This window comes from Ruegeria atlantica (genome assembly GCF_013033965.1).
In the GTDB taxonomy this organism is placed as follows: domain Bacteria; phylum Pseudomonadota; class Alphaproteobacteria; order Rhodobacterales; family Rhodobacteraceae; genus Ruegeria; species Ruegeria atlantica_D.
In genome coordinates, this window is the sequence record NZ_WQFE01000014.1 from 1 (window position 1) to 108,793 (window position 108,793).

Annotated in this window: 133 protein-coding genes (1 of these 133 cut by a window edge); 64 read left to right on the forward strand and 69 right to left on the reverse strand. The window is 57.7% G+C overall.

From position 1 onward, the window contains the following. Nucleotides 1–168: 168 nt before the first annotated feature. Nucleotides 169–762 (reverse strand): hypothetical protein, encoded by a 594-nt coding sequence (locus GOW16_RS19970; protein WP_170418945.1) that lies wholly within the window; start codon nt 760–762, stop codon nt 169–171. Between the two features lie 99 nt (nt 763–861). Next, nucleotides 862–3,210, reverse strand: a complete 2,349-nt coding sequence (locus GOW16_RS19975; protein ID WP_170418947.1) for a DNA topoisomerase IV subunit A — start codon at nt 3,208–3,210, stop codon at nt 862–864. Nucleotides 3,211–3,410: 200 nt separating this feature from the next. Here GOW16_RS19975 and GOW16_RS19980 point away from each other — a divergent pair, with 200 nt between their 5' ends. From GOW16_RS19980 to GOW16_RS20005, 6 genes are all read left to right on the forward strand, one after another. Beyond that, nucleotides 3,411–4,022 (forward strand): SH3 domain-containing protein, encoded by a 612-nt coding sequence (locus GOW16_RS19980; protein WP_254429858.1) that lies wholly within the window; start codon nt 3,411–3,413, stop codon nt 4,020–4,022. 69 nt (nt 4,023–4,091) lie between these two features. Further along, a complete protein-coding gene (locus GOW16_RS19985; RefSeq protein ID WP_170418949.1) occupies nt 4,092–4,919 on the forward strand; it encodes an SDR family NAD(P)-dependent oxidoreductase in 828 nt (275 codons plus the stop codon). 80 nt (nt 4,920–4,999) lie between these two features. Then, on the forward strand, nt 5,000–5,203 hold the full coding sequence (locus GOW16_RS19990) for a twin transmembrane helix small protein (RefSeq protein ID WP_113791296.1): 204 nt from the start codon (nt 5,000–5,002) through the stop codon (nt 5,201–5,203). Next, nucleotides 5,204–5,776 carry a cob(I)yrinic acid a,c-diamide adenosyltransferase gene (locus GOW16_RS19995; RefSeq protein WP_170418951.1) on the forward strand — a complete coding sequence of 191 codons (573 nt, stop codon included), beginning with the start codon at nt 5,204–5,206 and terminating at the stop codon, nt 5,774–5,776. It abuts the gene before it with no gap. 181 nt (nt 5,777–5,957) lie between these two features. Continuing rightward, entirely contained in the window at nt 5,958–6,716 is a 759-nt protein-coding gene (locus GOW16_RS20000; RefSeq protein ID WP_170418954.1) for an electron transfer flavoprotein subunit beta/FixA family protein, read from the forward strand. Beyond that, nucleotides 6,716–7,645, forward strand: coding sequence for an electron transfer flavoprotein subunit alpha/FixB family protein (locus GOW16_RS20005; RefSeq protein WP_170418956.1), 930 nt, complete (start codon nt 6,716–6,718; stop codon nt 7,643–7,645). Before GOW16_RS20000 ends, GOW16_RS20005 begins: the two co-directional genes overlap by 1 nt. A 60-nt stretch (nt 7,646–7,705) precedes the next feature. Here GOW16_RS20005 and GOW16_RS20010 read toward each other — a convergent pair whose 3' ends face one another. Further along, nucleotides 7,706–8,527, reverse strand: a complete 822-nt coding sequence (locus GOW16_RS20010) for a DUF6473 family protein (RefSeq protein ID WP_254429859.1) — start codon at nt 8,525–8,527, stop codon at nt 7,706–7,708. A gap of 162 nt (nt 8,528–8,689) precedes the next feature. Between GOW16_RS20010 and GOW16_RS20015 the strand changes: the two genes are divergently transcribed. Beyond that, nucleotides 8,690–9,565: a 3-hydroxybutyryl-CoA dehydrogenase gene (locus GOW16_RS20015; protein ID WP_170418958.1), complete on the forward strand. Its 876-nt coding sequence runs from the start codon at nt 8,690–8,692 to the stop codon at nt 9,563–9,565. Nucleotides 9,566–9,637: 72 nt separating this feature from the next. On the opposite strand, the gene GOW16_RS20020 is transcribed toward GOW16_RS20015, so the two are convergent. From GOW16_RS20020 to GOW16_RS20050, 7 genes are read right to left on the reverse strand one after another with little or no spacing between them, the layout of a single operon-like run. Then, a complete protein-coding gene (locus GOW16_RS20020; protein WP_170418960.1) occupies nt 9,638–10,537 on the reverse strand; it encodes a lysophospholipid acyltransferase family protein in 900 nt (299 codons plus the stop codon). Nucleotides 10,538–10,576: 39 nt separating this feature from the next. After that, nucleotides 10,577–10,846, reverse strand: coding sequence for an HPr family phosphocarrier protein (locus tag GOW16_RS20025; protein ID WP_058273259.1), 270 nt, complete (start codon nt 10,844–10,846; stop codon nt 10,577–10,579). 17 nt (nt 10,847–10,863) lie between these two features. Beyond that, entirely contained in the window at nt 10,864–11,256 is a 393-nt protein-coding gene (locus tag GOW16_RS20030) for a PTS sugar transporter subunit IIA (protein ID WP_170418962.1), read from the reverse strand. After that, nucleotides 11,253–12,134, reverse strand: coding sequence for an RNase adapter RapZ (gene rapZ / locus GOW16_RS20035; protein WP_170418964.1), 882 nt, complete (start codon nt 12,132–12,134; stop codon nt 11,253–11,255). Before rapZ ends, GOW16_RS20030 begins: the two co-directional genes overlap by 4 nt. Then, complete coding sequence (locus GOW16_RS20040) at nt 12,131–12,601, reverse strand: HPr kinase/phosphorylase (protein ID WP_170418966.1); 471 nt, start codon at nt 12,599–12,601, stop codon at nt 12,131–12,133. The genes rapZ and GOW16_RS20040 overlap by 4 nt, the downstream gene beginning before the upstream one ends. 3 nt (nt 12,602–12,604) lie before the next feature. Continuing rightward, a complete protein-coding gene (locus GOW16_RS20045; protein ID WP_170418968.1) occupies nt 12,605–14,317 on the reverse strand; it encodes a sensor histidine kinase in 1,713 nt (570 codons plus the stop codon). 32 nt (nt 14,318–14,349) lie between these two features. Next, nucleotides 14,350–15,054 (reverse strand): response regulator transcription factor, encoded by a 705-nt coding sequence (locus GOW16_RS20050; RefSeq protein ID WP_170418970.1) that lies wholly within the window; start codon nt 15,052–15,054, stop codon nt 14,350–14,352. 348 nt (nt 15,055–15,402) lie between these two features. On the opposite strand from GOW16_RS20050, the gene GOW16_RS20055 reads away from it, so the two are divergent. From GOW16_RS20055 to GOW16_RS20065, 3 genes are all read left to right on the forward strand, one after another. Beyond that, complete coding sequence (locus tag GOW16_RS20055; protein WP_170418972.1) at nt 15,403–17,001, forward strand: phosphoenolpyruvate carboxykinase; 1,599 nt, start codon at nt 15,403–15,405, stop codon at nt 16,999–17,001. A 369-nt stretch (nt 17,002–17,370) separates the two neighbouring features. Next, nucleotides 17,371–17,661 carry a hypothetical protein gene (locus tag GOW16_RS20060; protein WP_058273655.1) on the forward strand — a complete coding sequence of 97 codons (291 nt, stop codon included), beginning with the start codon at nt 17,371–17,373 and terminating at the stop codon, nt 17,659–17,661. A gap of 111 nt (nt 17,662–17,772) precedes the next feature. Beyond that, nucleotides 17,773–18,237, forward strand: a complete 465-nt coding sequence (locus tag GOW16_RS20065; RefSeq protein ID WP_254429860.1) for a hypothetical protein — start codon at nt 17,773–17,775, stop codon at nt 18,235–18,237. On the opposite strand, the gene GOW16_RS20070 is transcribed toward GOW16_RS20065, so the two are convergent. Continuing rightward, entirely contained in the window at nt 18,234–18,998 is a 765-nt protein-coding gene (locus GOW16_RS20070) for a sulfite exporter TauE/SafE family protein (RefSeq protein ID WP_170418974.1), read from the reverse strand. The two genes, GOW16_RS20065 and GOW16_RS20070, sit on opposite strands and share 4 nt — an antisense overlap. Nucleotides 18,999–19,143: 145 nt before the next feature. Here GOW16_RS20070 and GOW16_RS20075 point away from each other — a divergent pair, with 145 nt between their 5' ends. From GOW16_RS20075 to GOW16_RS20085, 3 genes are all read left to right on the forward strand, one after another. Next, nucleotides 19,144–20,835: an acyl-CoA dehydrogenase family protein gene (locus GOW16_RS20075; protein ID WP_170418976.1), complete on the forward strand. Its 1,692-nt coding sequence runs from the start codon at nt 19,144–19,146 to the stop codon at nt 20,833–20,835. A gap of 216 nt (nt 20,836–21,051) precedes the next feature. Continuing rightward, on the forward strand, nt 21,052–21,606 hold the full coding sequence (locus tag GOW16_RS20080; protein ID WP_170418978.1) for a hypothetical protein: 555 nt from the start codon (nt 21,052–21,054) through the stop codon (nt 21,604–21,606). 49 nt (nt 21,607–21,655) lie between these two features. Beyond that, complete coding sequence (locus GOW16_RS20085; RefSeq protein WP_170418980.1) at nt 21,656–22,048, forward strand: META domain-containing protein; 393 nt, start codon at nt 21,656–21,658, stop codon at nt 22,046–22,048. Here GOW16_RS20085 and recO read toward each other — a convergent pair. Continuing rightward, nucleotides 22,032–22,757 (reverse strand): DNA repair protein RecO, encoded by a 726-nt coding sequence (recO, locus tag GOW16_RS20090; protein ID WP_170418982.1) that lies wholly within the window; start codon nt 22,755–22,757, stop codon nt 22,032–22,034. The genes GOW16_RS20085 and recO overlap by 17 nt on opposite strands. 126 nt (nt 22,758–22,883) lie before the next feature. Between recO and GOW16_RS20095 the strand changes: the two genes are divergently transcribed. Next, on the forward strand, nt 22,884–23,189 hold the full coding sequence (locus tag GOW16_RS20095; RefSeq protein ID WP_170418984.1) for a hypothetical protein: 306 nt from the start codon (nt 22,884–22,886) through the stop codon (nt 23,187–23,189). A 29-nt stretch (nt 23,190–23,218) separates the two neighbouring features. On the opposite strand, the gene GOW16_RS20100 is transcribed toward GOW16_RS20095, so the two are convergent. The 3 genes from GOW16_RS20100 to era all read right to left on the reverse strand — a co-directional run bounded on the left by GOW16_RS20100 (nt 23,219) and on the right by era (nt 24,865). Next, nucleotides 23,219–23,542, reverse strand: coding sequence for a SemiSWEET transporter (locus tag GOW16_RS20100; protein WP_170418986.1), 324 nt, complete (start codon nt 23,540–23,542; stop codon nt 23,219–23,221). Between the two features lie 88 nt (nt 23,543–23,630). After that, complete coding sequence (locus GOW16_RS20105) at nt 23,631–23,960, reverse strand: DUF1491 family protein (protein WP_170418988.1); 330 nt, start codon at nt 23,958–23,960, stop codon at nt 23,631–23,633. Continuing rightward, nucleotides 23,957–24,865, reverse strand: coding sequence for a GTPase Era (gene era / locus GOW16_RS20110; RefSeq protein WP_170418990.1), 909 nt, complete (start codon nt 24,863–24,865; stop codon nt 23,957–23,959). Before era ends, GOW16_RS20105 begins: the two co-directional genes overlap by 4 nt. Nucleotides 24,866–25,023: 158 nt before the next feature. On the opposite strand from era, the gene GOW16_RS20115 reads away from it, so the two are divergent. Further along, nucleotides 25,024–26,400 (forward strand): multicopper oxidase family protein, encoded by a 1,377-nt coding sequence (locus GOW16_RS20115; protein WP_170418992.1) that lies wholly within the window; start codon nt 25,024–25,026, stop codon nt 26,398–26,400. Between the two features lie 27 nt (nt 26,401–26,427). Here the strand turns inward: GOW16_RS20115 and GOW16_RS20120 are convergent, their stop codons facing one another. From GOW16_RS20120 to folK, 11 genes are all read right to left on the reverse strand, one after another. Continuing rightward, a complete protein-coding gene (locus GOW16_RS20120; RefSeq protein WP_170418995.1) occupies nt 26,428–26,904 on the reverse strand; it encodes a hypothetical protein in 477 nt (158 codons plus the stop codon). Between the two features lie 156 nt (nt 26,905–27,060). Then, nucleotides 27,061–27,738, reverse strand: coding sequence for a ribonuclease III (gene rnc, locus GOW16_RS20125; RefSeq protein ID WP_170418997.1), 678 nt, complete (start codon nt 27,736–27,738; stop codon nt 27,061–27,063). Next, entirely contained in the window at nt 27,735–28,574 is an 840-nt protein-coding gene (gene lepB / locus GOW16_RS20130; protein WP_170418999.1) for a signal peptidase I, read from the reverse strand. The genes rnc and lepB overlap by 4 nt, the downstream gene beginning before the upstream one ends. Before the next feature lie 57 nt (nt 28,575–28,631). Then, nucleotides 28,632–29,051 carry a holo-ACP synthase gene (acpS, locus tag GOW16_RS20135; RefSeq protein WP_170419002.1) on the reverse strand — a complete coding sequence of 140 codons (420 nt, stop codon included), beginning with the start codon at nt 29,049–29,051 and terminating at the stop codon, nt 28,632–28,634. Next, on the reverse strand, nt 29,048–29,374 hold the full coding sequence (locus GOW16_RS20140) for a Dabb family protein (protein WP_170419004.1): 327 nt from the start codon (nt 29,372–29,374) through the stop codon (nt 29,048–29,050). Before GOW16_RS20140 ends, acpS begins: the two co-directional genes overlap by 4 nt. A gap of 16 nt (nt 29,375–29,390) precedes the next feature. Continuing rightward, entirely contained in the window at nt 29,391–30,014 is a 624-nt protein-coding gene (locus GOW16_RS20145; protein WP_170419006.1) for a LysE family translocator, read from the reverse strand. Next, nucleotides 30,011–30,757 carry a pyridoxine 5'-phosphate synthase gene (locus GOW16_RS20150; protein WP_170419008.1) on the reverse strand — a complete coding sequence of 249 codons (747 nt, stop codon included), beginning with the start codon at nt 30,755–30,757 and terminating at the stop codon, nt 30,011–30,013. The genes GOW16_RS20145 and GOW16_RS20150 overlap by 4 nt, the downstream gene beginning before the upstream one ends. Beyond that, on the reverse strand, nt 30,750–31,448 hold the full coding sequence (locus tag GOW16_RS20155) for a DUF2062 domain-containing protein (protein ID WP_170419010.1): 699 nt from the start codon (nt 31,446–31,448) through the stop codon (nt 30,750–30,752). The genes GOW16_RS20150 and GOW16_RS20155 overlap by 8 nt, the downstream gene beginning before the upstream one ends. A gap of 16 nt (nt 31,449–31,464) precedes the next feature. Then, nucleotides 31,465–33,597, reverse strand: a complete 2,133-nt coding sequence (locus GOW16_RS20160; protein ID WP_170419012.1) for a RelA/SpoT family protein — start codon at nt 33,595–33,597, stop codon at nt 31,465–31,467. A 26-nt stretch (nt 33,598–33,623) separates the two neighbouring features. Further along, the gene (gene rpoZ / locus GOW16_RS20165) at nt 33,624–33,977 is read right to left on the reverse strand and encodes a DNA-directed RNA polymerase subunit omega (protein WP_170419014.1); all 354 of its coding nucleotides are present in this window, start codon (nt 33,975–33,977) and stop codon (nt 33,624–33,626) included. Between the two features lie 94 nt (nt 33,978–34,071). Continuing rightward, nucleotides 34,072–34,641, reverse strand: coding sequence for a 2-amino-4-hydroxy-6-hydroxymethyldihydropteridine diphosphokinase (folK, locus tag GOW16_RS20170; RefSeq protein ID WP_170419016.1), 570 nt, complete (start codon nt 34,639–34,641; stop codon nt 34,072–34,074). A gap of 141 nt (nt 34,642–34,782) precedes the next feature. On the opposite strand from folK, the gene GOW16_RS20175 reads away from it, so the two are divergent. From GOW16_RS20175 to GOW16_RS20205, 7 genes are all read left to right on the forward strand, one after another. Continuing rightward, complete coding sequence (locus GOW16_RS20175; protein WP_058278950.1) at nt 34,783–35,355, forward strand: LabA-like NYN domain-containing protein; 573 nt, start codon at nt 34,783–34,785, stop codon at nt 35,353–35,355. 194 nt (nt 35,356–35,549) lie between these two features. Continuing rightward, nucleotides 35,550–36,500: a 4-hydroxy-3-methylbut-2-enyl diphosphate reductase gene (gene ispH, locus GOW16_RS20180; RefSeq protein WP_170419018.1), complete on the forward strand. Its 951-nt coding sequence runs from the start codon at nt 35,550–35,552 to the stop codon at nt 36,498–36,500. Then, nucleotides 36,497–36,949 carry a DUF3429 domain-containing protein gene (locus GOW16_RS20185; RefSeq protein ID WP_170419020.1) on the forward strand — a complete coding sequence of 151 codons (453 nt, stop codon included), beginning with the start codon at nt 36,497–36,499 and terminating at the stop codon, nt 36,947–36,949. The genes ispH and GOW16_RS20185 overlap by 4 nt, the downstream gene beginning before the upstream one ends. Then, complete coding sequence (locus tag GOW16_RS20190) at nt 36,946–37,533, forward strand: class I SAM-dependent methyltransferase (protein WP_368039944.1); 588 nt, start codon at nt 36,946–36,948, stop codon at nt 37,531–37,533. Before GOW16_RS20185 ends, GOW16_RS20190 begins: the two co-directional genes overlap by 4 nt. After that, nucleotides 37,526–37,993 (forward strand): ribonuclease HI, encoded by a 468-nt coding sequence (gene rnhA, locus GOW16_RS20195; protein WP_170419024.1) that lies wholly within the window; start codon nt 37,526–37,528, stop codon nt 37,991–37,993. The genes GOW16_RS20190 and rnhA overlap by 8 nt, the downstream gene beginning before the upstream one ends. Further along, nucleotides 37,990–38,613: a trimeric intracellular cation channel family protein gene (locus GOW16_RS20200; RefSeq protein ID WP_170419026.1), complete on the forward strand. Its 624-nt coding sequence runs from the start codon at nt 37,990–37,992 to the stop codon at nt 38,611–38,613. The genes rnhA and GOW16_RS20200 overlap by 4 nt, the downstream gene beginning before the upstream one ends. Before the next feature lie 54 nt (nt 38,614–38,667). Beyond that, the gene (locus GOW16_RS20205) at nt 38,668–39,270 is read left to right on the forward strand and encodes an alpha/beta hydrolase (RefSeq protein WP_170419028.1); all 603 of its coding nucleotides are present in this window, start codon (nt 38,668–38,670) and stop codon (nt 39,268–39,270) included. A gap of 6 nt (nt 39,271–39,276) precedes the next feature. On the opposite strand, the gene GOW16_RS20210 is transcribed toward GOW16_RS20205, so the two are convergent. The 5 genes from GOW16_RS20210 to def (GOW16_RS20230) are packed head-to-tail and all read right to left on the reverse strand — an operon-like array spanning nt 39,277 to nt 41,684. After that, nucleotides 39,277–39,513, reverse strand: a complete 237-nt coding sequence (locus GOW16_RS20210) for a GlsB/YeaQ/YmgE family stress response membrane protein (RefSeq protein ID WP_170419030.1) — start codon at nt 39,511–39,513, stop codon at nt 39,277–39,279. 1 nt (nt 39,514) lies between these two features. After that, entirely contained in the window at nt 39,515–39,751 is a 237-nt protein-coding gene (locus GOW16_RS20215) for a hypothetical protein (protein WP_170328331.1), read from the reverse strand. 6 nt (nt 39,752–39,757) lie between these two features. Then, complete coding sequence (fmt, locus tag GOW16_RS20220) at nt 39,758–40,672, reverse strand: methionyl-tRNA formyltransferase (protein ID WP_170419032.1); 915 nt, start codon at nt 40,670–40,672, stop codon at nt 39,758–39,760. Between the two features lie 2 nt (nt 40,673–40,674). After that, the gene (gene def, locus GOW16_RS20225) at nt 40,675–41,169 is read right to left on the reverse strand and encodes a peptide deformylase (protein WP_170419034.1); all 495 of its coding nucleotides are present in this window, start codon (nt 41,167–41,169) and stop codon (nt 40,675–40,677) included. After that, a complete protein-coding gene (def, locus tag GOW16_RS20230) occupies nt 41,166–41,684 on the reverse strand; it encodes a peptide deformylase (protein ID WP_170419036.1) in 519 nt (172 codons plus the stop codon). The genes def (GOW16_RS20225) and def (GOW16_RS20230) overlap by 4 nt, the downstream gene beginning before the upstream one ends. Nucleotides 41,685–41,778: 94 nt before the next feature. Between def (GOW16_RS20230) and GOW16_RS20235 the strand changes: the two genes are divergently transcribed. Together GOW16_RS20235 and GOW16_RS20240 are read left to right on the forward strand one after the other, a co-directional pair. Continuing rightward, on the forward strand, nt 41,779–42,951 hold the full coding sequence (locus GOW16_RS20235) for a MalY/PatB family protein (protein WP_170419038.1): 1,173 nt from the start codon (nt 41,779–41,781) through the stop codon (nt 42,949–42,951). Nucleotides 42,952–42,954: 3 nt separating this feature from the next. Further along, nucleotides 42,955–43,482 (forward strand): murein L,D-transpeptidase family protein, encoded by a 528-nt coding sequence (locus GOW16_RS20240; RefSeq protein WP_368039945.1) that lies wholly within the window; start codon nt 42,955–42,957, stop codon nt 43,480–43,482. Here the strand turns inward: GOW16_RS20240 and GOW16_RS20245 are convergent. Continuing rightward, complete coding sequence (locus GOW16_RS20245; RefSeq protein WP_170419040.1) at nt 43,479–43,832, reverse strand: hypothetical protein; 354 nt, start codon at nt 43,830–43,832, stop codon at nt 43,479–43,481. The two genes, GOW16_RS20240 and GOW16_RS20245, sit on opposite strands and share 4 nt — an antisense overlap. A gap of 213 nt (nt 43,833–44,045) precedes the next feature. On the opposite strand from GOW16_RS20245, the gene GOW16_RS20250 reads away from it, so the two are divergent. Continuing rightward, the gene (locus GOW16_RS20250; protein WP_170419042.1) at nt 44,046–45,035 is read left to right on the forward strand and encodes a glutathione S-transferase family protein; all 990 of its coding nucleotides are present in this window, start codon (nt 44,046–44,048) and stop codon (nt 45,033–45,035) included. On the opposite strand, the gene GOW16_RS20255 is transcribed toward GOW16_RS20250, so the two are convergent. Beyond that, the gene (locus GOW16_RS20255; protein ID WP_170419044.1) at nt 45,017–45,379 is read right to left on the reverse strand and encodes a response regulator transcription factor; all 363 of its coding nucleotides are present in this window, start codon (nt 45,377–45,379) and stop codon (nt 45,017–45,019) included. The genes GOW16_RS20250 and GOW16_RS20255 overlap by 19 nt on opposite strands. A gap of 183 nt (nt 45,380–45,562) precedes the next feature. Here GOW16_RS20255 and GOW16_RS20260 point away from each other — a divergent pair, with 183 nt between their 5' ends. From GOW16_RS20260 to GOW16_RS20270, 3 genes are read left to right on the forward strand one after another with little or no spacing between them, the layout of a single operon-like run. After that, a complete protein-coding gene (locus GOW16_RS20260) occupies nt 45,563–46,528 on the forward strand; it encodes a threonine-phosphate decarboxylase (RefSeq protein ID WP_170419046.1) in 966 nt (321 codons plus the stop codon). Further along, nucleotides 46,525–47,445, forward strand: a complete 921-nt coding sequence (gene cbiB, locus GOW16_RS20265; RefSeq protein WP_170419048.1) for an adenosylcobinamide-phosphate synthase CbiB — start codon at nt 46,525–46,527, stop codon at nt 47,443–47,445. Before GOW16_RS20260 ends, cbiB begins: the two co-directional genes overlap by 4 nt. Before the next feature lie 11 nt (nt 47,446–47,456). After that, on the forward strand, nt 47,457–48,620 hold the full coding sequence (locus GOW16_RS20270) for a lytic murein transglycosylase (protein WP_170419050.1): 1,164 nt from the start codon (nt 47,457–47,459) through the stop codon (nt 48,618–48,620). A 52-nt stretch (nt 48,621–48,672) separates the two neighbouring features. Here the strand turns inward: GOW16_RS20270 and GOW16_RS20275 are convergent, their stop codons facing one another. The 5 genes from GOW16_RS20275 to GOW16_RS20295 all read right to left on the reverse strand — a co-directional run bounded on the left by GOW16_RS20275 (nt 48,673) and on the right by GOW16_RS20295 (nt 55,307). Next, nucleotides 48,673–49,470: a class II glutamine amidotransferase gene (locus tag GOW16_RS20275; protein WP_170419052.1), complete on the reverse strand. Its 798-nt coding sequence runs from the start codon at nt 49,468–49,470 to the stop codon at nt 48,673–48,675. Nucleotides 49,471–49,656: 186 nt separating this feature from the next. Next, the gene (locus GOW16_RS20280) at nt 49,657–50,007 is read right to left on the reverse strand and encodes a hypothetical protein (protein WP_170419054.1); all 351 of its coding nucleotides are present in this window, start codon (nt 50,005–50,007) and stop codon (nt 49,657–49,659) included. A gap of 54 nt (nt 50,008–50,061) precedes the next feature. Continuing rightward, the gene (locus GOW16_RS20285) at nt 50,062–53,517 is read right to left on the reverse strand and encodes a chromosome segregation SMC family protein (RefSeq protein ID WP_170419217.1); all 3,456 of its coding nucleotides are present in this window, start codon (nt 53,515–53,517) and stop codon (nt 50,062–50,064) included. A gap of 137 nt (nt 53,518–53,654) precedes the next feature. After that, a complete protein-coding gene (locus GOW16_RS20290; protein WP_170419056.1) occupies nt 53,655–54,062 on the reverse strand; it encodes a hypothetical protein in 408 nt (135 codons plus the stop codon). 45 nt (nt 54,063–54,107) lie between these two features. Next, nucleotides 54,108–55,307 carry a PLP-dependent aminotransferase family protein gene (locus tag GOW16_RS20295; protein ID WP_170419058.1) on the reverse strand — a complete coding sequence of 400 codons (1,200 nt, stop codon included), beginning with the start codon at nt 55,305–55,307 and terminating at the stop codon, nt 54,108–54,110. A gap of 152 nt (nt 55,308–55,459) precedes the next feature. Between GOW16_RS20295 and GOW16_RS20300 the strand changes: the two genes are divergently transcribed. Next, a complete protein-coding gene (locus GOW16_RS20300; RefSeq protein WP_170419060.1) occupies nt 55,460–56,227 on the forward strand; it encodes a FadR/GntR family transcriptional regulator in 768 nt (255 codons plus the stop codon). Between the two features lie 7 nt (nt 56,228–56,234). On the opposite strand, the gene GOW16_RS20305 is transcribed toward GOW16_RS20300, so the two are convergent. From GOW16_RS20305 to GOW16_RS20335, 7 genes are all read right to left on the reverse strand, one after another. Beyond that, nucleotides 56,235–57,488 carry a glycosyltransferase gene (locus GOW16_RS20305; RefSeq protein WP_170419062.1) on the reverse strand — a complete coding sequence of 418 codons (1,254 nt, stop codon included), beginning with the start codon at nt 57,486–57,488 and terminating at the stop codon, nt 56,235–56,237. A 93-nt stretch (nt 57,489–57,581) separates the two neighbouring features. After that, nucleotides 57,582–58,517, reverse strand: a complete 936-nt coding sequence (locus tag GOW16_RS20310; RefSeq protein WP_170419064.1) for a sugar transferase — start codon at nt 58,515–58,517, stop codon at nt 57,582–57,584. A 131-nt stretch (nt 58,518–58,648) separates the two neighbouring features. After that, nucleotides 58,649–59,209 carry a F0F1 ATP synthase subunit B gene (locus GOW16_RS20315; RefSeq protein WP_170419066.1) on the reverse strand — a complete coding sequence of 187 codons (561 nt, stop codon included), beginning with the start codon at nt 59,207–59,209 and terminating at the stop codon, nt 58,649–58,651. A 5-nt stretch (nt 59,210–59,214) separates the two neighbouring features. Then, nucleotides 59,215–59,766 (reverse strand): F0F1 ATP synthase subunit B', encoded by a 552-nt coding sequence (locus GOW16_RS20320; protein ID WP_170419068.1) that lies wholly within the window; start codon nt 59,764–59,766, stop codon nt 59,215–59,217. A gap of 86 nt (nt 59,767–59,852) precedes the next feature. Beyond that, nucleotides 59,853–60,077: a F0F1 ATP synthase subunit C gene (locus GOW16_RS20325; RefSeq protein WP_005981269.1), complete on the reverse strand. Its 225-nt coding sequence runs from the start codon at nt 60,075–60,077 to the stop codon at nt 59,853–59,855. 48 nt (nt 60,078–60,125) lie between these two features. Beyond that, nucleotides 60,126–60,884, reverse strand: a complete 759-nt coding sequence (locus GOW16_RS20330) for a F0F1 ATP synthase subunit A (RefSeq protein WP_170419070.1) — start codon at nt 60,882–60,884, stop codon at nt 60,126–60,128. A gap of 2 nt (nt 60,885–60,886) precedes the next feature. Next, nucleotides 60,887–61,219: an AtpZ/AtpI family protein gene (locus GOW16_RS20335; RefSeq protein ID WP_170419072.1), complete on the reverse strand. Its 333-nt coding sequence runs from the start codon at nt 61,217–61,219 to the stop codon at nt 60,887–60,889. A 231-nt stretch (nt 61,220–61,450) separates the two neighbouring features. On the opposite strand from GOW16_RS20335, the gene GOW16_RS20340 reads away from it, so the two are divergent. After that, complete coding sequence (locus GOW16_RS20340; protein ID WP_170419074.1) at nt 61,451–61,786, forward strand: ArsR/SmtB family transcription factor; 336 nt, start codon at nt 61,451–61,453, stop codon at nt 61,784–61,786. Between the two features lies 1 nt (nt 61,787). Here GOW16_RS20340 and GOW16_RS20345 read toward each other — a convergent pair whose 3' ends face one another. The 4 genes from GOW16_RS20345 to GOW16_RS20360 form a co-directional block, all read right to left on the reverse strand. Beyond that, nucleotides 61,788–62,201, reverse strand: coding sequence for a universal stress protein (locus tag GOW16_RS20345; protein ID WP_170419076.1), 414 nt, complete (start codon nt 62,199–62,201; stop codon nt 61,788–61,790). 106 nt (nt 62,202–62,307) lie between these two features. Then, nucleotides 62,308–62,586, reverse strand: a complete 279-nt coding sequence (locus GOW16_RS20350; RefSeq protein WP_170419078.1) for a hypothetical protein — start codon at nt 62,584–62,586, stop codon at nt 62,308–62,310. Between the two features lie 62 nt (nt 62,587–62,648). Beyond that, nucleotides 62,649–63,563, reverse strand: coding sequence for a DMT family transporter (locus GOW16_RS20355; protein WP_170419079.1), 915 nt, complete (start codon nt 63,561–63,563; stop codon nt 62,649–62,651). Continuing rightward, nucleotides 63,560–64,438: a LysR family transcriptional regulator gene (locus GOW16_RS20360; RefSeq protein WP_170419080.1), complete on the reverse strand. Its 879-nt coding sequence runs from the start codon at nt 64,436–64,438 to the stop codon at nt 63,560–63,562. The genes GOW16_RS20355 and GOW16_RS20360 overlap by 4 nt, the downstream gene beginning before the upstream one ends. A gap of 120 nt (nt 64,439–64,558) precedes the next feature. Between GOW16_RS20360 and GOW16_RS20365 the strand changes: the two genes are divergently transcribed. Next, on the forward strand, nt 64,559–65,140 hold the full coding sequence (locus GOW16_RS20365; protein ID WP_170419081.1) for an FMN-dependent NADH-azoreductase: 582 nt from the start codon (nt 64,559–64,561) through the stop codon (nt 65,138–65,140). 73 nt (nt 65,141–65,213) lie between these two features. Then, nucleotides 65,214–65,954, forward strand: a complete 741-nt coding sequence (locus GOW16_RS20370; RefSeq protein WP_170419082.1) for an aspartate/glutamate racemase family protein — start codon at nt 65,214–65,216, stop codon at nt 65,952–65,954. Here GOW16_RS20370 and GOW16_RS20375 read toward each other — a convergent pair whose 3' ends face one another. Continuing rightward, a complete protein-coding gene (locus tag GOW16_RS20375) occupies nt 65,955–66,485 on the reverse strand; it encodes a prolyl-tRNA synthetase associated domain-containing protein (RefSeq protein WP_170419083.1) in 531 nt (176 codons plus the stop codon). It abuts the gene before it with no gap. Nucleotides 66,486–66,542: 57 nt separating this feature from the next. Then, entirely contained in the window at nt 66,543–66,932 is a 390-nt protein-coding gene (locus GOW16_RS20380; protein WP_170419084.1) for a hypothetical protein, read from the reverse strand. A gap of 198 nt (nt 66,933–67,130) precedes the next feature. Here GOW16_RS20380 and GOW16_RS20385 point away from each other — a divergent pair, with 198 nt between their 5' ends. From GOW16_RS20385 to trmD, 12 genes are all read left to right on the forward strand, one after another. Further along, nucleotides 67,131–67,649, forward strand: coding sequence for a hypothetical protein (locus GOW16_RS20385; protein WP_170419085.1), 519 nt, complete (start codon nt 67,131–67,133; stop codon nt 67,647–67,649). Nucleotides 67,650–67,809: 160 nt separating this feature from the next. Continuing rightward, complete coding sequence (gene ffh, locus GOW16_RS20390) at nt 67,810–69,318, forward strand: signal recognition particle protein (protein ID WP_170419086.1); 1,509 nt, start codon at nt 67,810–67,812, stop codon at nt 69,316–69,318. Nucleotides 69,319–69,359: 41 nt separating this feature from the next. Further along, nucleotides 69,360–69,872 carry a GNAT family N-acetyltransferase gene (locus GOW16_RS20395; protein ID WP_217354696.1) on the forward strand — a complete coding sequence of 171 codons (513 nt, stop codon included), beginning with the start codon at nt 69,360–69,362 and terminating at the stop codon, nt 69,870–69,872. After that, nucleotides 69,869–70,420: a GNAT family N-acetyltransferase gene (locus GOW16_RS20400; RefSeq protein ID WP_170419088.1), complete on the forward strand. Its 552-nt coding sequence runs from the start codon at nt 69,869–69,871 to the stop codon at nt 70,418–70,420. Before GOW16_RS20395 ends, GOW16_RS20400 begins: the two co-directional genes overlap by 4 nt. After that, nucleotides 70,417–70,968: a GNAT family N-acetyltransferase gene (locus tag GOW16_RS20405; protein ID WP_170419089.1), complete on the forward strand. Its 552-nt coding sequence runs from the start codon at nt 70,417–70,419 to the stop codon at nt 70,966–70,968. Before GOW16_RS20400 ends, GOW16_RS20405 begins: the two co-directional genes overlap by 4 nt. Then, on the forward strand, nt 70,965–71,261 hold the full coding sequence (locus GOW16_RS20410) for a chorismate mutase (protein WP_170419090.1): 297 nt from the start codon (nt 70,965–70,967) through the stop codon (nt 71,259–71,261). The genes GOW16_RS20405 and GOW16_RS20410 overlap by 4 nt, the downstream gene beginning before the upstream one ends. A 42-nt stretch (nt 71,262–71,303) precedes the next feature. After that, nucleotides 71,304–71,693 carry a 30S ribosomal protein S16 gene (rpsP, locus tag GOW16_RS20415; protein WP_170419091.1) on the forward strand — a complete coding sequence of 130 codons (390 nt, stop codon included), beginning with the start codon at nt 71,304–71,306 and terminating at the stop codon, nt 71,691–71,693. A gap of 12 nt (nt 71,694–71,705) precedes the next feature. Continuing rightward, the gene (gene bluB, locus GOW16_RS20420) at nt 71,706–72,341 is read left to right on the forward strand and encodes a 5,6-dimethylbenzimidazole synthase (RefSeq protein WP_170419092.1); all 636 of its coding nucleotides are present in this window, start codon (nt 71,706–71,708) and stop codon (nt 72,339–72,341) included. A gap of 6 nt (nt 72,342–72,347) precedes the next feature. Further along, nucleotides 72,348–72,497: a hypothetical protein gene (locus GOW16_RS20425; RefSeq protein WP_170419093.1), complete on the forward strand. Its 150-nt coding sequence runs from the start codon at nt 72,348–72,350 to the stop codon at nt 72,495–72,497. Further along, nucleotides 72,490–72,993, forward strand: coding sequence for a ribosome maturation factor RimM (rimM, locus tag GOW16_RS20430; protein ID WP_170419094.1), 504 nt, complete (start codon nt 72,490–72,492; stop codon nt 72,991–72,993). The genes GOW16_RS20425 and rimM overlap by 8 nt, the downstream gene beginning before the upstream one ends. Beyond that, entirely contained in the window at nt 72,993–73,808 is an 816-nt protein-coding gene (locus tag GOW16_RS20435; protein WP_170419095.1) for a hypothetical protein, read from the forward strand. Before rimM ends, GOW16_RS20435 begins: the two co-directional genes overlap by 1 nt. Further along, entirely contained in the window at nt 73,805–74,605 is an 801-nt protein-coding gene (trmD, locus tag GOW16_RS20440) for a tRNA (guanosine(37)-N1)-methyltransferase TrmD (RefSeq protein WP_170419096.1), read from the forward strand. The genes GOW16_RS20435 and trmD overlap by 4 nt, the downstream gene beginning before the upstream one ends. On the opposite strand, the gene GOW16_RS20445 is transcribed toward trmD, so the two are convergent. Beyond that, nucleotides 74,602–75,402 (reverse strand): glycoside hydrolase family 25 protein, encoded by an 801-nt coding sequence (locus tag GOW16_RS20445; RefSeq protein WP_170419097.1) that lies wholly within the window; start codon nt 75,400–75,402, stop codon nt 74,602–74,604. The two genes, trmD and GOW16_RS20445, sit on opposite strands and share 4 nt — an antisense overlap. Before the next feature lie 380 nt (nt 75,403–75,782). On the opposite strand from GOW16_RS20445, the gene rplS reads away from it, so the two are divergent. Together rplS and rpmE are read left to right on the forward strand one after the other, a co-directional pair. Continuing rightward, nucleotides 75,783–76,166, forward strand: a complete 384-nt coding sequence (gene rplS / locus GOW16_RS20450; RefSeq protein ID WP_142639138.1) for a 50S ribosomal protein L19 — start codon at nt 75,783–75,785, stop codon at nt 76,164–76,166. 11 nt (nt 76,167–76,177) lie between these two features. After that, nucleotides 76,178–76,399, forward strand: coding sequence for a 50S ribosomal protein L31 (gene rpmE / locus GOW16_RS20455; protein WP_010437577.1), 222 nt, complete (start codon nt 76,178–76,180; stop codon nt 76,397–76,399). 82 nt (nt 76,400–76,481) lie between these two features. Here rpmE and GOW16_RS20460 read toward each other — a convergent pair whose 3' ends face one another. From GOW16_RS20460 to GOW16_RS20470, 3 genes are all read right to left on the reverse strand, one after another. After that, nucleotides 76,482–76,946: a GNAT family N-acetyltransferase gene (locus tag GOW16_RS20460; RefSeq protein ID WP_170419099.1), complete on the reverse strand. Its 465-nt coding sequence runs from the start codon at nt 76,944–76,946 to the stop codon at nt 76,482–76,484. Between the two features lie 59 nt (nt 76,947–77,005). Continuing rightward, nucleotides 77,006–78,601: an MFS transporter gene (locus GOW16_RS20465; RefSeq protein WP_170419101.1), complete on the reverse strand. Its 1,596-nt coding sequence runs from the start codon at nt 78,599–78,601 to the stop codon at nt 77,006–77,008. Between the two features lie 81 nt (nt 78,602–78,682). Beyond that, nucleotides 78,683–79,570 (reverse strand): AEC family transporter, encoded by an 888-nt coding sequence (locus GOW16_RS20470; protein ID WP_170419104.1) that lies wholly within the window; start codon nt 79,568–79,570, stop codon nt 78,683–78,685. A gap of 217 nt (nt 79,571–79,787) precedes the next feature. On the opposite strand from GOW16_RS20470, the gene GOW16_RS20475 reads away from it, so the two are divergent. Both GOW16_RS20475 and GOW16_RS20480 read left to right on the forward strand, forming a co-directional pair. Then, a complete protein-coding gene (locus GOW16_RS20475; protein WP_170419105.1) occupies nt 79,788–80,597 on the forward strand; it encodes a division plane positioning ATPase MipZ in 810 nt (269 codons plus the stop codon). A gap of 322 nt (nt 80,598–80,919) precedes the next feature. Next, the gene (locus GOW16_RS20480) at nt 80,920–82,386 is read left to right on the forward strand and encodes a uracil-xanthine permease family protein (protein WP_170419107.1); all 1,467 of its coding nucleotides are present in this window, start codon (nt 80,920–80,922) and stop codon (nt 82,384–82,386) included. Between the two features lie 68 nt (nt 82,387–82,454). Here GOW16_RS20480 and GOW16_RS20485 read toward each other — a convergent pair whose 3' ends face one another. After that, nucleotides 82,455–83,699 (reverse strand): adenylate/guanylate cyclase domain-containing protein, encoded by a 1,245-nt coding sequence (locus tag GOW16_RS20485; protein ID WP_170419109.1) that lies wholly within the window; start codon nt 83,697–83,699, stop codon nt 82,455–82,457. Between the two features lie 60 nt (nt 83,700–83,759). Further along, complete coding sequence (locus GOW16_RS20490; RefSeq protein WP_170419111.1) at nt 83,760–84,212, reverse strand: MarR family winged helix-turn-helix transcriptional regulator; 453 nt, start codon at nt 84,210–84,212, stop codon at nt 83,760–83,762. Nucleotides 84,213–84,269: 57 nt separating this feature from the next. On the opposite strand from GOW16_RS20490, the gene hmgA reads away from it, so the two are divergent. The 7 genes from hmgA (at nt 84,270) to GOW16_RS20525 (ending at nt 90,684) form a co-directional block, all read left to right on the forward strand. After that, nucleotides 84,270–85,625 (forward strand): homogentisate 1,2-dioxygenase, encoded by a 1,356-nt coding sequence (gene hmgA, locus GOW16_RS20495; protein WP_170419113.1) that lies wholly within the window; start codon nt 84,270–84,272, stop codon nt 85,623–85,625. A gap of 22 nt (nt 85,626–85,647) precedes the next feature. After that, nucleotides 85,648–86,904, forward strand: a complete 1,257-nt coding sequence (fahA, locus tag GOW16_RS20500; protein ID WP_170419115.1) for a fumarylacetoacetase — start codon at nt 85,648–85,650, stop codon at nt 86,902–86,904. A 4-nt stretch (nt 86,905–86,908) separates the two neighbouring features. Further along, a complete protein-coding gene (locus GOW16_RS20505) occupies nt 86,909–87,445 on the forward strand; it encodes a dihydrofolate reductase family protein (RefSeq protein ID WP_170419117.1) in 537 nt (178 codons plus the stop codon). Nucleotides 87,446–87,783: 338 nt separating this feature from the next. Beyond that, nucleotides 87,784–89,394: an FAD-dependent oxidoreductase gene (locus GOW16_RS20510; RefSeq protein ID WP_170419119.1), complete on the forward strand. Its 1,611-nt coding sequence runs from the start codon at nt 87,784–87,786 to the stop codon at nt 89,392–89,394. A gap of 5 nt (nt 89,395–89,399) precedes the next feature. Continuing rightward, a complete protein-coding gene (locus tag GOW16_RS20515; protein WP_170419121.1) occupies nt 89,400–89,597 on the forward strand; it encodes a DUF2783 domain-containing protein in 198 nt (65 codons plus the stop codon). 19 nt (nt 89,598–89,616) lie between these two features. Then, nucleotides 89,617–90,255 (forward strand): maleylacetoacetate isomerase, encoded by a 639-nt coding sequence (gene maiA / locus GOW16_RS20520; RefSeq protein WP_170419123.1) that lies wholly within the window; start codon nt 89,617–89,619, stop codon nt 90,253–90,255. An 87-nt stretch (nt 90,256–90,342) separates the two neighbouring features. After that, the gene (locus GOW16_RS20525) at nt 90,343–90,684 is read left to right on the forward strand and encodes a DOPA 4,5-dioxygenase family protein (RefSeq protein ID WP_170419125.1); all 342 of its coding nucleotides are present in this window, start codon (nt 90,343–90,345) and stop codon (nt 90,682–90,684) included. On the opposite strand, the gene GOW16_RS20530 is transcribed toward GOW16_RS20525, so the two are convergent. Next, nucleotides 90,681–92,309, reverse strand: coding sequence for an acyl-CoA synthetase (locus tag GOW16_RS20530; protein WP_170419128.1), 1,629 nt, complete (start codon nt 92,307–92,309; stop codon nt 90,681–90,683). The two genes, GOW16_RS20525 and GOW16_RS20530, sit on opposite strands and share 4 nt — an antisense overlap. A 219-nt stretch (nt 92,310–92,528) precedes the next feature. Here GOW16_RS20530 and GOW16_RS20535 point away from each other — a divergent pair, with 219 nt between their 5' ends. The 3 genes from GOW16_RS20535 to GOW16_RS20545 all read left to right on the forward strand — a co-directional run bounded on the left by GOW16_RS20535 (nt 92,529) and on the right by GOW16_RS20545 (nt 94,941). Continuing rightward, nucleotides 92,529–93,926 carry an aminotransferase family protein gene (locus tag GOW16_RS20535; protein ID WP_170419130.1) on the forward strand — a complete coding sequence of 466 codons (1,398 nt, stop codon included), beginning with the start codon at nt 92,529–92,531 and terminating at the stop codon, nt 93,924–93,926. 162 nt (nt 93,927–94,088) lie between these two features. Then, entirely contained in the window at nt 94,089–94,550 is a 462-nt protein-coding gene (locus tag GOW16_RS20540) for a hypothetical protein (protein WP_170419131.1), read from the forward strand. Between the two features lie 124 nt (nt 94,551–94,674). Further along, nucleotides 94,675–94,941 carry a hypothetical protein gene (locus tag GOW16_RS20545; protein WP_170419133.1) on the forward strand — a complete coding sequence of 89 codons (267 nt, stop codon included), beginning with the start codon at nt 94,675–94,677 and terminating at the stop codon, nt 94,939–94,941. Nucleotides 94,942–95,050: 109 nt separating this feature from the next. Here the strand turns inward: GOW16_RS20545 and rplT are convergent, their stop codons facing one another. The 5 genes from rplT to pyk all read right to left on the reverse strand — a co-directional run bounded on the left by rplT (nt 95,051) and on the right by pyk (nt 99,506). Next, complete coding sequence (rplT, locus tag GOW16_RS20550) at nt 95,051–95,416, reverse strand: 50S ribosomal protein L20 (RefSeq protein WP_152457001.1); 366 nt, start codon at nt 95,414–95,416, stop codon at nt 95,051–95,053. 14 nt (nt 95,417–95,430) lie between these two features. Continuing rightward, complete coding sequence (rpmI, locus tag GOW16_RS20555) at nt 95,431–95,631, reverse strand: 50S ribosomal protein L35 (RefSeq protein ID WP_010443552.1); 201 nt, start codon at nt 95,629–95,631, stop codon at nt 95,431–95,433. Between the two features lie 182 nt (nt 95,632–95,813). Continuing rightward, complete coding sequence (locus tag GOW16_RS20560; protein ID WP_438826279.1) at nt 95,814–97,358, reverse strand: alanine/glycine:cation symporter family protein; 1,545 nt, start codon at nt 97,356–97,358, stop codon at nt 95,814–95,816. Nucleotides 97,359–97,378: 20 nt separating this feature from the next. Next, nucleotides 97,379–97,816 (reverse strand): universal stress protein, encoded by a 438-nt coding sequence (locus GOW16_RS20565; RefSeq protein ID WP_170419137.1) that lies wholly within the window; start codon nt 97,814–97,816, stop codon nt 97,379–97,381. A gap of 244 nt (nt 97,817–98,060) precedes the next feature. Beyond that, on the reverse strand, nt 98,061–99,506 hold the full coding sequence (pyk, locus tag GOW16_RS20570) for a pyruvate kinase (RefSeq protein WP_170419139.1): 1,446 nt from the start codon (nt 99,504–99,506) through the stop codon (nt 98,061–98,063). A 132-nt stretch (nt 99,507–99,638) separates the two neighbouring features. Between pyk and GOW16_RS20575 the strand changes: the two genes are divergently transcribed. The 4 genes from GOW16_RS20575 (at nt 99,639) to GOW16_RS20590 (ending at nt 101,888) form a co-directional block, all read left to right on the forward strand. Then, the gene (locus GOW16_RS20575) at nt 99,639–100,376 is read left to right on the forward strand and encodes an N-formylglutamate amidohydrolase (RefSeq protein ID WP_170419141.1); all 738 of its coding nucleotides are present in this window, start codon (nt 99,639–99,641) and stop codon (nt 100,374–100,376) included. Between the two features lie 87 nt (nt 100,377–100,463). Further along, on the forward strand, nt 100,464–100,703 hold the full coding sequence (locus tag GOW16_RS20580) for a DUF6868 family protein (RefSeq protein WP_170419143.1): 240 nt from the start codon (nt 100,464–100,466) through the stop codon (nt 100,701–100,703). A 77-nt stretch (nt 100,704–100,780) separates the two neighbouring features. Then, nucleotides 100,781–101,095 carry a DUF1244 domain-containing protein gene (locus GOW16_RS20585; protein WP_170419145.1) on the forward strand — a complete coding sequence of 105 codons (315 nt, stop codon included), beginning with the start codon at nt 100,781–100,783 and terminating at the stop codon, nt 101,093–101,095. A gap of 190 nt (nt 101,096–101,285) precedes the next feature. Further along, nucleotides 101,286–101,888 (forward strand): hypothetical protein, encoded by a 603-nt coding sequence (locus tag GOW16_RS20590; RefSeq protein WP_170419147.1) that lies wholly within the window; start codon nt 101,286–101,288, stop codon nt 101,886–101,888. Nucleotides 101,889–102,024: 136 nt separating this feature from the next. On the opposite strand, the gene GOW16_RS20595 is transcribed toward GOW16_RS20590, so the two are convergent. The 3 genes from GOW16_RS20595 to dgcN form a co-directional block, all read right to left on the reverse strand. Beyond that, nucleotides 102,025–102,885, reverse strand: a complete 861-nt coding sequence (locus GOW16_RS20595) for a D-amino-acid transaminase (RefSeq protein WP_170419149.1) — start codon at nt 102,883–102,885, stop codon at nt 102,025–102,027. A gap of 11 nt (nt 102,886–102,896) precedes the next feature. Then, a complete protein-coding gene (gene dgcA, locus GOW16_RS20600; protein ID WP_170419151.1) occupies nt 102,897–103,862 on the reverse strand; it encodes an N-acetyl-D-Glu racemase DgcA in 966 nt (321 codons plus the stop codon). Nucleotides 103,863–103,936: 74 nt separating this feature from the next. Then, nucleotides 103,937–104,938: an N-acetyltransferase DgcN gene (dgcN, locus tag GOW16_RS20605; RefSeq protein ID WP_170419153.1), complete on the reverse strand. Its 1,002-nt coding sequence runs from the start codon at nt 104,936–104,938 to the stop codon at nt 103,937–103,939. 295 nt (nt 104,939–105,233) lie between these two features. On the opposite strand from dgcN, the gene GOW16_RS20610 reads away from it, so the two are divergent. Next, nucleotides 105,234–106,196 (forward strand): L-malyl-CoA/beta-methylmalyl-CoA lyase, encoded by a 963-nt coding sequence (locus GOW16_RS20610; RefSeq protein WP_170419155.1) that lies wholly within the window; start codon nt 105,234–105,236, stop codon nt 106,194–106,196. A gap of 39 nt (nt 106,197–106,235) precedes the next feature. Here the strand turns inward: GOW16_RS20610 and GOW16_RS20615 are convergent, their stop codons facing one another. Further along, nucleotides 106,236–106,823 (reverse strand): PA14 domain-containing protein, encoded by a 588-nt coding sequence (locus tag GOW16_RS20615; RefSeq protein WP_170419157.1) that lies wholly within the window; start codon nt 106,821–106,823, stop codon nt 106,236–106,238. A gap of 111 nt (nt 106,824–106,934) precedes the next feature. After that, the gene (locus GOW16_RS20620) at nt 106,935–107,387 is read right to left on the reverse strand and encodes an Lrp/AsnC family transcriptional regulator (RefSeq protein ID WP_170419159.1); all 453 of its coding nucleotides are present in this window, start codon (nt 107,385–107,387) and stop codon (nt 106,935–106,937) included. Nucleotides 107,388–107,460: 73 nt separating this feature from the next. On the opposite strand from GOW16_RS20620, the gene GOW16_RS20625 reads away from it, so the two are divergent. Then, nucleotides 107,461–108,057: a LysE family translocator gene (locus tag GOW16_RS20625; protein ID WP_170419162.1), complete on the forward strand. Its 597-nt coding sequence runs from the start codon at nt 107,461–107,463 to the stop codon at nt 108,055–108,057. Nucleotide 108,058: 1 nt separating this feature from the next. On the opposite strand, the gene GOW16_RS20630 is transcribed toward GOW16_RS20625, so the two are convergent. After that, nucleotides 108,059–108,793 carry the 3' portion of an AraC family transcriptional regulator gene (locus GOW16_RS20630; RefSeq protein ID WP_170419164.1) on the reverse strand. 99 nt of this gene lie beyond the right edge of the window, so only the last 735 of its 834 coding nucleotides appear in the window; its start codon lies off the right edge, out of view; it ends in the stop codon at nt 108,059–108,061.

Genomic DNA, 108,793 nt, shown 5'->3' on the forward strand with positions numbered 1-108,793 from the left:
CAATCGTGCCGATGTTGACGTGCGGTTTTGTACGCTCAAACTTTTCCTTTGCCATTCCTCAGGCGCCCTTTTGCGATTTGGGGGACCCTTGGTCCCGTGGTTACATCTGCGCGCGCGAGATATTTGGTTCAAAGGGGAAAATCAAGCACATCCTGCGTTAAAAGGTCTTTAGGACGCCGGATTTTGCGTAACCTCGACGGAATCCAACGGCTGAATCAGGTCCGGACGCCGATCAAACCAGCCATTGTCCTTGTGTTCCTCGGCCAACCATTCTTCCACGCGGTCGGCTACCTTGAGGGCCAGACCGTCCATCTGTTCTTCTCTGGTGCGGGTATTTCCAGATCCCGTCAGGGCGCTTTCACCAGTCGTGTCTTCCAGAACCTGGAATTGCTTGCCCTTGGCCAGAAACTCTTTTTTGCGCACGTCATAAACGTTTACCAGAACGATTGCCGTGCTTTTGGGATTATAGATCACCGGGACACCCGGAGGGGCCAGCATATAGCCTTCAAGGCTGATCCCTATGTCATATTCCTGCGCGCCCTCATAGCGGCCAAGCCGGATATCCACAGCGTTCTGAATGGCGTCTTCCCACTCTTCGGGAGTCGCGTCCCGCGATACCGGACCCTGCCGGGCCTTTTCGGCAAAGGCATAGTTGACGCGCAGTTTGAATTCGCCCAGTGACTCAGGCTCTTCATAAAGCTGCGTCTGCGTGCATGCGCCCGTCAGGGCCAGTCCGGTAATCAGGGTCAATATGCGCAACATGTCTCTCGTCTCGATAGGCCTGTTTTTCTTTGATCTAGCGCACCGATACGGCCTGTGCCAAGCGGTATCGGCAGAAATCCACCCGCAAGCGCGGCTTGCTCACGAGAATTTATAGTCGCGCGGGAAACCATAGGGTGGCTTTTTGCCCACGCTGGCCCGTTTGGCCAGCCACTGAGACATGTCCGCCTCGTGCCGGGTTTTCTCGCCACCCATGGACCATTTGAGGCCCTCTTCCCAATTAAAGGTGGTGATGTCGGACAAGCCGCCGTCCAGTTCCAGCGTCCCCTGCCGGCCGCGTGCCATATTGTATTTTTGCAGGCGCACACCCTTACCGCGGCCCATTTCCGGCAGCTCATCCACTGGGAACACAAGGAATTTGCCATTTTGGGACACCACTGCGACGTGGTCACCTGAAACCGGCTTACAGATCATCGCGGTCTCGTCACCCTTGACGTTCAGCACCTGTTTGCCATTGCGAGTCTGCGCCAGCACGTCGTCCTCGGGCACCATAAAGCCGTTGCCCGCATCAGAGGCCACCAACAGCTTGCGTCCCGGCTTGTGAATTAAGATGTCGATGATCTGGGCCTCATTCGGCAAATCGACCATCAGTCGTAGCGGCTCGCCCATGCCCCGCCCGCCGGGTAGATTCGCAGCACTGACCGTGTAGAAACGACCATTCGAAGCAAACACCAGCAGACGGTCAGTGGTTTCGGCATGGAAGATGAATCGTGGCCCGTCTCCATCCTTGAACTTCAACTCGCGCTTGAGGTCGATATGACCAGTCATTGCGCGGATCCAACCCATCTGAGAGCACACGACCGTAATTGGTTCGCGGTCGATCATCGCCTCCAGCGGAACTTCCTCGACCTGCCCGGCTTCGGCAAACTGTGTCCGGCGTGCGCCACCCTCGTAGTCTTTACCGAATGTCTTTTTGGTTTCTTTCAACTGCTCTGAGATTTTTGCCCATTGCAGGGACGGATCGGCCAGCAGGTCTTCAAGATTGGCACGCTCCAGCATCAATTCGTCGCGTTCGCGGACTAGCTCCATTTCTTCGAGACGCCGCAGGCTGCGTAGGCGCATGTTAAGGATCGCATCGACCTGAACCTCGGACAGCTCACCCTCGCCCGGCTTGGGCGAAACATAGTCGGCCTCACTGGTGGCGCGGACATGGTCGATACCCCAATCCTCGCGCATCAGCGCGGCTTTGGGGTCCTCGTCGTAGCGGATGATGTCGATTACACGGTCGAGGTTCAGGAAGGCGACGATAAAGCCCTCCAAGACCTCCAACCGGTGGTCGATCTTGGCCATACGGTGACGCGAACGGCGCAGCAGCACCTCTTGCCTGTGATCTAGGAAGGCGCGCAGCACTTCCTTCATCGAGCAGACCTTGGGCGTCACCCCGTCGATCAGCACGTTCATGTTCAGGCTAAACCGAACCTCAAGATCCGAGTTGCGATAGAGCATGCCCATCAGCACCTCGGGGTCCACGTTTTTCGAACGCGGCTCAAGGATCAGGCGGATGTCATCGGCGGATTCGTCTCGCACATCGGCGAGTATCGGAATCTTCTTGGTCTGGATTAGCTCGGCGATCTTTTCGATCAGCTTGGATTTCTGAACCTGATAGGGAATTTCGGTGACAACGATCTGCCATTGACCCCGGCCCAGATCTTCAACCTCGAACTTACAGCGAAGACGGAACGAGCCTCGTCCGGTACGATAGGCCTGCGCGATGTTCTCGGGCGGCTCGACGATCACGCCACCGGTCGGGAAATCCGGGCCGGGCACGTAGTTCAGCAGGGTGTCGTCGCGTGCGTCGGGCGTCTTGATCAGATGCAGGCAAGCATCGCACAGCTCGGCAATGTTATGCGGCGGAATATTCGTCGCCATCCCCACCGCGATCCCGCTGGAGCCATTGGCCAGCAGGTTCGGGAACTGTGCCGGCAGCACAACCGGCTCGGTCAGGGTGCCATCATAGTTGTCACGGAAATCAACGGCGTCCTCGTTCAGACCTTCCAGCAGGGCCTCGGCTACGATGGTCATCCGCGCCTCGGTATAGCGTGAGGCCGCCGGGTTATCGCCGTCGATGTTGCCAAAGTTCCCCTGCCCGTCAACCAGCGGATAACGGACGTTGAAGTCCTGCGCCAGGCGCGCCATCGCATCATAAATCGCAGCGTCACCGTGCGGGTGATAGTTACCCATCACGTCGCCGGAAATCTTCGCCGACTTACGGAACCCGCCCGTTGCGTTCAGTCGCAGCTCGCGCATCGCATAAAGGATTCGCCGGTGTACCGGCTTCAACCCGTCGCGCGCGTCAGGCAAGGCCCGGTGCATGATGGTGGACAGCGCATAGGTCAGATAGCGTTCGCCAATTGCGCGGCGCAGTGGTTCCGCTACCTCGCCCCCGTTGTCGGGGGCCTCCATATTGGGGTCGTCGATCGTATCGTTCATATATGATGTGATACGCCGCAAGAGCGCGCTGGTAAAGCAAGCTGAGCGCATTTTGCTGGGGACAAGTCGCGCTTTTTGCAACAGGGGGAGATAAGTCCCGGATTTCCCCGGTTTTTCGACACGAGGCGCGAAATATGATAGGCTGTCTTCATTAGACTGCTGCCTATTTCTTGTACCTAACGATTGCCGGGGGATGCGCCATGACGCGCCTTATTGTTTTGACTTTCGCCGCACTTGGCTGGTGTTTTTATGTAATGAGCGGCGGGCCCAATTTTGAACCGCGCGGAATGCGGAGCGATCAACCTGCCCGCGTCGCTTCTGTTTCAAAACCTGCGACCGTCGCACCCGCTCGGGTTGAAGAGCTTGTGACAAACGTTGCCGTGCGTACACCGTCAGCGCGTGCGCAGCCACAACCCGACACCGAAGAGATCGTGCAGATCGTGGCCGAACCTGCCAGCCTTCAGGCGCTGTCAGGCATCTCGGTATTCGATGATCAGAGCGCGAGCATCACGCTTGCCTCGCTGGAAGATGGTGTGGCCGGACTACGTCAGACCGCCGATGCGCCCCTGCCTGAAACATCTGATGCAACCGTGATTCCCGAACCGGAAAAGGACATCCGCGAAATCTCGGGAACGCGGGTGAATATGCGCGATGGGCCTGGCACCATCTACCCAATTGTCGGCAAAGCGACCATCGGACAGAAGGTTGAAGTACTGAGCGAATCCGGAACCGGTTGGCTGCGCCTGCGCGTGTTGCCCGCGCAACAGGTCGGTTGGATTTCAGCCTCATTGGTTCGAAAAATTCAAAACTGACGCTGCACCGTCATTGTCCTGCCCCTCACCTGGCAATAGTTTTAGCCTGAATTGAAGGTCAGGAAAATCATGCAGAAAACCATTCTTATCACCGGCTGCTCGTCCGGCATTGGTCTGGATGCGGCACACGGTATGCGTGCGCGCGGCTGGCGCGTCTTTGCATCTTGCCGCCAGCAGCGCGATTGCGACCGGCTGCGGGCGCAGGGATTTGAAAGCCCTCGCATCGACTATACCGACGCCGCCAGCATCGCCTCGGGCCTGACCGAAGTGCTTGAAGCCACCGGGGGCACTTTGGACGCGTTGTTCAACAACGGTGCCCATGGCCTGCCCGGCGCGGTCGAGGATTTGCCGACAGATGGCCTGCGCGTGATATTCGAGGCCAACTTCTTTGGGTGGCATGAACTGACCCGGCTGGTGATTCCCGTCATGCGGGCGCAGGGACATGGGCGAATCGTTCAGAACTCGTCGGTTCTGGGGTTTGTGGCCTTCCCCTGGCGCGGTGCCTATGTGGCAACGAAATACGCCATCGAAGGTCTGACCGACACTATGCGCCTGGAGCTGGCCGGGACAAACATCAAGGCCATCCTGATTGAACCAGGTCCGATCACGTCGAAAATTCGTGAGAATTCGATCCCCTTCTTCGAACGTTTCATCAATTGGGAAAACTCGGCCCTGAGGGAAAAATACGAGTCTTCGCTTTTGAAAAGACTGTATGAATCCTCGGGACCAGATCGTTTCGAACTGCCTGCATCTGCGGTAACAGAAAAGCTGGCCCATGCGGTCGAATCCAAAAGGCCGCGCGCACGTTACTATGTCACGACACCGACCTATATCGCCGGCTACCTGCGCCGCCTTTTGCCCACCCGCACCATCGACCGCATTCTGTCGGACGTCTGAGGCGAAATTACCCGTTCGCTTTTCAAGCGCATGAGGCTAGATGATAGCCCAACGAAACAAGAAACGCGGACGGTGTGCTTATGGACCTTTTAATGGTCATTTTGCTGTTGGCCATGGCGGCGGTCGTCGTCGTGCTGGCGATCGGCATCTCCAATTTCGGCAAAAGCGGCAAAGCCGCTGCGATGAAAAGCAACAAGATGATGCGCCTGCGCATCCTGTTTCAGTTCATTGCCGTAGTGCTGATCGTGCTCTACGTCTACTTGCGCGGACAAGGAGTTCAATAAATGGTCGTTCTGAACAAGATCTACACGCGCACCGGTGATGACGGAAAAACAGCGCTGGGCAACGGGGAACGTGTCGCCAAATACTCGGGTCGTGTGGCAGCCTATGGCACCGTTGACGAACTGAACGCCTTTGTCGGCGTTGCGCGGACCGAGGCGGAGGGCGAAGTCGATGCCGCGCTAGCGCGCATTCAGAACGACCTGTTCGATCTGGGCGCAGATTTCTGTCGCCCCGATATGGAAAAAGACGCTGAGGCTGATTACCCGCCCCTGCGCATCGTCGCATCGCAGATCGATCGGTTGGAAGCCGAAATCGATGTTATGAATGAAACGCTGGAGCCGCTACGCAGCTTCATCCTGCCTGGCGGATCGCGTCTTGCCGCGCACCTGCATGTCTGCAGAACCGTATCCCGCCGTGCCGAGCGTTTGGCGGTAGAGCTGACCAACATGGAACCCGTAAACGAGGTCGCGGTAAAATACCTCAACCGCCTGAGCGACTGGTTTTTTGTCGCTGCCCGCTGTGCCAACGAGAATGGCACCGCTGACGTTTTGTGGGTACCGGGCGCCAACCGCTGAGCGCATTCAAAGCAATAAAGTTTCACTTCGTTGCGTCAAAATACACGAAACGCGACGTCTCAAGTTCATGACGTGACGATTTTGCTCTGTTGCAGCGCGAATTGAGACGTTATTCAGTCGTCCGAGAGCATTGGTGGAGTCGCAACGCGGCTTACCATTTTTTGTGAGGAGCAAGCGCAAAATGAAGGTACTCGTGCCTGTCAAACGCGTGATTGACTACAACGTGAAGGTCCGCGTCAAAGCGGACGGCAGCGGTGTCGATCTCGCCAATGTTAAAATGTCGATGAACCCGTTCGACGAGATTGCTGTTGAAGAAGCGATTCGTCTGAAAGAAGCGGGCAAGGCTGATGAAGTCGTTGCGGTTTCGATCGGCGTGAAGCAGGCGCAGGAAACCCTGCGGACCGCGCTGGCCATGGGCGCCGACCGCGCGATCCTGGTTGTTGCAGCCGATGACGTGCACACCGACATCGAACCTCTGGCCGTTGCCAAGATCCTGGCCAAAGTGGTCGAGGAAGAGCAGCCCGGTCTGGTTCTGGCCGGCAAGCAGGCAATCGACAACGACATGAACGCCACCGGTCAAATGCTGTCGGCCCTGCTGGGCTGGTCGCAGGGCACCTTTGCGTCCGAAGTCGACATCGAAGGCGACAGCGCCAAGATCACCCGTGAGGTGGACGGCGGTCTGCAGACCATCAGCGTCAAGATGCCGACCATCGTGACCGTTGACCTGCGCCTGAACGAGCCGCGCTATGCGTCGCTGCCGAACATCATGAAGGCGAAGAAAAAGCCGCTGGACGAGAAAACCGCCGCCGATTACGGCGTCGATGTCACGCCGCGTCTGGAAATCGTCAAGACCGAAGAGCCGCCGGCACGTGCCGCCGGTATCATCGTAGGCTCGGTTGATGAGCTGGTCGAGAAACTCAAAGAAGCGGGGGCTGTGTAATGGCTGTTCTTCTTCTCGCAGAAGTCAACAACGGCGAACTGGCGCTGGACGCCACCGCCAAGGCTGTCACCGCCGCAAAAGGTCTGGGTGACGTGACCGTTCTGGCCGCTGGCGGTTCCGCAGCTGCTGCCGGTGAGGCCGCCGCCAAGATCGACGGTGTCTCCAAGGTTCTGATTGCCGAAGATGCATCGCTGGGTCACCGCCTGGCGGAATCGACTGCAGCCCTGATCGTGGGTCTGGCCGATGGTTATGAGCACATTGTTGCGCCTGCCACCACCGACGCCAAGAACGTGATGCCGCGCGTTGCAGCCCTGCTGGACGCGATGGTGATCTCGGATGCATCTGGCGTGGTTGACGGCTCGACCTTCGAGCGTCCGATCTATGCGGGTAACGCGATCCAGACCGTGAAATCGAACGACGCCAAGAAAGTCGTCACCTTCCGTACCGCGTCCTTTGATGCGGCGGGCGAAGGCGGCTCGGCTGCGGTTGAGACCATCTCGGTTGGCGACAATCCTGGTCTGTCGTCGTGGGTCGAGGACAAGGTTGCTGAAAGCGACCGTCCGGAATTGACCTCGGCTGGCGTTGTTGTCTCGGGCGGCCGTGGTGTCGGCTCGGAAGAGGACTTCAAACTGATCGAAGGTTTGGCTGACAAGCTGGGCGCAGCTGTTGGTGCCTCGCGCGCCGCCGTTGACTCGGGCTATGCCCCGAACGACTGGCAGGTGGGTCAGACCGGTAAAGTCGTTGCACCTGACCTGTATGTCGCCGTCGGCATCTCGGGCGCGATCCAGCACCTTGCTGGTATGAAAGACTCGAAAGTGATCGTTGCGATCAACAAGGACGAAGAAGCGCCGATCTTCCAGGTCGCAGACTTCGGACTGGTCGCCGACCTGTTCCAGGCGGTACCGGAACTGACCGAGAAACTCGGCTGATCTAAAGCAAAGCTTTTTCGTCGAAGAATCTGAAAAGGCCCGCCAACTGGCGGGCCTTTTTCAATGCAAGTTGCGTATTGGTCCCATCAAGGCCCCCGCAATCGACCGATGCGCGGCGGGGCCAATCATGTGTTCTGCCATCGGCTGTTGTAATGTGCCAAACAGCATATCCTCAATCTCGTCAGACTGGCCGCACACCTGTGTATTGACGTCCACGATATCGTTGCAGAATTGGCCGACGGACTTAATCATCTGATCCGTTATTTCGACGTCTGCGATGTCCGAAGGCTGTTCACCTAGTGCTTTTCGAATAACCTGCAGTCGCAAGAAAATTACTGGAGTTTCCAAATCTTGCAGAAACCCAACGACTTGCCGCAACCAGTTTCGACGCAACTCGTCCAAAACGACTTCGAGGCGTGAATCGCGAAGCTTGTTTAGAGAGGTCATCAGGTGGCGCACGAAATGCACCTCGGTAAAGTCGATTTCCGGAAAAAGGCGGATCAAATCTTCCGTCGGTGCCAGAAAGCGATCGTTGCGCCTGGGATGAACGCGGTAGAAGTGGTTCGATTGCCCAAGAAGCCCCGGTGCCTGTACGACGCACAGATCTGCGCCGTTCAACATATCGCGCAGCCCATTGTCATGACACAGCGCGTCGACGCCGCTGAACAGGCATCCAAAGTTCAAAACGCGCCGTTCGAGCCTGTCTTCAAGAATCGCAGAAAATGGCCGTTCGACGAATCGCCCGAATGTCTCATCTCCGCCAACGCAGGCCACGTAGGGTTGATCAAGAACACGCCGTGTACCGCGAAACCACAGTCGCGACCCGTCATACTGGCATACCTCATGCCCGGGTCCCCCCGAGCCTGTCTGTTGATAGCTCATATCACTCACCCATTTTTCACCCGGTTGCCATCTTGCAGCCGCAAATCTTGAGAAATTCCTAATGTGCGCATTTGAAGCAAATTCGAGCGGCTTGATCCCCTTGCCGCCCACCCTGATCTGCCGATACTGTCGCCGTATCCTGAGACACAAAGGCACCTGAACATGGATGTAAAATCGGTCGGAGTGATTGGCGCAGGTCAGATGGGCAATGGCATTGCCCATGTTCTGGCGCTGGCGGAATATGACGTTCTGCTGAACGATGTCTCGCAGGACGCGCTGGACGGCGCCGTGGCGACGATTGAAGGCAATCTGGCCCGTCAGGCGTCAAAGGGCAAAATCTCGGACGAGGCGATGCAAGCCGCATTAAATCGGATCAAGACGACACTGGAACTGCCCCGACTTGGTCAGACCGACCTGGTGATTGAAGCCGCAACCGAGAGGGAAGCGATAAAGCAGGCGATTTTTGAAGACCTGCAGCCGCATCTTCTGCCGCATACGATTCTGACATCCAATACATCCTCGATCTCGATCACCCGACTTGCCAGCCGAACGGACCGGCCCGAGCGGTTCATGGGGTTCCACTTCATGAACCCAGTGCCTGTGATGCAACTGGTCGAGCTGATCCGGGGCATTGCCACCGATGAAGAGACTTTTAAGTCTTGCAAAGCTGTCGTGGATCGTCTGGGCAAGACCGCCGCCAGCGCAGAGGATTTCCCCGCCTTTATCGTGAACCGGATTTTGATGCCGATGATCAATGAGGCTGTTTACACCCTGTACGAAGGTGTTGGCAGCGTACAATCCATCGACCAGTCAATGCGGTTAGGCGCGAACCACCCGATGGGTCCGCTGGAACTGGCGGATTTCATTGGTTTGGACACTTGTCTAGCAATCATGAACGTGCTGCATGACGGGTTGGCGGATACCAAGTACCGGCCCTGCCCGTTGCTGACAAAATATGTCGAAGCCGGTTGGTTGGGGCGCAAGACCGAACGCGGGTTTTACGACTACAGAGGCGAAACTCCGGTCCCGACGCGCTAAGGGGGCCAGCCCCCTCGCCCGGATTTCATCCGGGCTCACCCCCGAGATATTTTTTGCCAGATGATGAGCGGATCAGGGCTTGAGTGTTTGCCCGAGTGCCATTGTGTGCTTTCTAAGCCAGGCCATGAAGCCACGCGGATCACGTTCCAGAAGTTGCATGTTTTCGTCCGAGATCGGCGCGCCAATCACAGGCGACTGCGGTTTGTTGCAGGAACGGACAATTTCGTGCAGCAACAGACCTTGCCGTAGGATCGGAGAAATCTTGTTGGCGATCTGATAGGCGCGCGAGTTGCTGCCGGGGAAGAAAATCGGAACCACGCGCGCGCCGGACCGGCGGATCATTTTGGCGGTAAACACGTTCCATTCCTGCTCTTGCGCAGGACCAAACCAATCGTCTGAGGACATCACCACACCTGACGGGAACAGCGCAACAACGCCACCGTCTTTCAGATGTTCCATTGCCTTGCCGCGCATCTCGAGCATTTTGGTTTGCGCTTCGGGGTCGTGTGGAAAGGGAACCGGAATCATGAATGAGGTCGCCGCCTCATCCAGCCCGGTCAGGACCGAGCGGGTCAGAATACGGTAATCACTACGAACCTGCCCGATCAGTTCGGCCAGAATCATACCGTCGACCATGCCATGCGGGTGGTTGGCAACAACCACCACAGGGCCTTCTTTCGGGATATTCGCATACTGTTCCTGCGGAGTAGTCAGGTTGATACCCATGACCTCAAGCGCGCCGCCCCAGAACCTTTGACCACGATAGTATTCGTTCTTTTTTTCGAACTTGTTGACCATCCGCAAAATGGTCAGTTTACCCGTACACCATTCAATGGCGCGGATGGCTGTAGACGTCCAGGCATCGTCGAACGAGTTCGCATAGGTCAGGGTTCTACGATCGTAGATTTCGCCCTGATCTTCCGTCCCATCCACCACCGGGCCTGTCTTGGTCTCGTGCGTCGTTTCCGCCAATTCCTGGTCTTCCCGTTCTTCGTATCGCGACCGGTAGGATCAGAACCCTTCCCCGAACTTGCCGTTCACAAGGGTTTCCAATGCATCAGCCAACGCCTCAGCATCCGGTCCGGACGTCTCGACGTCAATAGTCGTTCCGCGAGATGCTGCCAACATCAAAAGACCCATGATACTGTCCCCCGATGCAGAAAGTCCGTCTTTGGACACCTCTGCCTGCGCGTCAAACCCTTCGACCACCTCGACCAGCTTAGCCGAGGCGCGGGCGTGCAGACCTTTTTCATTGATTATTTTCAAGCTTCGGTTGGTCATTCTTAATCAATCCGGTCTTAATCCAACGTCACATTTTGGGCATTGATATACTTACGTCCAGCCTCCAACGCCCGCCGGACCGCATCCCCGATCGGCAGGTGGCGACTTTTGGCCAATTTTATCAGCATAGGCAGATTTGCACCGTAAAGGATACGGCGATCCTGTGGCGTGCAGGCCTTGAGACTCAGATTCGACGGGCTGCCGCCGAACAGATCTGTGACAACGACCACGCCATCCCCGACATCGACACCGTCTGCGGCGCTGCAGATTTCCGACTGCTTGGCTTCTCGATCGTGGTCAGCCTCGATCGAGATTGCAGCCAGGCCCGGTTGCTTTCCGACCACATGCTGCATCGCGGCCAGGTACTCCTGAGCCAGCCCGCCATGTGCTACGAGTACGATCCCGATCAATCCGGCCTCTCATTCAACGATCGACGTTCTATTTCGCGGTGCCTAATTGCCACTTGCTGCCCCTCCTCTGCAAGGGCCTTTGCGACCGCTTCTGCAGTTGTGACCGATCTGTGTTGTCCTCCGGTACACCCGAAGGCCACCGAGAGGTGTGCTTTGCCTTCAGCGCGAAACGCCGGAAGCAGCAAATTCAGCAGATCGACAACGCGGTCGAAGAATGGCGCGTAATTCGCGTCAGACTGAACATAGTGCGCGACATCCGGGTTTCGACCATCTTCTGCGCGCAATTCCGGCCGCCAATAGGGATTGGCCAGAAACCGGCAGTCAAACACCATGTCCAGCCCACGTGGCAAGCCGCGTTTGTATGAAAACGATTGGATCGACACCGCCAGATGTCTCCCGCCTTTTGGAGCAAACCAACGCTCGACCTCTTCGCGCAGTTGATGGACATTCAAAGTGCTGGTGTCGATCAGGGTATCGGCGATTTCGCGGATCGGGGCCAGCAACTCTTTTTCCTGGCGCACACCGGTTTCTGGCCCGGCCTCAGCCGCGACGGGGTGACGCCTGCGGGTTTCCGAGAACCGCCGCAGCAGGATTTCATCTCTGCAATCGAGGTAGAGCACCGTCAGATCAACGTACTCCAAAAGCTGCAGATGACTAGCCAGTTCAATAAACCCAATCGTGGAAAAGTCACGGTTGCGTGCATCTATGCCTAGGGCCATTGGGCGATCATTTGAGGGGTCTTTCAGAAGGCGCATCAAGAGGCCCATCGGCAGATTGTCGATGGCTTCAAACCCTAAATCTTCAAGCACACGGATCGCAGTCGATCGCCCTGCACCCGAGGGGCCCGTCACCAATACAATGCGTCGTTGATGCGTCATTTGTTCGGCCATTCCGGGTTCACGCGCCCCATTTTCATCAGTTGCATCAATGCCGAAGCTAAATTGGGTACGCCTTGCCCGCGAAGCAAGGGAACGGTTTGCCCCAGGGTTCGGATCGAGAACGGATCCGGCAATCGCGTTTCTTCCTGTTGGTCCAGATCCACCACATAGCGCAAACCTACTGGCCCCACCGATGACGCGCGCAATAATCCGATTCCCCGTGCTTCGATGATCCCGCGGATGTTTGGGGCCGCATCAGCCGTCACCTCACCGCCGTTATTGTGCAATGCAATGCGGTCATCACCGATAAGTTCAGCGCCCAAAGCGATCATCTGTAAGGCCAACCCGGACTTGCCTGCCCCTGACGCCCCGACAATCAGCAGACCCCGCCCACTAACAGCAACACAGCTGGCGTGGATTATAGCACTATCCTGATTTTCCAGATCATAGATTGTTGGGGCGTTCATAACTTACACAGGCAACCCGACGACAAAACGTGCACCCAGCGGATCCGAAGTGATGTCGGCGTCGGTCGGGCGAATGTTTTCGGCCCAGATCACACCGCCATGCGCTTCGACAATCTGTTTTGAGATTGCCAGCCCAAGGCCTGAATTGTTCCCGAAATGCTCGGCCGGACGTTGCGAATAGAACCTTTTGAAGACCTTGGTCAACGCCTGTTCCGGAATACCGGGACCTGTGTCTTCGACCACGACCAGCACCCTGTTTTCACGTCGCCGGACCCAGACGCGGATCGCATCGCTTTCTTCACAGAACGAGATAGCGTTGGTGATCAGATTGACAAAGACCTGCGCCAGCCGCGCCTCCAGCCCGTTGATGATGATGGGGTTGGATGGAAGATCGGTAATATAGTCGATGCCTTTTGCCCGCGCATCTTCACCCAGATACTGGCTGATATTGCCAACCAACTTCAACAGATCAAAGGGCTGTTCTTCTTCCTTGACCAGTTCAGCATCCAGACGAGACGCATTCGAAATATCGCTGACCAGACGGTCCAAACGACGAACATCATGTTCGATCACGCCCAGTAGTTTCTCGCGCTGGTCTTCCCGAGTGACCATCCGTAGCGTGCCCACAGCAGACTGAAGGCTGGCCAGGGGGTTCTTGATCTCATGTGCGACATCAGCTGCGAACTGTTCGTTGGCATCAATTCTGTTGTACAGCGCTGTCACCATGCCCCGAAGCGCGCGGCTGAGCAGGCCGATTTCATCCGGCCGTGCGGTCAGGTCAGGTATGCGGATGCGGCCGGGGTTCACGCCTGCGCCCCGGTCCTTGCCCAGTTCGGCGGCTGCAGCCAGATCAGCCAACGGGTTGGCGATGGTTGAAGCAAGAACGAGGCTAAGCCCAATTGACACAAGAAGCGCGACAATAAACATCTGAAGAATACGTTCCTGTTCGCGGCGGGCGAGAGCGTCAATTTCACCGGACGGACCAGCCATGGCAACAGCCCCCACAGCAACGCCATCTTGCAGGATCGGGGCGGCTGCGACAATGACCGTCTCGCCAAAGTCGTCCTTGACAGCCTGCACCTGCATCTGCCCCTGCAATGCACCGGGAACTATGGTCTGAACCCGTTGTGCCAGCGTGGGGGCTTCGCTGGGTTCCGCGCCTGTGAAAACGCGCGACAAGCCTGTCCAAACGGCGTTCAAGGCGTCGCTGATCAAGGTACTGCCGGTCTGAATCTCGGACTCGGACGCCATCAGAGCGGCCTGTTCAGATGCAGCGCCGCGCGCCCATCCAATCAGAGTACCGCTGGCGTCATAGACAAAGACTTCGCCCCCTTCGGACAAGGTAAGCCCGGCCAGCGTGTCTTTCACGTCCAGAACGCTGGCGTCCTGCGATTGACCAGACGACGATTGGCGCAGTTGCGCTTCGAACACATTGCTGACCAGTTGCGCGTCGCCGATCAGGTTGCGCGCAGTCTGCTTCACCTGCTCATCTCTGGAATCGTCAAGATACAGCAACCCGGTGACCAGGGTCACCAAAGCGATCAGGTTGAGGGTGATGATCTTGCGCGCAAGCGGCGAGCCGCGCATTGCAAACAGGCCGCGGCGGCGGCGCGATCCCCGAAGTTCAGCAGACTCAGGATCCTGCGGGATGACCCAATCATCCCCCAGAACGACATCACCGTCCCGCAATTCGCTGGCTTGTTCAGTATCGCGCACGAGACCCGGTTACCCCTAGTATTTGGCCACGCCTATTCTTCGTTGTATCTGTACCCAATGCCGTACAGTGTTTCGATCGCCGAAAACTCGGGATCTGCGGCGCGCATTTTCTTGCGCAGTCGCTTAATATGGCTGTCGATCGTCCGGTCGTCGACATAGACCTGATCGTCATAGGCCACATCCATCAATTGATCGCGACTTTTGACAAAGCCCGGTCGCTGGGCCAACGCTTGCAACAACAGGAATTCAGTCACGGTCAAAGAAACGTCCGAGCCCTTCCAGCTGACCGCATGGCGCAGGGGATCCATCCGCAGATCGCCGCGTTCCATAACCTTGGCATCACCGGCACCAGATGTCGTCACCTCACCCGAGGTCGCCTCCTGTCGGCGCAGCAGCGCGCGGATCCGTTCGACCAGAAGACGCTGAGAAAAGGGTTTCTTGACGTAGTCGTCCGCACCCATGCGCAGGCCGAGAACCTCATCAATCTCATCATCCTTGGAGGTAAGGAAAATCACCGGCATCTGGGTCTTTTGGCGTAGCCGCTGCAACAGGTCCATCCCGTCCATCCGCGGCATCTTGATATCCAGAACTGCCATATCTGGCAGTTTCTTGTTGAAAGCGTCCAGCGCTGCCTGTCCATCATTATAAGTCTCGACCTCGAACCCTTCGGCTTCGAGTGTCATGGATACGGACGTCAGAATATTTCTGTCGTCGTCCACCAATGCAATCTTCGACATCGGGTTAACCCCTATTCCTGCTCACTCACGCAATAATTCGCTTATTAGTAGTGTATCTTTGTCGTTTTTATGGCCGCGAATCAATCCGTATCTACGAATCGTGCGATTGTTGTCACACTGATGCAGCAAAAAAGCCGTTAATACGCACAGAAAAGCGCCTTGTTTTCCGACAAGAAATTAGTGGTGGCGCTAAACTTTAACTTGGTTGCGCTAACTGCGCCAAACCGTCCTGTTCATGCCCCAAACGACCATGTTAAGACCCGCCCATCCGCCGGTTTTTCCCGGTATACTGCCCCAAGAGCGCCTCCCGGCCGAACCGCCGGCGCGCCGCCACAGGAGAAGAAACGCATGACATCTGGACGGGTTAACCCGCAATTCCGCCTCGAAGATCAGGGCATCGAGGGTCTGGGAAATGTCTATTACAACTTCATGGAACCGGCGCTGATCGAAGAAGCGCTGAAGCGCGGCGAAGGTACTCTTGGCAACGGCGGAGCCTTCCTGGTCACTACAGGCAAATTCACTGGCCGCTCGCCCAAGGACAAGCATGTCGTCAAAACCGACAGCGTCGTCGATACGATCTGGTGGGAAAACAACGCCGAAATGACCCCGGAAGGGTTCGATGCACTGTACGAAGATATGCTCGAGCACATGAAAGGCCGTGACTATTTCGTGCAGGACCTCGTCGGCGGCGCCGATCCTGCCTATTCGATCAACGTGCGCATGGTCACAGAACTGGCCTGGCACAACCTGTTTATCCGCCACCTGCTGCGCCGTCCGGATCGCGAAGATCTGGAAGAGTTCACAGCGGACTTCACCGTCATCAACTGCCCCAGCTTCCAGGCGGACCCCGCCAAGCATGGCTGCCGTAGTGAGACCGTGATTGCGCTGAACTTCGACCGCAAGCTGATCCTGATCGGTGGCACAGAATACGCGGGCGAAAACAAGAAGTCTGTCTTTACCCTGCTGAACTACATGTTGCCGGAAAAAGGCGTGATGCCGATGCACTGCTCGGCCAACCACGCTGTGGGCAACCCGGTCGACACCGCTGTTTTCTTCGGCCTGTCCGGCACCGGCAAGACCACCCTGTCGGCTGACCCTTCGCGCACCCTGATCGGCGACGACGAGCATGGCTGGTCAGATCGCGGCACCTTCAACTTCGAAGGTGGCTGCTATGCCAAGACCATCAACCTGAACGCCGAAGCCGAGCCGGAAATCTACGCAACAACTAGCAAATTCGGCACCGTGATCGAGAACATGGTCTTCGACCCCGAAACAAAAGAGCTGGATTTCGAGGATGACTCGCTGACCGCAAACATGCGCTGCGCTTATCCGCTCGAGTACATTTCGAACGCTTCGAGCAGCGCATTGGGCGGGCATCCCAAGAACATCATCATGCTGACCTGCGATGCATTTGGTGTCCTGCCTCCGATCGCACGGCTGACGCCAGCGCAGGCGATGTACCACTTCCTGTCCGGCTTCACCTCGAAGGTCGCCGGGACCGAACGCGGTATTACCGAACCTCAGCCCACCTTCTCGACCTGCTTTGGCGCGCCGTTCATGCCGCGCCGCCCCGAAGAATATGGCAACCTGCTACGCGACAAGATCGCCCAACACGGGGCGACCTGCTGGCTGGTAAACACCGGTTGGACCGGCGGCGCTTATGGCGTTGGTAGCCGGATGCCAATCCGCGCCACCCGCGCCCTGCTGACAGCAGCTCTGGAAGGGTCGCTGCGCGACGCCGAATTCCGCAAGGATGCCAATTTCGGTTTCGACGTCCCGGTGTCCGTGCCCGGCGTGGCCGAAGTTCTGCTGGACCCGCGCCGCACCTGGGACGACCAGGCGGCGTTCGACAAACAAGCCGAAAAACTAGTGCAGATGTTTGCAGAAAACTTCGAACAGTATCTACCCTTTATCGATGACGACATCAAAGCCGTGGCAATCGGCTGATTATAAACGGGGGCGGTTTTCGCCCCCTCACTTTCTCAAAGGCGAGTAACGTTTCGGTAATCTCCCTGTAGTTGTATTATGCGCAATGCATATACAAATTCATTGCTCGCTGCGGCAGATTGCAGTACTTCACTGTGTCATTATGACGTAAAAGCCCGGCGCTTACGCACCGGGCGGGAAGTAAAAAGACCTTGGGGATACTCAATGAGCGCGCACTCACATTCGCGATTTGAGCAACCTAATCAGATATCTAGTGTAATCCATCGGGGATGGGTGTCAACATGAGACGTGCTGAAAATACTCAGCTTCAGCGGGTTTCTAACTTTCGCTCCGGCGCGAAAGGCGACAAGGAAAACAACGGGTAGGCAAATGACAGAAATCTCGAAACTGACCGAACTTCGCAAATTGATGCAGAGCATGGAGCGGACACTTGGGCTGGAACAACTCTCTCCCGTTGAGCGTGACATTTACTACGCGGCCGAAGAATTGTCGAAAGCCGATCAAGAAGTCCGCACCTTCGGTCTGATCGAGCATACCCTTGTTCAGAGCGTCTCGCGCCCGACTTTTTTCCGTGCGCTGAAGTCGCTGGTTCAAAAAGGTTATCTGTCCCAAAGTGGCAATGCCAACCGGGGGCGGTATATCGTACATGCGCCCAGGTGACGCCCCCAACCTGCACGTCGATGGTTAAACATCGTGCGCAGATGGGCCTCTGACACTTTCTACGCCTCATTGGCTTATATAGTTGCATCGTTCCTCACCTTCGAGGTCCTGATGCCGCTTCAAAACGTGTTCTTTCCAGAATACCCAAGTCGGGCCAGCCTTCTGTTCCTGCCTCATGGGGTTAGGGTTCTGGCGGCGTGGCTGTTGGGGTGGCGCGCGATTTTTGCGCTGCTGCCGGGCGTCTTTATCGTATTTGCATTCCTCGGTGGCACCGATGTCTTTTTGCCCAGCCGATTGCTTGCAATCCTCATTGCAGTCACAACTGTCCCGGCTGTGTTCTACGCACTAAAATGGGCAGGTTGGGACCTGTTTCCAAGACTAGATCGCAAACCCTGCTGGCTATGCGTGATGGGCGTCGGCGTGATCACGTCGTTCTTGGCATCCGCCATGACAAACATGAGCTTTGGCAGCGCCGGCGTAGAGTATATCGCCTTTCTGATTGGCGATATCTCGGGCCTGTTTTTCCTGATGCTGGGCCTATATTTCGCGTTTCGGTTTATGGACCGCAGAACTTAACCAATAAAGCCGCGGCGCAATAGATTTAGTCCGGCGGCCAACAACACGATCAGTGTTACTTTGCGAAACAGCGCCTGATCGATTCTCGACTGAAGCTGCATGCCCACCCACATCCCGGCTACCGCCGGTACAATCAGGGCAGCTGAAAACGGCGCCGTATCGGCGCGCAGGATGCCGGATCCCATATGGGCGATCGCCAAGGCAATTGCGCCAAGCCCGTAAATGACCCCCTGAACCCGCATTTGCACCGCCTTGGGTGTGTTCAAGGCCGTCAGGTACGCCACCGTTGGCGGCCCCCAGATACCGGACATACCGCCGACAAATCCCGCGACTGCCCCGATTAGGACTTCAATACGAGCCGACTGCTCTTTCAGCACCAGCTTCACACCCAAGACCTGGATCAGGGCAAAGAATGTGACCGGAACGCCGATCATCAGCAGAAAGGTCGACGTCGGCACCAAAGTGACCAGCTTGGCCCCGGCCAGAAGGAACACCAAGCCCACGATCAAAAAAATCCGAAACTGCCTGATCGAAGACACGGCCGCGGAAACGCCCTGTCCCAATGCCTGAAAGACGTTCGTGACCAGCGTCGGAAGGATAAGGCCCGCAATGGCCAGTTCAGGCGGCAAGAAAACGCTCAACCCCGAAACCATGACCATAGGCATCGCAAAACCGACGATACCTTTGACCCAGCCCGCCAAGAAGGCAACGGCCAAAGCCAGCAGAAGGTCCTGCGGAGTCAGTAAGGAAAACAATGTCATGGCCCCGTGATATCATTCCTGACGGGCGCTGCACTGCAAAAACGTTCGAGAAATATTAGAACTTTTTCGTTGCGCAATACGTATTTTTGTTGCGCTGCATGTGCAGCATGATATGACCAGACGACACGAAAGAAGGACACGATTCATGGCCCATGACGGACAGGATATGACCCAGATGACGACACCTGCGATTTTGCCCGATCTTCTGACGCTGACCCGTGCGGCCGCTCCCGCCGTCGAAACAGTGTTCGAGCTTGCGCGCGAGTCGGTGCGCGGCATGGTTTCCGCTGATGGCCGGGTATCCGGTGCCCTGATCGAAGCCAATCAAACGGCGGCCCATGGCCTGTCATGGCTGGCCACGTATTCTCAGTCACTGAAACAGATGCAACGCTGGGCCGAAGCGTTGGAGGCCGACGGCAAGTTCGGTGAGATCGAGCAGCTGCTGCACCAGATCGCCTTTGGCGAATACCTGCATCAGGTCGCTGGCGGCATTCCCATGAACCAGGGCGAAGTCGTACGCCTTCAGGACATGGGTCTGGGCTGGGATGCCCTGTCCGGCTTTCAGATTCCCGAAATTCAAACGCTGATGGCGCAGGCGAACTCTCAGGCCGCGCGCACGCGGCTGGTTGCGCTGATGGAAGATCAGGCCGGTGCCACCATGTTCGGCGCCTCGGGTCTGGACGAAGAGCTTGAGATGATCCGCGACCAGTTCCGCCGTTACGCGGTCGAAAAGGTCGAACCCCACGCCCATGAATGGCACCTCAAGGACGAACTGATCCCGATGGAAATCATCGAGGAACTTGCCGAAATGGGCGTCTTTGGCCTGACCATCCCGGAAGAGTTCGGTGGATTCGGCCTATCCAAAGCCTCGATGTGCGTGGTGTCCGAGGAACTGTCGCGCGGTTACATCGGCGTCGGCTCATTGGGCACCCGGTCCGAGATCGCGGCCGAGCTGATCATCGCTGGCGGCACCGACGAACAAAAAGCCAACTGGCTGCCGAAACTGGCCAGCGCCGAAATCCTACCGACGGCCGTTTTTACCGAACCCAACACAGGCTCGGACCTGGGCAGCCTGCGCACTCGCGCAGTCAAAAACGCGGAAGGTGACTATGAGATCACCGGCAACAAGACATGGATCACCCACGCTGCGCGCACCCATGTGATGACGCTGTTGGCCCGGACCAACCCGGAAACCACCGATCACCGCGGCTTGTCCATGTTCCTGGCCGAAAAGACGCCGGGTACGGACGAAAACCCCTTCCCCACCCCCGGCATGACCGGCGGCGAAATCGAGGTTCTGGGCTATCGCGGCATGAAGGAATACGAGCTGGGCTTTGACGGCTTCAAGGTCAAGGGCGAAAACCTGTTGGGCGGCGAAGAGGGCAAAGGCTTTAAACAGCTGATGGAAACCTTCGAGAGCGCCCGCATCCAGACCGCTGCCCGCGCCATCGGTGTTGCTCAAAGTGCGCTGGATATCGCGATGCAATATGCGCAAGACCGCAAGCAGTTTGGCAAGTCGCTGATCAACTTCCCTCGTGTGTCCGGCAAGCTGGCGATGATGGCGGTCGAGATTATGATCGCTCGTCAGCTGACCTATTTCTCGGCCTGGGAAAAAGACCACGGTCACCGTTGCGACCTTGAGGCTGGCATGGCCAAGCTGCTTGGCGCCCGCGTGGCCTGGGCTGCCGCGGATAACGGTCTGCAGATTCACGGCGGCAACGGTTTTGCGCTGGAGTACAAGATCAGCCGCGTCCTGTGCGACGCGCGCATTCTAAATATTTTTGAGGGGGCTGCCGAAATTCAGGCACAGGTTATTGCACGGCGCTTGCTGGGCTAATCGGAATTAGGCATCCCGTTTCCCCAACTAGACCCGGCCTTGCGCCGGGTCATTTTCTTTGTTTCGTGCACCTGTTTCGATATCATTCCGTCCGATCTGTGAGCAGATAGTGAACTTCTCTGGTCCTTGAACGAAGAAACTTCCCCTTTGCTTTTGGTCAAAATCTCTTTAGGGCACGCTGCGACCCGGACCAGGCCCAAGGATGGTGACGACAAAATGACCCGACTAATTTTTGCGCTTTGGGCGACGATTTTAGCGCTGATACTGAGCGGTTGCGCCACGACCCAACCCGTAGCGGGCTACAGCGAGCTTGATGAGCTGGCGCAGGCGATCAAAGACCTTGGACCCGAAGTCGATCCGGCCGAGGCACAAAAGGCCGCAAGCATCGCCTATACCTACTCACAGCAACTGAAACGGGAATGGAACGTCTCTGACCCAGCGATCATCCACAACGCCAAGGTCATCAACGGGTTTCGGGAAAAAGGGTTGTGCAATGACTGGGCGCAGGCCATGACCCGGCGCCTGCAACAGGAAAATTTCCGCACTCTGGACGTGCACTGGGCCACCTCGCCCCCAACCGCGTTCAGGATCATCCACCATTCGGCAGCAATCAGCGCGAAGGGCGATTCGATGTATGATGGCATCATCCTGGACCCATGGCGCAACAGCGGAGTGCTGTTTTGGGATCAGGTGCGAGAAGACACCCGATACAACTGGAGACCGCGCCGGGAAGTCCGCGAAGAACTGATTAGTGGCGAGATACCGTACTAAGCTGGCGTTCCCGGTTCCCGCGGCACCGACAAAAAAGTAAGACACCCATATGATGCGCCTGATCCTGACACTGCCCCTGATTGCCCTGTTTCAATGCGACAAGGACGAGTCTGTTGCGGCTTATGGCGCCAGCGATCAGACTTGGGTTCTGCAGGAGATTGACGGGCAACCGTTCGAGGCCAGTGCTATGCTGCGGTTCCCTGAAGAAGGCAAGATCGCCGGCAACGCCCCGTGCAACAGCTACAGCGGCACCCTGAATGCGCCTTACCCCTGGTTTGAGGTTTTAGATCTGACCGCAACACGCGCAGCCTGCGCCGGGCTTGAAGCCGAGGGATTCTATTTCGCGGCACTGATCGCGATGACACAGTCCGAAGTTTCCGGCGATGTGCTGATCCTGCGCAATGACGATGGGCACGAGATGGTGTTCAAAGCCGCCGAGTGAACTGATCCACAAATCTTGCCCGCGCATCCGGTAAAGGATTGTGCCCCAGAGATGGGGCCAGATGATGTTCCAAAAAATAGCCTGTGGTTCTTAACGCAGCTGCGATCTCGTCATCTGGTGCCTGGCCCTCACCGCGCAAACAGGGCGGCAGGGGCAACAGTTTGCCCGCCCATTCTCCGGCCCCCTCGGCACTGACGGCTCGACCGGTTTTTGGTGAGACAAAAGCCAACCCTTCGGTGGCCCCGGTCACCGCACAGGCCGACAGGTCCATGCCAAAGCCCAACTCTTCCAGCAGCGCCAATTCCCAGCGCATGTAGGCCAGCGGCCAGATTTCGTCCTGCCCCAACAAATCCAACAATTGTTCTGTCTGCTTGTAAATTGCGGGGTGCGGTTCACGCTCTGGCAGGCAAAAGGACAACAGTGCAACGGCTGCGTTCAATCCGGCCAACGCCATTCGCCCCGAAAACGCAGCCGCAGCGCGCGAACGCAAAGGTTCAACCTGAAAAGTGCCAAGATGCTCTTCCAGCCGTGCGCGCCAAAGAACATCCAATTGCGCACCGGGTTGCAGGATTGGGGCGATCTTGCGACTGGTCCCACCGCGTACGACGCCCGCATGCCGACCGTGGTCTTCAGTAAAGACTTCGATGATCGCCGCGGTTTCGCCATGACGGCGGGTGGTCAGTAGGATGCCGTGATCTCGCCAGTCCAAATTTGGCTCCGTGCCGTTTTCTGCCCTATTTGAACCACGACAGATAAGAACCGCAACCACGAAGGCTTGACGTACGGAAGATATACCCCATTATTTAACAACATGGTTAAACAAAGATCAGATCTGATGCGCGGAATCACAATCACATATCGTTATGATGGCGACGAGGCAGAATGGCAGGAGGCTGTAAGCAGCTTCATCGCAGCCATCGACAACGACCCTGCAGCAGCAGGAAAATTCACCTATCAGGTCGCGGTGGCCGATGATGGTATATCCCGGTTTCACTGGGGGCGCTGGGACAGTGCCGAGACATTGGCCCATGTGCAATCGCAGCCCTATTTTCAGACCTTTGCACCCAAGGTGAAAGCATTTGCCGGCGATACGTTAAGCGCTGTTGGTCACGATATCACGCAGAAAAGCAGAGGGTGGTAGGGTTTGGTTTGCTCGCGCAAAATGCGCGATCAGAACGTCAAACCAGCATGGATCAGGATGCCAAGGACCATAAGCAGGTTCAGCACCATTGAGATGCCGTTGCCCACATAGATGGGCAGCTTGCCCACTATCAACCCGTAGGCAAACCACAGAAACGACAGCGCGGCATAAAGCGACCACGAGAGCAGAGACTGCCCGGTCGCGTGTTGGGAATGGGTGAAGTATAGTTTTATCAGTTGCGGTAGCGTCGCAAAGGGGCCGACAACGCCGATGAACACCATGAAGCCTTCGAACCGCTGCATCCAGTGGCCGAGATTCGAGTTTTCCAGTTTTTGAGCAAGCGTTTCAGCCACGCGAGCACCTCCTTGATGTTCGGCATCGTTGGAAGACCGGATCGCTGACAAAATAGTCTCTTTGGCCTGTCTGTCCAAGCCCTGGATGCTATTCGAGCCCGTCTTCTCCCAACAGGTGACGCCCTTGCCGGTCTTCCACCTCGATCACCCACAGATCGGGGTCGAAACTGCGTTGCCGGGTGATGGCATCGTCAACATCAGCCTCGGCACCGGATGAGAGTTCGACCCATTTGCGCTCACCGCTCATCAGATCAAAACTTCGCTGAAACGCGACGGCTTGCCCGTCCAGAGTGTTCAGTTTGACCAACACTGCTCCTGCCGTGTCGTCCCCATGGGACACGACAAAAGCCGGGATCTCCTGAAAACGAAGCCGCGCCAGATAGGCGTGTACCCAGAAGTCGGCCGTCAGTCGGGTCATGCGTTGCCGTCTTTGAAATCCAGACCCATTTCCGAGTAACGCTCGGATTCTTCCAGCCAGTTCGGGCGGACCTTGACCTGCAGGAACAGGTGGATTTTGCGGTCGAGAAACTCTTCCAATTCAGCCCGTGCGGCCTGGCTGACGGCTTTGATCGTTTCGCCACGCTTGCCCAGCACGATGCCTTTATGACCGTCGCGCATGACGTAGATCACCTGATCGATCTTGGCTGAACCGTCTTTGCGCTCTTCCCAGTTTTCGGTCTCGACCGTCAGCTGATAGGGCAATTCCTGATGCAGGCGCAGTGTCAGTTTCTCGCGCGTCATTTCGGCCGCAATCATGCGCAGAGGCAAATCAGCGATCTGATCCTCGGGATATAGCCACGGGCCTTCGGGCAGTTCCGACGCCAGCCATTTGCGCAGATCGTCAACGCCATAGCCCTTTTCCGCGGAAATCATGAAGGTTTCGGAAAACGGGTAGCGTGCGTTCAGGTCACTTGTCAGGGCCAGCAGCACCTCAGATTGGACCTTGTCGATCTTGTTGATCGCCAGCGCGATCTTCCGACCCTGCCCAATCTCTTCCAATCCTTCAAGTATGCGCTCGACCCCTTCGGTGATACCGCGATGCGCCTCGACCATCAGCACGACGACATCTGCATCCGCTGCCCCGCCCCAAGCGGCGGCAACCATAGCGCGGTCCAGACGACGGCGGGGTTTGAAAAGGCCCGGCGTGTCGACAAACACCAGCTGCGCATCGCCTTCCATCGCCACGCCGCGAATGCGGGCGCGGGTGGTTTGCACCTTATGCGTCACGATCGAGACCTTCGCCCCAACCATGCGGTTCAGCAGGGTGGATTTGCCCGCGTTGGGCTCTCCGATCAGGGCGATAAATCCGGCGCGTGTGGTCATGTGTCTGGCGATCCTGTTTGCAAGTGCGCACCCCTATAGCAGAAAGGCCGCGCGGGCCAGAGGGATTTGTCGCATTGCGGCCATGCAAAATCAGTGTCACGCCTGACCCATGCCACGCCAGATCCAGCCAGGCAACAATTCGGAATATGAGGCAAGACATGAAACGTCGCGAGTTTCTTCTGGGCAGCGGGGCCGCCGTCGGCGCGCTGGGTTTGGGCGGTTTCGGATTGGCGCAGAGCACGCCGGAGTTGACCATCCAACCGGCGAGCTTTGCCCTGCGAGATACGATGACGACCGGAATGGTCAGCCTGTCCCAAAACGCGCCGCCGCCGGTGTTACATGGCAAGCAGGGACAGACGATGCGGTTGCCGGTACGCAATACCCTGTCGGAATACACCGCGATGCACTGGCATGGGATGCGGATCGCCAACGAAATGGACGGAGTGCCTTACCTGACCCAGATGCCGCTGGGTGAAGGTGAGGTCTTCAACTATGAATTCACTCCGCCCGATGCCGGCACCTACTGGTATCACCCGCATTGCATGACGATGGAGCAGATGGCCCATGGCCTGACGGGCGTCATGGTGATTGCGGAACCCGAAGACCCAGGCTTTGACAGCGAACAGGTGATCAACCTGCGTGACTTCCGGCTGAATGACGATGGTTCGTTTCTGCCTGCCTATACCCAGCGTGGTGCCGCACGGGCCGGAACGTTTGGCAATGTCCACACTGCCAACTGGATACAGGGTCCTGTCTACGATCACGCCGCAGGCAGTCTGGTGCGGCTGCGAGTGGTGAATACGGACACAACGCGCATCTACAAACTGCATCTTCAGGGCGGCAATGCGCGGATCATCGCGTGGGACGGCCATCCGCTCGAGATGGACATCCCGATGCCCAGCGCCGAAGACCCGCTTCTTGTCGGACCCGGTCAGCGTGTAGATTTTGCGGTTGCAATGCCCCGCGACGAGGGGCGCAGCGTTGCCCTGATGGCCAAGCTGCCCGGTCAGCCGCACAAGCCCATGGCGCAGTTGCGCGCAATCGGATCATCAACGTCACGGGACCTGCAAGAGCTACGGCCACTTACGGCAAACCCCGTCGCCAAGCCCGATCTGAACAATGCCGAACTGCACGAGTTCGTATTTGGTTGGACGCCCGAGGGTGGTGAACCGAATAACGGGTTCTGCGGCTCGCTGGGATACAACTTCTGGTCAATCAACCGCAAACCCTGGCCCGGTGACGCGGCGCAGGGTGTCGGTCCGCTGGCGACGCTGGAGATGGGCAAAAGCTATGTCCTGCGACTGCGCAATGAGTCGCCAAACCTTCACCCGATCCACCTGCACGGGCTGGCCTTTGTGCCGGTGCGGTCGAACCTGCGCCGACTGCCGCCGCTGACGACCGACACCATGCTGTTGTTGAAGGATGAAGTGGTCGAGATCGCGCTGGTTGCCGACAATCCGGGCGATTGGGCGTTCCATTGCCACGTCATCGAACATCAAAAGACCGGGCTGACGGGATTTATCCGGGTGGTGTAAGGGGCGGCTGGAGCGCCCCTCCGATATTCAGGCTTGTTGACGCTCGATCAAGCGCAGGACAGCGACCATGACGATCCCGTAAAGGACGTGGCCGATCAGAGCAACCCATGTGATCGCAGAGAAGTTCAAGAACGTTGGCAAACCGGACAAGGTGGTGATCCCGCCCAGTGCAAAGACCCAAAGGCCAAACCCGTAGATGGCCGAGGCGGCAAACATATGGTCAGATCCAAGAACCCCAATCCAGATCGGCTTGAAAATAAGAAACCATCCCATCGGATAGGCAATCAGACCCACAAGATAGAAATGCACGAAGAAGCCAAGGAAAGCATTGCTGGGCAAGCCAAGACTGGACAGAAGGCTTTGGGCCAGCCCTTCGGGCGACAGGTTAGCCCAACCGATGCCGGGGCTGACAACCTGGCCCCAAAAATCGAAGGCGATCGTGGCGATGAAGCCAGCGATGAAAAGAAAGCCGATATTCACGGTGGTCAGTTTTGCGCTTTGCATTGGAATGCCTCAAATCATTGTATCTGCTTCGCTTTGAACCTTTGCTCATAAGTAGGCGCCAAAGCGGATGAGTTTCAGATACGAACAAGCCCTGAGGTCTGCCATAGACTTCAAGCGAGATTGAGAATTGTGACAATTACAGACTGCGGAGCGTTGCTATTTCAACTGGTCCAGCAGTGCCTTCGCAGCGGTTTGTTCCGCCTGACGTTTCGACCCCGCCGTCGCCTGGGCTTCGGTCCCGTCCTGCAACCGAGCCGCAATGGTAAACACCGGGGCGTGGTCAGGGCCGCTGCGTTTGACCTCGACGTAAGCGGGCGGTTTTTGCCCGCGCGCCTGCGCCCATTCCTGAAGCGATGTTTTGGCGTCGCGCGCATCCGCCTCGACGTTGTGGACGCGATCCCCCCACAGTCGCAGGATGACGTCGCGTGCGGCTTCGAACCCCGCATCTCGATAGATAGCGGCGATCACCGCCTCCATCGCGTCACCCAGCAGAGCCTGCTTGCGGCGGCCGCCCGACAACATCTCGGACCGGCCAAGTTTCAGGACAGCGCCAAGATCAATCTGCCGAGCTACATCAGCGCAGGCTTCTTTGCGGACTAACGCATTGAATCTCGGCGCAAGCTGCCCTTCTGACGCTTTCTTGTCGGCCTCCAGCAGCGCGGTGGCCATGACAAGGCCCAGAACCCGGTCACCCAGAAACTCCAGCCGTTGATTGTCAGGACGTGTCGTAGACGACACCGACCCGTGAGTCAGTGCTCGCACCAGTAATTCGGGCTGAGCGAATTCGTATCCAAGCCGTTGCTGGAACGCCTTTATCTCGGACGAAAGCTTCAATTGACCGCCTTGAAGAAGCGATCCCCGCGCCAGGTCCAGAAGAAAAGCATCGACCGGCCAGCAGATGAGAACAGGATGCGATCCGCCCGCCCGATCAGGTCCTCGTAGGGCACATAACCGACCCCGCCTGCGGATTGCGGCAAGCGGCTGTCGCTGGAATTGTCGCGGTTGTCACCCATGAAGAAGTAATGCCCCTCGGGAACCGTATAGATACCGGTATTGTCCGCTGCCTGATTGCCGATATTCAGCACTTCGTAGGACACACCATTTGGCAGGGTTTCGATCATACGCGACTTTTCGCAGACACCACCAAAGCCGACAGGGCCATTTTCGCAGCGCGGTCGCAGACCTTGCGAGCCTTGCGGTTCCGCAACTTCGGTGAATACGCCATCAGGCTGCTGCGGCACCGGCGTGCCGTTCAGGATGATCTGGCCGTCGCGCACCTGAATGCGGTCCCCGGGCAGGCCGATCAGACGCTTGATATAATCGCGGCCACTTACCGGATGGCGAAAAACGATGACGTCACCACGTTCGGGGTCGCCGCCCCAGATACGGGTGTTTTCACCGCTTTGCATCCATCCGCAGAGATCTGCGGCGTCAACGTTCAGGCCGACGCTTGGGATGATCAGACTGGGGCATGACGCGTAGGAATAGCCGTAAGACATTTTGTTGACGAACAGGAAATCGCCGATCAACAAAGTGGGCTTCATCGAACCCGACGGAATCCAGAACGGCTGAAACAGGATCGTGCGGAACACGCCCGCGATCAGCAGGGCATATACGATGGTCTTGATCGTCTCCCACACGGCATTTCCTGTTTTGGCTTCCTCGGCCATACTTCTCTCCGGTCGTTAGGTTGTTGGGGTGCTACATGCGGGTCGGGTGGGGGCAAGTCAAGGCTGCGCGGGCGCATCGTGAAGCGGGCGCGCCTCGATCACCACGAATGCCTGTGCCCAGGGGTGATCGTCCGTCAGAGTGACGTGGATAATCGCCTCATGCCCCCCGGGCGTCATCTCTTTCAGCCGATCTGCCGCCCACCCGGTGACATGCATCACTGGTTGCCCCGTGCGCAGATTGCTCACCGACATATCTTTCCAGGCGATGCCCATAGCCAGACCGGTGCCCAGCGCCTTGGAGCACGCCTCTTTCGCGGCCCAGCGTTTGGCATAGGTGCCCGCTGTATCGGCACGTCGTTCGGCTTTGCCCTGTTCGATTTCGGTAAAAACACGGTTGCGGAACCGGTCGCCGAACCGGTCGAGCGTGCCCTGAATGCGTTCAATATTTGCGAGATCTGTGCCAATGCCGAGGATCATTGCGTGCTCCGTTCCTGAAGCTCCAGATCAAACACCAATATCCCTGCCGCCCCGCCGGTGCACAGCCGAACCAGACGAGTTCCCAATGCCTTATGCTGAGGGTTCTCTGCATATTGGCGCAAAGCTGATGCGTCCTTAAAATCCAAGGTGAAGCCATACGGGTAGTCGGGGGACTTGGCCTCAAAATCCCGGTTGGGACCACATACAAAACCCGAGCATCCCGACAATTGTTCCGCAACGTCCCGCAGCCCGGCCATCACATCCGACAGCTGCGACGGATCATACCCGGCGGCAAGGTTCAACATCACACAATGACGGATCATCCCTGCGCCTCCTTTGTCACGACAATCGAACAGTCAGGATCTTGTAGCTAGCCAATCCGAAGAATCCGGCAAACGCAAAATCGAACCAGCGGCGTGCACGACGATAGGTGCGGACCATGCGTTCGGAAGAAAACAGAAAGGCGTAGCCGATGAAGACCATCAACGACCCTGCATAGAGCATCCCGAAATAGCCCAGAAGCATCAACAGGCTGGCATTGCTGGGGGCGACGATTGCGTAGATCGACCCCCAACTCAGGATCGCCTTTGGGTTGGTCAGGTGGATGGCCGCGCCCTTTGCAAAAATTGTGCGCGGCGAGCCTGTCACCGGGTTGCCGATAGCAACCTCATCAGACGTCATTGCGCGTCGCAGCGCTTTGAACGCCAACCAGCCCAGATAAGCCACCCCGACATAGCGGATCACCTCGAACACCCAGACATTTGCAAGCATGATTGCTGAAAGACCCAGCGCTGCTGCTATGCCCCAAGCAGCCGAGCCTGCGCAGATTCCCAACGCAAACATCAAGCCCGCGCGGCGACCTTCGTTCATTGCGGTTCCGGCAATGCCCATTGTTGCTGGCCCCGGAGAGCCCCCGGCCATCAGCCAGGCAAACCAGATGGCTACAAAGCCAGGTGTAATCATCCCCGCGCCTCGTCCATTAGACGCCGCATCTCGGCAATAGCCGGAGTGAGCCCGCGAAAGATGGCCTCGCCAATAAGGAAGTGACCGATGTTCAGCTCGCGCACTTCGGGGAATGCAGCAATCGGTTGCACAGTGTCATAGGTCAGCCCATGCCCCGCATGCACCTCAAGGCCCAGGGAGTACGCAAATGCGGACATCTCGCGCAGCGCTTCCAATTCGCGGTTGGCTGCGTCCACGTGACCATCGGCTACGGCATCGCAATAAGCGCCGGTGTGCAGCTCTATCACTTCGGCACCGATCCGATGCGCCGCCTCGATCTGGCGCTGATCAGCAGCGATAAAGATCGACACACGGCATCCTGCATCGCGCAGCGGTGCAATGAAGTGGGCCAGCTTGTTTTCCTCGCGCGCGACTTCCAGCCCGCCCTCGGTTGTGCGTTCTTCGCGCTTTTCGGGAACGATGCAGACTGCGTGCGGTTTGTGGCGCAGAGCGATTTTCTGCATCTCGGGCGTTGCGGCCATCTCAAAGTTCAGCGGCACCGACAAGACCTCCATCAGCCCGTCAATATCCGCGTCCGAGATATGGCGGCGGTCTTCGCGAAGATGTGCGGTGATACCGTCAGCCCCGGCTTCTTCGGCCAGCTTGGCCGCCCGCAGCGGATCGGGATACGCACCGCCACGCGCATTACGTACTGTGGCCACGTGGTCGATATTCACGCCAAGACGCAATTGGTTGTCAGACATCGCTCGAATCCTTCTTAAGCCCTTGCTTTGAACCTAGGGTATTCGTCAGTGGAACGGCAGGTTTTGTTTCCGCCAAGCGTTTGATTTCGTCAAACTTTGCCTTAATCTTGTCGCGCCGGCGTTGCTGATACGTGCGGATCAGCGGCAAGCTGAGATAAGAGCAGATTACACCCGCAAGAATGCCAGGAAGAATACCACCGATCATGTAGGGAAAGAACACTTCGTTGTAGAAGATACTGAGCCCGTGCCAGTCTGCGACACGGTCGGTAAACATCGCGATGAAGTTGTTCTTCAGATCGCCCATTGCATCTGCGAACTTGCCCATCAGCCCATGCGTGTCGCCCTTGTGGAACTTGGTTCCCAGCAGGAAATGCCCGGTCTGCAGGCAGACCACGCCGATAGGTACATAGGTGAGTGGGTTACCAAAGAATGTTCCGCTTAGCGCGGCCAGAATGTTGCCGTTCAGCAGGCGCGCCAACACAGCGGCGACCACGAAATGCAATCCATAAAACGGAGTGAACGAGGCAAAGACACCCGCCCCGATGCCGCGCGCAATGCGCTCGGGCGAATCCGGCAATCTGCGAACACGGTGCTTGACGTAGTGAAAGGCGCGCGTCCATCCACCACGGGGATAGACGAGTTCAGACGCGATCTGGACAGGCGAGCGTCGATCTCGGCGCTTAAAAACCACTCCTGATCACCCCTTCTTAGCCAGCCGCAACTGCGGTTTTGGTCCTGTCCCGATAGCGTTCAACTGCGGCGACATCGCTTTCGGCCTCAAGCATCAGCATCAGCGAATGCAACTGTTCCAGATCCCGCAATTCTACACTGACCAAAAGGCGATAAAAATCGGGTTTGCGGTCGACAAATTCCAGGTTCGAGATATTGGCCTTCTTCTCGCCAATCAACGTGCAAATGCGCCCCAGCACCCCAGCATCATTGCCAATAGTGACATCCAGCGTGGCTCCGTAAACCGCCGGATGTGTCCCAGAATGCCAATGCAGATCGACCCAGCGGTCAGGTTCGCTCTCGAACTCGGAGAGGCGGTCGCAGTCGATTGCATGCACCACAACGCCCTTACCGCGATAGGTGATGCCGACGATGCGTTCTCCCGGCAGGGGTTGGCAGCATGGCGCGCGGTCAAACTTCTGACCCGGTTCCAGTCCAATCACCGCGCGGCGCGGAGAAATAGCGTCTCCTTCATCTTGCGTCAGTTCGGGATAAACGGCGCTAACCACATCATGCGCCGTCAACTCGGCACTTCCGAGACGCGCCAGTAATTCGTGACGGTCCTTCAGACGCAGGTGTTTTGCGGCCGTATCCAACGCCTTGTCGGTAGCCTTACGGCCGACATGTTCGAACCCGGAACGCGCCAGTTCCTTACCCAACTTAATAAATCGTTCGCGGTCGACCTCGCGCAAAGCGCGGCGTATGGCTGTGCGGGCTTTGCCCGTGACCGCAATCTCAAGCCAGGTGACCTGAGGCGTCTGGCCATCAGCGGTGATAACATCCACCGACTGACCGTTCTTGATCCGCGTCCACAAAGGCACGCGGATACCGTCCACCTTTGCGCCCACGCAGGCGTGGCCAATACGGGTATGGATGGCATAAGCAAAATCAATTGGCGTAGCCCCGCGCGGCAGTTTGACCACGTCGCCTTTGGGCGTAAAGCAGAACACCTGGTCCGAATACATTTCCAGCTTGACCGCTTCAAGGAAATCTTCGTGATCCTCTTCGCTGTCGAACTGTTCGGTCAGGTTTGCAATCCACTTGGCCGGATCAACGGCAAATGGGTTTTCCGAGCGGACGCCGTCGCGGTACGACCAATGTGCTGCAACGCCGGTTTCCGCCACATCATGCATCTGGCGGGTGCGGATCTGAACCTCGACCCGTTTCCCGTCACGACCCGACACAGTGGTGTGGATCGAGCGGTATCCGTTGGACTTCGGCTGGCTGATGTAGTCCTTGAACCGCCCGGGCACCGCGCGCCAGCGCTGGTGGATCGCACCGAGCGTCCGATAGCAGTCTTCTTCGGACCGGGTAATGATGCGAAAGCCGTAGATGTCGGACAGGCGCGAAAAGCCCTGATCCTTTTCCTGCATCTTGCGCCAGATCGAATAAGGTTTCTTGGCGCGGCCAAACACCTCGGCTTCGATGCCCGCCTTCTCCAACTCGTGCCGCATGTCGCCGGTGATCCGGTGGATCACATCGCCGGTTTCGCGCTGCAGCGTGATGAAACGGCGGATAATCGACTGGCGGCCTTCGGGGTTCAGAACGCGGAACGCAAGGTCTTCCAGTTCCTCACGCATCCATTGCATACCCATCCGGCCCGCAAGCGGCGCGTAGATATCCATCGTCTCGCGCGCCTTTTGCACCTGTTTCTCAGGCCGCATCGCCTTGATCGTGCGCATGTTGTGCAGACGGTCGGCGAGCTTGACCAGAATGACCCGCAGGTCCTTGGACATCGCCATGAAAAGCTTGCGAAAGTTCTCGGCCTGTTTGGTTTCACGGCTCGACAGCTGCAGGTTGGTCAGCTTGGTGACGCCATCGACCAGCTTGGCGACTTCTTCCCCGAACAGCTCGGATACTTTGCCGTAATTAGCCTTGGTATCCTCGATTGTGTCGTGCAGCAGCGCGGTAATAATCGTCGCATCATCCAGACGTTGTTCGGTCAGGATGGCGGCAACGGCAACTGGGTGGGTAAAATAGGGTTCGCCGGAATGTCGGAACTGACCATCATGCATCTGCTTGCCGAACTCATAGGCCCGGGCGATGCGGTCAGCATTTGTCTTTGGGTTGTAGTTGCGGACCAGCGCAATCAGGTCGTCTGCAGAAATCATCCGGTCCGCACCTTCATCTTTGGGGATTACCCCTGGCCTTGAGCCTCCATCAGAGCGCGCAACAGCTTCTCTTCCGACATGTCGTCATCGGCAGGCTTGTCCGATTCCGCACCCATCAGCAGAGCCATCTGATCTTCTTCCGGCTCATCAACCTCGATCTGGGTCTGGTTGGCCTCGATCAGGCGCTCGCGCAGCTCGTCGGCGCTTTGGGTTTCGTCTGCAATCTCGCGCAGCGACACCACAGGGTTCTTGTCGTTGTCACGGTCCACGGTGATCCCTGCACCAGCGGAAATCTCGCGCGCACGATGGGCGGCAAGCATAACCAGTTCGAACCGGTTTGGTACCTTGTCTACGCAATCTTCAACCGTCACGCGGGCCATTGGGCGCTCTCCGTTACTGAATCCAAGTCAGGAAGGGGTTTATCTAAGGGCGAATCCCTGCCTTGACAAGCAGGAAATGCTGCAAATGCACCGATCACGCAGCCTTGACCGCCGCAATATCCGCCGCCGACAGGTTAGCAAGCATTTCGGCCACTGTCTGGCCCAGTACGGGATGGCGCCAGTCCGGGGCAACGTCGGCCATCGGAACAAGGACGAATGCGCGATCCTGCAGGCGTGGATGTGGCAAAATCAGCTGTTCCGGCGCAACTTTGGTCTGCTCGTCTGGCGACAATGTCAGCCACCGGTCGTATTCAGCGCGATCCGGCAGAACTACTTCGTCATAGCACACCAAATCCAGATCCAACGTCCGCATACCCCATCGCTGAACTCTTTCGCGGCCAAACTGATGCTCGATCTGGTGAAGAAGATTCAACAATTCGGTCGGTGTCCTGTCCGTTTCGATCAATGCCGCCGCGTTCACGTAGTCAGGCCCGGCACCGGCCGGAAAACACGGTGTCTCGAAAAAGCGACTGACGGCGCGAATCACCACCCCGTGACGCACAATCGCGTCAAGAGCCCCTTGAAGTGTCACCTTGGGGCTCAAACCTCTCAATTTGAGATTTGCGCCCAGTGCGATAACAGCTTTTGACGATGTTTTGTTCATCATACTCCCTATATTCGGCGAATTGCATGCTTGCGATACGTCCGAAATGGCCTAATTATAGGAATACCAGCGCGCCGCTTATTTCCAATACCCACTCACGTAACACTCCGGCGCTCTGTATTATACCGGAAGGACCTATTTATGTTCTATAAAGACGAACGGCTAGCGCTGTTCATCGACGGCTCGAATCTTTATGCAGCCGCAAAAGCACTGGGGTTTGACATCGACTACAAATTGCTGCGCCAGGAGTTCATGCGCCGCGGCAAGATGCTTCGGGCTTTTTACTACACAGCGCTATTGGAAAACGACGAGTATTCGCCGATCCGTCCCCTGGTTGACTGGCTGCACTACAACGGCTTCACCATGGTGACAAAACCGGCCAAGGAATACACCGACAGCATGGGGCGTCGGAAAGTCAAAGGAAACATGGACATCGAACTGACTGTCGACGCCATGGAATTGGCTCCGCGCGTGGATCATATCGTGCTGTTTTCGGGCGATGGAGATTTCCGTCCGCTGATTGCCAGCCTGCAGCGTCAGGGTGTCCGCGTTTCGGTGGTTTCGACCATCCGCAGCCAGCCGCCGATGATCTCGGACGAGCTGCGCCGCCAGGCCGACAACTTTATCGAACTTGAAGACCTGCGCGACGTGATCGGGCGGCCCCCGCGGGAAATGCCGATGGAGCCACGCAGCGTCGCTGCGGGTGGTCAGTAATATCGGGCTGTTTTCTGGCCCCGGGGGGACGAAATTGGCGCGGTCAGGTTTTGTTAACCTGGCCGCGCTTCTTTAACTAAGGACAGGTTATGAAACACCGACTGGCTAGCAGTGTTTCATGTCAGATCAATGACAACGTCCTGTCTGGACCATGGCCGGGAAAAGACCTACCTGTGACTTATGGAGACCAAGACATGACCAAGCCGCCCCTCACTCTTTACCTCGCCGCACCGCGCGGGTTCTGCGCCGGTGTCGACCGGGCGATCAAGATTGTCGAAATGGCGCTGCAAAAATGGGGTGCTCCGGTCTATGTGCGGCACGAAATCGTGCACAACAAGTTTGTGGTCGATGGCCTGCGCGAAAAGGGTGCGGTTTTTGTCGAGGAACTGGATGAGTGTCCTGACGACCGACCCGTTATTTTTTCCGCGCATGGCGTACCGAAATCCGTCCCTGCGTCGGCGGCTCAGCGTGAGATGATCTATGTCGATGCCACCTGCCCGCTGGTCTCCAAGGTCCATGTCGAGGCACAGCGCCATGCCGAAGCGGGGTTGCAGATGATCATGATCGGGCACAAGGGCCATCCGGAAACCGTCGGCACCATGGGCCAGTTGCCTGATGGCGAAGTGCTGCTGGTTGAAACTGTCAGTGACGTGGCTGCAGTTCAGGTGCGCAATCCCGAAAAGCTGGCCTTTGTCACTCAGACCACACTTTCGGTCGATGACACCAAGGATATTATTGCAGCGCTTCAAGCACGGTTCCCGGCCATCGTCGGCCCGCACAAAGAAGACATCTGTTATGCCACTACCAACCGGCAAGAGGCCGTCAAGGCCGTAGCGCCCAAATCGGATGCTCTGCTTGTGGTGGGCGCTCCAAACTCGTCGAACTCACGCCGTCTGGTCGAGGTTGCCGCGCGCGCCGGATGCAACTATGCCCAACTCGTACAGCGTGCGGGTGATATTGACTGGCGGGCGCTGGAAGGCATCTCAACCATCGCGATCACCGCTGGCGCATCCGCACCCGAAGTTCTGGTGAATGAAGTGATTGACGCATTCAACGCACACTATGACGTGACGGTCGAACTGGTCGAAACCGCCGTTGAAAACGTTGAATTCAAAGTGCCCCGCGTTCTGAGGCAAGCCGGATGAGAGGTATCCCCAAGGCTCCGCTTTTCCTTGGGCTGGTGGGGCTGATCCCGTTTGTTTGGGGTGCTCTGACCTACCTGAGTAGCGACCTGCAGGACTGGGGCCGACAGGAACTTGGATCACGCTTTGTCGGACCATATGTTCAGCTGTTCTACGGCTCGGTGATCCTTAGCTTCATGTCTGGCGTTCTGTGGGGGTTCGCCACCAAGACATCGGGCAGCAAGGCGGCAACTTGCTATGCGCTGTCGGTCCTTCCGGCGCTGTGGGCCTTCTTCATGACCGGCGGCGGGCCCGTCGAGGCGGGCATCAACCTGATGTATGGCTTCGCCGGTCTATTGATGCTGGACGCGATGTTTACCTATTGGCGGTTGACCCCGACATGGTGGCTGAGGCTACGTGTTTTGCTGACCGTCATCGTCTTGTTATGCCTTGCCGTAGGAGTGTATCTGTGACCGACCGCAAGACAATTGACGCCTACACCACGCGCGTGGCCGAGTACCTCAGCGTCCCCTTGCCGCCTGAACAGATCGAAGCCCGTATGGCCTTTGCCGAGGCGGTTGTGCCGGGAGGCTATGTGCTGGACCTCGGCTCAGGCCCCGGGGCGGACAGTATGTTCTTCCTGCGCGAAGGGCTGCGGGTTCGGGCATTGGACGCGACGCCGGCTTTTGTGGATCACGCGCGCGAAAACGGCGTGGATGCGCATCTTGGCACATTTGATGATGTGACCGAAACGGCCGAGTATGACGGCATCTATGCCAGCTTTTCGCTGCTGCATGCCCCGCGCGAGGATTTCCCGCGCCATTTGGCGGCCATTCACCGGGCGTTGAAGCCCGAGGGTGCCTTTTTTCTCGGCCTGAAGCTGGGAACAGGTGAACACCGCGACGGCATTGATCGCTATTACACCTATTTCTCACAGACCGAGATCGAAGAGGCGCTGGCCGAGGCAGGGTTCACAATCGACCGGATCACAACCGGTGTGGGTAAAGGTCTGGCCGGGTCTTATGACGGGTTTATTCTGGTGATCGCCCATGCCTGATTTGTTTGCTTATACCGACGGTGCCTGTTCGGGCAATCCCGGCCCGGGCGGTTGGGGCGTGCTGATGCGTGCGATGGACGGCGAAAAGATCCTGAAAGAACGCGAGCTGAACGGCGGCGAGGCCGAGACCACCAACAACCGCATGGAATTGCTAGCCGCGATCAGCGCGCTTGAAACGCTGGAGCGACCCTCAAAGATCACTGTGGTGACCGACAGTGCCTATGTGAAGAATGGCGTGACCGGCTGGATATTCGGCTGGAAGCGCAACGGTTGGAAGACTTCGAACAAGAAACCGGTCAAGAATGTCGATCTGTGGCAACGACTGGACGAGGCACAGGCGCGCCATGATGTGACCTGGGAATGGGTCAAAGGTCATGCAGGCCACCCCGAAAACGAAAAAGCCGATGAGCTGGCGCGCGCGGGCATGGCCCCTTTCAAGCCAAAGAAGGCGCAGGCGTGAGCGGTCTTGCACTGCTCGATTATGCCTCGGTTTTGGTTTTCGCTCTTACGGGCGCTTTGGTAGCCAGCCGGGCGCAGCTTGATCTGGTAGGATTTGCCTTTATCGCCTGCTTGACAGCCGTGGGTGGCGGCACGGTCCGCGACCTGCTGCTGGACCGGCATCCGGTGTTCTGGGTCGGCCAGCCAGACTACATCCTGATAGCCGCTGCGGCAGCCGTTCTCGTGTTTTTCACCGCTCATTTGGTTGAAAGCCGATATAATCTGCTGGTCTGGCTGGACAGTTTCGCCCTTTCCATTGCCGTGGCTGCGGGCACAGGCGCAGCCCTGTCGCTGAACCAATCCAGCGTAATCGTAGTTCTGATGGGCGTCACCACGGGCTGCCTGGGCGGCCTGATGCGCGACGTGGTCTGCAACGAGGTCCCGCTGGTTCTCAAACAGGGCGAGCTCTACGTCTCTTGCGCGTTTATCGGGGCTTTTGCCGCCGTGATCGCGACCCGTCTTGGATTGGACGAGTTGCCCACCTTGGCCGCCTGCGCTCTGATCTGCTGGTCGCTGCGGGCGGGATCGCTGGTATTTGGCTGGCGGCTTCCGGTATACAAAGCACGCCCGCCAAGGCAGTAAACGGGTGCAAAAAGCGCGGTCAGCACTTCCTCCACCACAGATGTGAGATCTGAAATGAAATCAACTCTTCTCTTGATTGTCCCCTCATTGGTTCTTCTTGGTGCGTGTGCAGAGCAATACGACCCTGTCAGCTTCGTGGCGCAAGGAGACGAAATTATTGTTTCAGGGGCTATTGATCACACGACACTCAGCGCATTTGAGGAAATCACTGCGGCAAACCCCGGGATCAAGACACTTGTTCTGCAGAACATCGAAGGCTCGGTCGATGATGATGCCAATGTAGTTTTCAGCCGCGTTGTACGGGCCGAAGGGTTCGACACAGTGGTACCCTCAGACGGTTTGGTCGCCTCAGGCGGCACCGATCTGTTTCTGGCGGGCAATCGGCGCACTCTGGAACCTGGCGCATGTGTCGGGGTCCATAGCTGGGGTGGCGGCGGATATGTCGCGGCCAACCTGCCCGAAGACCACCCGGAGCATGATCGCTATCTCAACTATTTCGAGGATATTGGTGTCGACCCGGCCTTTTACTGGTTCACTCTTGATGCCGCCCCCGAAGATGGCATGCACTGGATGTCGGCAGAGGAAGCAAATCGATTCAATTTGGCAACGCGCAAGTCGAAATCGCTGGGATCAACCGTGATTTGCGAGGAGCGTTAGCCGCCATCAACGCCGCAGATATGTTTGCCATATCCAGATCACCAGAAGCGCACCCAGAACTGCACCGACAAAGCCAGACAGCCAGCCGGCGACGGTGATCAGGGCTCGCAACAGGAACCCACCCACCAGCGCACCGATGATACCGATCAGCATGGTCGTGGGAATGTTGGCTTCGATCCGCATCAGACGGGTGGCCAGAAACCCTGCAGCGGCTCCGATGACGATCAGGGCGATGACAGGCACGTCACTTCCTCCAATGGGTTGGCACGATGATCAGCGCACCGATGGATGAAATTACGGCGTTCAGACCCGGCGGGCCAAAGCTGATACCGAACATAATACGTACAAAATAGAATAGAAATGCTCCGCCAACACAGATGATGATGGATGGCAAATATCCGTTGTGCGTAAAGCCAGTCTTTTCAGACAGGTAGCCAACAATCCCGGCGATCACGACGGTGCCCATCAAGACCATGAACATATGGCGCTACTCCGAAAACAGGCGGCTACCAGCCGGGATCGGCCAGCCCCGCAGAAAGGTTTCCTTATCCTGCGCGCCTTTACCCGCCCGTTGCAAGCGCAACAAATCAACGGCACCCTCGCCACAAGCCACTGTCAAAGCATCGTCCAGAACTTCGCCGGGAACACCTTGCCCCTCGGCCAGACGCGACGCCAGCAGTTTCACGCGGTTCCCGTCAATCTCTGTCCAGGCACCGGGGAATGGGGACAGCCCGCGGATTTGCCGATCAACCTCAATCGCAGGTTGGAACCAGTCGATCCGCGCCTCGGATTTATCGATCTTGGCGGCATAGGTAACACCAATTTCGGGTTGGGGTTCCGGCTTCAAATCCGACAGGTCGCGAAGCGCCTCAACGATCAGTTTAGCCCCCATCAGCGACAGGCGGTCATGCAATTGGTCAGTTGTTTCCTCGATCCCGATATCCGTCGCCTCGCGTAACAGGACCGGGCCGGTGTCCAACCCGGCCTCCATTTGCATGATGCAAATACCGGTTTGCGCGTCGCCGGACATGATTGCGCGATGAATCGGGGCCGCCCCGCGCCAGCGCGGCAGCAGGCTGGCGTGGATATTCAGACAACCCTGCTTTGGCGCGTCCAGAATGGGTTGCGGAAGGATCAGGCCATAGGCCACCACGACGGCAACATCCGCATTCAGCGCCTCAAAGGCATCCTGTTCTTCAGTCGACTTCAAAGAGACCGGGTGGCGGACGGTCAGACCCAACGACGCGGCCCTTGCGTGAACCGGCGTCGGGCGATCTTTTTTACCGCGCCCAGCCGGCCGCGGAGGCTGACAGTATACAGCGACGATCTCATGCCCCGCCTCGACCAGCGCATCCAATACCGGAACCGAAAAGTCGGGCGTACCCATGAAAACAACGCGCATCTTTACCCCTGCTTTTTGGCTTTGCGCAGCAGCATGTCCCGTTTGACCTTGCTGAGCCGATCAAAATACATCTTCCCGTTCAGATGGTCGATCTGGTGCTGCACACTGGTGGCCTCAATCCCTACAAAGTCGCGGCGATCCACCATGCCCTGTTCATTCAGGAACTTTACCGTCACAGCACGCGGACGTTTCACCGTGGCCGAGACACCGGGCAGATTTGGGCTGGCCTCGTCATGTTCGCGCAGTTCGATCGAGCTGTGGAGGATTTCCGGGTTGGCCAGACGCACCGCCTTGCCACGCTCGGTCGAACCATCCACCACAGCCAGCCGCAACATGACCCCGATCTGCGGTGCGGCAAGGCCGACACCGGGCATCGCCTCCATCGTGTCGATCATGTCGTCCCAGATCGCACGGATTTCGTCGGTAATCTCTGCAACGTCCTCGACCTTGGTCCGCAGGCGTTTGTCAGGCCATGGCAGGCAGGTGCGAACGGTCATGCGCGGGCCTGCTCGCGTTTCAGTTTCTGCATTTTGCGCGTAATCATCTGGCGCTTCAACGGCTTCAGATAGTCGATGAACAGCTTGCCATTCAGGTGATCAATCTCATGCTGAACACAGGTCGCCCAAAGGCCGTCGAATGTTTCCTGCTGCAAGTTGCCATCCCGGTCCATCCACGTGACGTCAACCACCTTGGGGCGGGTCACTTCGGCAAATTGCTCGGGGATTGACAGGCAACCTTCCTCATAGACACTGGTCTCATCGGACGAGGCGATGACCTCGGGGTTGAACATGATCAGCGGACGGGGCGCTTCGCCTTCTTCCTTAACGCAGTCCAGCACGATCAATCGGTCAAGCACACCAATTTGGGGCGCGGCGAGGCCAACGCCGGGCGCATCATACATCGTCTCCAGCATGTCATCGGCCAGCTTGCGCAGCTCGTCCGTAAGGTCTGCAACAGGTGCACAGACCTTTTTCAGGCGGGGATCGGGATGGATCAGGATATTGCGTTTCATGGGGTTGATTTAGGCCATCCCGCCCCCCGCCGCAACGCCCCCCTTGCACCTGCCGGAATTGTGGCTAGCTTTCGTCTCGACAGATGGAGAAGACATGACTTTCAACGACCTGATCGACCGCCGGGGAACCAACAGTTCAAAATGGGACAAGATGGAACAGCTCTACGGCGTAGCGCCGCAGGACGGGCTGGCCATGTGGACGGCGGATTCCGATTACCCGACAGCACCTTGCGTGATTGATGCGGTTCGCAAAGCGGCCGATCACGGGGTCTTTGGATATTCGTGGATGCACCCGGACTATCTGGCATCGGTCCAGTGGTGGATGAAGAACCGCCACAACTGGGACATCGACACCGATTGGGTGCTGACCTCACAGGGGCTGGGCAATGCAATTGCCCTTTGTCTGGATGTCTGGAGCGAACCGGATGACGGGGTCGTTATCTTTAGCCCCGTCTATCATGAGTTTGCGCACAAGGTGAACAAATCGGGCCGCCGTGTGGTGGAATGCCCGCTGGTGCGGCAGGGCGACACGTATGGCCTGGATCTAGAAGATGCCCAATCGCGTCTGGACGGTTCGGAAAAGCTGTTGTTGTGGTGCTCGCCGCAAAACCCCTCGGGCCGCGTGTGGACACCGGATGAACTGCGCGCCGTGGCCGCATTCGCCGAACGCAACGGGTTGATATTGGTCTCGGACGAGATCCACCACGATCTGGTTTATCCCGGAAATACGTTTGTGCCGATGGATGTGGCTGATCCGGACGCACGGCCATGGACCGTATCCCTGACAGCGGCGTCCAAGACGTTCAATATCGCGGGCCAGCGCACAGGCAACATGATCATCCCGGATCCTAAGCTGCGCGCAGCCATGCGCCACCGTATTCAGACGCTGGACTATGATCCCAGCGCGCTGGGTGTGGCAATGATCACCGCCGCCTATTCACCTGAAGGCGCCGCATGGGTCGATGAGCAGGTCGCGCACCTTGCAGGCAACCGCAAGGTCTTTGACACAGCTATCGCCGAGATCCCCGGATTATGGTCCATGCCCCTGCAGGCGACGTATCTGGCCTGGGTCGATTTCTCGGGCACCGGTATGAATCATGACGAGTTTGTTCGGCGACTGCGCGAAGACGCAAAGATCGCCACGTCCGCAGGCCCCGGTTTCGGCGCAGGTGGTGAGACTTTCGAACGGTTTAACCTGGCCACTCAACGCTCGCGGGTCGAAGAAGCGTGCAACCGGCTCAAACAGGCGTTTGCCGATCTGCAGTAACGCGTGCGGCGTGTCGCAATCATATTACTGCTTGTTGTTCTGACGGCTTCGGCGTGGTTCGGGTGGCATCGTTTTGGCCCGCGCCCACCTACCCCGCCCATGGCCCCCGAAGCCACGCAGATTGATCACATCCTGATCGAAAAATCCGCCCGCCGACTGACCGCAACGTTGGACGGCGCAGTCATTTTGCAGGCGGATGTGGCGCTGGGATTCGAACCCATTGGAGACAAACAACAGGAAGGTGACGGCAAAACACCGGTCGGGATTTTCAAGATTGATCGTCGAAATCCGCAGAGCGCCTTTTACCTGTCACTGGGGATCAGTTATCCCTTGCCGGAAGATATCGATCGCGCCCGGGCTCAAGGTGTCGATCCGGGCGGTGATATCTTCATCCACGGCCAGCCAAATGGTGTCACAGGCCTCAGCCTGCCCGGAGACTGGACCGCTGGCTGTATTGCGATTTCGAATTCCGAGATGGCCCGTCTCTGGAGCCTTACGCCAAATGGCGTGGTCGTGGAAATTCGCCCTTAGTCCTCATGCCCCAGAAGAGCAATCGGCGCATCCGGCGCGCGGTAGAAGTCCAGCGGAGCCTTGTCGGCGGCAGCGGTGCTGCGCTTGAACTCGTACCGCATCTCGCCCGCTTCATCTTCGTCCGCGATGATAAGGCACTGGTACAGGTGATTGGCACCATCGTAGATATCCACAAGTCCGCGCAGTTGCGGCGTAGTTTCGGCCTCAACTGTAAAACCATCTTTCCACAATCGAAGAATTTTGTAGCTATTGTCGCCAATTTCGACGCGCAGGCGGCTGGTCTTTTTCAGACCCGCGATTCGAGCCGCGTCTAGTTCGGCAGTAATTTCCTTTGAAACATATGTACTCATAAAAATTTCCCCCGGCAGAGTACTCTATTGTGATGCGAAAACTGTAAAAATCCAGTGAACCTGATCACAGTCCGTTGCGGGAATTCAATCTGTTGCACAGAAATCCCAATCCAACCTGTGCGTGTGCGCAGGCAGAGTGCGCGCGCCCTCGCATAGGAACGCCCTGCTCGACCGCCTATGTTTTGCGAAACGGTACTTCGGAGGGCATGAAAGATGGGCCTGTTGGTCGACGGCAAATGGCACAACACCTGGTATGATACCAAATCCACCGGCGGCGCGTTCAAACGCAGCGCCGCACAGTTTCGCAATTGGCTGACGGCTGACGGCGGCGCCGGGCCTTCGGGTAAGGGCGGGTTCAACGCCGAAACCGGACGCTACCACCTGTATGTCAGCCACGCCTGCCCATGGGCGCACCGCACTCTAATTTTCCGGGAACTGAAAGGGTTGCGGGATCATATCTCGGTCTCGGTCGTGCATCCCGACATGCTGGATAAGGGGTGGACGTTTGAAGCTGATGACAATGGGGCAACCGGGGACACCCTGTATGGTCTGGGCTTTGCCCACCAGATCTACACCAAAGCCGACCCTACCTATTCAGGTCGTGTCACAGTTCCGATCCTGTGGGATAAGGAACAGCAAACGATCGTCTCGAACGAAAGCTCGGAAATCATCCGCATGTTCAATTCGGCCTTTGACGGGATCACAGGCAATACCGACGATTATTGGCCCGAAGAGATGCGCGATGACATCGAAGAGGTGAATGCGCGCATCTATTCCGACGTCAACAACGGCGTCTACAAATCCGGCTTTGCCACAAGTCAACAGGCCTATGACGCCGCCGTGGATCCGCTGTTTGAAACACTGGACTGGCTGGATGAGCGTTTGGCTTCAAACCGCTATCTGATGGGCGATCGCCTGACCGAGGCCGACTGGCGGCTGTTCACCACCCTGATCCGGTTCGACCCTGTTTACCACTTGCATTTCAAATGCAACCGGCGGCGTCTGGTCGATTATCCGAACCTGTGGGCCTACACCCGCGAGCTATATCAATGGCCGGGTGTCGCATCGACGGTGAACATGCGGCACATCGTGCGCCACTACCACTATAGCCACGAGAGCATCAATCCACATCGGATTATCCCCACGAACCCGGTTTTGGATTACATGGAACCCCACGAGCGCGGTCAGCGACCAGCCGCGTAGTGTTCCACCATCGCCGCCAGATCCTCTGGCGGCGTTCCGCTTTGCACATAAGCGCAGGCGTTTGGGCTGTGGGCAAAGATCGACCCGTCCGAAAAGAAGGTGGTGTTGGTGACAAAGATCACACGCGCCTCGGGGCGGCGATAGCTGGCGAAATCGGCCACAGCCAAGGCACTGCCGGTTTCCAGAACCAGATCCAACACGATGATATCGAAATCCGTGCCGTACAGGGCAAGGATCGCAGCCTCTTGCCCGGCAACAAGCGTCACTTCGGCGCCTTGCCGTTCCAGATGCCTTTTCCAGACCCGACCAAGGTCGGGGTTACTCTCAACAATCAGTACTTTCATTTGCAACAACCTCGGCACTTGGTAGAGTGTGTGGTGCCGACCCCCGTGGTTTGTGATCACGCTTATTCCTTAACAAAGTGTTAACGATGCCGGTCAACCGGGCCGATCACGCGGATTTGCTTGTATAAGCGGCAAAAATCCGCTTGAAGCAGGCGCAAACACGCAATTCCGGCGAGAACACCGATGGCAAGCCCAAACGCAGATTTGAACCCCCGTGCCGCGCGCGATCATGGCGGCGGGCTGGACGGTGCCATCGCCCGGTTCGGTGGCGCGCGCGACTCCTGGTTGGATCTGTCAACCGGGATCAACCTGCACCCCTATCCTGTTTCAGGACTGACCCAGTCGGACTGGACCGCGTTGCCCGATCACGGCGCGTTCGAACGGTTGTCTGCGGCAGCACGCCAATTCTGGTCCGTGCCAGCCGGTGCCGAGATTCTGCCAGCGCCCGGCGCATCGGCAGTGATTGCGCGCATACCCGCGCTTGCGACGACGGGTCGGGTACAGATCACCGCGCCCACATACAACGAACACGCGGCGGCATTTTCCGCGCAAGGCTGGAAAGTTCAACCTGATGGCCCGGCCGAGGCGCGCGTCATCGTGCATCCCAACAACCCGGACGGTCGCATCTGGAGCGTGGAAGATGCTAACGCCCCGATGACCGTGATTGACGAGAGCTTTTGTGACGTTTGCCCCGACGCATCCCTAATTCATCTGGCTGAGCAGCCCGGTGTGATCGTGTTGAAAAGTTTCGGCAAGTTCTGGGGTTTGGCCGGGTTACGACTGGGATTTGCGATTGGCCGCCCTGACCTGATCTCAAAGCTGAACGATCTGACCGGCCCGTGGTCCGTCTCGGGCCCTGCCCTTCGGATCGGGGAACAGGCGCTGCAGGACACAGACTGGGCCAAGGAGACCCGTCGGCAATTGGCGGATGCGGCAGATCGGCTGGACGGGCTCGTCACGGGCAAAGGTGCAGAACTGGTCGGCGGCACCACATTGTTCCGCCTTTATGACGTCGACGATGCCGCCGCTTGGCAGGCCAAACTGGCCCGCGCCCATATTTGGAGCCGTATATTCCCCTACTCAAACACCTATCTGCGCCTTGGCTTGCCGCCCGCAGACGGGTGGCGTCAGCTTGAGGCCGCGTTGTGAGCACAGCTTTTCTGCTGGTTTGCGCCATGTGTCTGGACGCGGCGCTTGGAGAGCCAGATTGGCTCTGGTCGCGCATTCGTCATCCGGCAGTGATCATTGGAACCGCCATCGGCTGGCTGGACCAGCGCCTGAACCGCGGAACGAATAGGCGCTTGAAAGGCGTGGCCATCGTGCTGCTGCTGATCTTTGGCGCAGTGATTCTGGGCCGCGCGCTGACCCTGTTTGGGCCGGTGATCGAGATCATCCTTGCCGCAATTCTGCTGGCACAGAAGTCACTGGTGACCCATGTCCGCGATGTTGGTGACGGACTGCGCACCTCCTTAACCGAGGGCCGCGCCAAAGTCGCCATGATCGTTTCGCGAGATACGCGGGACATGACCGAGGCGCAGGTCGCGCGATCTGCGATTGAGAGCGCTGCTGAAAATCTCAGCGACGGTATAATTGCGCCCGCGTTTTGGTTTCTGGTTGCGGGCCTGCCGGGGATTCTGATCTACAAGGCGGTCAATACCGCCGATAGCATGATCGGTTACCGGTCGGAAAAGTACCGCGACTTCGGCTGGGCCGCGGCGCGTCTGGACGATGTGTTGAACCTCATCCCCGCGCGTCTGACCTGCGTGATGATCGTGGCGCTATCCGGTCAATGGGCGCGCTGGCCAGAAATGGTCGCGGATGCACGCCGCCATATCTCACCCAACGCCGGTTGGCCCGAGGCCGCCATGGCACGCGCCTTGAATGTCGCCCTTGCCGGGCCGCGCAGCTATGATGGTCAGGTCCGCGATCTGGCCTGGGTCAATGGTGATGCGCGACGCGACATCGGCGCGCCGGAGGTTTTCCGCGCATGTGACATGCTTTGGCGGGTTTGGGGGCTTGCACTGGGCCTCGTGTCGGTGTGGGTTGGGGTCAGCTTCATTTTCTGACGGACCCTAAAATGCGTTTACTCTCGGGCATCCTTGCCGCCACCCTGCTCGCCTCACCTGCCTTGGCCCAATGTGGCGGCGGCTTCAATTCCTTTGTTAAGGGTCTAAAAGCCGAAGCCGTTCAACAAGGGTTCGACAAATCCACCGTGAGCAGCTTTTTCAAAGGTGTTCAACAAGACGGCGCGGTTCTAAAGGCAGATCGGGCGCAGGGCGTGTTCCAGAAACCGTTTATCGACTTCTCGCGCCGCCTGATCTCACAAAACCGGATTGATAGGGGCAATTCCATGTCCCGAAAATACGACGCGGTGTTTGACCGGATCGAGAGCGAATATGGCGTGTCGCGCGGTGTCTTGCTGGCTTTCTGGGCGTTCGAGACCGACTACGGTGCGGTACAAGGAGACTTCAACACCCGGAACGCCCTGGTCACCCTGGCGCATGACTGCCGCAGGCCCGAACTGTTCCGACCGCAGGTTTTCGCCGCCATCGAGCTTTACAGCCAAGGAAACTTTGATCCCAACCGCACGACCGGTGCCTGGGCAGGTGAGATCGGCATGGTGCAAATGCTGCCCCGCGACATTCTGGAAAATGGCGTGGACGGGGACGGGAACGGAAAGGTCTCGTTGAAAACCTCGGCCCCTGATGCGTTGATGTCGGGCGGCAAAATGCTGTCGCATCTGGGCTGGCGTCCAGGTGAACCCTGGCTGCAAGAGGTGAGTGTGCCGGCCCAAATGGATTGGTCCCTGTCCGGCCCCGGCAAGTCCCGACCGGTGTCTGAATGGCAGGCGATGGGCGTTCAGGCACGCAGCGGATCATTGGCCAACCTGCCCGCCTCACTGATCCTGCCGCAAGGCCACAAAGGTCCGGCCTTTCTTGCCTACCCAAATTTTGATGTCTATTTCGAATGGAACCAGAGCTTTGTCTATGTCCTGACCGCCGCATATTTTGGCACTCGGTTAGAAGGCGGGCAAATCTATGACGCGGGTAATCCGGCACAAGGACTATCGGGCGCGCAAATGAAGCAGTTGCAGAAAAAGCTGCAAGCGCGCGGTCATGATGTCGGCAAAATCGACGGCATTCTCGGTGCGGGAACGCGCGCCGCTGTTCAGGCCGAACAGGCACGGCTGGGCCTGCCTGCGGATGCATGGCCAACAGCTGATCTGCTCAACCAACTATGAGCCCCAAGGCGTCCCGCACGGACGGGGCGCATCTTCACGCAACAGCAAAGAATTACGCAACCTCGGCGTGGTGACGCGGCGCGTTTGGTTCAAACGCGTGTGACGTCAGCGCCTCTCCCCGCGTTTCAATCGCCGTATTGGCGGGGATTTCGGTCCATTCGCCGCTATTCGCGTCCAGCGGTTCGGACGAAATAATGAACCCATCCTTGCACGCCTTGTAGTGAAGGCTTGGGGCAAAACGATCCGAGGCATATCGGGCGGCAAACAGGCGATCGCCGTCCGACCAACAGGCCGCAAAGCGAAGATACGGCATCGTCCCCCGGCGCCGCGACAAATCTTCGACACGCTGAACTGCGCGCTCCATTGCACCCACCGGATCGGCACCCAAACCTTCGCCATGCGCAATCAGAAAAATAGCTTCGCTTTCTGTTGCACCAAGTCGGTGACTGTAGAGGTCGGGCGGTATCATCCCGTCCAGCTCCTGCCGGATGCGGTCATGCCCGCCGGCCTGCCCATTATGCATAAAGCTCCATTTTCCAACACCAAACGGGTGGCAGTTGTTCCGTGAGGTCGCGGTGCCCGTCGATGCCCGCACATGGGCCAGAAAGAGATGCGACCGGGTGTGATGCGTGAGCTGTTTCAGGTTGGCATCCGACCACGCCGGGTTGGTATCTTTGTAAAAACAAGGCGTCTCACGCTCGGAATACCATGCAAGGCCAAAGCCATCCGCGTTGATCGGGGTTTTGCCGATCAGGGCATTTCGGCTTTGAATAACAAGCGATTGCTCCTGATTCAGAACCAATTCGTCCAGATATCGCTTTGCGCCTGCCCAAGCCAAAAATCGGCACATCTGCCAGCCCCTTAAATTGCGAAATATTTTTGAGAGCATACCACCGAGCAAGACAAGAAAATTCACCGTTCTTCTCAGGAAATCGCTGATGTTTCGATCAAATGACAACACAAATAACACAAACCGAAAATCAACTCGGTTCTCTTACAAGGATCCGATACCTAATCGCCAAGACAGCAACCAAACTCACTCAGGCCGGACCGGATATCTGTTACCCTTCTCGTCAATCAGGATCAAACGCTCGCCGCTGTGTACATAGAGATCGCAGCGGCTGAATCCGTTTCGATAGGCGATGCAGACACTGCCGTCATCGGCAATAGAATATGTCCCGAATGCAGACTCCCCGCTTGCATAGGTAAAGGAATAGGCCCCACCGGCTGAAAACTTGGACTGGCCGTCGTCATAAAATGTCAGAGTTCGACCCGCCAAGGCATCCAGCTCTTCGGGTGAAAGCCGGACATCGCCTGGTTTTGTGGGCCATTCCGCAGCCGCAACCGGGCTGGCAGTCATCAGAGCAAGGATCAAATATCGGGTCATACCGCCACCTTAACCCGCAACCCGGCGATTGAGGCATAACGTTGCAGTGAACGATCAGGCGACCATCTGTTCGGCTTTTTTCAGATCGACCGAAACCAACTGGCTGACGCCCTGCTCCTGCATGGTCACACCAAACAACCGATCCATCCGTGCCATGGTCACAGCATGGTGGGTAATGATCAGGAATCGTGTGTCCGTCTGGCGGCACATCTCGTCCAGCAAATCACAGAAACGGGTGACGTTGGCGTCATCCAGCGGTGCATCGACCTCATCCAGCACACAGATCGGTGCGGGGTTGGCGAGGAACACGCCAAAGATCAGCGCGGTTGCCGTCAGGGTCTGTTCGCCACCCGATAGCAGGCTGAGAGTCGAGAGCTTTTTGCCCGGTGGCTGGCACATGATTTCCAGGCCGGCATCCAGCGGATCGTCGCTTTCGACCATGACCAGATTGGCCTCGCCACCGCCAAACAGGTGCTTGAACAGCATGGCGAAGTTCGAATTCACCTGCTCAAACGCTGTCAACAGACGTTCGCGCCCTTCACGGTTGAGGCTGGCTATGCCGCTGCGCAGGGCCTTGATCGCCTCTTCCAGATCCGCCTTTTCGCTATTCAGTGTGTCAAACTCTTCCTGAACTTCTTTGCTGTCTTCTTCGGCCCGCAGGTTCACTGCACCCATTGCGTCGCGTTGACGCTTGTGGCGGTTCACTTCCGCCTCCAGCGCATCTGCTGCGGGCATCTGATCGGGGTTCACGTCCAACTGGTTGAGCAACTGGTTCGGCGTCAGTTGCTGATCCTCGGCGATGCGTTCCGCAGCCGCGACCACACTTTCCTTAGCCGCATCACAGCGTGCCTCGGCCGCTGCGCGGGTTTCGCGGGCTTCCGACGCCAAACGCTCGGCCTCACGTTCGGCCAGCACAACCTCGCGCTGCTGAGTTTCAGCCGTTGCAAGCTTGTCGGCGGCCTCGGCGCGGCGCGCCTCGGCGGTTTCGATCAGCTCATTCAGTTCTTCGCGGGCTTCGGCGATTTCACCCGGGGCGGCCATCGCCTCGGACAGCTCTTCCTCAGAGCTTTCCTTGCGCTCGACCAGTTCTGAGATGCGCTTTTCTGCCGACTCTAGCCGGTGCCGCCACCCGCTGAGGTCCTTTGTCACTTCCTGAGCTCGCCGGGTCCGTGCCTCGCCTTCGCGGCGCAGCTCATCATGGGATGAGCGGTGGGTCAGCATCGTGATCCGCGCGGCCTCGACCGTCTGCTTGATATCCTCGACCTGCGCACGCGCGCTGTCGACATCACCCAGGCCGGACAGCGCACCCTCGGCCTCGCGCAGTTGCGCGCGGGCGGACATAGCATCGTCCTTGTGCCGGTCGACCGCAAGGGTCAGCGTTTCCAGCTTGCCCTGCGCCAAATTGCGGTCGGCTTCGGCCCGACTCAACCGGCGCGCGGTTTCCGCCATCCGCTGATCCGCAGCGCGACGGGCTTCGCGGGCACGGCGGTCTGCCTCAGTAACGTCCGCCAGTTGCTGCGACAGCGCCTCATGCGCGGCGCGGGCACCATCGGCCTGCGCCTCGGTGCGGGTGAGCTCCTGTTTCAGTGCCTCAAGCTTGTTGAGCTGTTCCAACCGCAAAGCTGCCGCGCTTGGGGCATCTTCGGCCCAAGCCCGGAACCCATCCCAGCGCCACAGGTCACCCGAACGCGATACCAGCCTCTGCCCTGGCTTCAACGAGGCTTGCAGTCGCGCACCCTGATCCGCATCAACCAACCCGATCTGAGCGATCCTGCGGCTCAGTCGATCCGGGCCGGAAACATGCAGCGCCAATGGTTCGGCCCCATCGGGCAGCGGTTGATCCGCATCATAGCCCGCGACCTGCACCCAGCCTGACGGCCCGTCGCCCTCAACCAATGGCGCGCGCAAATCGTCAGCCAGCGCCGCCCCAAGCGCCTTTTCATAGCCAGGCTCAACGCGCAGCAGATCCAAAACCTGCCCACCTTCGGCCGTATCCCGTTCGACCAGCTTGGCCAGAGCGGATGTCTCGGCCCGGATCGCGCCCAGTTCACCCTCGGCCTCGGACCGCTGAGCGCGTGCCTCGGCTTCTCGTGCCTGCGTTTCATTGCGCAATTCGTCAGCTGCGGCTAGCGCTTCTTCCGCAGCCTCAGCAGCCTCGCGCGCCTCTTCCTCACCGTCCTGCGCTTCTTCATACGCTTCACTGGCGCGGGTCAATGCACCACGGGCTTCGTCCACCGCAGCACGGGCTTTCTTTTCCTCACCCTCGGACCGGGCCAGCGTCTTGCGGCTGTCTTCAACCAAACGCTGGGCTGATTGGTGACGCGCGACAAGACGCGCCATATCTTCGGTTTCCTGTGACAGGTGATCTTCGCGGTCCTGCAACACAGATGCGGCTTCGCGGGCGATTTCGGCGGCTTCGGCCACCTTATCGTCATGCCCTTCGGCCGCTTTGGCCAGTTCGCGCGCTTCCCATTCCAGACGCTCAATCATCTGGCCCGCGTCCCGGTTCAGGCCGGTTTCGCGCTCGATGTCGTTGCTCAACTGCTGAATGCGGTTGGTCAGTGTCTCAATCGTCTGGCGCGCGCGGGTTTCCTGATCGGTCAGTTGATCACGTTGTACCTGCTGCCGTTGCAAGACTGCTGCGGCAATGGCCTCTTCTTCGCGCAAGGGCGGCAGTGTTTCCTCGATCTCCGAACGCTTGGCGCTGGCTGCGCGCGCTTCGGCCTCAGCACGGGAGGCTTCGGTGATCCGCTCGCGCAGCACGTCTTCGGCTTGCTGGCGGGCCATGTCAGCCTCTTTCCAGCGGCGATAGAGCAACATCCCCTCGGCCTGCCTTAGCTGCTCGCCAATCTCACGGTACCGCGCCGCCTGACGTGCCTGACGCGCAAGTTGAGCCAATTGGGTGCCCAATTGCTCCAGCACGTCGTCCACACGGGTCAGGTTGGATTCAGTGCCCTTTAGCTTCAGCTCTGCCTCGTGGCGGCGCTGATAAAGGCCCGAGATACCCGCCGCCTCTTCCAAGATACGGCGGCGTGCACGGGGCTTGGCGTTGATCAGTTCGGCAATGCGGTTCTGCCCTACAAGAGCCGGCGAATGCGCGCCGGTTGAGGCATCGGCAAACAGCATCTGAACGTCGCGCGCCCGAACATCCTTACCATTTGTCTTATAAGCGCTGCCGACATCGCGCGTGATACGGCGCACGATTTCCAACTGGTCACTGTCATTGAACCCTGAAGGAGCCAACCGTTCCGAGTTGTCCATGGTCAGGACGACTTCGGCAAAGTTTCGCGCCGGTCGCGTTGCGGCCCCGGCAAAGATCACATCCTCCATCGCGCCGCCACGCATGGATTTGGGGCGGTTTTCACCCATTACCCAGCGCAACGCTTCCAGAAGATTGGACTTGCCGCAGCCGTTTGGCCCCACAACACCGGTCAACCCATCCGCGATGATCAGATCGGTTGGATCTACAAAGCTTTTGAAGCCGGTGAGTTTGAGTTTGCTGAAACGCAAAGGCGACAATCCATGATTCCTACATCTGGAAGTCTGCGCAACCCATTGGGGCTGAGTCAACGGAGTAACGCAGGATATGGGATTTCAAGCCAACTTATCCACAATATCTTGCCGAAATACGCAAGAAAGCGCGTATTTCAATACGGCGTGCACTCGAAAACCTGATAGCCGGTATCGTTGCTGTCGTCCTCAAATGTGCCGAAGTCGATACATTCATAGTTCGGCGTTGAAACTGCGGTCAGCAACAAACGCTCTCCGGCGTCCCGATCGCAGCCTAAGACGCCGACTGTCACCGCAGCATCGCCAAGCACGTCCAATATGGGGCAACCTGACACCTGCGCCATCGCCAGCGCTGCCCGGTCACGGATGCGCCCCAGGCGCGGCGCGTATTGCGTGTTGATCCGAACAGCCTCGGCCAGCTCACCCCGAACGCGCACGTCAAATACGCTGCCATTCACGGCCACGCGCGTCGCGGGCGCATCACGAAAGTGGGGCGTGCCAGCCGAGCAAGCGACCAGCACAAGGAGGGACAGATACCGGATCATGCCCTCAGCATTGAGCGACTTAGGTTAACAAAACCTTTCCAACAGTTACGCGCTCAGAACCTCACCCAAGCGGCGAATTCCTTCACGGATCGTATCTTCATCCGAGTTCGAGAAACTCAACCGGATCGTGTTGGTCCCGCTTCCGTCCGGAAAAAAAGCCCCGCCCGGTACAAAGGCGACTTTGACGGTTTCCAGCGCCCGAGCCAACAATTCGGCCCCATTTGTACCGACCGGCAATGTCACCCATACGAACATACCGCCCTCGGGTTTGGTCCACTGCACGCCATCGGGCATATGGTCCTGCAACGCCTGCAACATGGCGTCCCGGCGGACACTGTAAACCCGGCGCAACATCGGAATGTGTGTGTCGAAGCAGGCCCGAGCCACGTGATCTATGGCCATCTGGTTGATGGTTGCTGAATGCAGATCGGCTGCCTGTTTCATAAGGACCAGTTGCGCAATTACAGGCTTTGCCGCCACAACCCAACCAACCCGCAAACCCGGAGACAGGGTTTTCGAAAAACTACCACAATAGATCGTGCGACAGTCCTCAATTGATCCTTTGCGCGCCAATTCCAGCGCCAAAACCGGAGGGATTGCGTCACCGTCGTATCGCAGCGCCTGATAGGCTCCGTCTTCGATCACTGCACAGTTCAACTCGTCCGCCAGATCCAGCAAAGCCTCCCGCCCGCGTAAATCCACGGTCTCGCCGGTCGGATTGGCGAAATCGGGTGAGAGATAGGCGAACTTGACCGCGCCCTCACCCGCAGCTGCCGCGTATTCCGCCGCGCCGCGGTTGCCATTGATGCCAAGCCGATCAAAGCGCGGCTCATAGGCGTTGAACGCAGCCAACGCACCCAGATAGGTCGGCCATCCAACCAACGCGGTATCGCCCGGAGACAGGTAAAGCTTGCCCAGATAATCCAGTGCCTGCTGCGAGCCAGAGGTGATCAGGATGTTATCAAGTCCGCAATCCACTCCGTTGGTGGCCATGTGATCGACTAGCCATTCGCGCAAAGGCACATAGCCTTCGCTGACAGAGTATTGCAGCGCCTGCGCCTGCTGTTCCGGGCTCAATGCAGCCTGAAACGCAGCGGAAAACCCTTCGGCCGGAAACAACGCGGGATCGGGGATGCCGCCAGCGAACGTGATGATTCCAGGCTGATCCAGCAGCTTGAGCAATTCGCGTATCTCGGACGCTTTCATCCGGGATGCTCGCGTGGCGAATAATTCGTGCGTAGACATGAGCCTCCTCCGCTCTCAGATGGGCGCAGCCTATTCAGCCAATCACAAAAGTCAACAATACTGACCTAATATTTCAACCGCTGTGATCCGCCGTTCTTGAACAGCGCCACAATCCGTGGTCATATGATTTGACCAATTTAATAGACGCCCACATGCCCTTTCAAAAAGTCCAGACCGAAAAGCTTTCGATCGCGGTGGTTCGCCAGATTGAACTGTTGATCCTGCGTGGCATTTTACGCCCCGGCGAACGCCTGCCAGCCGAGCGCGAATTGGCCGAACGGCTGGGTGTATCCCGACCTTCCCTGCGCGAGGCGATTGCAGAACTGCAAGGCCAAGGGTTGCTAACCGCCAAGGCAGGGTCCGGCATCTTTGTGGCCGAGGTTTTGGGTTCAGCTTTTTCCCCGGCGCTGATCAGACTGTTCGGCAGCCATGACGAGGCGGTGTTCGACTACCTCTCATTCCGTCGGGACATGGAAGAATTGGCCGCTGAACGCGCCGCTCGTCTGGGGTCAGAAAGCGATCTGAAGGTGGTTCAGACGATCTTTGACAAGATGGAGGCCGCCCACACACGCAATGCGGCTGAGGACGAAGCACAGCTGGACGCCCAGTTCCACATGGCGATCATCGAAGCCAGCCACAATGTGGTGATGCTGCACATGATGCGGTCAATGTTCGATCTGTTGCGACAGGGCGTGTTCTACAATCGCCAGATAATGTTCCGACAGCAAACAACACGCGAAGCCATCCTTGACCAGCACCGCGCCATCAACACAGCGCTGCAGGCCCGCGACCCTGTTGCGGCCCGCGCCGCCGTCGACGCGCACTTAACCTATGTTGAACAATGCCTTTGGGACGGGAAGAAGGCCGAACGCAACGAAGACATCGCCCGACAAAAATTGATGCATGAGGCCAAAGATTAGGCAGGCGTCAACACTCTGATGTCGCGCCAAATCCACCCTCAGTTTTACCAGCGATCTCTTCATAGAGTGCCTGATATTGGCCTGCGACTGCGGCCTCTGCAAAGCTGTCCACGGCATGTTGCCGGGCGGCACCTGACATGGACATCCCGGTTTCACTGTGGCGGTTCTGCAGGATCGAGATAATGCCTTGCGCGAGGTCTTCCGCCTCGAATGGGCGCGCCAGATACCCCAGGCGTTGATTTGGAACCAGATCCGACAGCCCACTGGTTTTGAAGCCCGCGACCGGAACGCCACAGCACATGGCCTCGACACCAGTATATCCCAGCACCTCGCGCCGGGATGGCAATACAAAGATATCTGCAGCCGAATAAATGCGCTTCAGCACCCGGTTGTCGCTAATCCGCCCCATGAAATGGACCGGATAAGGAAACTCGGCGTCGATTTTGTCGCTGCCAAATACAACTGCCTGAACATCTGGAACGGCAGAATGCACCCGCCGCATAGCTTCTACGAGGTGGGCAAAGCCTTTGTTGGGATCTTGGGTCGCTTGGACGGCGCCAAACAACACCAGCGGAATTTCCTGAGGCAGTGACAGATCGGCGCGCGCCTGTGCCTTTTTGACCGGTGCCCAGAAACCGGTATCGATAGCGTTGGGGATCACGGTGACAGGCCAATCCCGCATCAATGCACTTTGCCGCACACAGTCAGCCAGCCAATTACTGGGGCAAACGATCTGAAATGGTTTTTTCCAATGTGCGGCTTTTCTTTTCCAGACCCAGCGGTTCAGGTCAAACCCACGGAATTCGGATGACATGTAACCGCCACGCCATCTGTCCAGCTCGCTCACATGCTCGGCCCCCGAGAATGGCCACATGTCATGAAACGTCCAGACCACGGGACGTTTCAGCGCTCCGATTTCGGCAATCGAAATCATGTCGGAATTCACCCAGTGCAAATTCAATATTTGCCACGGTTGGCTGTTCAGATACGCGGCCAGGCCCGACCTTGCCAGACCAAGAGATGCCAACCCATTGACCTGATTTCTTGCATATTTCTTTCGCAGATGACGTGCGTATTCGCGCTGGCAAAGCCGCTTTAGTGTTTTCTGCGGCGCGAATTTTGTGATCCGATCCTCGTCCGGGCCATCGACGACGGTCATGTACGAATCCGTCCCTTTGGACAGCAAGGCATGATGCAGCCTGCGGGCAGCGATGGCGGCACCTCCGCCAGAATAGCTATGGCTGATATGGTTTACGCGCATTGGAACGAATTTCGTGAGAATGTCCGAAGTTCATTCGTCAGAGCCTTTGGGTTTTCGTCGTCAAGTGACATTCTCATTTTCAAACGACGCCAATCACCCAAGAAGTTTATTCCTTAGCCTTCTGATCTTGCGTCTTAAACGGGTCAAACGGTTCGGTCTATAGCTGAAATGCGCCCGCAGCGCCTCAAGCGCGACCTTGTCTTCGGCGATATCGTCGGGAAATGGCAGCTCAAAGTCATGGCAGAGATCTTTTGGTTTAACCTCATCCAATGGTCCGCAATGGGTACCAGACCCGTCCAGACCGATATTCTCGGCAAAAGACCTGCAAGGGGACAAACAAAGGCCATCTTGCTTGAAAATTGTCGCGTACCAGAAAATCGCCCAAGTCCGAATGTCACCGCGCAAATTGCCTTGCACCTGACCCCATAAATCCTCCGCCCCGTTCAGGTTGAACCGATAAATGTCATCGTCGGAAAGCTGTTGCTCCAGTTTTTTCGGGTCGCGTTCGAAATGCTGCCAGCGATCGGCCCAGCTGGCCCATCCCCAGCAGCTCATGAAACGCCAGAAAACCGCGCCACGCCGATCCAACAAGGGCGGAAGGTCTTCGTTGAATCCCGCGATATGCCAGACGCGCGGGTTATCTTGATATCGGTCCAGCGCATGGTTCATGTAGGTGAGAAACGCGGGTGAGGTCACAATGTCATCTTCTACGACAATCGCCTTGCCGTAAGACTGCATCGTAGCGGTGACGCCGTCCTGAATCGAGCGGGCCAAACCCGCATTATCAACACGTGCATGCAATGTAAGAGAGGCAAAGCCAGTCTGCGCCTCAATCACTTTACGGGTTTCCGCAACCACGAGTGCTTCGTCTGCCGAACGAGGCCCATCGAGATATGCAATTACATCGGTGCGTGCCGCCAAAGGCGACGCCGCAAGCGCGCGCAAAGTCCGCGCGGTGTGATCGGGTCGGTTGAAAGCGAACAGGCAGACCGGCGCTGGATCGGCAATCGCGGGCGCTGTGTCAATCATAGCAACTCTCCGTCGGGTTTCGCGCAGGGTATTTCACGTCAAAAACATCGCCAAGAGCAGTCCCCCAAAAAAAGAAACCCGAAAGCAGTCAGCCTTCGGGTCACTCTTTGTCGAAACGGCGTTGGAAACTATCAATGCAGCTTGTCACCAACATCCGCAATGGACGCGTCGATCAGCTTGTTCGCCTGTGCCGCGGTCATCTGCTTGGCCAGAACCGCATTGGCAGCCGAAACTGCAACGGTGATGGCCTGATCACGGACTTCTTTGACAGCCGAAGCTTCTGCCGACGCGATCTGGTCCTGAGCCGCAGCCAGACGGCGGGCGATGGATTGCTCCAGATCGGCCTTTGCCTGTTCTGCTGCCAGAATGGCATCGTCTTTTGCTGCTGCAACGATGGCGTCTGCCTGGGCTTGAACTTCACGCTGCTTGCGCTCGTATGAGGCCAACAGGCTGCGCGCTTCTTCGTGCAGGGCGCGGGCTTCGTCCAATTCGGACTTGATGCCTTCGGCGCGGTTGTCCAACGCTCCACCGATCATGCCCGGGACCTTGAAATAGAATAGGACCGCGATGAAAACGATGAAGCCCAGAAGGACAACAAAGTCGGTGTTGCCAAGCGAGAAGAACGGGCCGCTTGCGGCAAATGCCGGGCTGGCTGCGCCGACGGTCAGGATAAGGGCAAGAGTGTTCCGCATGTCACTTATCCTTTCATCTGCGCGTCAATTGCACTGTCGATGGCTTTGGCATCCGCCTCGCCGCCCAGCGCGGTGACCAGTTCGGTAGCCGTATCCTTGGCAACCACTTGAATGCTTTCCAGCGCACCAGCACGGATTTCGGCAATCGCCTTTTCCGATTCAGCCGCCTTTGCTGCGATTTCCGCATCCGCCTTGGCGATTGCATCATCCAGACCAGACTGGATTTCAGCACGTGCTTCGGCAGCGATACGCTGTGCCTCAGAACGGGCATCGGCCAGCGCCTTGTTATAGGCCTCTTCAGCCTCGACCGCTTTGGCCTTCAGATCTTCGGCCGCAGCCAGGTCATTTGTAATGGTCCCCTGACGTTCAGCCAGGATTGCCGCGATGCGGGGCAGAGCCACGCGGGACAGGACCAGAAAGATGACGACCAGCGTAATGACCAGCCAGAAAATCTGGTTGGGGAACCAATCGAAGCAGAGCTGCGGCATACCAATCGCCGACCCATGAGAGTCAACGCAGGTGCCAGCTACTTCTTTGGCAAGGGGTTCAGTCGCCATGATGTCCTCCGTCGGAACGTTGTCTTTACAACAGGTGGGCCGCTATGGCTTGGACCCACCTGCGCGTAAGGATCAGGTTCCGCAGATTAGACGGCGAACATCAGCAGCAGCGAGACCAGGAATGCGAAGATCCCCAGGGCTTCTGCGAACGCGATACCGATGAACAGGGTTGCGGTCTGCGAAGCAGCCGCCGAAGGGTTGCGCAGAGCGCCGGCCAGGAAGTTGCCTGCAACGTTGCCTACCCCGATTGCGGCTGCGCCGGAACCGATTGCTGCCAGGCCTGCGCCGATGTGTGCGAGATCGCCTTCCATGATGTTTCTCCTTACGAATTGGAAGTTTCGATGTTGGGGTATCAGACCTTAGTGCGACGGATGCAGCGCATCTTTCAGATAAACACAGGTCAGAATGGTGAATACGTAGGCCTGAATGAAGGACACAAGGACCTCGAGGCCATACATTGCGGTGATCGCCAGCACGGACACGGGCGAGATCACGGCAATCGCGGCAAAGCCTGCGAACACCTTGATAACCGCGTGGCCTGCCATGACGTTCCCGGCAAGACGAATGGAGTGGCTGACCGGACGCACGAAGTACGAGATCAGCTCGATGATCGCCAGGACAGGGCGCAGCGCCAGCGGTGCGCTGGACACCCAGAACAGACCCAAAAACGCGGCGCCGTTCTTGACGAACCCCAGAACGGTCACGGTCAGGAACACAGCCAGCGCCAACGGGATGGTCACGGCGAAATGTGATGTGGTGGTGAACGACGTCGGGATCATGCCCAGGAAGTTCGCGCAGACGATGAACATGAACAGGGTCATGACATAGGGGAAGTACTTGACGCCTTCCTTGCCGCAGATGTCTTCCAGCATCTTATAGATGAAGCCATAGGCCAGTTCGGCCACCGACTGCATCCGGGTCGGGACAATCGCGCGCTTCGAAGTACTGAGAACCAGCAGACCAAAGATTGCGACAATCGCAAAGAACATCCAAAGTGTCACGTTGGTGGGCGTATACCATGCAATCGCACCGTCGCCGAACAACGGCTTGACGATGAACTGGTCCATCGGGTGGAATACCAGGCTGCTGCCTTCTGCTGCGGTGGTCTCGGTCGCCACGTTCAGTCCCTCTCGTCCTTCTCGGCCGCGCTTGCAGCCGCTTGTTTCTCTTGAACCTCTTTCGCGCTGCGGAGCATAACCTTCACGCCCGCGACAAGGCCCAGCAATGTGAACAGCACCAGAAAGATCGGGATCGTCCCGAGCAGGCTGTCCAGCCCGTATCCGATGCCAAATCCGATCCCCAGACCGGATACCATTTCTATGACCATCCTCCAGGCAAGCTCGCCCCCGGACACGTCAGCATCCGCACGAGGTTTCGGCGCTTTGGCCTTTTTCGCCGCGTCGATCTTGGCCTCCAGCTGCGCCATACGCTGCTTTTGGTCATCATCGGTCACGGGCAATTCCCTCGCACAGTCTTGGGTAGGGTGCTAAGGGGCATGAGGCGCAGAGTCAACGGCGTTGAACGCCCGAAATGCCGCACTTTACCATATTGTTACTAAAGGGTTTTTTCCTAAGCTCGATGTAAGTGATCACTGCCTGTTTTCGGCGACATCCTTCAGAACCCTTGAATCCGCATATTCAACCAAATGGTTGACCAAACCTGGGCGCTGTGGTTGAGCGAGAGGATGTCCAACGATCTCGACACCGTTTTCGCGGCCCTTGCCGACCCCACCCGCCGCGCCATCCTGGCAATGCTGCTTGAGGATGATATGGCCGTCACCGATGTGGCGGAACCGTTCGAAATGTCGTTGGCGGCCATCTCGAAGCATCTGGTGATCCTGACCAAGGCCGGGCTGATCAGCCAGGAAAAGCGGGGTCGGGTGAAGTGGTGCAAGCTGGAACCTGATGCGATGCGCACCGCATCGGTCTGGATGCAAGGCTTCGGGCAGTTCGAACCAGTCAATCTGGACGCGTTTGAACGGTTCCTAGAGGTCGAATTGCCCGCGACGGACGAGGCCTGACCTATCTGACCGCAAGCACCGAGACCTTAGCGTGCTTGGCCAAATATCCGGCGTGGCTTGAAAAGATATGGTCCGTAATGCGCGGCGCATGGGTTCCAACGACGATCAGATCCGCCCCAATCTCTTCGGCGGCGCGCGTCAGGTCACCGTCTACCTCGGCAGCTACATCTACGGAATGGATGTTGCGCGCCGAAACCTCAGAACCACTCTGCTCAGCAAGTTGATCCACGATGGCTTGCAGTTCGGTGCTGATCGCCGCTTCTGAATGCGTGACGTCGCCCGGCTGGGTTCCGGTCACACTGACGATCGTGATCCGGGCGCCTTGCCATTTCGCCATCTGCGCCGCGACATCCAAAGCTTTGCGAATTTCCGGCGGCAGGTGAATATCAACAGGGATCATAATGTGGCTGAACATGTCATCTTCCTCCTGCCGCCTATGTTATCGGGCTTTGGAAAAGACCACTTTGATCTGCCTCATCTCGATTATAGGGGCGATTTCCTTCTGTCTTGCCCGATTGCAGCTAGCCTTCCTGACTATATTCGACACCGATAACCACACCCGTTGCATCCGCAAGGCAAAGCCACGGCGCCGTTGCACCCGCAACATCGACGGTCGTAATTGTTCCGGTCGGCACGGACTCGGTCGAAACTGCATTGACGTCAGCGGCCTGAACACCCGTCTCAGCCGACACAAGCGCTTCACAACTGCCTTGAAGGGAAGTCTCTGACGACCCCTGCCCTCCTCCTTGGGTACAGGCAGATAACGTCGCACCAACGACAAACAGAAAAACTCGATTCATCACTCCCTCCGGGATAGTTCGTCAGGCCCGAAGGTTGTTGGGTAGCAATCAAATGGCAAGAGTTATTCCGAGCTCGGCGCAGCATCTTTCGCGGATTGGTCTTCGCTTTTGAGCAGCAGGACCAGTGCGATCGCGGTCAAAATCACGCCGAACAGCACCATAACTGTTGGCGCAGGCCGCCCAAGCGCAATTTCCCACAGGATCACCCAACTGGGGATCAGATATGTGTAGGCCATGACCTTAGCCGAAGGCAGGCGCAATGCTGCGAACTGGACCAGAACGAAACTGGAAGCCGTTGCGAAGACCGAAAGATACAGCAGGCTGATCCAGACGATCAGCGGCAGGTTTGCCCAGTCGGTTGCCCGAATGTCCGACCACCCCACAATCGTCAGGATCGCGCATCCCGCGACCAGCGTACCAAAGGTGAAAACCACTGCGGGTTCGCCCCGGTTCAGCTTGCGCACCATGGGTGTATAGATCGCATGGGCCATACAGCCCCAGAAAAAGATGATCTCTCCGCCGCCGATCTCGAAGGCGCGAAAGGCTTGCCAATCAGCACGGAAGATTACCCACAAGGCACCGGCCGCCCCCACCGTCAGGGCAAGTGCCATGCGCGGTGTGGTGATCTGGCGCAGCAGAACCCATCCAGCGACCGCAGACATGACCGGGGTCAAAGTAAAAACAGCGGATGTGCTGACCGGGTCGGCGGTTTTCAGGCCGTAGAACATCAACACAAAATAAGTTGCGAACAGCCCGCCTAAAATCGCATAGCGCCAAGGCGCTTGCGCCGCGCTGCGCGGTAAACCTGTGGTGGAAAGCGCCGCAATGCCAATGATGACAGCTGCGATCAGAAACCGCCCGGCGGTAATCGCCAGCGGGGCAATCTGATTGGCCACGATGGATCCCAGTGAAAAACTGCCCGCCACCAGAACCGAGAACGTGATCATGGCCAGATGGCCACGTGCCTGCGGTGTCACGAAAGCCAGCCTTTGGACTGCTCCTTCAGGAAGGACAGAAAGGCTTGAACCTTGGTTGTTCGGTGCAGGTCCACATGTGTCACCAACCATAGCTTGCCGCTCCATTCGGGCAGCGGTTCCATCACCTCAACAAGATATGGGTCGCGGGATGCTTCCCACCGAGCCATGAAGCCGATCCCGGCCCCGGCCAACACTGCCTCGCGCATGCAGAAGTTGTTGGTACAACGGAAGGCGATTGCCTCGGCGGGAACGTTTTCGCGAAGCCATTTGGAAAACGGTGCGCGGCTGTTTTCGTCATCCGTGCCGACAAACAGGTGGTTTGCGAATTCATCCAGGCTTGCTGGTCGACCGCGGCGCGCCACGTACGACTTGCTGGCAAACAGGCCGATTTCTTGCGGAATAAAAGGCTGCACAACGTTGTCAGGCTGATCCGGGGCGGCGCCCGCTCGGATAGCGACATGCGCTTCGCCGTATTCCAAACGGAACAAGCGGTCCCCAGTTAGGTACCGCACGATCAGCCCGGGATGCATTGATTGGAATTCTGACAAGGCCGGAACGACCAATGGTGCCAATGAGGCCAGAGACGTCACAACTAATTCGCCCGAAACATCATCGCCACGCCCTTTCATTCGACCCACCAATTGATTGAATTGGTCTTCGGTGGCTTGAGCTACGCGCAGCAAGTCTTCACCGGCATCGGTCGGGGTATAACCTCGGGCGTGGCGCTGGAACAATTTGACGCCCAGCCGCGCCTCGATCGCGTCTATGTGGCGGATCACGGTGGCATGGTGCACACCCAGGATCTCGGCAGCGCCGCTGACGGTGCCCATCCGGGCAACCTGATAGGCGGTTTTGACTTCGTCCCAATTGTCCATCGACTAGGCCCATTGTGCAAATTCCAACAATACCTGTTGGTATATCTGCGTTTCGTTCGCTGACGCAACAATCATATTGATCCCGGAAACAATTTCCCTGCCAAACAAGGAATCCCTGACATGACCAAGACAATCCTGCATATCGACGCTTCGGCCCGCCGCACCGGGTCCGCCACCCGTGACCTTTCAGGCCAGATTATCGGGCATCTTGGGGCAGATCGTATTATCCGCCGCGATCTGGCCAGCCCACTGCCGTTGCTGACCGAAGATTGGATCAACGCCAACTTCACCCCTGCAGATCAGCGCGACGAAGTTCAGCGCGATCTGCTGGCCCTGTCGGATGAGCTGGTCGGCGAATTACAAAACGCCGACACCATCGTCATCGGGCTGCCGATCTACAACTTTTCAGTGCCCGCAGCGTTCAAGGCGTGGATTGATCTGGTCGCCCGCGCGGGCCTGACCTTTGCCTATTCAGAGAACGGGCCCAAAGGGCTGTTGGAAGGCAAGCGCGCCATCCTAGCAATCGCATCGGGTGGCACAGAAGTCGGATCCGAGATCGACTTTGCCACAAACTATGCCAAACACGTTCTGGGTTTCATCGGTGTCCATGATGTCGAAGTCATCGCCGCGGACAAGATGGCATTGGACGCGGACGCGGCGTTGGCCAATGCGCAAAAGGCCGTTACAGAACTCGCCGCCTGATCCTCCTCTGGCTTTTGCTGTGTGAAACGTCCAATCTGCGCCTGATCGGGATTTTGCAGACTGGGCGTTTACTATGAAGAAGATCGGAATTCTCGGCGGTGTAGGCTGGGCCTCGACCGTGGACTATTACCGGGCCATTTCCGAAGGGGCGAGCCGACACTTTGCAGAACGTGGCCATAGCTCACCCCTGCCGATCCCGCCCATGACTATTGAATCCGTGACCCAGGCCAAGACCCGCGCCCTGCGAGGTGTGGCCGGGGATGAGGCAAGTTGGGTCGGGTTTGACGCGGTATTCCGTGACGCGCTGCTGACGCTTGAGGGCGCAGGCTGCGACTTTGGCATCATCGCCTCGAACACACCGCACGCGCGGCTTCATGCGATCCGTCAGGGTGTCACTATGCCGATTCTCAGCATTTTTGATGCGACCGCCGAGGCGACGGCCTCAACCGGAGCCTCCAGAGCGTTAGTTCTTGGAACGACGGTGACCATGCAGGCCACCAACTACGCTGACCGGCTGGCCGCAGAAGGGATCAGCGCAAATAATCGCCTGCCTGACGCAGAGATTGCAGAGATGCAGGCCATGATCGACAGCGACTTTTACGGAGGCGCATCCGACGCCGCGCACGCGCGGCTGCTGGCGTTTTGTAACAAGCACGCAAAACCGGGAACTGCGATCCTGCTGGCTTGCACCGAACTGCCGCTGGCTTTCCCCGATAATCTGGACGACGCTGTTTTTGAGGCCGACGGCCATCTTTTCGTCAATCCGTCTGCCGCCCATGTTGCTGCAGCGCTGAAAGAGGCGCTCAGCGATTGACTACGGAAGCCAGGTAACCTCGCACCCAACGCGATCAAAGAAAGCCAACAGATCGTCGCGCTGAATGGCGACGGTCCGGTCATTGACCAGAGGGTGCATATAAATGACGTCTGCCATCTGCGCAGCGGCGTCCATGAAAAACCGCACATCATTCTGCACGCCGTTGATCATCGCCAGTGGGCTGACCGCACCGGGGCGGATACCGAGGTTCTGCAACAATCGATCCGCTGATCCAAAGGACAGGCTACCGACTCCTAACTCTGCGCCCAGCGCCTTCAGGTCAACCTCGCGGCTTTGTTCCAGCGTCACCAGATAGTTCCGCTTTTTCTTGTCCCGCAGGTACAGATTCTTGAGACGCAGGGCGTTTTCGCCCGGCACCATGAACTCATCCTCGACAGCCTTCGACTCGTCCACCGTGCGCAAGGGCACATGGGTATGAAGGCGATAGTCCAATTCCCACTCATCCAACTGCACTAACAGCGCGTCAGAGCTGAGCGGCAGTGTGTCCTGAAAAGCAGATGAGGCGTCCATTACAATCTCCTGTCGGGGCTTTACCCGCGACCTGACACAGAAATGACCGCCCCGCAATCAATCGAAATGCAACTCGAACCCCGGCAACGCCACAAAGGGCGCGCGGAAATTGTCGCCGATGAAGTAGTACAGCCCCTGTTCAGCATCGTGCGCGATGCTGAAACAGCCATAGTTTTCTTCGGCCCAAAGACCCGTCCAGCTGGAACAATACTGATCCTTCTCGACCTTGTAGCGTGCCTCGGACGGTGCAGCGTCGCCTTCCTTAATCCACAAGGTCAAGCCTGAAGGGGCAAAATACTGACGCGTTTCCACACCATAATGCAGCCCCTTGATCGTCTGTCCCCGAAGCAGTGTTTCAATCTCAGCGCTGGTCAGGTTCTTTTCTTCGGCAACTGCGGCAGAAGCTGCGCAGGCAAGCGCAACGGCAATAAGCTTCTTTTGTAACATGGTGGCTTTCGCTTCAAATTGGTTGAGGTATTGGTCCTGCCTAGTGCAGGGGCGGTTAGCGAAATTCAAATAAACTTTGGCTCAGACCCGATCAAACGGTTGTGAGAGGCTGCAGCGCGATTTCGGCTTTAAACAGCGATGTGACGCACACCGGATAAGGCCCGCGACAGGTCAGGAAAACGATGTTAGCGTGCCGCCATGAAAGTAACGCGCAATACCCCCGACCAATTGATATTGGCCAATGCCCCTTGGTTCATAGGAGTTACACTGGTCTTCTTCATCCTCGGTTTTGTCGGTGCCGGTCTGTTCATGGCCACCGAGGGTGGTGAGGGTATATTGTTCGGCATCTTCTTTGCTCTTTTCGGTGGCGGGTTGGGCATTGGCGCATTCTGCGCCTTTGTGCGTCGCGTTCAGGTCATATTGGACCGCAAGAGCAATAGCATTTTGATCCGTCGCCAGTCGGTCTTTGGATATGACACCGTGGAACATGAACTGTCGAACCTGTCCCATGCCGAGGTAGAAACCACCACCTCGCCCCGAGACAGGACCACATCCAAGATGCATCGTCCCGTTCTGATCCTTGAAAAAGGCATGAGTGCTGGTCGTCATCCGATTGTCGAAGCTTATGTCAGCGGTCGCGGCGCGCAGCGGATGGTCGATGCGGTCAATGACTGGCTTCCGGCGCGCGTGGTTGACTCTGCTAGCCAATCGGCCTAGAGACCCCCAAACATCCGGAAGCGTGTGATCTTCCGGTCCCTTGAGTCGTTCAGGGATCGCCCCCCACCAGCGAGTTTCGCCCGTGGGGGCAATTGTGTATTTAACCGGTTCTTCTTATCTGAGAAGCGCCACCAGATAACCGGCTAAGGAGGCCGAAGGCATGTTTGAAAATCTATCCGAACGCCTTTCCGGCGTCTTTGACCGGCTGACCAAACAGGGCGCCCTGTCCGAAGAAGACGTCAAGACCGCCCTTCGCGAAGTGCGTGTCGCCCTGCTTGAGGCCGACGTCTCGCTGCCTGTAGCGCGCGAATTCGTCAAGAAAGTGCAGGAACAGGCGACCGGTCAGGCGGTGACCAAGTCGATCACGCCCGGCCAGCAGGTCGTCAAGATCGTTCATGACGCGCTGGTCGATACCCTGCGCGGCGAAGAAGACCCTGGAGCGCTAAAGATCGACAACCCGCCTGCCCCGATCCTGATGGTCGGTCTGCAGGGTTCAGGTAAGACGACTACGACCGGTAAACTGGCAAAACGCCTGAAAGAGAAAGAGGGCAAAAAGGTCCTGATGGCCTCGCTGGACGTTTATCGTCCGGCAGCGATGGATCAGTTGGCCGTTCTGGGCACGCAGGTTGGCGTGGACACTCTGCCGATTGTGCCGGGCCAGAAGCCGGTTGATATCGCCAAGCGCGCCAAACAGCAGGCGACGCTGGGCGGCTATGACGTCTACATGCTGGATACCGCTGGCCGTCTGCATATCGACGAAGTCCTGATGGACGAGGTCGAGCAGGTCCGCAACGCAGTTGACCCACGCGAGACCCTGTTGGTCGTCGATGGACTGACCGGACAGGTCGCTGTTGAAGTCGCCGAGGAATTTGACGCCAAGGTCGGCATCTCGGGCGTGGTCCTGACCCGGATGGACGGTGACGGGCGTGGCGGTGCGGCGCTGTCGATGCGCGCTGTCACTGGCAAGCCCATTCGCTTTGTCGGTCTGGGCGAGAAGATGGACGCGCTCGAAACCTTCGAGCCGGACCGGATCGCTGGTCGTATTCTGGGCATGGGCGACATCGTGGCCCTGGTCGAAAAAGCCCAGGAAACGATGGAGATGGAACAGACCGAGCGCATGATGAAGCGCATGGTCAAAGGTCAGTTCAACATGAACGACCTGAAAATGCAGCTGGAACAGATGATCCAGATGGGCGGCATGCAGGGCATGATGGGCATGATGCCGGGCATGGGCAAGATGGCCAAACAGGTCGAAGAGGCCGGGATGGATGACAAGGTGCTCAAGCGCCAGATCGCCATGATCCAGTCGATGACCAAACGCGAACGCGCTAATCCGCAGTTGCTGCAGGCCAGCCGTAAGAAGCGTATTGCTGCCGGTTCGGGGATGGAGGTCAGCGACCTCAACAAGCTGCTCAAGATGCACCGGCAGATGTCGGACATGATGAAGAAGATGGGCAAGATGGGCAAAGGCAAGATGCTGAAACAGGCCATGAAAGGCATGTTCGGCAAAGGCGGCCCCTCGCCTGAGGAAATGGCCGCAGGCATGGACCCTAAGGCGCTTGAGGCCGCAGCCAAGGCGATGGGCGGCAAGATGCCCGGCGGCATGCCTGGCATGGGCGGCGGCATGGCGCTGCCCCCGGGCCTGAGCGGGTTCGGAAAGAAAAAGTGACGCCAGCACGCTGCACCCAGCCCCCGTCCGGAAAGGCGGCGATGGCAGCAGCGCAGTATCGCGCGGCCCTGCCGGTTCTTGAGACTGAGCGGTTGGTTCTGCGTGCACCCCGTCTTGAAGACCTGCCTATTTGGACCACAGTTTGCCGCGAGAGCTTTGACAGTTCCGAAGAGGAAGCCTGGACCGAATTCTCTTTCTACACGTCTGGTTGGTTTCTACACGGTCACGGCCTGTTCACGGTAACCCAAAAGGACGACGACCAAGCCATTGGTTTCGTCATTTTGGGGTTGGAATGGGATGACCACGAACCCGAGCTTGGTTATTTGTTCAGCGCTGAACACCGCAGGCAAGGTTACGCCACCGAGGCCTGCACCGCCGTGCGGGACTTCGGGTTTGACCTACTCGGGCCGGGCCAGTTCGTCAGCTATGTCTCGCAGTCCAACACGCGATCAAATGCATTGGCGCAACGCCTCGGCGCATCTCGCGATGCTGCAGCAGAGAGCGCCTTTGACGCAGATCAGCATGTCTGGCGCTATAGCGAGGTGTCGTCATGACCCTTTCCATGGCAATCCCGACGCTTGAAACCGAACGCCTGATCATGCGGGCACCCTGCGAAGCGGACTTTGCAGCTGAGGCAGAATTCTTTGCCAGCGACGCGTCCAGGTTCGTCGGCGGCCCCCTGCGCCCGGACGAGACATGGCGATCGCTCGCCATGCTACTGGGCCATTGGGCGATGCGCGGATTTGGATTCTGGGGAGTCGAGGAAAAAGCCACCGGCAGCTATGTCGGTCACGTCGGCTTATGGTTTCCACACAGCTGGCCTGAGCCCGAGATCGGCTGGACCCTGATGAACCATGCAACCGGCAAGGGCTATGCAACCGAGGCCGCCATGGCTGCGCGCGCGCATGCCTATGATGTGCTGGGCTGGGAAACGGCGATCTCTCTGATCGACCCGGACAATCTGGGCAGCAAGGCCGTGGCCGAAAGGCTCGGTGCGCAGTTCGACTACATCTACGAACACCCGGGATTCGGTACGATGCAAGTCTGGCGGCACCCTGCCCCGGCCGATCTGGTGAATGGCGGGATGGAGGCCTACGCATGACCTCTTACACCATCCCTATCGTAGAAACCGAGAACCTAATCCTGCGCGCGCCGCAAGAAGGCGACCTGCCCGCAATGACCGAGTTCTTCGCGTCGGATCGCAGCCGCATGGTCGGTGGCCCAAAAACGCCGCTTGAAGCATGGCGATCCCTTTTGGGCCGGTTCGGGCATTGGGCAATTATGGGTTACGGGGGCTGGCACATCGTCGAAAAGGCCAGCGGCGCATTTGCGGGCTGGACCGGGATCATCAACGCACCGGGCTGGGATGAACCCGAATTGGGTTGGGTTATCTTCGAAGGTTTCGAAGGTAAGGGAATTGCATTCGAGGCCGCGACTGCCGCCCGCGCCTATGCCGCCCGGCACCAGGGGGTGAACGGTCCGATCTCATACATCGCTCATGAAAACAACCGCTCGCGCGCGTTGGCCGAACGTCTTGGCGCTACCTATGAACGCGAGGGCGAAGTTGTGGGCAAACGCTGTCAGGTCTGGCGGCACCCGAAGCTCGACATCTCTGACACCGCTTTGACCACCGAAAGGACCGGCCAATGAACAACCCCGTCACACGGGCTGCGACGTTGCTGAAAGAGCATCGCGAAAGCATCGACCGGCTGGATGCAATCCTTGTCTATACGCTGGGCGAGCGGTTCAAGCACACCCAGGCCGTTGGCAAGCTCAAGGCCGAACACGACCTTCCCCCGTCCGATCCTTCGCGCGAGGCCGCGCAGATCGCACGGTTAGAAGACCTGGCGAAAGAGGCCGATCTGGACCCCGATTTCGCCAAGGCTTTCCTGAATTTCATCATTCAGGAAGTCATCCGACACCACAAGAAACACCAGAATTAACCGGAAACGATCCCGGTCACGCCATCCAAAGGAGATACCACCATGGCAATGAAAATTCGTCTCGCCCGCGGCGGCTCGAAAAAGCGTCCTTTCTATCGCATCGTAGCGGCTGACAGCCGTATGCCCCGCGATGGCCGCTTCATCGAAAAGCTGGGCACCTACAACCCGCTGCTGCCGAAAGACAGCGAAGAGCGCGTGAAAATGAACATGGAGCGCATCCAGTACTGGCTGGACCAGGGCGCACAGCCCACCGACCGTATCGCACGTATGCTGGAAGCTGCCGGCACCCGTGAAAAGGCCGAGCGTAACAACCCCAACAAGGGTACGCCGGGCAAGAAAGCTCAGGAACGCGCAGAAGAGAAAGCTGCAAAGGCTGCTGAAGCAACCGAAGCGGCGGATGCTCCGGCTGAAGAAGCTGCGGCAGAAGAGTAAGCAGGTCGGCGCGTGCAGGATCAGGCTTTCACCGACGATTTTCGCACGCAGTTCGAACTGTTGATGCGGCTCCGGCGCGATGTGCGCCGGTTTCGCACCGATCCCGTGGACGAGGCAGTGCTGACGCGCTGCCTCGACACATTTCGACTGGCCCCTTCTGTGGGGCTAAGCGAACCCTGGCGCGTTATCCGCGTCGAAAGCGAAGCGGCGCGTGCCGCAGCGCTGGAGAATTTCCAAAACGCCAATGAAAAGGCCCTTGCGGGTTATTCGGGCGACAAGGCTCTGAAATACAGCCGCCTGAAGCTGTCGGGCATGCAGGAGGCACCTGTTCAGTTGGCTGTTTTCTCTGACGAGTCGACCAACAAAGGTCTGGGGCTGGGCGCGGGTACGATGCCTGAGATGCGCCGCTATTCCGTCGTGGCCGCGATCACCCTGTTCTGGCTCGCCTTGCGGGCCGAAGGGTTGGGTCTGGGATGGGTCTCGATCCTTGATCCCGAGCTGATGAAACGCGACCTGAACGTGCCGGACGATTGGTCCCTGGTCGGCTACTACTGTGTCGGCTTTCCAGAAGAAATGTCGGAAAGACCCGAACTTGAGCGCGCCGGCTGGGAACAGCGCAGCGCCCGGTTGCATATCGAAACGCGGTAAAGCCAGATGTTCGGACTGATACGACTTCCCATCTTGTTGCTGATCGCCTTTATTGTGGGCGTGTTCTTTGAGCGCAACAATCAACGCGAGGCATGTGCCCCGCTGGGCGACTGGCAGGACGGGATATGTGTAACGACGGAAGGACCAAATGAGTGATCTTATCTGCGTAGGCAGCATTGCGGGGTCTTACGGCGTGCGCGGCGAAGTGCGGCTGAAAAGTTTTTGCGCAATCCCCGAGGATATCGAGGCCTATTCGCCCCTGACCGACGAAGACGGCAAGGAACGGTATCCGCTGGTCCTGACCCGTCCGATCAAGAACGGCTTTGCCGCGCGTCTGGGCGGAATCGAGACCAAAGAACAGGCAGACGCCATCAACGGCTTGCGCCTGTTTGCGCGACGAGATCAATTGCCGTCGTTACCGGATGACGAATTTTATCATACCGACCTGATCGGGCTTGAAGTTTACGATACGGGCGGAACACTGCTGGGTAGCGTGAAGTCGGTACAAAACCACGGTGCCGCCGATCTGCTGGAACTGCACGGGCCAGGATTGAAGGGCACCGTATTGCTGCCCTTCACGCTTGAGGTTGTTCCGACCGTGGACCTGGACAAAGGCCGTATCATCGCAGACCCACCCGAAGGGCTGATCTGATGCGACGCGTTTTGCTGCATCTGGGGCTGCACAAGACCGGAACCACTGCGGCACAGTCGTTTCTTTATGAAAACCGCGAGTTGATCTGGCCTCATTTTGCGCTGTTGCTGCCCTATAAGACGCGAAAACTAGGGTTGTCCGATGCCGCAACACGGCATTCCATCTACGGAACAGTAAGCACGCTGTCCGATTTCAGCACCCAGACCCGCGAGTATCTGGCCACACGGAATTTCGGCTCAAAACGCGGCCTGATCGTCAGTGAAGAGAATTTCAGCGGTTTGCGCCCCAGCCGCAATATCGAACAGGGGTATGCGGCTGCACCCGATCTGGCCGCGTGTCTGGTGGATGCCGTTCGCGACCGTTTCGCGGATCAGGAGGTCGAGATCACGATCCACCTGTCCCTGCGCCAGCGCGGAGCGTGGTTACGCAGCCTTTGGGCGCATGATCTTCAGAGGACCCGCGAAGTTCAGGATTTCGAAATGTTCCGCGCGAACATGGATCATCTGCCCTCGCTTGAGGAAACGGTCTCGGAAATCCGCAGCAAATTGCCTTCTGTCACAGTGACCGAAGAATGGTTGGAAGAGATGCAATTGAGGCGCTTTGGCCCCGGAATGCCGTTTGCTGAATTCTTGAACTTGCCCCGGGAAAAGGCGCAGCTTTTGGTACCACCCACAAAGTCCAATAGCAGGTTGCCAGAAAGCGTATTGGCCGAGTTGCTGGCACTCAACCGATCCCGCCTGGACGAAGCCGCCCTGACCCGGCAAAAGGCCCTGATGATAGAACGGGCAAAACACGCGATGGTCGGGACGACATGACAGACAAGCCAAGCAAATCTCACGGGCGCAAGGCGATCCGACCCACACTGAAGCCACGCGAATTGCTGACCCCGACGCCCGATCTTCACGGGGTTTGGAAGGCGAAGATCATCTCCTTGTTCCCTTCGGCCTTTCCTGGCGTCCTGGGCGAAAGCCTGACGGGCAAAGCCCTGCAAGAGGGGCTGTGGCAGTTGGAGACCGTGGACCTGCGCCAATTCGGCGTTGGCAAACATCGCAATGTCGATGACACGCCCGCAGGTGGCGGTGCGGGCATGGTGTTGCGGGCAGACGTTCTGGGCGAGGCAATCGAACACACGATGACTGGTGTGCAAGGCAAATGGCCACTGATCTACCTCAGCCCCCGCGGCCGTCGGATGGACCAGCGCATGGTGCAGAATCTGGCGCGCTGCGATGGCATGACCCTGCTTTGCGGGCGTTTCGAAGGCGTCGATGAGCGCGTGCTGGAACATTATGGCATTCAGGAAGTCAGCCTGGGTGACTTCGTCATGACCGGCGGCGAGATCGCGGCGCAGGCGCTGATAGATGCAACGGTACGGTTGCTCCCCGGCGTCCTGGGCAATCAGGCTTCAGCCGAGGAGGAAAGCTTTTCCTCGGGTCTTTTGGAACACCCACAATATACCCGACCGGCAGAGTGGAAAGGCCGTCCGATCCCCGACGTTTTGATGTCCGGCCATCACGGGCGCATTGCCGAATGGCGGCACGAGATGTCGGAACAAATCACACGTGAGCGGCGCCCGGATCTTTGGGACTGCTATCAAAAAACGCGCGACGACTAACCCCCCGCCTTCCACCTGGCCCAAATCTCGGGCGGGCCGTTGAAGGTGTTGATGTCCACCCTGCCCTGCACGCCCGGAACCAGCCCGGTGCCCGTGTACTGCCAAAACCGCCAGATGGCTTTTGGGTAGACATTACGCGGGTGTCCGGCAACCGAGCGCAGCCAGAACTCTGTCTTGGGCAGGCGACCGATATCGGTGTCCTGGTAAAAGTCGACCGTCGTATAGACGATCGGACGACGACCGTAGTGGCGCTCCAGGATGTTCAGGAACCGCTCAGCCTCGGCCCGGACGGTTTCGCCATCCGGACGAAGGGTGCAGGTCTTGGAATGTGGTGTCCATTCCATATCCAGAACATGCGGCAGGTCCGCACCCTTTGGCACATTCCTGATAAACCACCGCGCCTGCTCATGAGCGGGGCGGCAGAAATAATAGTAGTGATACGCACCCCAAGGCACGCCCGCGGCTTGTGCGCCGCGACGGTGGTCGCCGAACATGGGATCAGCAACATCGCCGCCCTCGGTCGCTTTGATGAATACGAAACTTACGCCGGACGCTTTGGCGGTGCGCCAGTCTATTGCGCCCTGCCAGCGCGATACATCCAACCCGTGAACCGGATAGTGGCCGGGATGCCGCCCTTCCCACTCATGGGGATCAGCATCGCCAAAATTGGGGAATATGACTGAGGGCGAGGTGGTACTCAGAAAGGACTTGGCCTCGACCTGTTGGGGCGGAGGGCTGCTGCGTCCGCAAGACAAGGTCGCGAAGGCCATAACAGCCAGCATCAAAGCTGTGCGCATGGTGTTTTCCTGATGTAAATCTCTGCTCTTGTAATTGCGTCCAGAATGCCTGATCCGGCCGCCAAGGCAACGGTGTTGTATCCCAGTGGCGAAAACCCACCGCCTGTCCCTGAAGATTATGGCGATTCAGGCTTGATCCCTGCGCTCAAAGCCCGTAAAGCAGCGCAATCCGGTGCCGCGACATGCGACTCCGGTGTTTTGGTTTGCGATATGTCGTGACGCCAGGCTTTCTTCGGCCACGGCGCGGCAGCGCGAACCGGACAAAAGGAACATTCGATCTGACCTCTGGCGGGCTGTACGCAGGACCCGGTGAAGACCAAGAGCTCTCAGGCCGTGCCCAAACTTCGTGGACCAACCACGAGCAGATAGGAGTAATTGCGATGGACCTGATCGCACAGCTTGAGGCGGAACAGATTGCCGCCCTGGGGAAAGACATTCCCGATTTCAAAGCCGGTGACACCATCCGTGTCGGCTTTAAAGTGACCGAAGGGTCGCGCACCCGTGTTCAGAACTACGAAGGCGTCTGCATCGCCCGCAAAGGCGGCAACACAATCGCCGGTGCGTTCACCGTACGTAAAATTTCGTTTGGCGAAGGCGTGGAGCGTGTGTTCCCGCTGTATTCGACAAACATCGACAGCATCACCGTTGTCCGCCGTGGCCGCGTTCGTCGCGCCAAACTGTACTACCTGCGCACCCGCCGTGGTAAATCCGCACGTATTGCAGAGGTCACCAACTACAAGCCCAAAGCTGGCGCCGAAGCGTAAGGAACGGAAAGATGAAAAAAGACATCCATCCCGATTATCACGTCATCGACGTCAAAATGACCGATGGCACTGTGGTTCAGATGAAATCCACCTGGGGCGCCGAAGGCGATCAGCTGGCTCTGGAAATCGACCCCTCCGTGCACCCCGCATGGACCGGTGGCTCGTCGCGCCTGCTGGACGCTGGCGGTCGCGTGTCGAAGTTCAAGAAGAAATACGAAGGTCTGGGCTTCTAAGCCTGACCAGTTTCAGATGCGAAAGGCCGCCCTATCCGGGGCGGTCTTTTTTGTGGGCAAGGCACAGCCCATTTGCAGACAACTAGACCAGACGCATGATCAACTCGACCTCGCCATCGACTAGACGGCCGGTCGGCACAAGGCCAAACGATTGATAGAGCGGCAGCGCACTGCCCGGTGCGTCGACGACGCTGATCACAAGATTGGCACGGCCTTTTTCCAGCGCCACGGATTTGGCGAACTCCAGCGCTGCTTTTCCGTACCCTTGCCCCTGCCGCGATTGATCGACCATCAGCCGCCAGATGTAGACACCGTCCGGATCATCCTCGTCATCCAAGTCCGCATCGGGATGCGACATGTCGATAATGGCAATCAATCCAACTGCTTCACCACCATCCCATATGCCATAGATTTCAGATCCGGCTTCAAAAATCGACTGCGCCATTGTCATCAGATTTGTCGCAACAAACCCCGTCTGATCCTCGCGCACAGACAACGCCGCCAAGGGACGCAGGGTTTCTTGAGAAAGAAACGTAAACTCAACCATGGAGACCCACTATCACAGTCGCGCCTCCGGAAGAAGAATTTCGAACAATTGGGCCAAACTCAGCTCTTTGCGCGCGTCAACTCGGCTGCGCTGTGCACGGGAGGCACGGGCCCCCGCAGCAACATCAGGGCCAAAACCATCCCGACCAGAGCCGCCGCAGCAGCAACCAGCATCGCGCTGTCAAAGGCGTTGTCCTGCAAATCCCGCAGCGCCTTGGCCAAGCCATTACTGGTCTCGGGGTCCATTTTCGCGATCAATTGTTGGATTTGGCTGGGCGTTCCATGAGTCAAGGCATGGGCCAGATCCTCTCGCTGGGCGGACCCGGCGGGTAAGGCATTTATGACCTCAGACAGGCCTTTACGGGTCGTTATCGCCTCGGCCAGACCTCCGACCACAGCGCCCAGTGTTGCGCCAAAGTACAAACAGGCGTTGATCACCCCGGACCCCTGCCCCACATGCTCTTCCGGCAACAAACGCAGGCCAAGCCGGGGTAGTAGCGAGAAACAGATGCCTAACCCGATGCCAACGATCATCAGCTTCCACCAGATCTCGGCGTATTGGGTGGAGTTGGTGGTGGATATCAACAGCAGGAAGCCACAGGCCATTGCCCCCATCCCAATCGCGACCGGCCATTGAAAGCTGTAGGGGGCCAGAAACCGGGGCGCGGTGACAGAGATCACAAACATGCTGAGGCTCAGCGGCATAATCGCCAGTCCTGCGCCGACGGGAGAGTACCCGAAGGCGTCCGGGGATTGTACGAACGTGTTGAAATAAACAAAGAAGCAGAACAGCGTGAAGCCGGTAAAGAACATGCCCATAGCAGCCATGAAATACCGCGGATGCTTGAAATACCGCAGCTCGATCAACGGGTCGTCGCTGCGGCGGGACACAATGACAAGGATGATTGTCGCCATCGCTGCAACACCCAGGGGCATCAATGTCATCGGCGTTGCCCACCCGCTGCTCTCGCCATTGCTGAGCGCGAAGGACAGCGGACCAAGGAACAACAGTAACGCAAAAGCACCCGGGTAATCGAACTTAGCCCCGGTTTGACGCGTGTCCGGCACATACCCCCGTCGGCTGACATGCAGCCCAATTGCGAAAGCAAACACCAACAGCACCAGATCCGTCGCGAAGACAGCCCGCCAGCTGATGTAATGGGCAAAAGCACCGCCGACGATAGGGCCGACACCAATGGCCAGACCAACGATTGCCCCCCATGCTCCGGTGACACCTGCACGCTGCTCTTCAGGGGTGGCGGCGGTCAGCAGGGAAAGCGACGTTCCAAACAAAGCAGCAGCACCTGCACCCTGCGCGCCGCGTCCGAACAACAGCATCGCGCCGTCTTGCGCAAACAGAACCGAGGCAGAGCCGATGGCAAAGACGATCATGCCAAAGAAAAATACGCCCATCTTGCCGGTAATGTCTCCCAACCGGCTGACAATCGTGACCAGCGTGGCACTGGCCACGGTATAAGTTGCCATCACCCATTGCAGGCCGGATGGGGTCAGATCGAACTCGGCCTTGAGGTTGGGCAAGATCGTCGCGACGGCCGTTGTGTTAAACCCAACAACCATCATGCAGATGGCCGTCATCGCCAGAACAACGCGTGCGCCCCCTTGTTGGGTCGGCTCGGAAGGGGTCTCGTCGGTCATAATTCTACCCTCAATCTAAACTGTCTTTAATGCGATTAATCAGCAGTTTAGCGATTTTGGCCGCCACGCATAGGCCTGCGTTCAAATCCAATAGGACAGAGCCACCGGCAGAACGATGATCGTGGCCAGCGTCGACACAAGGATAAAGCCTGCAACATCCGGCCCGTACTCCGGCACATGTTGATCGATGAACAGGTAAGTCGCCACCGAGGATGGCATCAGACAACACAGGATCACAGCGCCGCGCTCGGTTCCTGTGAAACCGAACATCCAAATCAGAGCCGTGGCGATTACGATCGCCATGACCAGATGCAGAACAGTCAACAACACTGCCCGGCCCAGGCTTTTGATCCGCAATGTCGCCAGCGTATGGCCCAGTGTCAGCAGCATCAGGGGGATCGACACCCCTCCGAGGATGTCAAAGGATTTTGCGATCGGTTGAGGGAGGCTTGCACCAGTTGTCATAAGGACCAGAGACAGGATCACTGCATAGATGATCGGGGACGTGGCGAGTTTTCTGGGTGAAAATTCACCCGCGGGGATCCACATGCCGACCGTGAAAATACTGATCAGCACGACGACGACAAAGCCCATGGTATAGGCCATTCCCGCATCACCCAACGCAAGCAATGTGATCGGCAACCCGATATTGCCGACGTTACCATGCATCAGCGGGGTCAAAAAGGCCCGAACCGGCAGGCGCATGGCCCTCAACACACAAAGCCCCAACACCCCGAAGCCCGCAATGGCCAGCGCGGCAGCGGACATGACGTCCAAAAATGAGCCAACCGCAATATTTGTTGTGGACAGATGCGAGATGATCAGCGTCGGGTAACCAACGCGCGAGACGATCCCGCCAATAACCTTGTTGTCGAACGGTGCTTTGAGCACAGCAAGGGCGTACCCGATTCCGGCGCAGATCAATACCGGCAGAACCACGTTCAGGACGTTCAAAAACAGATGGTCCAACCGGTTCTCCTGCTGCAAAACCCTGATTTGAACAGTGAAACAGCCGATCCGCTTTGGCAAGCGCGCGTCCTAACCGACACACCCGATTGAGTTTTCCAAATTAGAGCCTGATATTGCCTCGCTAGGGCGCTTGGGGTTCTTCCCTTCCCGGCCTCCACAACATATAGTGGTTGGCAACAACGTGTGGTTAAGCACGGCGGGACGTGGGAATACAAGCATGGCACATATTATCGTAGTGGGGAACGAGAAGGGTGGCGCAGGCAAATCGACCGTGTCGATGCATGTCGCTACAGCGCTGGCGCGATTGGGTCACAAGGTCAGCACACTGGACCTTGATCTTCGGCAACGCAGCCTTGGCCGGTACTTCGAAAACCGCGGCAACTTTCTGAAAAACTCGGACCTGACCCTACCCAGCCCTCGTCACCATGACCTGCCCGAGATTGATGCCTCCAAGCTGAAACCCGGCGAGAACATCTATGATCACCGCTTGTCCGCTGCCGTGTCCGAGCTGGAAAGCGACAGCGACTTCATCCTGATCGACTGCCCCGGATCGCACACACGCCTAAGCCAGGTGGCACATTCGCTGGCCGATACACTCATCACGCCGCTGAATGACAGCTTTATCGACTTTGACCTGCTGGCGCGGATCGACTCGAAGGGTGAGAAAATCCTGGGACCTTCCGTCTATTCGGAAATGGTGTGGAACGCGCGTCAGCTGCGCGCACAGGCCGGGCTGAAGCCCATCGATTGGGTCGTTGTCCGCAATCGCGTCGGCACCCAACGCATGGTCAACAAGGAAAAGATGCAACGCGCGATTGAGATGCTGTCCCAGCGCATCGGCTTCCGCGTCGCTTCTGGCTTTTCCGAGCGGGTTATCTTCCGCGAGCTATTCCCGCGCGGACTAACACTGCTGGACCTTAAGGATATCGGCGTCAAGCAGCTTAACATCTCGAACATCGCTGCGCGGCAAGAGCTGCGCGACATGATGAAAGAATTGAACCTTCCGGGTGTTGAGATCGACTTCTGACGAACCTGTTCGGACGGTCAAACCCCAACGCTGACATACCCCGCTAAAATCGTAGATCGGGAAGCGCTCCCACCCTTTTGTGCAGTGGGTTTTGACGATACTGGCAGCCTGCAGTTTCAGCGCCGTTACAAGGCCGACTTTGGTCCGCCATTGGTATCTTTACCGAAAATACAACTACCCAAAGCACCTTTTCGGTATTTTTGATAATCCCGGCTATCCGACTGATCTAATAATAGACAACTTTGAATGGATCGGGATGTGGCTTCCACACCAGGCTATCAAAGGACAGGACGCCAAAATGTGCGTTGACGGGAGGACAGCCATGACAGATTCATCCATTGGGACGCCGGAACAACTCCGCGATCCAAACTACTTTCCAGCCATATACCGGGCCGTGCCGTTGGGGATTCAACACGTGCTCGCCATGTTCGTATCGAACGTTACTCCGGCGATTATCGTTGCCGGCGCGGCGGGATTTGGCTTTGGCTCAAACAGCCCGGACTTTCCCGAATTGCTGTACCTGATCCAGATGTCGATGCTTTTCGCCGGGGTAGCGACGCTGTTGCAAACGGTAACACTTGGCCCGGTTGGTGCGGCGCTTCCAATCGTACAGGGAACATCCTTCGCCTTCATTCCGATCATGATCCCTCTGGTTGCCGGAAAAGGCGTGGACGGTCTTGCTGCCCTGTTTGGGGGCGTGATTATCGGCGGCTTGTTTCACGCCTTGCTGGGCACGGTGATCGGCAGGATACGCTTTGCACTGCCGCCGCTGGTCACCGGATTGGTCGTAACGATGATAGGTCTTGCGTTGGTGAAGGTCGGCATCGAATACGCGGCCGGTGGAGTACCGGCCAAAGCTTCTGGTGCGGAAAGCTATGGCTCATTGTCTAGTTGGACACCCGCGCTGATCGTTGTGTTCGTCACCCTTGGGCTGAAGTTCTTCGCGCGAGGCATGCTTTCAGTATCGGCTGTTCTGGTCGGTATTCTGGTGGGTTATGTTTATTGCCTGCTGGTCGGGAAACTGCCGTTCGAAGTAATTTCCGGCTCGTGGGAACGCTCTGCAGCTTTCGCTCTGCCGCAGCCTTTCAAATACGGCTTTGAGTTCTCGTTCGCCGCTGTAATCGGTTTCTGTCTTATGGCCTTTGTCTCGGCGGTCGAAACGGTCGGAGATGTTTCCGGGATCACCAAGGGTGGTGCAGGTCGCGAGGCGACCGACAAAGAAATTCAGGGGGCCACATATGCGGACGGTTTCGGTTCTGCCATTGCAGGTGTCTTTGGCGGTTTCCCAAACACCTCGTTCAGCCAGAATGTCGGCCTGATTGCAATGACCGGCGTCATGAGCCGCCACGTGGTCACCATTGGCGCCATCTTCCTGATCGTGTGCGGCCTAGTGCCCAAGGTCGGTGGGTTGATCCGAACGGTCCCGATCGAAGTGCTGGGCGGCGGAGTCATAGTCATGTTCGGTATGGTTGTTGCCGCAGGCGTATCCATGCTGTCGGACGTTGTGTGGAACCGTCGGAACATGGTGATCTTTGCGGTTTCGCTTTCGATTGGTCTGGGGCTTCAACTCGAAGTCATGAACGTGGCGCCCGGATCGGCCAATGCGCTGCAGCACCTGCCCGACACTCTAAGGGTTCTGGGCGCGTCGGGCATCCTTCCGGCGGCGTTTATCGCTATCGTGCTCAACCTGATCCTACCGGAGACACTCGCTGATGAAGCGACTGAAGAAGTTTCCGGGGGTATGGCCGGCCACGGGCGCGGCTCGCTGGTCAAGGACGATCACGTCTGAGCCAAAGACCTTTGATTGGGCCTATCACAAATGGATAGGCCCAAGGCCTGCGGCCGACAAACGCCCACTCACTTCCGTTCGTCCTGAGCTGTGTAGACCGTAAACAGTTCCTTCGGTTCCGGCACGCCGCGCAACATATAGCGACCGACAGAGATCAGTTCCGAGGCGGTAGGTCGCGCCGCCTTTGCCACATCATCCGAGATCAGAATCCGTTGCCCCAGCGACCGGTGCATGCCCGCAATCCGCGCGGTTTGGTTGACAGTCGGGCCGATGACGGTGAAGTCCAGGCGGTTTTCAGAGCCGATATTGCCGTACAGGATCTCACCTGCATGCAGGGCCAGCGTATAGTTCGACACGGGCAGCCCGTCGGCAGAACGTTGCGCGTTCAGTTTTGACATCGATGTCTCCAATTCGGCGACTGCCGCCAATGCCGCGCGCGCGTCCGCGTCAATCTCTCCGACATCGAACATGGCCATCAGCCCATCGCCCATGAACTTGAGGATGCTCCCATCGCATTTATGAACCACGTCGATCGCAGCGGCCAGATACTCGTTCAGCATCTCGATTAGGGCGTCACCCGGCAGCTCTTCGGACATGCTGGTGAACCCCTCAAGGTCAAAGTTCCAGATCACCGCGTCGATCTGTTGAAGTGATCCGCGCCGGATCTCGCCGGACAAAACGCGCCGACCTGCATCACGGCCTAAATAGACGCGCATCAGGTCCTTTGATATCCGCTCGTTATTGGCCGATTTCAACGCCAACCCGAGATGCGGCAGTGCGGTATTGATCAAAGCAAGATCGCTATCCTTAAACCCCTCGGGCGCATTTGACGTCCAGGACAACAATACGCCGTTCACCGCCTTTTTGGCGTCTTTCGGTTGATTGTGGGTTGGAACGTCAAAGGACACACCCGTCGCGTAATATTCAGTCGCGCCATGCTCGCGCAGCTCATTCAGCAAGGGAAAACGGCTGGGCTCATTCTGATCCACCAACCGTTCATGTACGACGCTCAGTCCTTCGTTTAGCACCGCAAAAAGAGGGCTGGTCCGCCATTGATCGCTGGGCTGTTCAGAATATTCGAACTTTTGATACTCTCCGCCTTGACCGTGATACCAGCTATAGCCAGTGCCGCCGTAAACCGGATGCAGGGTGGACTGGGCCGCGTGAAATCGCATCAGCGGAACGCCCAGGTCCACCAACTGATTGCAGTACCCTTCTAACAGCTCTTCTTTTCCGACACCTTCAAGCCCTCGCGTTACCAGCCAGTTGATCAGATCGCTTGACTTTGCGTCTTCGGCATCCAAGGTCGTCATGTTTTGTCCCGTTTTTGTTCTGCCCTTCATCTGGGCACACCAACGGTCAATTACCAGTGCTCAACTCATATGTGCCAAACGCCAGAGCATTTTTCGCAACAAATCGCTTTCATCCTGTGAGAACAGGCCCGCAAGTTTTGCATCATATTGTTCCGCAACCTTGCGCAAGTCGCGATAGACCGCGTGCCCGGTCGTTGTAAGCGTCAATTCCTCAACCCGCCGATCCGAAAGGCTGCGCGTACGAGTGAGATATCTGCGCTGCTCGAGTTTGGATACGGCGCGGCTGACCTTGGTTTTGTGGATTTTGGCACGCTCACCGATGTCTTTAGCAGTCATCTCGCCGTAATTTCCCAGATGAAACAAGACGCGCCATTCGGTGCGAAGCATCCCATAACGGTCCTTATAGACCTGCTGAAACTCAAGCGAACTTTCTTCAGCTGCACGGTTTAGCAGGTACGGCAGGAATTCCTGCAGGTCAAAGTCATCTTTTTTGTCGGTTTTGTCCTGAGTCATGCTTGTTAGTTACAAAATCAACTATTACTCGACAAGCAGCAAATGGAGGAACACAGGATGAACCATCCGACGGATCCGCATCAGATGACACAGGCCAGCACGCCTGTAGGTACGCATTCAGGCTATATGCCTGGGTTTGGAAATGATTTTGAGACCGAAGCCCTGCCCGGTGCCTTGCCGCAGGGAATGAACAGCCCGCAGCGCTGTAACTACGGCCTTTATGGCGAACAGCTAAGCGGAACCGCCTTTACCGCGAATCCGCCCGAGAGAACATGGTGCTACCGCATTCGCCCCTCGGTAAAGCATTCCCACCGTTACGAAAAAACCGATCTTCCCTATTGGAAATCCGCCCCTTGTGTTGATCCCGACGTAATCAGTTTAGGCCAGTACCGCTGGGATGCGGTGCCTCATTCCGATGAAGGGCTGACCTGGCTGACCGGTATGCGCACAATGACCACGGCGGGCGACGTGAACACACAGGTGGGCATGGCCAGCCACATCTATCTGGTCACAGAGTCCATGGTGGATGACTATTTTTTCTCGGCCGATTCAGAGCTGCTGGTGGTGCCACAGGAAGGCCGCCTGCGGTTCGCGACAGAGCTGGGACTCATTGATCTTGAGCCTAAGGAAATCGCCATTCTTCCCCGCGGTCTGGTCTACCGGGTCGAAGTGCTGGAAGGCCCTGCGCGCGGGTTTGTTTGTGAGAACTACGGACAGAAATTCGAACTACCGGGCCGAGGCCCGATCGGGGCCAACTGCATGGCCAATCCGCGCGATTTCAAGGCACCTGTAGCGGCGTTCGAGGATCGCGAGGTGCCTTCGACCGTGACGGTCAAATGGTGCGGCCAGTTCCACACCACCAAGATCGGTCAAAGCCCGCTGGACGTAGTGGCGTGGCACGGTAACTACGCGCCGTACAAGTATGATCTGCGCACTTACTGCCCGGTTGGCGCGATCCTGTTCGACCACCCCGACCCATCGATCTTTACCGTCCTCACCGCGCCGTCGGGACAACCGGGTACGGCCAACATTGACTTTGTCCTGTTCCGCGAACGCTGGATGGTGGCGGAGGATACCTTCCGCCCGCCCTGGTATCACAAGAACATCATGTCCGAGCTGATGGGCAACATCTACGGCCAGTACGACGCCAAACCGCAGGGCTTTGTTCCGGGAGGTATGAGCCTGCACAACATGATGCTGCCTCACGGGCCAGACCGCGAAGCGTTCGAAAAAGCATCCAACTCGAACCTCGGGCCGGACAAGCTAGACAACACCATGTCCTTCATGTTTGAAACGCGGTTCCCGCAACACCTGACTGGGTTTGCCGCGAAGGAGGCCCCATTGCAGGATGACTACATTGACTGCTGGACGTCGCTTGAGAAAAAGTTCGACGGCACACCGGGTAAGAAGTGACACCCAAAAGAGGTCTGAATACATGCCATTGATGAAATCCTGGGTGGCCTCGGCCAATGGGGCCGATCACCCGTTTCCCCTGAACAACCTGCCTTATGGCGTTTTCTCGACCGAAGACGGCGATCCGAGATGCGGCGTAGCGATTGGTGACATGATCCTGGATGTCACGACCGCCGAGGCCGACGGTCTGATCGAACTGGCCGACGAGCCGCTGTTTGATCTGCCCTTCTGGAATCCGTTGATGGAAGAAGGCCCTGCCGTTTGGGCGGCGCTGCGCAACCGGTTGACCGCAATGCTTGCCGAAGGATCAGAGGAGCAGGACGAGGTTAAGCCTTTGCTCATCGCTCAGAGCGAAGCAGAGATGCACCTGCCTTTTGCCGTCAGCGAATACACCGATTTCTACGCCGGACGTCACCACGCGCAAAACGTCGGCACAATGTTCCGTGGTCCGGAAAACGCCTTGCCGCCGAACTGGTTGCACATTCCCATCGGGTATAACGGTCGGGCATCTTCAGTTGTCGTATCGGGCACCGATATTCGCCGGCCCTGGGGCCAACTCAAGCCACCCGATCAAGACCGGCCTGCGTTTCTGCCCAGCCGCCGCTTTGACATCGAGCTCGAGATGGGTGCCATCGTCGGAACACCCTCGGACGGACCGATCTCGGTCCAGGAAGCCGATAACAACATCTTTGGCTATGTTCTACTGAACGACTGGTCTGCACGCGACATTCAGGCGTGGGAGTATCAACCCCTGGGACCGTTTCAGGCCAAAGCCACAGCAACGTCAATCAGTCCCTGGATCGTGACAAAAGCCGCGCTGGAGCCGTTCCGCTGCGACACGCCTTCGCGTGAGTTCGAATTGCTGGATCATCTTAAGGACTGCGGTCCTATGCTGTATGACATTGATCTGGACGTGACGATGGCACCAGAAGGCAAAGACGCCACGACGATTGCGCGGACGAATTACAAAGAGATGTACTATTCTGCCGCGCAGCAACTGGCGCACCATTCGACTTCGGGCTGCCCGATGAACACCGGTGACCTGCTGGGTTCGGGGACAATTTCTGGCCCGACAAAACCCGAGCGAGGTTCACTGCTGGAACTCAGTTGGGGCGGGAAAGAGCCGCTGACGCTGGATACCGGCGAAACCCGCAGTTTCATCGAGGATGGCGATACGCTAACCCTGACCGGCACGGCCAAGGGCGACGGCTATACCATTGGATTTGGCGACTGCGTCGGAACCGTTTTGCCCGCACTTGATGAGCCTTTCGGGCGGTGATGTGATGGGGAAGAGCACGTCATATGTCGGCTACATCGCAATGAGCTTTGATGGGTACATTGCGGATGAAAACGGCAGCGTTGACTGGCTCAACCCCTTCAATGAATCCCTGTCCGCCGAAGGGGGCGATGGCGGCTATGGGGACTTCATCAATGGGATCGACGCCTTGATCATGGGGCGATCGACATATGAGCAGGTGCTTGGCTGGGGATGGCCCTACGAAGACCGCCGTGGATATGTTCTGACGCGAAAAGAGGGATATTCCGGCAGCCACATCGCTGCCGCTGGCAGCATTGACGCGCTCCGTCTGGCGATCGAGAGTGCGGGCCACAGCCGCGTCTGGGTCATGGGTGGAGGGGAAACTCAACGTGCGGCACTGGATGCGGGCATGTTCGATACGCTGCGCGTTTTCATAATGCCCACTCTTCTGGGAAGAGGGCTGCCCTGCTTTGCCCCGGGGGAGCAACGGAACCTGGAACTGACGGACGTCACGCGACAGCCCGGTGGGATCTTGCAAGTCGACTACCGCTTTAAGAGTTGAAGCAAGTCGCCAACGCCTGCGCGGCTCAATAGGATAGTCCAATAAAAGAAAACCTCATGCACTGAGGTCGGAGGTGGGCTTTGCACGCTCATCACCAAGGGTGACCCGAGTGCGGACTTGATTACAGGCGAACACACCGCGGTCATTGCCGTAGCTCAGGCGTCGGCACGTCCCGTATTTTATCAACCCTGTAAGACTTAAGAACTCCGGCGAATTTGATCCAGATCGTTTTGCACCGGAAAAATAGATGGGATCATGAGCCAAGGCCTTCGGGCACACCCGTGCCAGAGGGCAGAACCTTGCGCGCCCACAGGGTGCCTGAGTATCGGGGAGAACCCATGAACAAGATTTTTGAAATCCCGCTCTATGCCTATCAACGCAGCCCAGACCAGGACGCGGCAAGCTCGGTAAGACACAAGGTTATCGTCATCGGGGCCGGCCCTGTTGGATTGGCCGCCGCCATTGATCTGGCCCAGCAAGGCGTTCAGGTCGTCGTGTTGGACGATAATGACAAGGTCAGTTTCGGCAGCCGCGCGATTTGCTTCTCACAGCGGTCTCTGGAAATAGCTGACCGTCTGGGCGCGGGCCGCAAGCTGGTCGAAAAAGGTGTGTTGTGGGATGCGGGCAAAGTGTTTTTCGACAACCGTCAGGTTTATGAGTTTCACCTGCAGCCCGACACCGGTTATGCGAACCCGGCCTTCATCAATCTGCAGCAATACTATGTTGAAAAAATGCTTGTTGAACGCGTGCGAGAATTGCAAGCCGAAGGCGCGCCAATTGAAATTCGCGGCCAGAACAGGGTTGAGGCCATCGGCACCCATGACGATCACGTCAAGCTTGAGATTGAAACGCCCGAAGGCCCTTACAACATTGAGGCGGATTGGCTGATTGCCTGCGACGGAGCAAATTCACCCACCCGCCGCATGTTGGGTCTGGATTTCGAAGGTCGCATATTCGAAGACAATTTTCTGATTGCTGATGTGGTAATGCGGGCAGACTTCCCCTCTGAGCGTTGGTTCTGGTTCGACCCACCCTTCAACCGGGGACAGTCCGCGCTGCTGCACAAGCAGCCGGACAATGTGTGGCGGATCGACCTGCAGCTGGGCAAGGACATCGACCCGGAACACGAAAAACTACCTGAAAACGTGATACCGAGGCTGAAGGCTATGCTGGGCGAAGACGTCGACTTCGCGCTTGAATGGGTCTCGATCTACACGTTCCAATGCCGCCGGATGGAACGGTTTCGCCATGGTCGCGTATTGTTTGCCGGCGACAGCGCCCATCAGGTCAGCCCCTTTGGCGCTCGCGGGGCCAATTCCGGCCTTCAGGACGCAGACAACCTGTGCTGGAAGCTGAAGCTGGTCATGGATGGCGACGCGCCCGATCTTTTGCTGGATAGCTACAGCCGGGAACGGGTCGAAGCCGCGGATGAGAACATTCGCATGTCCACCCTATCGACGGAATTTATCACGCCCAAATCCGATATGTCGCGTCTTTTGCGGGATGCGGTTTTGGACCTCAGCGAGCACTACCCGTTTGCGCGCCCGCTGGTCAATTCCGGCCGGTTGAGCACGCCCTGCGCATATTCCGGATCATCGCTCAGCTCTGCGGACGCGTTGAACGGGCCAGAGGTTACGCGCCCGGGCTCCGCTTGCCCGGATGCGCCTTTGGGCGATGAATTCCTGCTGCCGCAACTGGCTGGAAAATTCACGCTGCTGACAATTGATGCGGATGCGCCTGACAGTATCGAAGAGGGTGGCGTGCAGGCAACGCGGTTGGCCCTGTCGGTCAAAGATGACCTGACTTTGGAGTTGAAGCGCAGGTATCTGGGTGATGCCACGGGCGCAGTGTACCTGATCCGGCCCGACCAACACGTCGCCGCACGCCGCGACACGTTTGAAGAAAACGCCTTTCGACAGGCAATCCGCCGGGCAACCGGTAAGGAGTAAGCGACATGACCGATCTGATCCTCACCCCAAATCTGGAAAATGCCGACGGTTTCTATGCCGATCTGACAGCCGCGCATGATGGGCTGAACAAAGCCGAAAGCGATGCCCTGAACGCACGGCTAGTTCTGGTCCTGGCCAATCACATCGGCGCTGCAAAAGTGTTGTCCAACGCGCTGAAAGCCGCCAAGCTGCAAGACACCTGACAGACCAAGGAGACCGGCAATGAGCGGCGTGGTGCTGTATGATTATTGGCGGTCTTCGGCCAGCTACCGGGTACGGATCGCCCTGAATCTGGCCGGGATCAACTATCGTGCCGTTTCAATTGACCTGTCGGCTGGCGAACAGCGATCAGGCGGCCATTTGGCCCGCAACCCTCAGAGGCTGGTACCCGTACTAGAGATTGATGGTCTGCGATTGACCCAATCGCTGGCCATTATCGACTACCTTGATCAAACTCGCGGCCTTGGGCTGTTGCCTGCGGAACCGGCGGCTCGGGCGCATGCGCTGGCCTTGGCGCAGTCCATCGCGGTTGATGTGCATCCGGTCTGCAACCTGTCAGTCGCGCAATTTGCAACTGCACTTAGTAATGGTGCCGAGGGTATGCCCGGCGACTGGATGCGTCATTACATTCGCCCCGGGTTACTGGCTTTTGAGGCACTTCTGGAAGGCTTTGAACAAGCCCCCTACTGCACCGGGACCAAGCCTGGGTTGGCCGATCTTTGCCTTGTCCCGCAAATGTACAACGCACGCCGTTGGGACGTGGACTTGTCCGATTTGCCCCGCATACTAGACGTCGAGGTCGCATGTGCCGGTCACACCGCTTTTGCCGCGGCACATCCCGATACCAACGCCCCCACTTGATCCCGTGCACAGAGGCTGTGTAACGGCGCAAGTAGCAATATCTTTCGCGGCCACATACCTTGTTCGAAACGTATGCGAGAGGCCCCAATGCCAGAAATCACCGGCTATCATGCCCATGTCTATTTTGACGCGAACACGCAAGGCATCGCAGAGCAGGTCTGCAGCGACGCCGCTCGTCTGTTTCCCGTGCAGATGGGGCGCATGCATGCCAAAAACGTCGGCCCGCACCCGCGATGGAGCTGTCAACTGAGCTTTGGCCCCGAGGCGTTTGATCAAGTCATGCCGTGGCTGATGCTGCACCGGCAGGGCCTGACGATCTTCACCCACCCCGAAACAGGCGACCACCTTGCGGACCACCGGGATCGGGCGATCTGGATGGGTGAAATGCTGGAGCTTGACCTGTCGATTTTCAACCGGATCGGCGCCTAGGTCAGCGCCCGCGCCTGGTCCCGCAGTTTGAATTTCTGGATCTTACCGGTCGAGGTTTTGGGCAAAGGTCCGAACACCACCGTTTTAGGTGCCTTGAAATGGGCCATGTTGTCCCGACAAAAGGCGATGATCTCCGCCTCACTCGCTTGTGCGTTTGGCTTTAGCTCAATGAATGCACAAGGTGTTTCGCCCCATTTTTCATCCGGGCGCGCGACCACTGCCGCTTCCATCACGGCTGGATGCTTATAAAGGATATCCTCAACCTCGACAGACGAGATATTCTCACCCCCCGAAATGATGATGTCTTTGGACCGGTCTTTCAGTGCGATGTAGCCGTCCGGATGCATCACTCCCAGATCGCCCGAGGCAAACCAACCACCACGAAACGCCTTGTCCGTGGCTTCGGAGTTTTTCAGATAACCTTTCATGACGACGTTGCCTTGCATGAAAATCTCACCCATCGTCTTACCATCAGCGGGCACAGGTTCCAGCGTGTCCGGGTCCGCAACCATCAGTCCCGACAAGGCGGTATACCGCACGCCCTGACGCACCTTGAGCGCGGCGCGGTCTTCGGCCCCCTTGTCGTTCCACTCGTCTTTCCAGGCACACACAACCGAGGGGCCATAAGTCTCGGTCAAGCCGTAAACGTGTGTGACTTCGACGCCCATGTTTTCCATGCTTTCGATCACGGCAGCGGGCGGCGGCGCGCCCGCTGTCATCACTTTGATCTCATGATCGAAATCCTTGAGGTGATTGGGCGCATTCGCCAGCATATTCAACACGATCGGCGCACCGCAGAAATGGGTCACCTTTTCATCCCGGAAGGCCGCATAGATCGGCTCGTCCCGAACAGCCCGCAGACAGACTGAAACACCCGCATTGGCAGCCATCGCCCAGGGAAAGCACCAGCCGTTGCAGTGGAACATCGGCAGGGTCCACAAGTAGACCGAGTGCTTTGGCATGTTCCAGTCCAGCAGGTCCGACTGCGCATTCAACGCGGCCCCTCTGTGGTGGTACACGACGCCCTTCGGGTTGCCTGTGGTGCCGGACGTGTAGTTCAGCGTGATCGCGTCCCATTCATCCTTAGGAAGGGACCAGTTGAACTCAGGGTCGCCTTCGGTCAGCAAGGCGTCATAGGTCAGGGTGCCCAGCTTTTCTCCGCCGTCAAAGCTCGGGTCCACGATGTCGACGACCAGTACATTGTGATCCACCTGTTTCAGCGCCTCTTTCACCACGCCCGAGAATTCCGGGTCGACCAGCAAAATCTTGGATTCCGCATGGTTCAGGATGAAGGCGATGATCGGGGCGTCCAATCGGGTGTTGATGGCATTCAGAACTGCGCCCGCCATGGGCACCCCAAAATGTGCCTCATACATCTCGGGGATGTTGGCGGCGATGATTGAAACTGTGTCGCCTGTGTTGATCCCGCGCGCGGTCAGCGCGCCTGCCAAACGACGGCAGCGGACATAGGTTTCTGCCCATGTATAACGCCGCGCGCCGTAAACCACCGAAGGGTAGTCCGGGTAGATTTGCGCTGTCCGCTCGATAAAACTCAGCGGTGACAGCGGGGTATAGTTTGCCCGGCACTTGTCCAAATGACGCTCATAGATGTTGGCTTGTGTCATTTGCAGACCCTCCCTCGTCGTTTGTGGCGAATTGAGCACAAAGTCGTTCATCTGACAAACCCGTAAAAATACGGCGCGACCATGGACTGGAATTACGGGATGATGCAATCTGGCCCTATCTCCGACAGAGCTTTCGCGGTGATCTGAGCCATCGAAAACACAAAGCCGGGCCGGACCTATTTTGCCGCCCGCGCCCCAGCCATTTTGAAAGGACATGTCATGGACGGCACGTTCAACGAAAACGATCTCTCGCACGTGGTCGAGGCCGACCGCGCCCATATCTGGCACCACCTGCTGCAGCATAAGCCATTGGAAACCAATGATCCCAAGATCATTGTCGAAGGCAAAGGCATGCGCGTCTGGGACCAGAACGGCAAAGAGCATCTGGATGCCGTGTCCGGTGGCGTCTGGACCGTAAACGTCGGCTATGGCCGCGAATCGATCTGTAAGGCGGTTCACGACCAACTGATGAAGCTGTGCTATTTCGCCAATACCGCAGGTTCGATCCCCGGTTCGATCTTTGCTGAAAAGCTGATCAGCAAAATGCCCGGCATGAGCCGCGTTTACTACACCAACTCAGGGAGCGAAGCGAACGAGAAGGTGTTCAAGATGGTTCGTCAGATTGCGCACAAGCGCTATGGCGGCAAGAAAACCAAGATCCTGTACCGTGACCGCGACTACCACGGCTCGACCCTGGCGACCATGTCCGCAGGCGGTCAGGACGAGCGTACCGCGCAGTACGGTCCCTTCGCACCTGACTTCATCCGTGTTCCGCACTGCATGGAATACCGTAAGCACGAGCTGGGCATGGAAGACCTGTCCGGCGAGGCATTCGGCAAAGCAGCCGCAGACGCCATCGAAGAGGTGATCCTGCGCGAAGGCCCGGAAACCGTTGGCGCACTGTGCCTTGAGCCGGTGACCGCAGGCGGCGGTGTGATCGAAGCGCCCGCAGGCTACTGGGAGCGCGTGCAGGAAATCTGCAAGAAGTACGACATCCTGCTGCACATCGACGAAGTTGTCTGCGGCGTGGGTCGGACCGGCACCTGGTTCGGTTATCAGCAGTACGGCATCAAGCCCGACTTCGTGACCATGGCCAAAGGCGTTGCCTCGGGCTATGCGGCGATTGCCGTAATGGTCACCACCGAAGAAGTCTTTGACATGTTCAAAGACGACATGTCGGACCCGCTGAGCTATTTCCGCGACATCTCGACCTTTGGTGGCTGCACCGCCGGTCCGGCCGCTGCGATCGAGAACATGCGCATCATCGAAGACGAGAACCTGCTGCAGAATTGCACCGACATGGGCAACCGGATGCTGGGCAACCTGCAGGCGCTGATGGAAAAGCACAAAGTTATCGGCGACGTGCGCGGCAAGGGTCTGTTCCTAGGTGCCGAACTGGTTGCAGACCGTGCTACCAAGGAGCCCATGGACGAGAAAAAGGTTCAGGCGGTCGTTGCCGATTGTATGGCGCAGGGCGTTATCATCGGGGCCACTAACCGCTCGATCCCCAGCCGCAACAACACGCTGTGCTTCTCCCCTGCACTGATTGCAACCGCAGACGACATTGACCAGATCACCGATGCGGTCGACGGCGCACTGGGTCGTGTATTCGGCTGAACGTAACTGAAAACATCTGCCATCACTCACGCACTTCGGCAGATGAACTTAAACCGGCGCGCCCACCGCGCCGGTTTTTTGTGTTTGCTCGCGCGGGTTTGTCAAAAGCGTCAGCTCAGGTACCCTGTGCTCACCTCACCCCAAACGCAGGAGACGTGACCAATGGTACTCAAGCTTATCCGGAGCCTCGCCGCAGTGGCCATTCTTGCGGTCGCCACCCCGTCCACGGCCGATGAAGGCAGCGGCTTTCCCCAGATCGTCGGCACCTGGCACGGCACTTATCTGGTGGCTTTCGCCAAATCGAATCCAAACCACAAGAAAGGCCTGCTGAAGACCGAGATGGAGCTGGAAGTCACCAAGCTGGACGGCAACCTCATCACTGCTACCAATCGCTGGCGTCGCATCGGCGATGAGGAATGGATCGTTGAAGAGGCAATGGGCACGTTCAGCCTGGACGACCCCACCCGCTTTGTTTTGGCCGAGGCGGGGATATCCGGCGACGATGTCTCATCCGGGATTTTCAACGGTGTTTATTTGGATGACGTGATTATGGTCACCTATGCCGGACCGGGAACGGGCGTATCGTTTGCGGCGCAGTTGGTGAAGAAAGGCAGCGAAAAATAAGTCTCTGAGAATCTTCAATCAGAATGACTTTGTTGCCGTCGCCATTTTCTTGTGACTTCACGCCATAACTATTGTCTGTGCTCTCTTCACTTCCAAGTGTGCTTCAAACTGGAGGCACCGCTGAATGGAAAATGACGAACCAAAGCCAGCCAAGTACTATGACGAACGCAATATCTGGACATTGGACCCAACGCCCGCGGACAAACAAGTCTACGAGGTGATCGCCTCGGATATCGTCAAGATTGTTCAGCTACTGGACGACAATAAGCCATTGCTGTCACGGGATGTGTATGCTCGCGTCTTTGCGTCACTGTTAGAGCTGTCCAGAGTATTGGGGGAGTATGAAGACGGCTGGAGCCACAGATATCGGAGCTCTGACCACCGCCAGTAGTAGTAAACCAGCTTCAGCTTCTCAAACAGAAACCCACAAAACTTCGCCCAAATAGAAAAAGGCCGCCCCTGGCGGGACGGCCCTTCATTCACTGTCTCTTTTCAGAAGATCAGGCAGTCAGAGCAGCCTGAGCTTTGGCGACGATCGCGCCGAACGCTTCCGGTTCGTGCACGGCCAGGTCGGCCAGAACTTTGCGGTCCACTTCAATACCGGCCAGGTTCAGGCCGTTGATGAAGCGGGAATATGTCAGTGCTTCGTCATGCGAACGGACAGCAGCGTTGATACGCTGGATCCACAGAGCGCGGAAGTTGCGCTTGCGGTTCTTACGGTCGCGGGTTGCGTACTGGTTCGCCTTGTCGACGGCCTGACGGGCAACCTTGAAGGTGCTCTTGCGGCGGCCATAGTAACCTTTGGCGGCCTTGATAACCTTCTTGTGACGGGCGTGAGTTACGGTTCCACCTTTAACGCGGGACATCTCTTAATCTCCTCTTAGCGGTCGTAGGGCATGTAGCCCTTGACGATCTTGGCGTCGGGGGCGGACAGGGTGGTGTTGCCACGGGCGTCGCGGATGAACTTCTTGGTCCGCTTGATCATGCCGTGACGCTTGCCGGCCTGGCCAGCAAGGACCTTACCGGTCGCAGTCACCTTAAAGCGCTTCTTGGCGCTCGACTTGGTCTTCATCTTAGGCATTTCCGTCTCCTTTCGGGGTTCGGTTTCAGACGCGACTCGGCATGCCATCTCGGCCGGTCACGCGATCAGAAGCGCCGTTTACGCAAGTTCGGTCATACTGGCAAGGGGGTTTGGACCAGAATCTGCGCTTTTTGCAGCCTGATCAGGCACCGGGGCGACACGCGCCGCCCCGGTGCATTGGTTTAATGTTCGAATTTGCGGATTTCGCCGCTCTTCAGTCGTGATGCGTAGGAAGCCAGTTCTTCCCGCACCACCTTCATCAGGAAGTACAGCGCAAAGACGTTCACGACAGCCATCGCAAAGATCGCCGCATCAGAGAAGTCGATGACCGGACCAAGGTTGGCCGCGGCCCCGATGACAACGAAGATGCAGAAGATGACCTTGAACACCAGCTCTTTGGTGTGGCCTTCGCCGAACAGATAGGTCCAGGCCTTGAGGCCGTAATAGGACCAGCTGATCATGGTTGAGAAGGCAAACAAGACCACTGCAATCGCCAGCACATACGGGAACCAGTTGAACGCACTGCCAAAGGCGGCAGAAGTCAGGCTGACGCCCGAGTTACCATCGACCGTAGCGATCGCATTGCCTGCCTCGTTCAACATGTATTTGCCTGTTTCCGGATCAACGATCAGCTGCTGCGTGATGATGATCACCAGCGCTGTCATCGTACAGATCACGACTGTGTCGATGAACGGCTCAAGCAGCGAGACGAACCCTTCGGTGATCGGCTCTTTGGTCCGAACTGCAGAGTGCGCAATCGCCGCAGAACCAACGCCAGCTTCGTTCGAGAACGCTGCGCGACGGAAGCCCTGAATCAGCGCGCCGACCATACCGCCCGCGACACCAAGGCCGGTGAAGGCACCTGCGAAGATTTGACCGAAGGCCCAACCGATTTGATCTGCGTTCATTATGATGATCACCAGCGCCGCAGCGACATACATGACACCCATGAACGGCACGACCTTTTCAGTCACCCGTGCGATGGATTTCAGTCCTCCCACGATCACTGCAAACACGATGCCTGCAAAGACCAGACCGGTGATCCAGCCGGGATAATCTCCGGTGATACCAGCAATCTGCTGGTGCGCCTGATTGGCCTGGAACATATTGCCCCCGCCCAACGCGCCCAGAATACAGAAGATCGAAAACAGCACGGCCAGGATCTTGCCACCCGGCAAGCCCAGTTCATCAAATCCTTTGGACATATAGTACATCGGACCACCCGAAACGGTGCCGTCTTCGTATTCGTTCCTGTACTTCACGCCCAGCGTACATTCGGTGAATTTCGACGCCATGCCCAGCAGGCCCGCTACGATCATCCAGAACGTTGCGCCCGGTCCGCCAATACCGACAGCCACCGCCACACCGGCGATATTGCCCAGACCGACCGTACCCGACAGGGCCGTGGCCAGAGCCTGAAAGTGGCTGACCTCACCCGCATCGTTGGGATCCGAATAGTCACCTTTTACAAGGCTGATTGCGTGGCCAAAGAACCGAAGCTGCACAAAGGCAAAATACAGCGTAAATACTGTCGCCGCGACGACCAACCAGCCCACGATCCACGGAAAACCGGTTCCCGGAAAAGGCGCAAAGATAAAGCTGACAAATGGCCCGGTGAAATCGGCGAATGCCTGATTGATCTTGTCGTCCAGCCCGGGTGCCTCTTGCGCCATCGCAGGAGCGGCCAACAAGGCAGCAATTGCCGCCAGCCAGAGATGTTTAAACATAGTCATTCTCATCCCTCCCCTCAGTTCACAACAGTGACTGGCACATCGGCGTGCATGACCAGATTCTGGGTCGAGCTGCCAAACAAGCGTTTCTTGAACCCATCGGCCGAGGCGCGCCCGACGATGATCTGCGTGCCGCCATTTTCGACGGTTATCGCGTTCAGAGTTTCGGCCACATCGCCATGACGCACGATACCGTGCACTGTGTAACCATCTGCAGTGAGGGCCTCGACGGCCGGGGTAACAATCCGGTTCGTCGCGAGCTCGACTTCTTCTTCACGCCGCTTGTGCCGCAACGCGTTCTCCTCAGGGGTTTGAAAAGTGAATGGGGACCATTCGATGACATAAACAACCAGAAGTTCACACGTGCCAATTCGGCTCGCCAGATCTTTGGCAAAGGCGATGGCGCGTTCTCCGGTTTCTGTCCCGTCCAGTCCAATGACAATTTTCGTTGTCATGACGTTCCTCCAATAATTTTTGTTATGCCGGGACCCGTGCCCCCGGCAGGGCAGCCGGAACCTGGAACTTATTAAGTGGACCGCCCATGCGCCCGAGTATCCCGGAAAAACCCTCAAAAACAGAGAGTTATCTTCCGAACACAACCGTTATTTCAGTATCTTATTGAAATTAATATACTTTTTCTGCCTAAAATTTAGGCGTATCGGTTTGATACCAGCTTTTCACGGCCCGGCATCGCAACTGTTACCCGGGATCAGTGTTGTAGATCAGCCGTTCATCGCAAGGCGCGATACGCAAAATATTGGTCGTTCCCGGGACGTTGAAAGGCACACCGGCAGTCACTACGATTTGATCGGCTTCGGATGCGAACCCTCCGGCACGGGCCGCACGGGCCGCGTTAACGACAGCGCCTTTAAACCGCTCCAACTCGGGCGTCATCACGCAATGACATCCCCAGCTCAGGCACAGGCGTCGCGCGGTTCCTGTGGCGGGCGTCATCGCAATAATCGGAACACCGGGACGTTCCCGCGCCGTCAGCAGAGCGGTGGTGCCACTTTGGGTAAAACAGCAGATTGCCTTGATATCTGTTTTTTCTGCAATCTCACGCGCGGCGGCCACAATACCGTCCGCAATCGTCGTTCCCTTCGCAGTCCGGGACGCCGCTATGATCTGCGTATAGGTCGGGTCAGCCTCGACCTCGATAGCGACCTTGTTCATCGTTTGCACGGCCTCGATCGGATAGGAACCGGCAGCCGATTCCGCGCTGAGCATGATTGCATCCGTGCCTTCGTAGATTGCCGTTGCCACGTCCGAAACTTCGGCCCGCGTGGGCATCGGGCTTTCGATCATACTCTCCAGCATCTGAGTCGCCACGATTACTGGCTTTGCCGCCCCACGGCATTTGCGCACCAGCCGTTTCTGGATCGGGGGCACGGCCGAAACCGGAAGCTCGACCCCCAGATCACCGCGCGCGACCATGATCCCATCAGAGGCATCGAGAATATCGTCGAATGCCTCAACCGCAGCAGGCTTTTCGATCTTGGACAGTATCGACGCACGGCCGTCGGCCAGCGCGCGCGCCTCGAACACGTCCTTGGCACGCTGCACAAAGCTCAGCGCCAGCCAATCCACGCCCAGCTGGCAGACAAATTCCAGATCGTCGCGGTCCTTTGCCGACAAAGCGGCCAACGGCAGCACCACGTCAGGAACATTTACACCTTTGCGGTTCGAAATAGTCCCGCCGACTTCAACTGTGCAATTGGCAAAATCCTGGCTGCAGTCCTGTACGGTTAGGCGAATCTTCCCATCGTTGACAAGCAGGCGCGCGCCCGGCTCCAACGCAGCAAAAATCTCGGGATGCGGCAGGCAAACGCGATTTATGTCACCCGGCGCAGGGTCCAGATCCAAACGGAACGCGGCACCTTCTTCAAGTTCCTCTGCATCGTTGGCGAACACCCCGACACGTAGCTTGGGCCCCTGAAGATCGGCCAGAATGGCAATCGGACTATCCAGATCCTTTTCCACCTGCCGAATGATCCGGTGGCGTTCGCGGATCTCATCGTGGCTGCCATGGCTCATGTTCAGGCGGAAAACATCTGCACCAGCCTCATGCAGGGCGCGGATCATGTCATAGTCATTCGACGCCGGTCCCAGCGTCGCCACGATTTTCACATTTCTCAGGCGTCGCATTGGTCTGGCTCTCCTATCGTCATTTCTTGATTCTGCACAAATGTTACCGCAAACATTACTCAGCCCGCTTATTGCGCAATTCCCTTTTCAAAGCAACTGCCCTACACCTGCGTCAAACTAGATGACAGGCTTATGACGTATTCCCCGTTTTTTATCCATGGCGCGGATCGGCCCTCGCGCTGGCTGATCACATGCGACCACGCGACCAACACCGTTCCGCCCGAAATCAATGGTGGCGACCTTGGCCTGCCGCGCGAGGATATGGAACGCCACATCGCTTATGACGTCGGTGCCTATGAGGTATCCAAACATCTGGGCGAGCTTTTGAATGCACCCGTAATCGCGGCCAATTTTTCCCGCCTGGTTATAGACCCGAACCGCGGCGAAGATGACCCGACCTTGTTGATGAAGCTCTACGACGGCTCGATCATTCCTGGCAACCGCCATGCAGACGCGGCAGAACGCGAGCGGCGGTTGAACATGTGCTATCGCCCCTATCATGACGCACTGGCGCAGATGGCCGCGTTGCCGCATGCGGTGATTATCTCGATGCATTCGTTCACCCGCCAATTGCGGGGTCGTGATCCGCGCCCCTGGCATATCGGGGTTTTACATACTCCTGACGAACGGTTCTCGCGCCCTTTGATCAACCGCCTTGAGGCCGAGTGCGACCTTTGCGTGGGCATCAACGAACCCTACACCGGCGTGCTGCCCGGTGATGCGATCGACAAACACTGCACCAGCTTTGGCCGTCCCAACGCGCTGATCGAACTGCGCAATGACCTGATCGCCGACAGCGCCGGACAGCGGGAGTGGGCCGAGCGGCTGGCTCCAATCCTTCAAGACGCATTGGACGAAAGCGGCTTGTGACATAAGGTCTTACGGGACCGATTCAAATCCTCACGTTATTGTGAGCACCCTCCGCAATCCCCATATATTGGCGGAAAGGAGGCCACTATGACTCAGGAATTTCTGACAGCTGTTTTTGGTTGGATGGCCGTGCTCAACATCGCGATTCTTCTGTTCACCACAGTGATGATCTTGTTGTTGCAGGACTGGATTGCAGGCATACACGGCAGAATGTTCCAGATGGAGCGCCCCGCAGTGAACCGAGCGTATTTTCGGTATCTGGCCAACTACAAGATTTTGACGCTGATCTTCTGCATTACCCCTTGGCTGGCGTTGAAACTGGCCTGATACGCTGTTTGTTGAAACATCGTCCTTGGGCCGCTAGGTCACATACAGCACGAATTCCTGTCATCCGGAGCCAAACCATGGACAAGCAAACCGAAATCGAACTTCAGGCCGCCGCATTCCGCCGGTTACAGAAACACCTGATGGAAGACCGCACTGATGTGCAAAATATCGACATGATGAACCTGGCCGGGTTCTGCCGCAACTGCCTGTCCCGCTGGTATCAGGAAGCCGCCAACGAAAAAGGCATCGAGATGGGCAAGGACGAAGCCCGTCAGATTTTCTATGGCATGACCATGGATGAGTGGAAAACCAACTTCCAGACCGACGCCAGCCCCGAGAAACAGGCTGCTTTCAAGGTCGCTTTCGAAGAGAACGTCGGCAACAAAAGCTAACTCCTCTTTGTAATAGCCCGCCAAATCCCAAGCCTTCCACCAGAAGTGTTGCGGATCAAATGCCAGCAGTTGCGCGAAAGGCAACACCTTAACGTCAGGTTCGAGCCCTTAGCGACGGTGCATTCGCGTGGATCATTGAGTTTGCCCAATGCTATACTCTGACAAACGAGAGCGTACATGAGTGTAATAGATGAAGCTTACGCTGGATTGGAATTGTGTCATCGAAGTTGAGGAGAATCGGCCTCAAGCAGAAAATGTTACTGAACTGATCAAGTTCCACCGATTGGGGCACTTCGAAGTAGCGCTTCTTGCGGCGTCGGCGTCCGAAAACACCAAATCGAAGCGCTTTCCCGGAAACGCCAACGTTTTTAAGGAAAGGATTTCAGCACTTGGATGGCAAGATTTACCTCTCGTTCCTATGCCCGGCATCTTTGGTCTAAGCTATTGGGGTTTCAGTTACATCGTTGGGGACGGTGAGAAATTCGAGCGTGATAGGGACGCAATATGGCGTGTCATTGCACCTTTGGTTCCGCGAAAACCTGCAGACCACTTGCCTGATGGAAAACTGATGACAGACGATGCAATTCAGTCAGAAGAATTGTCAAAGTGGCGGAACACTTGGTGTGATGTAATTTCTGCATATTCGCACATTCAACAAGGCCGGGATGTTTTTGTTACCAATAACACCAAGGATTTTCAGAAGAATGCTAGCGAGCTTGCCAAACTTGGGATGAAGCACATTTCTACACCCGCAGAAGCCCTCGCGATAGTAGAGCGAATACGAACCGATTAGAGTAATCTGGCGTCTGCTTTGCCCGCACAGCCGACGCTTCAAAAAAACACCCTGACAGATTTAGATTTCTGCGAGGGTGTTTTGACTTTGCATCTCTTCTGGTAAGTGATTTGCCAAGCTTAGCGAGCCTTTTTCTTTAGACTGCAGCTTTGCGGCTTTCGTCCAGATAAATCTCGCGCAACCGTTTCGCGATTGGGCCGGGCGTTCCGTCACCCAATGTCACTCCGTCGATTTCGACCACCGGCATCACAAAGGCGCTGGCCGAGGTGGTGAAGGCCTCATCCGCCTCTTTCGCCTCGTCGATAGTGAACAGGCGCTCCTCGACTTCCATCTGCGCCTCGGCGGCCATGCGCAGGACGGCTTTGCGGGTGATGCCGTGCAGAATGTCGTTCGATAGCGGGCGGGTGACAATCTTGCCGTCTTTGACGAAGTAAGCATTGTTGCTCGTGCCTTCGGTCACATAACCGTCTTCAACCAGCCACGCATCGTCACAACCTGCTTTCTTGGCCATCATCTTGCCCATCGACGGGTAGAGCAGCTGTACGGTCTTAATGTCGCGACGACCCCAGCGGATATCCTCGATCGAGATGATCTTGGCGCCCTTCTTGGCAGCGGGACTATCGGCCAGACCTGGCTTGTTCTGGGTGAACAGCACGAGGCTGGGCTTGGTATCCGCCGACGGGAAAACGAAATCCCGGTCGCCATCCGAACCACGGCTGACCTGTAGATAGACCAGCCCTTCTTCGATGCCGTTCAGCTCTACCAGCTTGCGGTGAATCTCCAGCAATTCTTCTTTGGTGCAGGGCTCGGCCATTTCAAGCTCATCCAAAGACCTCTTTAGGCGGACGGCGTGGCCTTCAAAATCGATCAGTTTGCCATCCAGAACACTGGTGACTTCGTAGACGGCGTCTGCAAACAGAAAGCCGCGGTCAAAGATGGACACCTTGGCCTCGGTCTCGGGCAGGTATTCGCCATTAACGTAAACGGTGCGGGTCATGTGTTGTCTCCTCAGCCCCAGAGGTCCGCTTTGGGCGGGTGAACTCCGGCGTCATCAAAAATCAGCGGGTTGTCGCGGTCTTCGGCCAACAGCAGTGGCCCGTCAAGGTCTGTCACCATCGCACCTTGCGCCAACAGTGTCGCAGGTGCCATGGCCAGAGAGCTGCCGACCATACATCCGACCATCACACGATAGCCCTCGGCCAATGCCTGCTCGCGCAGAGCCAGCGCCTCGGTCAGGCCGCCCGTCTTGTCGAGTTTTATATTGACCACGTCATACTTGCCCTTGAGGCCGGGAAGGCTGGTGCGGTCATGGCAGGACTCATCGGCACATACCGGCACAGGGCGCTCCATTCCGATCAGGGCGTCATCCTCACCTGCAGGCAAAGGCTGCTCGACCAAGGCGACACCCAGACGCACCAGATGTGGCGCCAGGTCCGCGTAAACAGCGGCGGACCAGCCTTCGTTTGCATCGACGATGATCGTGGCATCTGGTGCACCTGCGCGCACGGCCTCCAGCCGGGGCATGTCATCCGGCGTTCCCAGCTTGATCTTCAACAAGGGTCGATGCGCGTTGGCGGCAGCCTGTGCCTGCATCTTTTCCGGTGTATCAAGCGACAGTGTATATGCGGTGATCTCTGGTCCCGGAACCGGCAGCCCCGCCAATTCCCAGGCGCGCTTTCCGGCGCGTTTGGCTTCCAGATCCCAAAGGGCGCAGTCCACCGCATTCCGCGCCGCGCCTGCAGGCAAAAGATCCATCAGGCTGTCGCGGGTAAATTCAGCAGGCAAAGCTGCGATCTCGGCCTCGACCGAATCCAGCGTTTCATCGTATCGGGCATAGGGTACGCATTCGCCCCATCCTTGATAGGTTCCGTCAGAAACCCGAACCGTTAGCACCTTGGCCTCGGTCCGAGACCCGCGCGAGATCGTGAAGACCTGCGCCAGCCGAAACACGTCACGAGAGACTTCTACCTGCACGCGCCCGCTCCTTCATCTTTTTCAAGTTGCTTTCGCCGAAGGCGGACAACCCCGCCTCCGACGTGCCGCTTAGATCACAGTGCGGCCAGCGCATCCACCAGTTTACCCGAGCCAAAGCGGAACGGATCGGTCGCAGGCAGACCCATTTCGGCCTCAACCTTGGCCAGATAGGCGGTGGCGTCCTCTTCGGACATATGCTGGGTGTTGACCGAAACCCCTACAACCTGACACTCCGGATTCGCGACCTTTGCCAGTGCCAAGGCTGTATCACGCAGCGCTTCCAGCGTCGGCAGCTGATAGGTCGGCAGCCCGCGCATATGCTCTCGGGTCGGCTCGTGGCTCAGGATCAGCGCATCGGGCTGGCCGCCGTGGATCAGCGCCATGGTCACGCCGGAATAGGACACGTGGAACAGCGACCCCTGCCCTTCGATCAGATCCCAGTGATCGTCATCATTGTCAGGCGTCAACCATTCGACCGAACCCGCCATGAAATCCGCGATGACCGCGTCCAACGGCACGCCGTCCCCGGTGATCAGGATGCCGGTCTGACCGGTTGCCCGGAAGGTCGACTTCATACCGCGCTGGCGCATTTCGGCATCCATCGCCATCGCCGTGTACATTTTGCCGACCGAGCAATCGGTCCCAACAGCCAGACAGCGCTTGCCCTTGCGCTTAATGCCGTTTGCAATCGGATACTCCACCGAAGGAACACGCACATCGTGCAGCTTGCGGCCGGTGGCTTCGGCAACAGCAACCAGATCAGGTTCGTCGCTCAGCAGGTTATGCAAGCCCGAGGCAAGGTCAAAGCCTTCCTCCAGCGCCATGACCAGAACCTTCTTCCATTCCTGGCTGATCACGCCGCCACGGTTGGCAACGCCGATGACCAGCGTCTTGGCACCGGCCTCTTTCGCCTCGGTCAGGGACATGTCGGTCAGGCCCAGATCGGCCTTGCATCCGTCCATACGATACTGGCCGACGGCATTTTCAGGACGCCAGTCCTTGATGCCAACTGCCACTTTGGCCGCCAATTGGTCGGGCGCATCGCCCAAAAACAGCAGGTACGGTGTCTCGATCATTGCGGTAAACTCCTCTGATTCCGACGCAGACTAGGGGACGATTTCAACGAGTGTTTCGCGTTTTCGTCTGGCAACGCCCCGCCACACGGGAAATTTTTGCGCCTCATTCGAGTAAGGCGCACGAATCTTTCAAGTTTTCAAAGCGATTAAACTTTAATCGCTGTTTTACTCCTGTATCGCAGCAATTGCTGCGATTGCATTGCCGCAGCTGCACAAAGATGCTTGCTATGGCTTGCGCAATTTAATACCCCATGAGGCAAGAAAATCGTAATTTCCTTTCTCGCACGAGGTCCAGATGAGCTTTCGCATCCAACCCGCCGCCCCCGCGCGCCCCAACCGTTGTCAGTTGTTCGGACCGGGATCAAACACCAAGCTGTTCCCGAAAATGGCCGCGTCAGCCGCAGACGTGATCAACCTCGACCTCGAGGACTCGGTCGCCCCATCGGACAAAGACGTCGCACGTGCGAACGTCATCGAAGCACTGAACACAGTCGATTGGGGCAACAAGTACATGTCCGTGCGTATCAACGGTCTGGACACGCCCTATTGGTACCGCGATGTGGTCGATCTGATGGAGCAGGCCGGCGACCGTCTGGATCAAATCATGATCCCCAAGGTCGGCTGCGCCGAGGACGTCTACGCCGTGGACGCACTAGTCACTGCCATTGAGCGCGCCAAGGGTCGCACCAAACCGGTCAGCTTTGAGGTCATCATCGAATCCGCCGCCGGTATCGCCCATGTCGAAGCAATCGCGGCCTCGTCCCCGCGGATGCAGGCGATGAGCCTGGGTGCCGCAGATTTTGCGGCCTCGATGGGGATGCAAACCACCGGCATCGGCGGTACGCAGGAAAACTACTATATGCTGCGTGAAGGCGAAAAACACTGGTCCGACCCATGGCACTGGGCACAGGCAGCCATTGTCGCCGCCTGTCGCACACACGGCATTCTGCCCGTGGACGGACCGTTCGGCGATTTCTCGGACGACGAAGGGTATATCGCACAAGCCAAGCGCTCGGCGACGCTGGGTATGGTCGGGAAATGGGCGATCCACCCCAAACAGATCGCGTTGGCCAATCAGGTCTTTACCCCTTCAGACGAAGCTGTGTCCGAAGCGCGCGAGATTCTGGCCGCGATGGAGCAGGCCAAAGCTAATGGCGAAGGCGCAACCGTTTACAAAGGGCGTCTGGTCGACATCGCGTCAATCAAACAGGCCGAAGTGATCGTTGCGCAGGCCGAATTAATTGCGGCTGGAAGCTAGGAGAAACGGGCGCTCGAAAAGAGCGCCCACCACCATTCCCTATTTGCGACCGAACACGTCGTTGGGCACCCATTTCAGCTTTTCGCCGCTCTTGCCCCATTTCATCATCAGGCAGGCGGTGCTGTATTTCTGAAAGTACACCATCTTCAGTTCATACCACCCGGCCTGTGGAACCTCGACTTCGGACCGCACGTTGGACCGACAGGGCTGTCGCCCCGTGGTGCCGCTAACCTGATGACCACCGATAATGGTTTCGACACCATCATTAGACCAGGTCTCAAGTTCGTAAACACCGGGCGCATCAAAGCGAATATAGCCCGAGATGTCTGCCGCGACGTTGTAGTGCTCGGGGTGCGTCAGAACCGGATCACCTTTACGGGTGTCCCGATAGTCCAGTCCTCTGAGCGGTTTACCTGGTTCGGCGCCGCTTTGGAGCAGAGATTTTGCCGACGTCACGGACTGTATTCCGGCCGGTGGCGCTCCGCCCCACGCATATTTGACATTCAACCCCGACTTAAGCCCTGACGGCTGCGGGTTCGCAGGCTCAAGTTTCAGCGGCTCCGACAAGGCCGCGCCCGCGGTCACCGCCAGCGTAGTTGCCAGCGCTCCGATCCGAACAATATTCATAGTCTTCTCCCTGTGTGCGGCCTTTTTTGGTTTATCCCCTTTTGGCCTTTGAAAAGACACTAGGCTGTGAAAATTCGCCCTGCAAGCCGGTTCAAGATCACAATTCCGGCCTCAGGCGCGCATGTCCTTGGGGGAATCCATCACCACATAGGACGTAATCGATGTCACATGCGGCAGTGTTCCCAGAACTTCGGTGTGGAAGGTCTTGTACGACGGTAAGTCCGCACACTCCAAGCGCAGCAGGTATTCGATGGTACCCGTGATATTGTGGCATTCGACCACTTCAGGTGCTCTCTGTAATGCCCGTTCGAACCCTTCTTGTGCCGCTTTGGTATGTTCACCCAGCCCAACACCAATATAGGCGACGAAGCCAACGCCCAACGCGGACGGGTTCAAAATTGCGCGGTAGCCCGCGATCACACCCGAACGCTCCAGCTCCTGCACGCGACGGAGGCAGGCGGAAGGCGACAGCCCGACCCGGTCCGCCAAATCCAGGTTGCTGATGCGGCCGTCTTGGGACAGCTCTCGCAATATTTGCTGGTTAATGTGATCAATTTTCGCCATTGATTGCGATACTAACGAGATCACGCATTAAAACGCAATTTCATTTGTTCGGTTTGCAGCAATTATTCGGCGCATGACTTACGACATCCTTCTGGCCCTGATCGCCTTTGCCTTTGTCTCATCCATAACACCGGGTCCAAACAATCTTATGCTTATGGCGTCCGGGGCAAATTTTGGATTTCGTAGAAGCATCCCGCATATGCTTGGCATAGGGCTGGGATTTACGTTCATGGTACTGCTGGTCGGTACTGGCTTGGTGCAGCTGTTTGACCGTTACCCGGTCAGCTACGCAATCCTTAAAATCGCCTCAGTCGTATACTTGCTCTATCTCGCTTGGAAAATCGCGCATGCCGCGCCAGCAAAGGACGCGGACGCAACAGGCACACCGATGACCTTCCTGCAGGCTGCCGCGTTTCAATGGGTCAACCCCAAGGCCTGGGCCATGGCCCTGACGGCCACCACCGCCTACACACCGGATCAGACCCTTTATGCCATTTGCATTGTTGCGTTGGTGTTTGGCGCAGTGAACCTGCCATCAGTCAGCACCTGGACCCTTTTGGGGCAACAGATGGCGCGAATTCTGACAAACCCGCGCCGGTTGGTGGTTTTCAACTGGACAATGGCGGTTCTGCTGGTTGCCTCACTCTACCCCGTCCTTTGGCCAAACTGAGCTATTTCAGCGGTAGGCAGATTTCTGTCAGCAAATCCTCGGGAGCCGTATCGCGGGGATTGTTGAGGTAGATCTCAAAACAAGGCTGATCTGCGGGTTCTTCACCCGATGTGGGCAACCAGTTGCCAAACAGACTGTGGTAAGCGGCGCGGATACCCGAATATGGACCCTTGTAGGTTAATACGGCGGTTTTACCCCCAGAAAGCTCCAGGCTCTCCATTCCTTCGGGTGTTGTGTCACCACAAAACGCGGCTCCGGCATAGCTGCGCAACTGATCCTCGGGTGTGTCGTCCGGGCTGTCCAGATAAACACCAAGGACCGGGCCGACCTGCGGCCACAACTGACGGGATTCACAAAGAGCGCTGAACGCCTCGAAACTTTTGCCAATCTGGGCATAGTCACCCTTATGCGGCAGGGCAATGACGCGGCGGGCGGGCTCGATGCGGGTGATAACGGGGTGCATGGGATAATCTCCGGTTCTGAAACGTGGATTGGCCGGCAGAAACTGCCCCGCTTTTCGAAAAGCGGCTGGGCTGCTGCCATAGGCCTCTGAAAAGGCCCGCGCAAAAGATTTCAGGTTGGGGTAGCCAATATCGGTTGCGATCCGGGTCACTGGCATATCCGACATCACCAACCAGCTTGCGGCCCGGTGCAGCCGTACACGGCGCACCGCTTGGGCACATGTCTCTCCGGTGATGGCGCGAAACACGCGATGCCAGTGAAATCGCGACATCGC

Coding starts and splice junctions, on each gene's coding strand:
- GOW16_RS20160 (WP_170419012.1), bottom strand. CDS start 33,597: ATGATTTCTGCAGACGACCTGATTGCGCTGGTCCGCAACTACAACCCA.
- GOW16_RS20005 (WP_170418956.1), top strand. CDS start 6,716: ATGGCTGTTCTTCTTCTCGCAGAAGTCAACAACGGCGAACTGGCGCTG.
- GOW16_RS20175 (WP_058278950.1), top strand. CDS start 34,783: ATGTTCTATAAAGACGAACGGCTAGCGCTGTTCATCGACGGCTCGAAT.
- rplT (WP_152457001.1), bottom strand. CDS start 95,416: ATGTCCCGCGTTAAAGGTGGAACCGTAACTCACGCCCGTCACAAGAAG.
- GOW16_RS20075 (WP_170418976.1), top strand. CDS start 19,144: ATGGCCCATGACGGACAGGATATGACCCAGATGACGACACCTGCGATT.
- GOW16_RS20305 (WP_170419062.1), bottom strand. CDS start 57,488: ATGCGCGTAAACCATATCAGCCATAGCTATTCTGGCGGAGGTGCCGCC.
- GOW16_RS20215 (WP_170328331.1), bottom strand. CDS start 39,751: ATGTTCATGGTCTTGATGGGCACCGTCGTGATCGCCGGGATTGTTGGC.
- GOW16_RS20560 (WP_438826279.1), bottom strand. CDS start 97,358: ATGTTTAAACATCTCTGGCTGGCGGCAATTGCTGCCTTGTTGGCCGCT.
- fahA (WP_170419115.1), top strand. CDS start 85,648: ATGCCATTGATGAAATCCTGGGTGGCCTCGGCCAATGGGGCCGATCAC.
- GOW16_RS20610 (WP_170419155.1), top strand. CDS start 105,234: ATGAGCTTTCGCATCCAACCCGCCGCCCCCGCGCGCCCCAACCGTTGT.
- GOW16_RS20050 (WP_170418970.1), bottom strand. CDS start 15,054: ATGTCGAAGATTGCATTGGTGGACGACGACAGAAATATTCTGACGTCC.
- rpoZ (WP_170419014.1), bottom strand. CDS start 33,977: ATGGCCCGCGTGACGGTTGAAGATTGCGTAGACAAGGTACCAAACCGG.
- trmD (WP_170419096.1), top strand. CDS start 73,805: ATGACAGACAAGCCAAGCAAATCTCACGGGCGCAAGGCGATCCGACCC.
- GOW16_RS20485 (WP_170419109.1), bottom strand. CDS start 83,699: ATGACGACCTTGGATGCCGAAGACGCAAAGTCAAGCGATCTGATCAAC.
- rimM (WP_170419094.1), top strand. CDS start 72,490: ATGAGTGATCTTATCTGCGTAGGCAGCATTGCGGGGTCTTACGGCGTG.
- rnhA (WP_170419024.1), top strand. CDS start 37,526: ATGCCTGATTTGTTTGCTTATACCGACGGTGCCTGTTCGGGCAATCCC.
- lepB (WP_170418999.1), bottom strand. CDS start 28,574: ATGGCCGAGGAAGCCAAAACAGGAAATGCCGTGTGGGAGACGATCAAG.
- GOW16_RS20575 (WP_170419141.1), top strand. CDS start 99,639: ATGACGTATTCCCCGTTTTTTATCCATGGCGCGGATCGGCCCTCGCGC.
- maiA (WP_170419123.1), top strand. CDS start 89,617: ATGAGCGGCGTGGTGCTGTATGATTATTGGCGGTCTTCGGCCAGCTAC.
- GOW16_RS20235 (WP_170419038.1), top strand. CDS start 41,779: ATGACTTTCAACGACCTGATCGACCGCCGGGGAACCAACAGTTCAAAA.
- GOW16_RS19970 (WP_170418945.1), bottom strand. CDS start 762: ATGTTGCGCATATTGACCCTGATTACCGGACTGGCCCTGACGGGCGCA.
- GOW16_RS20370 (WP_170419082.1), top strand. CDS start 65,214: ATGAAGAAGATCGGAATTCTCGGCGGTGTAGGCTGGGCCTCGACCGTG.
- GOW16_RS20360 (WP_170419080.1), bottom strand. CDS start 64,438: ATGGACAATTGGGACGAAGTCAAAACCGCCTATCAGGTTGCCCGGATG.
- GOW16_RS20425 (WP_170419093.1), top strand. CDS start 72,348: ATGTTCGGACTGATACGACTTCCCATCTTGTTGCTGATCGCCTTTATT.
- GOW16_RS20565 (WP_170419137.1), bottom strand. CDS start 97,816: ATGACAACGAAAATTGTCATTGGACTGGACGGGACAGAAACCGGAGAA.
- GOW16_RS20320 (WP_170419068.1), bottom strand. CDS start 59,766: ATGGCGACTGAACCCCTTGCCAAAGAAGTAGCTGGCACCTGCGTTGAC.
- GOW16_RS20540 (WP_170419131.1), top strand. CDS start 94,089: ATGGTACTCAAGCTTATCCGGAGCCTCGCCGCAGTGGCCATTCTTGCG.
- GOW16_RS20250 (WP_170419042.1), top strand. CDS start 44,046: ATGGGCCTGTTGGTCGACGGCAAATGGCACAACACCTGGTATGATACC.
- GOW16_RS20055 (WP_170418972.1), top strand. CDS start 15,403: ATGACATCTGGACGGGTTAACCCGCAATTCCGCCTCGAAGATCAGGGC.
- GOW16_RS20000 (WP_170418954.1), top strand. CDS start 5,958: ATGAAGGTACTCGTGCCTGTCAAACGCGTGATTGACTACAACGTGAAG.
- GOW16_RS20515 (WP_170419121.1), top strand. CDS start 89,400: ATGACCGATCTGATCCTCACCCCAAATCTGGAAAATGCCGACGGTTTC.
- acpS (WP_170419002.1), bottom strand. CDS start 29,051: ATGATCCTCGGCATTGGCACAGATCTCGCAAATATTGAACGCATTCAG.
- GOW16_RS20070 (WP_170418974.1), bottom strand. CDS start 18,998: ATGACATTGTTTTCCTTACTGACTCCGCAGGACCTTCTGCTGGCTTTG.
- GOW16_RS20085 (WP_170418980.1), top strand. CDS start 21,656: ATGATGCGCCTGATCCTGACACTGCCCCTGATTGCCCTGTTTCAATGC.
- hmgA (WP_170419113.1), top strand. CDS start 84,270: ATGAACCATCCGACGGATCCGCATCAGATGACACAGGCCAGCACGCCT.
- def (WP_170419036.1), bottom strand. CDS start 41,684: ATGAAACGCAATATCCTGATCCATCCCGATCCCCGCCTGAAAAAGGTC.
- GOW16_RS20620 (WP_170419159.1), bottom strand. CDS start 107,387: ATGGCGAAAATTGATCACATTAACCAGCAAATATTGCGAGAGCTGTCC.
- GOW16_RS20585 (WP_170419145.1), top strand. CDS start 100,781: ATGGACAAGCAAACCGAAATCGAACTTCAGGCCGCCGCATTCCGCCGG.
- GOW16_RS20065 (WP_254429860.1), top strand. CDS start 17,773: ATGCCGCTTCAAAACGTGTTCTTTCCAGAATACCCAAGTCGGGCCAGC.
- GOW16_RS20580 (WP_170419143.1), top strand. CDS start 100,464: ATGACTCAGGAATTTCTGACAGCTGTTTTTGGTTGGATGGCCGTGCTC.
- GOW16_RS20490 (WP_170419111.1), bottom strand. CDS start 84,212: ATGACTCAGGACAAAACCGACAAAAAAGATGACTTTGACCTGCAGGAA.
- GOW16_RS20340 (WP_170419074.1), top strand. CDS start 61,451: ATGTCCAACGATCTCGACACCGTTTTCGCGGCCCTTGCCGACCCCACC.
- GOW16_RS20480 (WP_170419107.1), top strand. CDS start 80,920: ATGACAGATTCATCCATTGGGACGCCGGAACAACTCCGCGATCCAAAC.
- GOW16_RS20060 (WP_058273655.1), top strand. CDS start 17,371: ATGACAGAAATCTCGAAACTGACCGAACTTCGCAAATTGATGCAGAGC.
- GOW16_RS20375 (WP_170419083.1), bottom strand. CDS start 66,485: ATGGACGCCTCATCTGCTTTTCAGGACACACTGCCGCTCAGCTCTGAC.
- dgcN (WP_170419153.1), bottom strand. CDS start 104,938: ATGATCGAGACACCGTACCTGCTGTTTTTGGGCGATGCGCCCGACCAA.
- rpmE (WP_010437577.1), top strand. CDS start 76,178: ATGAAAAAAGACATCCATCCCGATTATCACGTCATCGACGTCAAAATG.
- GOW16_RS20590 (WP_170419147.1), top strand. CDS start 101,286: ATGAAGCTTACGCTGGATTGGAATTGTGTCATCGAAGTTGAGGAGAAT.
- GOW16_RS20025 (WP_058273259.1), bottom strand. CDS start 10,846: ATGACCAACCGAAGCTTGAAAATAATCAATGAAAAAGGTCTGCACGCC.
- rapZ (WP_170418964.1), bottom strand. CDS start 12,134: ATGACGCATCAACGACGCATTGTATTGGTGACGGGCCCCTCGGGTGCA.
- GOW16_RS20435 (WP_170419095.1), top strand. CDS start 72,993: ATGCGACGCGTTTTGCTGCATCTGGGGCTGCACAAGACCGGAACCACT.
- GOW16_RS20380 (WP_170419084.1), bottom strand. CDS start 66,932: ATGTTACAAAAGAAGCTTATTGCCGTTGCGCTTGCCTGCGCAGCTTCT.
- GOW16_RS20545 (WP_170419133.1), top strand. CDS start 94,675: ATGGAAAATGACGAACCAAAGCCAGCCAAGTACTATGACGAACGCAAT.
- GOW16_RS19985 (WP_170418949.1), top strand. CDS start 4,092: ATGCAGAAAACCATTCTTATCACCGGCTGCTCGTCCGGCATTGGTCTG.
- GOW16_RS20595 (WP_170419149.1), bottom strand. CDS start 102,885: ATGACCCGCACCGTTTACGTTAATGGCGAATACCTGCCCGAGACCGAG.
- GOW16_RS20315 (WP_170419066.1), bottom strand. CDS start 59,209: ATGCGGAACACTCTTGCCCTTATCCTGACCGTCGGCGCAGCCAGCCCG.
- def (WP_170419034.1), bottom strand. CDS start 41,169: ATGACCGTTCGCACCTGCCTGCCATGGCCTGACAAACGCCTGCGGACC.
- ffh (WP_170419086.1), top strand. CDS start 67,810: ATGTTTGAAAATCTATCCGAACGCCTTTCCGGCGTCTTTGACCGGCTG.
- GOW16_RS20295 (WP_170419058.1), bottom strand. CDS start 55,307: ATGTCTACGCACGAATTATTCGCCACGCGAGCATCCCGGATGAAAGCG.
- GOW16_RS20105 (WP_170418988.1), bottom strand. CDS start 23,960: ATGACCCGACTGACGGCCGACTTCTGGGTACACGCCTATCTGGCGCGG.
- GOW16_RS20465 (WP_170419101.1), bottom strand. CDS start 78,601: ATGACCGACGAGACCCCTTCCGAGCCGACCCAACAAGGGGGCGCACGC.
- GOW16_RS20350 (WP_170419078.1), bottom strand. CDS start 62,586: ATGAATCGAGTTTTTCTGTTTGTCGTTGGTGCGACGTTATCTGCCTGT.
- GOW16_RS20615 (WP_170419157.1), bottom strand. CDS start 106,823: ATGAATATTGTTCGGATCGGAGCGCTGGCAACTACGCTGGCGGTGACC.
- GOW16_RS20270 (WP_170419050.1), top strand. CDS start 47,457: ATGCGTTTACTCTCGGGCATCCTTGCCGCCACCCTGCTCGCCTCACCT.
- GOW16_RS20260 (WP_170419046.1), top strand. CDS start 45,563: ATGGCAAGCCCAAACGCAGATTTGAACCCCCGTGCCGCGCGCGATCAT.
- GOW16_RS19990 (WP_113791296.1), top strand. CDS start 5,000: ATGGACCTTTTAATGGTCATTTTGCTGTTGGCCATGGCGGCGGTCGTC.
- GOW16_RS20405 (WP_170419089.1), top strand. CDS start 70,417: ATGACCTCTTACACCATCCCTATCGTAGAAACCGAGAACCTAATCCTG.
- GOW16_RS20095 (WP_170418984.1), top strand. CDS start 22,884: ATGCGCGGAATCACAATCACATATCGTTATGATGGCGACGAGGCAGAA.
- pyk (WP_170419139.1), bottom strand. CDS start 99,506: ATGCGACGCCTGAGAAATGTGAAAATCGTGGCGACGCTGGGACCGGCG.
- GOW16_RS20080 (WP_170418978.1), top strand. CDS start 21,052: ATGACCCGACTAATTTTTGCGCTTTGGGCGACGATTTTAGCGCTGATA.
- rpmI (WP_010443552.1), bottom strand. CDS start 95,631: ATGCCTAAGATGAAGACCAAGTCGAGCGCCAAGAAGCGCTTTAAGGTG.
- GOW16_RS20140 (WP_170419004.1), bottom strand. CDS start 29,374: ATGATCCGTCATTGTGTGATGTTGAACCTTGCCGCCGGGTATGATCCG.
- GOW16_RS20385 (WP_170419085.1), top strand. CDS start 67,131: ATGAAAGTAACGCGCAATACCCCCGACCAATTGATATTGGCCAATGCC.
- GOW16_RS20525 (WP_170419125.1), top strand. CDS start 90,343: ATGCCAGAAATCACCGGCTATCATGCCCATGTCTATTTTGACGCGAAC.
- folK (WP_170419016.1), bottom strand. CDS start 34,641: ATGAACAAAACATCGTCAAAAGCTGTTATCGCACTGGGCGCAAATCTC.
- GOW16_RS20120 (WP_170418995.1), bottom strand. CDS start 26,904: ATGCAAAGCGCAAAACTGACCACCGTGAATATCGGCTTTCTTTTCATC.
- era (WP_170418990.1), bottom strand. CDS start 24,865: ATGACCACACGCGCCGGATTTATCGCCCTGATCGGAGAGCCCAACGCG.
- GOW16_RS20625 (WP_170419162.1), top strand. CDS start 107,461: ATGACTTACGACATCCTTCTGGCCCTGATCGCCTTTGCCTTTGTCTCA.
- GOW16_RS20300 (WP_170419060.1), top strand. CDS start 55,460: ATGCCCTTTCAAAAAGTCCAGACCGAAAAGCTTTCGATCGCGGTGGTT.
- GOW16_RS20040 (WP_170418966.1), bottom strand. CDS start 12,601: ATGAACGCCCCAACAATCTATGATCTGGAAAATCAGGATAGTGCTATA.
- GOW16_RS19980 (WP_254429858.1), top strand. CDS start 3,411: ATGACGCGCCTTATTGTTTTGACTTTCGCCGCACTTGGCTGGTGTTTT.
- ispH (WP_170419018.1), top strand. CDS start 35,550: ATGACCAAGCCGCCCCTCACTCTTTACCTCGCCGCACCGCGCGGGTTC.
- GOW16_RS20410 (WP_170419090.1), top strand. CDS start 70,965: ATGAACAACCCCGTCACACGGGCTGCGACGTTGCTGAAAGAGCATCGC.
- GOW16_RS20400 (WP_170419088.1), top strand. CDS start 69,869: ATGACCCTTTCCATGGCAATCCCGACGCTTGAAACCGAACGCCTGATC.
- GOW16_RS20325 (WP_005981269.1), bottom strand. CDS start 60,077: ATGGAAGGCGATCTCGCACACATCGGCGCAGGCCTGGCAGCAATCGGT.
- GOW16_RS20395 (WP_217354696.1), top strand. CDS start 69,360: ATGGCAGCAGCGCAGTATCGCGCGGCCCTGCCGGTTCTTGAGACTGAG.
- GOW16_RS20015 (WP_170418958.1), top strand. CDS start 8,690: ATGGATGTAAAATCGGTCGGAGTGATTGGCGCAGGTCAGATGGGCAAT.
- GOW16_RS20255 (WP_170419044.1), bottom strand. CDS start 45,379: ATGAAAGTACTGATTGTTGAGAGTAACCCCGACCTTGGTCGGGTCTGG.
- GOW16_RS20150 (WP_170419008.1), bottom strand. CDS start 30,757: ATGTCTGACAACCAATTGCGTCTTGGCGTGAATATCGACCACGTGGCC.
- GOW16_RS20510 (WP_170419119.1), top strand. CDS start 87,784: ATGAACAAGATTTTTGAAATCCCGCTCTATGCCTATCAACGCAGCCCA.
- GOW16_RS20280 (WP_170419054.1), bottom strand. CDS start 50,007: ATGACCCGATATTTGATCCTTGCTCTGATGACTGCCAGCCCGGTTGCG.
- GOW16_RS20245 (WP_170419040.1), bottom strand. CDS start 43,832: ATGAGTACATATGTTTCAAAGGAAATTACTGCCGAACTAGACGCGGCT.
- GOW16_RS20145 (WP_170419006.1), bottom strand. CDS start 30,014: ATGATTACACCTGGCTTTGTAGCCATCTGGTTTGCCTGGCTGATGGCC.
- fmt (WP_170419032.1), bottom strand. CDS start 40,672: ATGCGCGTTGTTTTCATGGGTACGCCCGACTTTTCGGTTCCGGTATTG.
- GOW16_RS20185 (WP_170419020.1), top strand. CDS start 36,497: ATGAGAGGTATCCCCAAGGCTCCGCTTTTCCTTGGGCTGGTGGGGCTG.
- GOW16_RS20365 (WP_170419081.1), top strand. CDS start 64,559: ATGACCAAGACAATCCTGCATATCGACGCTTCGGCCCGCCGCACCGGG.
- GOW16_RS19975 (WP_170418947.1), bottom strand. CDS start 3,210: ATGAACGATACGATCGACGACCCCAATATGGAGGCCCCCGACAACGGG.
- GOW16_RS20505 (WP_170419117.1), top strand. CDS start 86,909: ATGGGGAAGAGCACGTCATATGTCGGCTACATCGCAATGAGCTTTGAT.
- GOW16_RS20310 (WP_170419064.1), bottom strand. CDS start 58,517: ATGATTGACACAGCGCCCGCGATTGCCGATCCAGCGCCGGTCTGCCTG.
- GOW16_RS20535 (WP_170419130.1), top strand. CDS start 92,529: ATGGACGGCACGTTCAACGAAAACGATCTCTCGCACGTGGTCGAGGCC.
- GOW16_RS20275 (WP_170419052.1), bottom strand. CDS start 49,470: ATGTGCCGATTTTTGGCTTGGGCAGGCGCAAAGCGATATCTGGACGAA.
- rplS (WP_142639138.1), top strand. CDS start 75,783: ATGGACCTGATCGCACAGCTTGAGGCGGAACAGATTGCCGCCCTGGGG.
- GOW16_RS20460 (WP_170419099.1), bottom strand. CDS start 76,946: ATGGTTGAGTTTACGTTTCTTTCTCAAGAAACCCTGCGTCCCTTGGCG.
- GOW16_RS20345 (WP_170419076.1), bottom strand. CDS start 62,201: ATGTTCAGCCACATTATGATCCCTGTTGATATTCACCTGCCGCCGGAA.
- rpsP (WP_170419091.1), top strand. CDS start 71,304: ATGGCAATGAAAATTCGTCTCGCCCGCGGCGGCTCGAAAAAGCGTCCT.
- GOW16_RS20445 (WP_170419097.1), bottom strand. CDS start 75,402: ATGCGCACAGCTTTGATGCTGGCTGTTATGGCCTTCGCGACCTTGTCT.
- GOW16_RS20475 (WP_170419105.1), top strand. CDS start 79,788: ATGGCACATATTATCGTAGTGGGGAACGAGAAGGGTGGCGCAGGCAAA.
- GOW16_RS20205 (WP_170419028.1), top strand. CDS start 38,668: ATGAAATCAACTCTTCTCTTGATTGTCCCCTCATTGGTTCTTCTTGGT.
- GOW16_RS20530 (WP_170419128.1), bottom strand. CDS start 92,309: ATGACACAAGCCAACATCTATGAGCGTCATTTGGACAAGTGCCGGGCA.
- GOW16_RS20115 (WP_170418992.1), top strand. CDS start 25,024: ATGAAACGTCGCGAGTTTCTTCTGGGCAGCGGGGCCGCCGTCGGCGCG.
- GOW16_RS20290 (WP_170419056.1), bottom strand. CDS start 54,062: ATGATCCGGTATCTGTCCCTCCTTGTGCTGGTCGCTTGCTCGGCTGGC.
- GOW16_RS19995 (WP_170418951.1), top strand. CDS start 5,204: ATGGTCGTTCTGAACAAGATCTACACGCGCACCGGTGATGACGGAAAA.
- GOW16_RS20010 (WP_254429859.1), bottom strand. CDS start 8,527: ATGAGCTATCAACAGACAGGCTCGGGGGGACCCGGGCATGAGGTATGC.